Here is a 113,928-nt window from a genome sequence, read left to right as displayed (position 1 = left end):
CGTTGAATGGCCTCGGTGCCACCGGTGGACGCCCCTATGGCTACCAGCCGATTTTTGAGTTTGCCCTCGGGTGCGGTGGGGATTTGGGGTGGTGGGCTGGGTGGGTGAACCCGGCTTGATGCCGCCAGGCGTACCTTTTCCAACAATTCTTCCTGGTATTCCAACAGGGTAGTGCTGAGGTCGTGCTTGGGTTTGCAGATATAGTCCACCGCACCCAATGCCAGCGCTTCCAACGTGATGGCGGCACCTTTCTCTGTCAGGGTGGAGATCATCACCACAGGCATGGGTCTGAGTTTCATCAGGTTGCGCAGAAAGGCTATGCCATCCATTTTGGGCATTTCCACGTCCAGGGTCAGCACGTGGGGTGACAGGGCCTTGATCATTTCCCTGGCCTCATAGGGATCGCCGGCACAGCCGACCACCTGTATGTCTTCGGCCTGGGACAGCATATGGCTGAGCAGCTGCTGTACCAGCGGCGAGTCGTCCACCACCAGTACTTTAATCATCTGGCACTCCTGAGCTGCGGCTGTGCGCATTGTGCCAACCTGGGTTTGTAGATGGTTTGGCCAATCAGCTCAAACTCATCGGAAATCTGGGTCAGGGTTTCCGAATGACCAATGAAAAGGAAGCCGTCATCGCTGAGCAGCTTTCTGAACTTGCTGATGATCTTTCGCTTTGTATCCTGATCGAAGTAAATCAGCACATTGCGACAAAAGATGGCGTCAAAGGGGCCCTGCATGGGCCAGGATTCCAGCAAATTCAGTTGCCGAAAGTAAACCAGCTTTTGGATGTCATTGTGAATGCGGTACTGGTGTTGCTGGAGACTGAAATATTCCTCCCGGAACGACTCGGACAGGCTATCGAGCACTTCGGCCGGATACAGGCCAGCCTCGGCCCGGGTCAGCACATTGGTGTCCACGTCCGTGGCCAGGATCTTCAAATCCCAACCGCCGCGATTGAAATGGCGCGCCAGGGTCATGGCTATGCTGTAGGGCTCTTCACCGGAGGAGCAGGCCGAAGACCAGATCCTTAAACGCTTGCTGCTGCGTTTTTGCCACAGGGGCATTAAGTGATTTTCAAGGTATTGAAAGTGATGTCTTTCCCGAAAAAAAGACGTCAGATTGGTGGTCAGGGCATTAATAAACTGCCCCAACTCGGCTTCCTCGGTCTGCAGCAGCGCGCAATACTGGTCAAAATTCCTCAGGCCCAACAAACGTAATCGCCGGCACAGGCGGGAATAGACCATGTGTTTTTTGCGCTCCGGCAACACTATGCCCGTCTGACCGTAGGCCAACTCCCTGATAAAATTGAAGTTGGCCGTGGTCATCGGAAATTCCTTTTCTGATGTAAACACCAAGATGCCTGCCCTCCGTCATTTGCCGAGCCGGTTTAGAATTCGTGCCATTCCTCCTTGCTAGCCTTGAAACTGGCCACCGGACGCTTATCGCCGGATACCAGCGCCAGTGGCGCGGCGGCATGCTCCGCGGTTCTGAAAAAGCCCAGCTGACGTTTCATATTGCGGGCCTGCTCGGCCATGGCATCACCGGCGGCGGACACCTCCTCCACCAGGGCTGCGTTTTGTTGGGTCATTTCATCCATTTGGGCGACGGCCTTGTTAACTTCCTGGATCCCGGAAGCCTGCTGCTCGGCGGCTATGCTTATCTGGCTTATCATATCGGCCACCTTGGATACGGCCTGGACTATTTCCTGCAGGGTCGAGCCGGATTGATTCACCAGCGAGGTGCCGTCGTTGACCTTGTTCACGCTGTCGCGGATCAATTCCTTGATTTCCTTTGCGGCACCGGCACTGCGCTGGGCCAGGTTGCGTACTTCACCGGCCACCACGGCAAAACCGCGGCCCTGCTCACCGGCGCGGGCGGCTTCCACCGCGGCATTGAGCGCCAACAGGTTGGTCTGGAAGGCGATTTCATCTATGACGCTAATGATATCGGCGATGCGTTTGCTGGAGTCATTGATGGCTTCCATGGCCGACACGGCTTGCTTGACCACCTTGCCGCCGTGGTTGGCCTTGTTACTGGCCTCCTGGGCCAGCTTGTTGGCCAGGGTGGCATTTTCGGCGCTTTGCTTCACGGTCGCGGTCATCTGTTCCATGCTGGAGGCGGTTTCTTCCAGTGAGGCCGCTTGCTCTTCGGTACGCTGGCTGAGATCCGTGTTGCCCTGGGCGATTTCCTCGGCACCCGAGGTGACGGTATTGGCCGATTCGCTGATCCCCATCAAAACTTCGGTCAGGCGGGTGACTGTGGCGTTGGCGTCTGTTTTCAGCTTGCCGAATTGCCCCTGGTAGTCCCCCTGGATCTTGCGGGTCAGATCCCCCTTGGCCAGGCCGTCGAGCACATCGGCCACATCGGATATCACGTTGTCGGCTATGGTCACCAGGCTGTTGAGTCCCTTGGACAGGTTGAGGAAAAAGCCGGCCTTATCTTCGGTGGCGATGCGCTGGCTCAGATCGCCGGCACTGGCGGCCGCGATTATGCCGTCAATCTCGTGCTCTATGGCCACTTCGGCGGTTCTGTCGGACCATTCAACCACAGTGCCAATTCGCTGGCCGTTGGCGTCGTGAATGGGGTTGGCGATGATCCTGAAGGTGCGGCCACCCACCTTGAGCTGGCTGTCGTAGGTCGAACTGAGGCCGCCGAGAATGTTGCGTTGGTGGGCCGGATGTTTGTGAAACAGGTCTATGTTCTGGCCTATGAGCCTATCGGCATTGAAATTGGGCAGATCCCGGTTGATATCTTTTTGGGCGGTTTTGAACATGTTCCGCACCGCACCATTGAGATAGATGATGTTGCAGTCATTGTCGGCCACCATGGTATTGGACGACACATTGTCCAGTGCTTGCCTGATGCGGGCATTTTCTTCCGCCAGGCGCTGCTCCCGCTCCTCCCGTTGCAGTTGTTGCGTCATATCGCGCCACTCAACCACTGTCCCCGTGCGTTTGCCATTGTCGAATACCGGCGTGGCTATCAGGTTGAAGGTGAGCCCCGCCACCTTGATCCTGGCTTGGTAACTGCTGGTCAGTTTATCCAGCAGTTGTCGCTGGTGCTCAGGATGTTGATGGAAAATATCTATGTTGGCGCCCATCAGGCGGGCAACCTCAAAGCGGCTGATGGATTGCTGCAGCTGCTTCTCATTGCTGGTCAGCATCTCCACCAGGGACTTGTTGAAGTAAGTGATGTTGTAATTTTCATCGGCCATCATCACATTGGCCTGGCACACGTCCAGGGCCTGTTTGATGCGGGTAGTTTCCCTTTGTAGTTTTTCGGCCTCTTCCTGCTTGGCCAGGCTTTCGGTGAGATCCTGCCATTCGACCACAGTGGCGATGCGTTGTTGCTGCTCGTCGAACACGGGGGAGGCTATCAGGCTGAAGGTGCGGCTGCCGACCTTGATGCGGGTGGCATAGACGCTCTTCAGAGAGCTTATCAATTTGCGCTGATGGGCAGGATTGCGATGGAAGTCATCCATGTTGGCGCCGTTGAGGTGCGAGACGCTGAAATCCGGCAGCACTTGACGAATGTCCTCTTCGGCTTCGGTGAGGGTCTTTTTCAGTGACTGGTTGAAGTAGACAATTTCACCTTCCGGGGTTGCCAGCATCACGTTGGCCTGACAGATATCCAGGGCCTTAAGGGTGGCTTTGCGCTGTTGCTGTGCCTGCCACCATTGCCTGAATCTGGCTCCGAAGCTTTCCCAGCCGGGGATCTCATACTGATCCAGTTGCCCTATGCTGTCCCTGTCCAGGGCGTCGGCTATGGCCTCCAGAGCCTCGCGGACTTGAGTATGCCAGCGGCCCTGGCGGGCAATGCCAGTCAGCAACAAGGCCAGCGCCAGCGCCTGGGTGGCGACAACATAGCTGCCCGTCTGGCCGAACAGGCCCAGTAACAAAGCAATTGTCAGTGTGAATACACCTGCCAGCGTCAGGGGATGATTGCCCATCAGGGGTTTGATTCCTGCGTCCATGTTAGATCCTCTCTTGTAGGTTCAGGCACTGGCGGCCTGAGGCAGATCCAGTGAGTTCAGAATGTTGCTTAAGGTGGCGGGGTCCGGCAGCATGTCGCTGCCAAGCAAGCGGTTGATTTCCAGCAGTATCACCATCTTGTCCTGCACATTGGCCAACCCCTTGATAAATTTAAGATCGGTCTCGGCACCAAAATCGGGGGCCTGGCGGATTTCGTCCTGATCAATGCTGAAGACGTCGGACACGGCATCGACCACTATGCCAATCACCTTCTGGCTTTGCTCCAGGGCAACCTTGACCACTATCACCACTGTGGTTGCGCCGTATTCCAGGGTCTTGATACCGAACTTTTGCCGTAAATCTATGATGGGCACTATGGTGCCGCGCAGGTTAATGACCCCTTTGACATAAACGGGGGCATTGGGCAGCACGGTTGTGGCTTCCCAACCGCGGATTTCCTGCACCGACAATATATCCAGCCCGTATTCTTCCCCTGCCATGACAAAACTGAGGTACTGTTGATTGGCCTCTGTCTGTTGCTCCAGTGTGATGTCTGCCATAGTCCGCGTTCCTTATGCTGCATGTTCTTTGCCATTGCGCAGTCCGGCGAGATTCACCAGACCCGCAACATCGATGATCAGCGCTACCGTGCCATCCCCCAGTATGGTGGCACCCGAAATGCCGGGGATGCGGGTGTAGTTATCCTCCAGGCTTTTGATCACCACTTGCTGCTGGGCCAACAGTTCATCCACCAAGAGGCCCACTTTTTCATTGCTGTTGTCGACCACCATCACCAGGCCATCTTTGATTTCACGGGCCTCGGCATCATGGTTGAACACCTGATGCACCTTAACCACGGGCAGGTATTCGTCCCTTAACCGAATCAGTTCCTGATCTTCGCTCAGACGATTGATACGGCTGGGCGCGACCTGCAATGACTCATAAATCGAAACCAGTGGCACCACATAGATGTGCCGGCCTATGCGCACCAGTTGGCCGTCGAGAATGGCCAGGGTGAGTGGCAAACGTATGGTAATGCGGCTGCCCTTACCCGGCTGGGAACTCAGTTCTATGCTGCCGTTGAGTTCATGGATATTGCGTTTGACCACATCCATGCCCACACCGCGACCGGAAAGGTCTGACACTGCGTCGGCGGTGGAAAATCCCGGCTTGAATATCAGCTGGTGAATCGCCTCATCGCTGAGTTCTTCGTCGGCGCCCACCAGACCTTTTTCACGGGCCTTGGCCAGGATCTTGGCTGTGTTGAGGCCGGCACCATCATCGGTAATTTCTATGACTATGTTGCCGCCCTGATGAAAGGCATTGAGTGTGATGGTACCTGTCTCGGCCTTGCCGAACTTGCGTCTGGTTTCCGGGCTTTCCAGGCCATGATCCAGAGAGTTGCGCACCAGATGCACCATGGGGTCGACAATTTTTTCCAGCACCGTCTTGTCCAGCTCGGTGTCTTCCCCCTTGAGTACCAGCTCGACCTTTTTGTTCAGTTGCTGGCCTATGTCACGTACCAGGCGGGGGAAGCGGTTAAAGGCAAAACTGATGGGCAGCATGCGGATCTGCATTACGCTTTCCTGCAAATCCCGGGTGTGTGATGCCAGTTGTTCCAGCCCCTGTTGCAACAGCAGCATGGACTCGGGGCCTATCTCATCCTGACGGCCTATTTGGCCCAGCATGGCCTGGGTGATAACCAGTTCGCCCACCATGTTGATCAGCATGTCGATTTTTTCTGTGCTGACTCGGATGGAGCTGCTTTCATTGCCCTTGTTTTGCGGGACGGACTTTAAGTCCGGGGCTTTGACATGCGGTTTGTCGACAGCCATGTCTTCGACAATAGGGTCTTCAGTGGTCGGTTCGGCGTCAAAGAGGGGCTGATAACGAATCTGACATTCATCCTCCACCCATTCAAATACCTCCTTGACCTCATCCAGGGGGACATTGGCATGCAGCGTCAATTGCCAACTCAGATAACAGCTCTCGGGATCAAAATCATGCCATGGGGGAAGTTGTGAAGCTTGCAGCCGGACATTGAGTTCGCCCTTTTCACGCAATTCGGCGAACATCAACTGGGGATCGTTGCCACAGCGCAGAATGTCGACTCCGGCCACAAATTCAATTTGCCAACCATTTGGCTGTTCATCTGCAGGCTGCCAGGCGTCGACTTGCTTTGTTGGGCTTTTTGCTTCCTCAGCCAACAATTTGCTTAGCCGCTGCTGCAGTTGCTGGGCCTTGTCATTGTCATAGTCGCCCTTGTTCATCAGGGCATCTATCATGCCGCGCAGCAAATCCACCGACGCCAGCAAGAGATCCACATGTTCGGCGGTCATTTGCCGTTGACCATCACGGATCTGATCCAGCAGGGTTTCCAGCAGGTGGGTGAAATTGGCCACTGCAGTAAAGCCAAAGGTGGCGCTGCCGCCCTTGATAGAATGCGCCGCCCGGAAAATGGTATTGATGGTTTCGGGATCCGGCGCCGCTATATCGAGTTTCAGCAGCTCGGACTCCATGACGGCCAGTCCTTCAATGCTTTCCTCAAAGAACACCTGGCTGAATTGGCTCAGATCAATGTCCATATTGGCCTAGCTCCCTAAAAATTATCCAAGCACTTTTCGCACCGTGGCCAGCAATTGCTCGGGGTTGAAGGGTTTGACTATCCAGCCTGTGGCGCCGGCGGCACGGCCTTCCTGCTTTTTGTCACCGCCGGATTCTGTGGTGAGCATCAGCAACGGGGTAAATTTGTATGCGGGCAGATTGCGCAGATTGCGGATCAGGGTAATGCCATCCATGACGGGCATATTGACGTCGGAGATCACCAGATCGAAATCTTTGCTTTGGGCCACCTTGAGGGCCTCGTCGCCATTGGTGGCTTCTGTCACATCAAAGCCGGCAGTTTTCAGGGTAAAGCCGACCATTTGGCGCATGGATGCTGAATCATCAACGGCAAGTATCTTTTTCATAGATTGTGTCCTTTCACTGCTCGCTTCCGAGTCCCGGAATCAATATTCCCAAGGCTGCCAATTGCCCTGCCAGCTCGGGGCTGGCACCCAGCCAATGCAGGGGAATTGCTTGTTGTTGGCAATGGAGATAAGTCAGGAACAGTAGCTGAGCACCTGCGGTATCTGCTTTGATAAGGCCGGACAGATCCAGCACCAGGGGGTGATTCTGGTGTAATTTGTCGCTGAGCAGATGGTGGACATCCTGGATATTGCGTATGGTCAGTTCACTGCCAAAGCTGATAGCGTCTTCCGACATGAATATTCCTTGTGAGCCTGGTCCTTCGCCACTGTTCTCACAAAAGATAGACGCCAATTTTCAGTATTGCCGCAATACGCAAGGAATTTTTTGAATAGGCCCCGTGTTGAGCGGGGCGGGCTGAGCCTGGATTCAGTACCAGGCCATGAGTTTGCTGATGTCGGCGCTCAGGGCACTGCTGCTCAGGATTTTACCGGCCTGGGGTTTGAAAACCGCCAGACGGCGGCCCTCGGGGGAGAGCAACACCAGGCTGGCGCTGTGATCAACCTGGTAGTTTTTGCCTTCACCTACCATGGCATAGACCAAGCCCAGCTCCCGGGTCAAGGGGAGCAAGGTGGCATGGGGGCCGCTCAAACCTTTGAAGGCCGGATTGAAGAACGCCATATAGTCCTTGAGCTTGGCGGTGCTGTCACGCTCGGGATCAACCGAGAGAAACAGTACCTGGAAGGGCGCCTTGTCCACCAGGGTGGGATAAATGGCATTGAGTAAACCCATTGTGGTTGGACACACATCGGGGCAAGAGGTGTAGCCGGCAAACACCAGGCTCCATTTTCCTTGCAGTGCTTCCCGGGTAAAGGCGCTGCCATTTTGATCCGTCAGTTTGAAATCGGACAGTGTGCGTGGCTCGGGAAATACAAAACCGGTTTCCAGCTCCGGTGCCGCGCCCTTGCTGCCTGTGAGTCCCAGCAAGGCCAGACCGCCCAGACCAATAGCCAGTATCACACTGACCAGCCATCTTTTTTCCATTTGGCCTCCTATAGGTAGTGATCAACCAGCAGTAGGATAAACAGCAGCATCAGATGGTAAATAGAGAAGCGAAATACGCCCATGGCAGTGCCGGCTTGTTCATGGTACTTCAATTGCCAAGCTTTATAGATGAAGCCCAGGCTCAGCAGCGTCGAACCCACCAGATAGATGACACCGCTCATACCCACCAGCACCGGCAGTAAGCAAGCAACCGCCAGCAACAGGGTATACAGAAATATGCAGGTCTTGGTGAACTCGACCCCGTGGGTCACGGGCAACATGGGAATATCCACCTTGGCGTAATCGGCGCGGCGATGAATGGCCAGGGCCCAGAAATGCGGCGGAGTCCAGGTGAAGATGATGATCACCAACAGCAGGCCATGGCCGTGAAATTCGTTGGTGACCGAGGTCCAGCCCAGCAGGGGAGGCATGGCTCCCGCCAGGCCACCAATGACTATGTTCTGCGGTGTGGCTCGCTTGAGATAGGCTGTGTACACCAGAGCATAACCGAGCAGGCTCGCCAGGGTTAGCCAGGCGGTCAGGGCATTGACCACCAGATACAAGAGGGCGAAACCGCCCACCGCCAAACCGCCGGCAAAGGCGATGGCATGGCTCACCGGCACCTTGCCCTTGGGCAATGGCCTGTTATAGGTACGTGCCATTTGGGCATCAATACGCCGATCGATAAGGTGATTCATTGCCGCGGCTGCCCCGGCCATCATGGCAACGCCGACAAGGCCGGCAAGCAGAGGCTGTAAAGGCACTGCGCCGGGCAGTGCCAGGCACATGCCGACCAAGACGGTAAGCAGCATCAGGGCCACCACCTTGGGCTTGGTCATTTCAAGATAAGCCCGCCAATTCAGTTTCACTGATGCCTGCGGGGCTCCCAGGGGTATGGATTTGGCCATCTTGTTCTCCTTATTGATCAGGCTTTGCGCCACAGGGCGTAGTTGATAAACACCAGGGTTAACAACAGCAGTGCCGCGCCCATGTTGTGGGCCACAGCTATGGCCAAGGGCAGGTGTAAAACGACATTGGACACGCCGAGAGCCACTTGCGCTAATAACAGCAACATCAGCACCACTCCAGCCTGCCTGAGCAGGTAGGCTCTGGACTGGCGCCACAGGCGCCAACCCAGAACACCGAGGAACAGCGCCGTCACCATGGCGCCGAATCTGTGCACTACATGAATCGTCATGCGGGTATGGTAGTCCAGCACCCCGAACTCAAAACTGGGATGGTCTCCCTGGAAGGGGGAAAAGGCATCTGCCAGTTGCAGATTACCGGTCCAGTCGCCTTCACAGATGGGCAAACTGGTGCAGGCCAGAGCGGCGTAGTTGGATGAAGTCCAGCCGCCGAGCAGAATTTGCAGCACCAAAATTGCCAGGCACAGCAGGGCGAAGGGAGCCAATTGCCGCATGCGGCTGTCGCCGCCGGGGATCCGCAGCGGCCGGGTGCGCAAATACAGCAGTAACAACAGCGAGGCCAGGGTAAAACCGCCGAGCAGATGCGCCATCACCACCACGGGCATCAGCTTCATGGTCACTGTCCAGGCGCCCAGTGCTCCCTGAAACAGGATCAGCAGCAAAATCAGCAGCGGCAGGCGCCTGGGCGTGTCGTCACTTCGCAGGCACATGACCAGGATCCCAATGACCAGCAGTCCCAAACTCGCTGCGATATAGCGATGGATCATCTCCAACCATGCCTTGGCGGGCTCGACCGTCATACCGGGAAATGCCGATTCGACCCTGGCCAATTCATGATCTGCTGTGGGGACCTTGACGTGACCATAACAGCCCGGCCAATCGGGGCAACCAAGACCCGCGTCCGACAAACGGGTGTAAGCGCCCATGAAGATCACCATCAGGGTGAACACCAATGTCAGTCGCAATACATTTTTCAGCAGCATTATCCCACCCTCGACAGTTTCAGCAGTTTGCGCAGATCCGCCAGCAAGGCTTTGCCCTGCTGCAGCTGAGTTTCAGCCGTGATGAGTGCCGGGTAACGCATCACCATATTGCCCAATGGGTCGACAACCAGCAGTTGCTGTCCGGCCAAGAGTTGGCTTATTGCTGTGCTGGCTTGTGCCGTGGCAAAGGTGCGGTCTTTCAGAGCGGAGATATCACTGTCTGTATTCAGCAAAATCAATGGGATAACCCTGTCCATATCCCTGCCAAGGGCGGTGTGGCTTTGCTGTAACAAATACAGGCGCTCGCGGCAGAAATCGTCACATGTGGCGGGAAGCAGATAAAGTACCTGCCATTGCTTGGGTTTGGGGTTGTTCATACCCAGGTCGGCATAATTGGTGTCACCAGGCAACAAAGTGCCTTGGTTGGTGGCAGCTTCCTGGTACCAATGCTGACTCAATACCAGTTTGGCCAGAACCACCGGCACCACAAAGGCCAGCAGTAACAGAACCAGTGGGCGCGCACTCTTGCGTTGACGGGAGGTCATCAGTCTCTCCTCTTGCTGTTATTGTCCCGGGAACTCCCCGGTGCTTGTTAATTCCTGTGGTGGTCTGTCCTGCTTGGTGGAACGCCACCAGGCCCACAGGCTCAAGAGCAACAGGGCCGAGGCGAGCGCAAACCACTGCACTGCATAGCCCAGATGCTTGCTGGCTGCCATTGGCATGGGCAGCCATTGTCTGGGCAATTCGGCGCCAGGCAGCTTGTCTGGTTGCAATACTGCCTGTTGCAGCGGCAGCGCCAGATAACGCTCCAACTCCGCCAGTTCCAGATTCTGTATCCGGGTCACGGCGCCGATTTCGGGTCCCAATCCTGGACTGAGCGGATTGCTGTGTCTTTGATACAAGCGTCCGCTGAGGACTACAGGATCTGGCGGCACAGGCACGTCCGGCAGCAGATCCCGGGTGGCCGGCGCAGCGATAAAACCCTGTTCCACCAGAAGCTTTTTCTGTGCGCCGCTATCCAGGACCCGGTACACCAGATAGCCTACTTTGCCTTGATAGACCTGGTTATCCAACAGCAGTACAGGGCTGAGAAAGCGCCCTTCGACCTTGAGCCTGTATCCTGTCAGTTCCGATTCTGGCATCCGCTCCAGTTCCGCCAAGCTCAGTTCCCGGTCTTGCCTCTGTTCCATTTGTCGAGTCAACAGCGTCTTTTCTTCAGCCCTCGACAGTTGCCACAGTCCCAGCTTGACGAGCACCACAAACAGTCCCAGAGTAAATAACACTAACCCCAGTCGACTCGCCGAAACCGTTACAGGAAACTTCATGACACCTCTGCTGTTTAAACTCGTGCTGGTATTGCTGCTTCTGGTGGTGCTGTTCAACCTGGGGCGCGCCTTCTTTGTGATGGTCAAAGGTGAATCCACCGCACCCATGAGCCGCTATCTGGGCCGCAGGGTGTTATTTTCGGCCCTGGTCATAGTGCTGTTGCTGGTGGCCCTGGGAATGGGTTGGATCCAGCCCAATCCCAGGCCCTACTGATCCCCAGATCAGAGTACGTACACAAACAGGAACAGGCACAACCAGACCACGTCCACAAAGTGCCAATACCAACTGCCTGCTTCAAAGGCGAAGCTCTTGCCCGGAGCGAAATGGCCTTTCAGTACCCGGAAAAACAACACCAGCAGAAAGATGGTCCCCAGGGTCACGTGCATGCCGTGGAACCCGGTGAGCATAAAGAAGGTATTGCCGTAGACGCCAGATGCCAGGGTCAGGCCCATTTCCGTGTACGCATGCATATATTCCTCGGCCTGCAGCACCAGGAAGCTCAGACCCAGCAAGATGGTGATGCCCAGATACAGGGTCAGGGCGGTGCGTTTGCCTTTTTCCAGCGCCACATGGGCGAAGTGCAGGGTAAAGGAGGAAGTCAACAGCAGTATGGTGTTGATCAATGGCAAACCTTGCCATCCCATCGCCTGGGTGCTAGTGCCATCCGGTGTTTTTTCCAAAGGCCAAATAGCCTCAAAGGTGGGCCACAACACCTCGTGGGTCATGGCGTTGTTGGATGCGCCGCCGAGCCAGGGCACGGCAATCATCCGGGTGTAGAACAGGGCACCGAAGAAAGCGCCGAAGAACATGATTTCCGAGAAGATAAACCAGCTCATGCCCTGGCGGAAGGAGCGGTCCATTTGTCCCGAATAAAGCCCCGCCATGGACTCGGCAATGACGGTACGAAACCAGCCGAAAATCATGAACAGTATGACGGCGATACCGGCCAGCAGTATATAACCGCCGCCGGAGCCGTCGTTTTTGAGTTGTTGGACGTAACTGCCGGCACCGAAGGCAATTAAAAACAGCCCCAGGGCGCCAATAATGGGCCAGGCGCTTTGGGCTGGCACGTAATAGGGTTGGTGTTTGCTTGTCATTTTGCTGCTCCTGCCTTGGCAACAGCGCTGCCGCTGCGGGCGCTGATGTCGTAAAGGGTATAAGAGAGAGTCAAAGTCTGAATGTGCTCGGGCAGATCAGGATCCACGAAAAATATCAGTGGCAATTCCGCCTGCTGCTGAGCCGCCAGTGTCTGTTGGTTAAAGCAAAAACATTCGGTCTTGTTGAAATATGCGGCCCCTTGCCCCGGCGTCACGGACGGAATCGCCTGACCCACAATTTCCCTGGAAGACAGGTTGTGGACTGTGAATGCCGTGCGCACCAATTCGCCCGGATGGATCTGCATCCGTTTGACCTTGGGATCAAATGACCAGGGCATGCCCGGTTCGACCCGTGCCAGAAATTCCACCTGCACGGTCCGCTGCTGATCTACCTGCATATCGGCATACTCAACAGCGGTCGAGTTGGTCTTGCCGTTGATGCCCAGTTGCTGACACAGGACGTCATACAGGGGCACCAGAGCAAAACCGAAGCCGAACATGGCCAGTGATCCCAGGGTTAACCCCAGGATCAGCTTGCGGCTGGAAGGCTTGGGGCCGGCCATTTACTTGACCTCGGGTGGGGTGCTGAAGGAGTGGTAGGGGGCCGGGCTCGGCAGAGTCCACTCCAGGCCTTCGGCCCCTTCCCATGGCTTATCCGCTGCCTTGGCACCGCCGCGGATACATTTGAGTACCACCGCCAGGAAGATCAGTTGTGACAGGCCAAATGCAAAGCCGCCGATGGACACTATCTGATTGACGTCGGCAAACTGCACCGAGTAATCGGGGATCCTTCGTGGCATGCCGGCCAAGCCAAGGAAGTGCATGGGGAAGAACAGCACGTTCACCGAAACCACAGAGCACCAGAAATGGATCTTGGCCAGCTTTTCGTCATACATGTGCCCGGTCCACTTGGGCAGCCAGTAATAGGCTGCGGCCATGATGGAGAAGATGGCGCCCGTTACCAATACGTAGTGGAAATGAGCCACGACGAAGTAGGTGTCATGGTACTGGAAATCCACCGGCGTAATGGCCAGCATCAAGCCGGAAAAGCCCCCTATGGTGAACAGAATTATGAAAGCCAGAGCAAACAACATGGGCGTTTCATAGCTGATGGAACCACGCCACAGGGTTGCCACCCAGTTGAACACCTTCACCCCGGTTGGTACGGCGATCAGCATGGTGCAGTACATGAAAAACAGTTCGGCAAACACCGGCATACCCGTGGTAAACATGTGGTGGGCCCACACCAGGAACGACAGTATGGCGATACTGGCGGTGGCATACACCATGGAGGCATAGCCGAACAGCTTCTTGCGGGCAAAGGTGGGCACTATGGCCGAGATAATGCCGAAGGACGGCAAGATCATGATGTATACCTCGGGATGACCGAAGAACCAGAAGATGTGCTGGAACATCACAGGATCACCGCCTCCGGCTGCGTCGAAGAAACTGGTGCCGAAATATTTGTCGGTCAATACCATGGTTACAGTTCCCGCCAGCACCGGCATCACAGCGATAAGCAGGAATGCGGTGATAAGCCAGGTCCAGACAAACAGCGGTAACTTCATCCAGGTCATGCCCGGTGCCCGCAGATTGACTATGGTGACTATCACGTTGATGGCACCCATGATTGAGCTCATACCCATGATGTGCACAGAAAACACAAACAGCGCTGTGCTGTCGGGGCTGTAGGTGGTCGACAGTGGTGCGTAAAAGGTCCAGCCGAAGTTGGGTGCCCCACCTTCCATAAACAGGGAACTTAACAGGATCAGGAAAGCAAAGGGCAAGATCCAGAAACTCCAGTTATTCATCCGGGGCAGCGCCATGTCCGGCGCGCCTATCATCATAGGAATCAGCCAGTTAGCCAACCCTGTAAAGGCGGGCATAACAGCACCGAACACCATGACCAATCCATGGACTGTCGTCATCTGATTAAAGAAGTTCGGCTCGACCAACTGCAGACCGGGCTGGAACAATTCGGCACGGATCACCATGGCCATGGCGCCACCCACCAGGAACATGATGAAGCTGAACCAAAGGTAAAGCGTGCCTATGTCCTTGTGGTTGGTGGTATAAAGCCAGCGGCGTATGCCGGTGGCGGGGCCGTGATGTTCATGGGTATCGTGCTCATGATCCTGCGTCACTTCGTTGATCCCTGAGGTAAGTTCGCGGCTAATTGAATTCATGTATTCCCCCTACTGCCCATGGTTGTTGACGTCGGCGGCCTGCACCGTGTCACCCGTGTGGTTATCCCAGGCATTACGCTCATAAGTGATAACCGCGGCAATTTCCTGAGCGGTGAGCTGTTTGCCAAAGGCTTGCATAGCCGTACCCGCCTTGCCGTTAATCACAATTTCCAGGTGATTGGCGACAGGACCGGTGGCTATGGGGCTGCCATTGATCGCGGGGAATACGCCCGCCAAACCTGCACCATTGGGTTGGTGGCAGGCAGCACAACGGGCCATGTAAATTTGTTCACCCTGAGCCATGAGGTCATCCATCGACAGGGTTTGTGTCAGCGAGGCTTGGGCTTCCGCCGCTGCCTGTTGAGCAGAGGCTTTCTGGGCCACGAGCCAGTCATCAAACTGGGCTTCGGGCAAGACTTCCACCACTATGGGCATAAAGCCATGCTGCTTGCCGCATAACTCGGCGCATTGGCCCCGGTAGATGCCGGGTTTGTCGATGCGGGTCCAGGCCTCGTTGATGAAACCCGGGTTGGCGTCCTTCTTCACCGCAAAGGCAGGCACCCACCAGGAGTGGATAACGTCATCGGAGGTCATCAGGAAACGTATCTTGCGATTGGCAGGCAAGACCAGCGGTTTGTCTACTTCCAGTAAGTAGTTTTCGCCTTTGGCCTCGTTGCCTTCGATCTGCTCCATTGGCGTGGACAAGATGCTGTAAAAAGCGATGTCCTGATCGAAATAGCTGTAATGCCATTTCCATTGAGAACCTGTGACTTGCACCGTCAGATCTGCATTGGAAGGGTCTTCCATGGCGATCAGGGTTTTGGTGGCCGGTATGGCCATGGAGATAAGGATAATGAAAGGGATAATCGTCCAGGCTATTTCTACCTTGGTGCTCTCATGAAACTGAGCCGCCACAGCGCCCTTGGACTTTCGGTGGTTGATCATGGCGTAAATCATAGCGCCAAATACCACCACCCCGATGGCGCAGCAGATGTACAGAATCGTCATGTGCAGGTGATATACCCTGCCACTGATTTCTGTCACCCCCTGGGTCATATTCAGCGACATGTCTGCCGCTGCCAATTGCGGTGCCATCAGCACCAGAACACAATACAACAATCGCTTCACAAGACGTCTCCTCTGTCAATTGCGAATCGCAACTACAAAGAAGAGTCACACAGTAAGTCTCTGCTCTATGCAAACTCTTCGGTTCCCAAAAAAGCAACGATGACTTCAAAGTGCGTTGGCGGTTTATCTTGTTCTATCTGTAGCCTACTGCCTTGCTAACCACGCCTGCACCTACAGCTGAATATATCGGTCTGATACACAGAGGGCCGTGGTTAAACAGGGCTCACTGCGACGACATAATCTATCCCGGATATAACAAACTATCGTTGTTACCCTGAACTACATTACTTGCAGTTTAAATATTGATCAAGATCACTTTCTTTTCTAATTAACTGAAAAAATTATTGAAAAAAAGAGCCCCACTGGGGCTCAAGGGGATGGAAGGGGATCAGTGCAGCGGTTGAAACTGGTTGGAAAGGGTCATGGGAATAGCGGCTTGGTGGCAAGGATTTCCATGAGAGTGAGCATTTACATCCTGAAATATGACGCCCATGGCAACCGCACTCTTGGCAACCAGCTGTAAGCGGCGTTCATCTCTGGGGGCCAGGCTGCTGCTCCAGCAAAGTACCGCACTGGAAGTGCCACTGGTCAGCGCTCTTTCCATGGCCCACAGGGTTTCCACTTCATCCTTGGCATGCACCAGTAAGACCCTGTCCATACGCACGCCGGCCTGGGCCAGGAGGTCTTTGTAGCCTATATTGGGCGGACTGATCAGCACTATCCATCGACCCTGATGACTCAGCTGCGCCAATTGGGGGCACAAGTGCTTTAGTTCGTTACGGCCCTGATCGCTGGTGGTCAGCATGCTGACTTCCGTATTGGCGCCGGCATTGTCAGCAGGCAGGTCGCGCCACAGGCCGGGATGGCGGGGAGCATTACCGAGCAGCTTGTTCATAACCAGTCTCCGTTACGGATGACACCGACCGCCAGACCTTCAATGGTCAGACTTTGGCAGCTGAGATCGACTTTTATGGGGGCGTAGGCTTCGTTTTCGGCATGCAGGTAAACCACATTGCCCTTGCGTTCGAAGCGTTTGACCGTCACATCATCTTCAACCCGGGCGACCACCACCTGACCGTTACGGGCCTGCTGCATCTTGTGTACCGCCAACAGATCGCCTTCGAGTATGCCTATGTCCTTCATACTGTCACCCCGAACCCGCAGTAAAAAGTCGGCCTGGGGGCGGAACATGGCTGGATCCACCTGGTAATACTGCTCCACGTGTTCCTGGGCCAAAATAGGCTCACCGGCCGCCACCTGACCTATCAGCGGCAATCCCTGATGCTCAGCGTCTTCATGTTCGTCGCCCGCAAGACGAATACCGCGGGAGGTGCCGGGCATAATTTCAATACAGCCCTTCTTGGCCAGTGCCTTGAGATGTTCTTCGGCGGCATTGGCACTTTTGAAGCCCAAACGTGTGGCAATTTCGGCACGGGTTGGCGGCATACCGGTATCGGCGATATTGCGTTTGATCAGGTCCAGTATTTCAGCCTGGCGCGGTGTCAGCGGTCTCATACTCATTCCTGTTTTTCTATACAGTTACTGTTAGTATATACAGTATTTTAAACAGCGCAAGTATTAACCAGTGTTTAGATTATTGGCACTGTGACTGTGTGGTCTGATATTCTATGCGGCTAACGAAGTGGCCAAGATTGCTGAAGAAGAATGTCAACCCAAGACTCGCTGTGGTATAGAACCCTCCGCTGGATCCAGAAAAAACTGGTGCACACCATAGTGGTGCCCCAGGAGCCTTTTGCCGATCTTAATCTTGATGCGGCACGCCCCCTGGTTTACGTCATGAAAACCGAATCGGTCAGTGATATTGCCGCCCTGAGTGAAGTCACCGCCAAGTTTGGCTTGCCAAGCCCCTATGAGTCCCTGCACTTGAATGGTTTGAGCAGTCCGAGGGTGGTTTGCCTTGAGGGGGCGAAACCCCTGTTTGGGCAGCGTCAGGGCAATGAACCCTTCCTCAATGCTTTTATGCAGTTACTGTCTGTCCATAAGCAAAAGCCGGAGCTGGATATCCAGCTGGTCCCGGTGAGCCTTTATTGGGGCCGGACTCCGGGCAAGGAAGATGACAGCATGCGCGCGGCATTACTGGAGCGGGAAAATCCCACCTGGCTGCGCAAGTGCCTGATGATATTGTTCCTCGGTCGTCACAACTTCGTGCAGTTTTCCAATGCGGTTTCCCTGCGTTATATGGCCGATGAACACGGCACCGACAAACGCATTGCCCAGAAACTGGCCCGGGTGGCCAGGGTGCATTTCCGCCGTCAGCGCAAGGTGATGACAGGTCCGGCTTTGCCTAATCGTCAGGCCATGTTCCATGCGCTGTTGCAGTCCGATAACCTCAAAAAGGCCATTGCCGAAGAAGCGGCTGCCAAGAAGGTATCCGAGGCCAAGGCTCGCGAAACGGCTATAGGTTATCTCGACGAGATAGCGGCCGATTATTCGGACAGCCTGGTGCGGGTGGCGGAGCGCATGCTGACCTGGCTGTGGAACAAGCTCTACAGCGGTATCAATATCCGCGGTGCCGAGCAGGTTCGTCAGCTGCACCATGATGGCCATGAAATTGTCTATGTGCCCTGTCATCGCAGTCACATGGATTACCTGCTGCTGTCCTACATCCTTTATTACCAGGGCATGGTACCGCCTCATATCGCGGCCGGTATCAACCTCAACTTCTGGCCGGCGGGACCTTTGTTCCGTCGCGGCGGCGCCTTCTTTATTCGCCGCAGCTTCAATGGCAATAAGCTCTATACCGCAGTGTTCCGCGAATACCTGGATCAGCTGTTTGCCAAGGGCTATTCGGTGGAGTATTTCACCGAAGGTGGCCGTTCACGCACCGGTCGTCTGCTGGCGCCCAAAACCGGCATGCTGGCCATGACACTGAACAGTGTACTGCGTGGCATAGAGCGTCCGGTCACCCTGGTGCCCGTGTATCTGGGCTATGACCATGTGATGGAAGTGGCCACCTATCACAAGGAACTCAGCGGCAAGAAAAAACAGAAGGAATCCCTGTGGCAGGTACTGGGCATCATCCGCAAGCTGCGCAATTTCGGTCAGGGCTATGTGAATTTCGGCGAGCCCATCACCTTGCAATCTTTCCTCAGCGACCGTGTTCCCGAGTGGCGCGGTGCCCTGGATGAGGACCCGGATCAGAAACCTTCCTGGCTGACGCCGGCGGTCAATGCCCTGGCCAATCAGGTGATGACCCGAATAAATAATGCCGCGGCCGCCAGTTCGGTCACCCTCAACAGTCTGGTATTGTTGGCCTCCGAGCAAAATGCCCTGGAGCGCAGCCAGCTGGAGCGCCAGTTGGATCTGTATCTGAAGCTGCTCAAACAGGTGCCTTATACCTCCTACATCTCGGTGGCAGAAGGTAACGGCCATCAACTGGTGGAGCAGGGACTGAAACTGAACAAGTTTGTGCAGTATTCCGATGCCCTGGGTGACATCATTGCGATTGAAGAGCATCAGGCGATTTCCCTGACCTACTACCGCAATAATGTCATTCATCTGATGGTGGTTCCGTCATTAATAGCCAGCTGCCTGGTGCACCATGAAAAGATCGGCCGGGAAGAAATACAGGCCATTGTGGCCGAGTTTTATCCCCTGCTTAAGGCCGAACTCTTTATGGGCATAGAAGATGTGCCCGCCTATGTGGATGCCGTGCTGGATCAATTGATTGAAGATGGTCTGGTTACCGCTACCGACACATTGCAGGCGGTGAACGAGCGCATCAACCAGCTGTTGCTGCTGGCGGGAATTATCAGTGAAACCCTGCAGCGCTATGGCATTATCTTCAACCTGCTTGCCGCCAAACCCCACATAGAAAGGGCTGAACTGGAAAATGAAAGTCATTTGCTGGCCAGTCGCCTCGGCGCCCTGCATGGTATTACCGCGCCCGAGTTCTACGACAAAAAGCTCTATGGGACTTTGTCCAGCAAACTCAAGGAATTGGGGTATCTTGCCCAGGAGTCTCAAAGCGCAGATGTCGTCAGGATCCGCGACCATGTGAATGGCTTGCTGCGTACCACGGTTCGCCAAACCATAGTTGACACAGTGGCCAAGGAGAGCTAATGGCTAACCATATGGACGTGCATGCCCCGAAATCCCTGTTGGGTGGTGCCATGATTATTGCCGGCACCACGGTCGGGGCCGGCATGTTTTCCCTGCCCGTGGTGGGGGCTGGCATGTGGTTTGGTTATTCGCTGCTGATGATGGTCGGGGTCTGGCTGTGCATGTTGCTTTCGGGTTTGCTGCTGCTGGAAACCAACCTGCGTTTTGAGCCGGGCGCCAGCTTCGATACCCTGACCCGGGAATCGCTGGGCCGTTTTGGTCGCATAGTCAATGGCCTGTCGATTGCGTTCGTGCTCTACATACTTACCTACGCCTACATCAGCGGCGGCGGTTCCATAGTTAATCACAGCGTCGCCGGTTTGGGGCTGGAGCTGCCCCAAAGCCTGGCGGGCTTACTCTTTGCACTGGTGTTGGCGACCGTGGTGGTGATCAGCACCAAGGCGGTGGACAGGATAAGTACCCTGATGCTGGGGGCCATGATCATCAGTTTCTTCCTGGCCATAGCCCAGCTGCTGTTGGATGTGGACACCACTACCTTGTTTCAGCCCGATGGCGAGCAGCGCTTTGCACCTTTCCTGTGGGCTGCACTGCCCTTCGGGCTGGCAAGCTTCGGTTATCACGGTAATGTGCCTTCCCTGGTGAAATATTATGGCAAGGAGCCGGCAAAAGTTGCCAAGGCGCTGTTTATCGGCACCTTTATCGCGCTGGTTATCTACACCTGTTGGATGCTGGCCACCATGGGCAACCTGCCGCGCAGCCAATTCAGCGACATCATTGCCCAAGGGGGCAATATGGGGGTGTTGGTGGCGGCACTGACCCAGGTCATGTCAAATAGCTGGCTGGCAAGCATGTTGACCCTGTTTGCCCACCTGGCGGTGGCGTCTTCCTTCCTGGGGGTGACCCTGGGCCTGTTTGATTACCTGGCGGATCTGTTTGGTTTTGCCGACGATGGCAAGGGTAGGTTAAAGACAGCCTTGGTGACCTTTGTGCCACCCACAGTGCTGGGACTGCTGTTCCCCGACGGTTTCCTGGTGGCCATTGGCTTTGCTGCCCTTGCTGCCACGGTCTGGACCCTGATAGTCCCGGGTATGATGGCCCACAGGATGCGCCGTGCCGACCCAGGCTACACAGGATTCAAGGTTCCCGGCGGCAAGGCGGTGATACTGCTGGTGGTGGCCTTCGGCATACTGACAGCGGCCTGTCATTTGCTGGCCATGGCACAATGGCTGCCTGTATACGCCTGATAAGTCGAGCTCAGCGTGTCTGGGCTTGACAATGATTTTTAAATCAGTAGTTTATAACGCAGATAAACCAAGGTTATTTCGGTTCGCGGGTGTAGTTCAATGGTAGAACGGCAGCTTCCCAAGCTGCATACGAGGGTTCGATTCCCTTCACCCGCTCCAACTCCCTACGCCGGCGTTACTTCCTTATCCATTTCCGCCTTCATTACATCCGCCACCAGGTGGATTACCGCTATCCAAGCCGCTTTGACTTCGTCGGTATAGGCATCCCCCAGTCCCTGTTTCAGGGTAAATAACAGCGCATTGCCCACTGGACTGAAATGGTTGGTTTTGACCCCGTATTTCACATGGCGCCTGGCCAGGTCCTGCAATATGGGCACCAGCTTGTCCGGCGCTTCCAGCCCCTGCACCGCAGCATCCAGCATGGCCATCAGTTTGCGTCCCTGACTGCGCAGATCCTGGCGAAACAGCAGCTTCAGTTTGGGGTCTATCTCAAACAAGGTGCGGTAGAACAGCGCCGCGGCCGCATCGGCTTCGGGTTTGACCAGGGCAAATGAGTGTTTGATTAAGCGGACTTGCTGGGCTGTGACTGACATCCCTATGTCTCCATTGCACTTTATCCTGGTTACAGCATAGACAAATATTCCATCCCTGACTTTACTAAAGACTCATGGGTGAAAAAGGGAACTGCAATCATGAAGATATCAGCCTATCAATCGGGTCACCCCTGTTGGAGCGAGCTGGGTACCACGGACTGGCCAGGTGCCAAGCAGTTTTACCGGACCCTGCTGGGCTGGGAAATGGCTGACTTGGTGGCACCGGCCGGCGCCTTCTGTATGTTCACCCTGGAGGGGGACGATCTGGGGGCCATTTTTAAATTGCCGGAGGGTGAGGTCAGCCAATGGGGCGGTTATTTCGCCTGCGATAATCTTGAGGCTACCGTAGCCCGCGCCGAAGCGGCCGGTGGCAGTCTGCTGTTTGGCCCCCACGCTGTCGCCCAGGCCGGTCGTATGGCGCACATGGTCGATCCCCAGGGGGCCCGCTTCTCCCTGTGGCAGGCCGATAAACACATAGGGGCGCGCCGCTTCGGTGAATCGGGCAGCCTGTGTTGGATGGAATTGGCCTGCCGGGAGCCGTCCCGTGCCATGGATTTCTATCACCGGGTGTTCGGCTGGGATTTTCGCACTTCATCCCTGCCGGGTATGGAATACCACGAGGTACTGGCCGATGGCCGGGAATGCGGTGGCATCATGCCCATGGATTCTGAAGAGCCGGCCAATTGGCTGCTGTATTTTCAGGTGCGTGATTGCGACGCTGTCACAGGGCAAGCCCTTAGCCTGGATGGTGAAGTCTGTGTGCCGCCGACGGATATTCCCAATGTGGGCCGCTTCAGCGTGCTCAAGGATCCCCAGGGGGCGACCTTTGCTGTCATAGCCCTGGATTTCTGATTTAGTCACGGATAAAAAAGGGGCGCCCTGTGGCGCCCCTTGGCATATTAAGCCTGCTCAATATTGGCAGGCAGATTACGCCGATAGACCAACAGGTACAGGGCCGGCAGCACAAACAGCGACAGGAGCGGTGCCGTGACCATGCCGCCAATCATGGGGGCGGCAATCTTCTGCATCACATCGTTACCGGCGCCCGAGCCCCACATGATGGGCAGCAGGCCGAAGAAGATGGTCGCCACTGTCATGGCCTTGGGACGGATCCGCATCACGGCGCCTTCCATCAGCGCCGCCTTGAGATCGGCCTCGCTGTGGTACTCACCGCTGTGTTTGCGATGGCGAATGGCGTTGTTGAGATACACCAGCATCACCACCCCGAACTCGGCCGCGACCCCGGCCAGGGCTATCATGCCCACGGCAACCGCCACAGACAAATGATAACCCAGCAGATACAGCAACCAGGCACTGCCCACCAGGGCGAAGGGCAGGCTGAGCATGATGACCGCGGCCTGTAACGCCGAGCCAAAGGTCAGCATCAGCAGGATGAAGATCACCGCCAGCGCCATTGGGATCACCTGTCTGAGTTTGGCATCAACCCGCTGCATATACTCGTACTGACCGGCAAAGCTGTAGCTGTAACGGGCCGGCAGTTTCAGCTGCTGGTCGAGTGCTGCTTGGGCGGCCTCAATGTATTCGCCAATGGAAATATCACCTATGTCGACAAAGACCCAGGAGATCAGGCGGCCGTTCTCACTTTTGAGCATTGGCGGGCCATCGCTGATCTCTATCTGGGCCAGATTGCCGAGCGGCAGGTAATGGCCCGTCTTGGTGATCACCGGCAATTCCCTGAGCTTCTCGATGTTGTCTCGCAGTTCCCGCGGAAAACGCAGGTTGATGGGATAGCGCTCGGCACCCTGCACCGACTCACCTATTTGCATGCCGCCGATGGCGTAGCGCACCACGTCCTGGATATCCATCAGTGTCATACCGTAGCGGGAGGCCACTTCCAGCTTGGGGCTGATATCTATGTAGCGACCCCCGCCGACCCGTTCGGCATAGGCGGAGCGGGTGTTCGGCAACCGGGCCAATATGGCCTCGATTTCGGCGCCAATGGATTGCAGCTCGTTCACATCGGCGCCGGTGATCTTGATCCCCACCGGCGTCTTGATGCCGGTGGACAGCATGTCGATGCGGGTCTTGATCGGCTGTACCCAGGCATTGGTGAGTCCGGGCACACGTACCGTCTGTTGCAGCTGCTCGATAATGCCGTCCAGGGTCAGGCCGGCACGCCACTCACTCTTGGGCTTGAGCATTATGGTGGTTTCCAGCATGGTCAGCGGCGCTGGATCCGTGGCGGTTTCGGCCCGGCCTATCTTGCCGAACACCCGTTCCACCTCGGGCACTGTGCGGATCAGGCGGTCGGTTTGCTGCAAAATCTCGGCGGCCTTGCCGGCACTGATGCCGGGCAGGGCCGTGGGCATATACAGGAGATCCCCTTCCTCCAGTGCCGGCATAAACTCGCTGCCCATGCGGCTGGCCGGATACCAGGCGCTGGCCAGCGCAATCAGCGCCACAAGCAGGGTGATGCGCGGAAAGCGCAGCACCAGCCCCAGGGACGGACGGTAGAGGGCGATCAGTACCCGGCTGATGGGGTTGCTGCGTTCCGAGGGGATCTTGCCGCGGATGAAATAACCCATAAGCACGGGCACCAGGGTGATGGACAACAGCGCTGCAGCGCCCATGGCAAAGGTTTTGGTGTAGGCCAGGGGCGCAAACAGACGTCCCTCCTGGGCCTCCAGAGCAAATACGGGTACGAAGCTCAGGGTGATGATCAGCAGCGAGAAAAACAGTGCAGGTCCCACCTCCAGTGACGCCTCGGCGACTATGCGCCAGTGCTCCGCTGCTATGGGCTCCCTTTGTTGCTCGGCCTTGAAGTGCTCCAGATGCTTGTGCAGGTTTTCCACCATGACAATGGCGCCATCCACCACGGCACCGATGGCGATGGCAATACCGCCGAGGCTCATGATGTTGGCGTTAATGCCCATGGCATTCATGATGATGAAGGCGATGAGGATTGCCATCGGCAGGGTGATCACGGCCACCAGGGTGGAGCGGGCGTGCAGCAGGAACAGCAGGCACACCAGGCCCACCACCAGCATTTCCTCAATGACCTTGTGGACCAGGTTATCCACCGACTGGGTGATCAGGTTGGATCTGTCATAGGTGGGGATTATCTCCACGCCCTGCGGCAGACCGGTCTTGAGCTGTTCCAGCTTGGCGCGCACCGCTTCTATGGTGGCCAGGGCGTTTTCGCCGTAGCGCATCACTATGATGCCGCCGACCACTTCGCCCTCACCGTCGAGTTCGGCTATGCCGCGCCTGGAGGCCGGCCCATTGCGAACATTGGCTATATCCTTCAGTTGCAGCGGGGTGCCTGAAACACTGGTAATACCCAGGGGGATCTCGCGAAAGTCCTCCAGGGTCTGGCGATAGCCCTTGGCCCGCACCATGTATTCGGCCTCGGCCATTTCCACCACTGAGCCTCCGGCCTCACCATTGGCGCGGGAAATCGCCTGGCGTACCGTGGCTATATCCAGCTTGTAGATGGCCATCTTGTCCGGCTGCAACACTACCTGATAGGTCTGCTCCATGCCGCCGACAGTGGCCACTTCGGACACCCCGGCCACGCTTTGCAATTCCAGCTTGAGGTACCAGTCCTGCAGGCTCTTCAGTTGCGACAGGTCCAGGTTGCCGCTGCGATCCACCAGGGCATATTCATAGACCCAGCCCACACCGGAGGCGTCCGGGCCCAGGGCGGGCTGAACCCCGTCCGGCAGACGGCTGCTGACCTGGCTCAGGTATTCCAGTACCCGCGAGCGGGCCCAGTAGATGTCGGTACCATCTTCGAAGATGACATAGACATAGGAGTCACCGAACATGGAAAAGCCGCGCACCGTTTTGGCACCGGGCACCGCCAGCATGGCGGTGGACAGGGGATAGGTCACCTGCTCCTCCACCAACTTGGGAGCCTGACCCGGATAGGGAGTCTTTATGATCACCTGCACGTCGGACAGATCCGGCAGGGCATCCAGCGGCGTCTTGCGCAGCTCACCCATGCCAAAAACCGCCAGCAGCACGGTCACTATCACCAGCATCAGCCGCTGGCGTATGCTGGTTTGAATAATGTAATTGAGCATGGCGCCTCCTAGTGCTGGTGGCCGCTGCCAAGGCGCATCAAGCTGCCCTTGAGGCTGGCCTCTGAATCCAGCAGGAATTGACCTGAAGTCACTACCAGTTCACCTTCGCTGACGCCCGAGATAATCTCAGCCCGGCCCTGGCTCAGCATACCCACTGTTACTTCACGGGCAGTGAAGCTGTTGTCGCTGAGTTTGACCACCACCCGATTCTGCTTGCCGGTCTGGATCAGGGCTTCCTGGGGCAGTGCCAGCACATCGTGCTTGGGACCGCCAAACAGGGCCACCTTGGCCAGGGTCTTGGGCCTGAGTTCGAGGCTGGCGCTGTTATCCAGCACTATCCTGACCCGCAGGCTGCGGGTCAGGGGATCCAGCTCGGGATAGATGTAATCTATGGTGCCGGGCAGCTCGTTGATGCCAAGGGCCGGAATGTCTATCTCGGCGCTCTGACCCAGGGTCAACCAGCTTTGCTCGTTTTCAAACACATCGGCTATGACCCAAACCTTGGACAAGTCCGTCAGCGCCATCATCTCTGTCATGGGCTGGATGTACATGCCCTCGCGGATATTGAGCTGGGTGACCACGCCATCGGTTTTGGCATAGAAGGGCACCCGGTACTGGGTCTTGCGACTCTTGGCCAGTTGCACTATCTGATCCTGATTGAGGCCCAGCAATTCCAGGCGCAGCCCCGCCTTGCGCACCAGCTCCTGATAACGCTCGCTGTTGCCGGAACTCTTGAGGGTATCCAGCGCCAGCAGGTAATCATCCTGGGCATTGATAAGCTCGGGAGAATAGAGTTCATACAGCAGCTGGCCGCGTTTGATTCGGTCGCCAACGGCTTCTATGGTCAGCTTGTCGACCCAGCCGCTGACCCGGGCGTGTATGTGTTGCAGCTGACTTTCGTCATAGTCAATCTGACCCACGGTACGGACGTATTTCCACAGGGTCTGACGCTCCACCGGGGCGACTCGCAGTGCCAGGGCCTGCTGCATGCTGCCGGATACATCCACCTGAACTTCCTGATGTGCCTGCATCTCCACCTTTTCCAGCTGCATACCGCAAATGGGGCAAGTGCCGGGGGTATCGCTGATGATATGGGAATGCATGGGGCAAACGTATTTGACCGTGGCCTCACCGGAGAGGCTTTGCGGCAGCGGTTGTAACTTGGGCTGTTCCGCTTGCGAAGCCTGGTGTTGGTGCTCCGCTTGCTGAGCCTGATGCTGGTGCTCCGTCATGGCCTCCATCGGGGCCGGTTTGGCGTCGATGACGGCTTCTTCCTCTTCTTCCTCTTGCACTTGCTCTACCAGAAACATGTTGCACTCGGGGCAACGGCCCGGCTCATGGCTGCGCACATGGGGGTGCATGGGGCAGGCATAGACCTTGCCCTGTGGCGCCAGCGTTTCCGTTGGGGTTGCAGCCTGCAAAGACTGCCAGGGCAGAAATGCCGGCACCGACAGCGCCAGTGCGGCCAGCAGCGCGGCCTGACGCAGTTTGGCTTTGTTATTCATGTTAACTCTCCTGAACCGAGCCATCAGTGCTGGTGTGCCTGGTGTTTGGTGGGTTTCAGATGCATGCCACACTTGGGGCAGCTGTCTCCGGCCTGGCCCGTGACTTCCGGATGCATGGGGCAGGCATAGCCGGGCTCTGCCTTGACCAGGTTCATACCGCACTTGGGGCAGGTGTCGTCGGCTTTGCCTGTGACCTCTGGATGCATGGGACAGGCATGGACCTGTTCCATGGCTTCAATGGGATTGGCATGGGAAATACCGCTCAGCGCCAGGGCCAGCAGCAGGCTAATGATTATTTTCATCTTGTTCTCCTGCGGACAGGTCGCGTCGGGAAGCGGCAGCCTGTCCAAATTATTCATTAATTTAATGTGTTATGCGCCATAGCGCAAAGCAGGAGTTCAGGCGATGGGGGGTCTGAAATTGGCTTGAGGAGCCACAGGGGGAATATGGGGCTGGGCCATGGCAACGGCAGTGCGGGGCAAAGGCATGACGGGCCAGTCGGCGCTGTAGATTAGTCCCGTGGTCAGGGAAATGCTGAGGCAGTGGCCGCAATCCGGCTGACAACCCGTGTCCGAATCACAACAACCCTGGGATTGTTCCGGCGCAGTCATGGGCATATCGCAGCAATGACTTTGGGATTCATCGCAGCTGTCGCTACTCATGGTCATCTGCTCATGTTCGGGCATTCCCATGGCGTAACCATTGGCCAACACTGCCTGGCCCAAGAGGGCAAGCAGGGTATAGATGACCAGCAGTGACTGTCGCATGGTGCGTCCGATACAGAACATTGAACAGATCCTGATAAAACAGGCCCCGAGTTTAACATAAGCTCAAAAAGACGGCTTGATATATTTCACACTTGCTGAATTTACCTCTTAAGAGATAGCCAAAAAGGCTCCAGAAGTCTGGATGATTGCTCCCGGGCAGGTGACTTATCTATCAGACAGGGGCAAGAGGCAAATGCATTCAGTCAACGGCATCCAGCTCACATTTTTCACAATTATTTGCGCTGTGGTGGGCAGAGACCTTGCGGCACATGGGGGCATGGATTAGCTTTAGTTGAATGGATTTTATGTGCACTTTCAGCGGCTTTGCTGGCTTTACGCCTCAGATGCGGATTTTCTTGGCAAAGGGGCAACAGAAGGATGAAATCAGGAGCTGTATCAAGTTTCTGTCTCCAAAACTGCACTAACATGAGCCCATAACCAGACAAATAAATTACCCTTTGGAGATAGCATCATGAACTGGCGTGCCCTATTTAAACCCAGTGCGAAAATCTCGGTATTCAGCCTGCTGGTGCTGGGTATCCTGGTGGGTGTGGTTGGCTTTTTTGGCACCCAGACCGCACTGCATATGACCAGCACCGACGAATTTTGTATGACCTGCCACAGCAATCATTCCCTCAAGGATGAAGTGATGGCTTCAGCCCATGGCAACAACAAGCAAGGCATAGTGGTACAGTGCCAGCAGTGTCATATTCCCCAGGAACCCTTTGCCTACCTGAAGAAAAAGATCATCGTTTCCAAGGATGCGTTGACCTTTATGATGATCGACGGCTTCAATACCCAGGCCTGGCTGGACGCCAACCGCAAGGAGCAGGCCGACAAGGCACGTGACTTCCTGCGTTCCATAGACTCATCCACCTGTCAAAACTGCCATCAACGTATCTACGAGGATCAGCCGGATACCATGAGCAAGAAGGCGGTGCGTATGCATAAGAACAACGCCAAGAAGGCCCCGGAAAAACGCAAGACCTGTATCGACTGTCACCGTGGCGTGGCCCATCCTTATCCGAAGGAAGAAGCTGAAGGCGAAAAGGGTGAGAGCGAAGCCGAAGGCTAACCCAGTATTGAACAAAAAAGCCCTGCATTTGCAGGGCTTTTGCTATAGCTGCTCGCCACAGCGATAGAGGCGGTAGCTGACCTGGCCGGCCTGCTTGTGCTTCAGTTCCTGCCAGTGGGGGGGCACCGCTGGCGCGCCGAGTTCGGACTCGGTTTCCAGGTAGATCAGAGCGCCGGGATTCAGCCAGCCATGTGTCACCAGGGCATCGAGGCACTGCTGGGCCAGACCCTTGCGAAATGGCGGGTCGATAAAGATGATGTCAAAGCCTTGATCCGTACCGCGAGCCAACCATTGCAGGGTATCGCCCTGAAATACCTCGGCTTGGGTGCATTTGAGGCTGGCAAGGTTGGTTTTGAGCTGCTGCGCTGCACCGTTTTGCAGTTCGAAGATCCTGGCGTAGGCCGCATAACGGGACAGGGCTTCGAGCGCCAGGGCACCGCTGCCACCGAAACAGTCCAGCACCCGGGCACCGGTCAGCTCGCCCATCAGCCAGTTGAACAAGGTTTCACGCACCCTGTCTGTGGTGGGCCTGAGCCCCTCCAAGTCCTGGATGGGTAATTTACGTGAACGCCATTGGCCACCAATGATGCGCACCTGACCCGGACGGCCTGCCGTTTTGGCAGCCCCACTCCGTGACTGTGCTGAAGTATTTTTGGCCATAGTGCCCCCAAGATTTTGCCAACAGAAAGAAAGTGGTAGACTAGGCCACCTTATAAGCGCCGCCATTCTAGCGTAAACCGCGGCCAATGGGGATGGATCCTCCTCCAGAGACTTTAGCGCGGCAATGGACAGCAAGCGCAGCGCGCTATTCGAGCATCGGTATCATACATGTCAAAGAAAGGTTTTTTTTCCTGGTTCCGCCGGGACAAGGAAGACGCTGCCGCAGAGGCAGTGCAGCAAACACAACCCGAGGCGGAAGCCAAGGTAGCGGATACGGTACCGCAGGCTGCTGAGCCTGAAGTGGCCGTCGACACTCAAGCGGCTGAGGAAGCCGCAGCCCAGGCCGAAGCCGAAGCTCAAGCTCAGGCGGAAGCCAAAGCTCAGGCCAAGGCGGAAGCAGAAGCTCAGGCCCAGGCGGAAGCCGAAGCTCAAGCCAAGGCGGAAGCAGAAGCTCAAGCCAAGGCGGAAGCAGAAGCTCAAGCCAAGGCGGAAGCAGAAGCTCAAGCCAAGGCGGAAGCCGACGCTCAGGCCCGGGCGGAAGCAGAAGCAGAAGCTCAAGCCAAGGCCCGGGCGGAAGCCGAAGCTCAGGCAGAAGCCGCAGCTCAAGCGGAAGCCGCAGCTCAAGCTGAAGCCGAGGCGGCCATGGCAGCGGAAGCGGCGGCCGAGGCCGAGCAATTGCAGCCCGAGCCCCAGGAAAAGCCGGTGCGCGAGGGTTTCTTCAGCCGCCTCAAGCGCAGTCTTAAGCGCACCAGCGAAAATATCGGCAGCGGCTTTATCGGTTTGTTCCGCGGTAAGAAGATAGATGACGAGCTGTTTGAAGAGCTGGAAGAGCACCTGCTGATCGCCGATGTCGGGGTGGAAACCACCAGTCGTCTTATTGCCAAGCTGACGGATCACGCCAGTCGCAAGCAACTCAAGGACGCCGAGGCCCTGTACGAGCTGCTCCGGGAAGAAATGCACAAGACCCTGGCGCCGGTGAGCATCCCCCTGGTGCCCGAAAATGCCGAAGGCCCTTATGTGATCCTTATGGTCGGCGTCAACGGCGTCGGCAAAACCACCACCATAGGCAAGCTGGCCAAACAGTACCAGAGCCAGGGCAAGAGCGTGATGCTGGCCGCCGGCGACACCTTCCGTGCCGCCGCAGTGGAGCAGCTGCAGGTCTGGGGTCAGCGCAACAATATTCCAGTGGTGGCCCAGCACACGGGGGCCGACAGTGCCAGCGTGCTGTTTGATGCCCTGCAGGCCGCCCGTGCCCGCAAGATAGATGTGCTAATTTGCGACACTGCCGGTCGCCTGCAGAACAAGAGCCACCTGATGGAAGAACTCAAGAAGGTGGTGCGGGTGATGAAGAAGCAGGACGACAGCGCGCCCCATGAGGTGATGCTGACCCTGGATGCCAGCACAGGCCAGAATGCCATCAGTCAGGCACAGTTGTTCCAGGAGGCGGTGGGCGTCACCGGCATCACCCTCAGCAAGCTCGATGGCACCGCCAAGGGCGGGGTGATCTTTGCCATTGCCGATAAATTTGGTATTCCTATCCGTTACATAGGTGTGGGTGAGCAGATTGATGATCTGCGCGAGTTCAATGCCCGCGACTTTATCGATGCCTTATTCAGCCAGGATAAAACGGATAACTCATGATTCGATTTGAGCAGGTCAGCAAGATCTACTCCGGGGGCCAGAAGGCCCTGACCGATGTCAGCTTCCATCTGCGCAAGGGCGAGATGGCCTTCCTGACCGGTCACTCCGGGGCGGGCAAGAGCACCCTGCTCAAGCTCATTACCGTTATCGAGCGTGCCAGTGCCGGGCGGGTGTGGATCAACGGCCACGACATCGCCGGTATTGACCGCGGCCATGTGCCCTTTCTGCGCCGGGAAATCGGCATGATTTTTCAGAACCATCATCTGCTGATGGACCGCAGCGTATTTGACAACGTGGCCCTGCCGCTGGTGATCGAGGGCTTCAGCCACGGCGAGATCCGCAAGCGCGTGGCGGCGTCGCTGGACATGGTGGGCCTTTACGGCAAGGAAAGGCACAATCCCATCATGCTGTCCGGCGGTGAGCAGCAAAGGGTGGGCATTGCCCGCGCCATAGTCAACAAGCCGGCCTTGCTGCTGGCGGACGAACCCACGGGTAACCTGGACCCCAAATTGTCGATGGACATTTTGCGCCTGTTCGAGACCTTCAACGATGCCGGTACCAGTGTGCTGATCGCCACCCACGATCTGGGTCTGATAGCGCGGATGAAATACCGCACCCTGACCCTGAAACAGGGACGTATGCTGGGCGCCCAGGAATTGGCGACCGGTGGTGAACCCAACTGAGCCCCAGACGCCACGAGGAACCCCGATGGCCAATCATGCCGATTTGACCCGCAGCAAGTTGCCCATATCCGGCCGGATAGTGATGTTCTTTATCCGTCATCTGCAACAGGGCATGGCCAGCATGGGTGAGCTGTGGCGCAATCCCGTATCATCCGTAATGACCATGGCTGTGCTGGGAGTGAGCCTGAGCCTGCCGGCGGCCTTGCAGGTGCTGGTGAAAAACGCCGAGACTGTGACCCAGTCCTGGAACAGCGCCGCCGAAATCTCCCTTTTTATCGATGAAGGCCGCAGTGAGCAGGCGATCCAGAGCCTGATCTCCCGCATCAAGGTGTTTCCCGAAGTGGCCGAGGTCAACTACATAGACAGGGCCAAGGCCCTGGATGAGTTCCAGCGCCTGTCGGGCTTTGGCGAGGCCTTGGCCTACCTGGATTCCAATCCGCTGCCGGCCGTGGTGACTGTCACCCCGACGGCCCGTTATTCCAGCCCCACCGGTGCCCGGGAGCTGTTGTCGAAACTGGAGCGGGAACAGGAGGTCAGCTTTGGCCGTCTCGATATCGAATGGTTGGAGCGCTTACAGGCGGTGCTGAGGCTGCTGGAGCGCACCGTGCTGGCCATTGCCGCCCTGCTGGTGCTGGCCGTGGTGCTGGTCATAGGCAACACCATACGCCTGGCGATAATGAACCGGCGCAGTGAAATCGAGGTGATGAAGCTGGTGGGGGCCACCGAGGCCTTTATTCAACGGCCATTCCTCTACACCGGCATTTGGTACGGCATTATCGGCGGCTTGCTGGCCTGGCTCATTATCAACCTGCTGGTGTGGTATCTGGATGGCGCTCTGGCCGACCTGCTGGGGCTTTACGGCAGCAGTATGCAGATGCAATCGCTGTCGGTAAAAGAATTGTTACAACTGGTATTGCTGGCGGCCTTTCTCGGCTGGCTGGGTTCATATCTTTCAGTACGTCAACATCTTAGGGCGATTGAGCCCTCCTGAAGTCAGGGTCAAAAGTGAACTTTTATTCACTTGAACAGTCTCAAAGTCGGGGACAGAATAAGCCCCGATGGACCTGTGCCTTGACATAGAATGTCAGATATCCGATAGTTCATCAGCTCATAAGCACCCCGATACGCGGGGGCATGTGGCACAACTGAGTAGTAAACAGGAGTTCCAATGACTGAACAAACGCAATCAATGGCACTGATGGTTCCCCAGGGAAGCGGCAGCCTTGAAGCCTACATTCATTCGGTCAACAGCATGCCCATGCTGGAGGCGGAGGAAGAGTACGCGCTTGCCAAGCGTTTACAGGCAACCGGGGACCTGCAGGCGGCGAAACAGCTGATTATGTCGCATCTGCGCTTTGTGGTGCATGTGGCCAAGGGCTACGCAGGTTATGGCCTGCCCCAGGCCGATCTTATCCAGGAAGGCAACATAGGCCTGATGAAGGCCGTCAAGCGCTTCGATCCCGAAGTGGGCGTGCGCCTGGTGTCCTTTGCCGTGCACTGGATCAAAGCAGAAATTCATGAATATGTGCTGAAAAACTGGCGCATAGTTAAAGTGGCCACCACCAAGGCCCAACGTAAACTCTTCTTCAATCTGCGCAAGGCCAAGCAACGTCTGGGCTGGTTCAGCGATGAGGAGGTCACCATGGTGGCGGAGAACCTCGGGGTGTCCAAGGCGGATGTGACCGAGATGGAATCGCGCATGGCGGCCCAGGATCCGGCCTTCGATCTGCTCAACGACAGTGACGATGAGCATGATTTTGCCCCGGTGCATTATCTGGAAGACCATTCTTCCGATCTGGCTTCCCAGGTGGAAAACGACAATTGGGAAAGCAATTCCCAGGCGCGTCTGCTGTCGGCCATCAAGACCCTCGACGAGCGCAGCCAGCACATTCTGCGAGCCCGTTGGTTGGACGATGACAAGATCACCCTGCAGGAGCTGGCCGATACCTATCAGGTGTCCGCCGAGCGCATTCGCCAGTTGGAAAAGAATGCCATGAACAAGCTCAAGGCCTGCATGGAAGCCTGATCTGGAAAGCATCTAAAGAAAAACCGGCCCAGGCCGGTTTTTTTGTGCGCGCTTTTTATGACTTTTTAGGACTTGGCTTTAACCGCGGCAATCAGCGCCTTGCGGTTGGGCTTGAGCCCTGAGTCCATTAGCTCGGGCCAGGGATGGTAGCGCCGGGGGCGTTTGAAGCGTGCCAGCCGGGGGGCGAGAAAGGCATCCAGCTGCGCCTGGCTCGGCATGGTGTTTTGGCAACCTTCACTGCAACGTAGTATGGCCTGGGGCAGCAGCCCAAATTCAGCATCTTCGGCGCCGAACACCAACGCCTCTTCTATCTCCGGATGCTGCTTCAGGGCCGCCTCAACTTCTTCCGGTTGCAGGTTTTCACCGCCACAGACGAACATGTTGTCTTTGCGGCCATTCACATGCAGCCGACCTTGCTCATCGAGCCAGCCCAGATCGCCGCTGGCAAACCAGCCATCGGCGGTCAGTGGCAGGTTAATCTTATTGCCTTCCAGATAACCGAGGAACAAGCAGGGTCCCTTCAGCTGGATTTCGCCGTCGACCAGCCGCAGTTCCCGCCCCGGCAGCAAGTGACCACTGTGGCCCTCTTCATTGACCCGGCCCGTGGTGATCTGTGACGACATTTCCGTCATGCCATAGCTGCCAAAAGCGCGCACATTGAGTTTCTTAAGCCGCGTCAGCAGGTCGGGCGCCAGGGCGCTGCCACCGAGCAAAAGGGCTTTCACGCTGCCCAGGGCATCCGGGCCTTCCGCAAGCAGTTTGCGTAGCTGGGTCATCACCAGCGACAGGTGACTGATCTGAAAGCGGCTAATGTCCTTGGCAAGGCCCAGGGTCGATGGCAAAACCAGAGTAGCGCCGGCAAGGGCGCAGCGGTTAACTATTGCCAGACCGCCGATATGGAACAGTGGCAGTGACAGGAGCCAGCGATCCCCTGGTGAGAGTGGGATCAGGCTTGCGGCGCCCTCGGCACTGGCCATGTGATTGTTCAGGCAATGCAGCGCCGCCTTGGGTTTACCGCTGGATCCTGAGGTGAGGATCAGGTTCACCGGCCGCAAGGGATCGATTGGCTCGGGTGTTGGGGGCTCAAAGGCGCTGCTGGCAAAGTTTGGCAGCGGCAAGTTCGGTAAAGGAAAGCGCGGCACAGACAGGCCGTTGAGCTTGAGATCTTGCTCGGTATCAAGGCTCAGGGCGTCCAGGCGCAGCTCGGCGGCCAGTTGAGCCAGCTGGGCCTCAGGTAAACGCCAGGACAGGGGGCAAAACAGGCTGCCGGCATCGACACAGGCCCAATAGAGGATAATTTGCTCCAGGCTGTTGGGGCCTATCACCCCGAGGCGCTTAATTTGGGCTTGCTTCAGGGCCGCGGCCGTGGCCAGCACCCTATGGCTGAGTTCACCGTAGTTGAGCTGAATCTCACTGTTCTGAGTCTCACAGATCTGGGCCTTACCGTTATGGGCCTCGGCAATGACGGCTATGGCCTCAGGCTGGCGTCCCGCCATCCTGTGCAAGGGGCTGATGCCGGCTAACATTCCGCCTCCCAGGACGCCAATAGCGGCAATTGCCCGAACTCCAGGCACAGGGCCTTGCCGCTGCTGACCAGCAGATCTGCCTCAAAGGCGGCAAGCGTGTCCAGCCCCGGCGCCTCATCCGGGGTTTCCTGAGCGGCAAAGGCAGCCAAATCGCTGATGCCGAGCGAGGATTCCAGTGCCGAGCTGATAATACAGCGCAGGCCCAGTTGTTGCGCCGCGGTAATCAACCCCTGCACCTTGGTCGGGCTGCCGATCAACATGGGTTTGAGCACCAGGGCCCTGAGCCCTGCCAGTGGACTCAGCTCGAAGTCGGGGGCATTGAGGGGCGCATCCAGGGCATAGCCCAGACCCAAGGCACTGTGCAGGGCCTCGCAGTCGGCGCTTTCCCGGCAGGGGTCTTCAATAAAATCGATACTGACCCTGGGCAGACAGGCGCAAAAATCCACCGCCTGGGTGAGAGTGAAACCGCCGTTGGCATCAAGGCGTAACCTGATATCGGGGCGAGCGGTCTGCAGGGCATAGATCAGCCTAAGTTCAGCCTCAACGTCATTCTGCGCTATCTTGAGCTTGGCAAAGCGGCAATCCCTTGGCAGATTGGCCAGCCGCTGCGCCAGTTCATCGGCTGTTTCATTGGGCTGGCGATAAATCAAAGGCACAGGGGCAAGCCTTGGCTGCCTGGAGGTGAGTTCACCTTCCAGTTTCAGGGCCAGTAGTCCCAGGCCCCAGGCGAGGGAGGGCAAAGTGGTTTGCTCCGCCACCCTTTCCAGCGCCTCGGTACTGCCAAGTTGCGGCAACAAAGCGATCAACTCTTCCTGCAGCTGCCTCAGGCTTTCGCGGCTGAAGCCGTCAATGGGCTCGCCATCCATGTCGGTGCCACAAAGCGGCGCCAGCTCCACCACGGCTTCGCCTTGGTCCGTGATAGCCCGCAGCAGCAGACCATGACGCCGGTTGATGCGCTGGCGTCCCACCGGCAGGGGCGGATTGAGTGGAATTTGATAGCCATAGAGTGCCAGACGGGTTATTTCGGTCACTGTGATGAGCCCTGTTGATGAGGTTGTTGCAGTAGCTGAATCATTACGGCCGTCACCGCCTCTGGCCTGGCCAGATGGCAGTTATGCCCGGCCGCCGCAATGGGGTGCAAGTGCAGCTGGTTTATGCCCGGCTGCTGCTCCGCTTGTGCCCGCCATGCCTGGGCCAGGGCTGCAAACTTGCTGTCCCGTTCGCCATAGAGGTAATGCACGGGGCTGGGCAATTGGCCGGGCAGGACGCTCAGGTCCTGTTGCAGTCCAAGGGAGCAGGCCAGCAGGCAGTTTGCCAGCGCTGCCGGGTTCTGGCCTGCGCGTTTTTCGATTAATGCTGACCGTGCTTGCTCACTCAGTTCGGCAAAGGGTGGCTGGCGATACCAGGCATCCAGAAAGTCTGTCATGGGCTCATGGCGCAGCCGCTCGGCCCAGACCGCATCACTGGCGAGCCTCTCTTGCCGTTCGGATGCAGATATCAGCCCGGGATGGCTGGATTCCAGGGTCAGGCTCAGCAGGCGCTCCGGCGTCGACAGGGCCAGCTGTTTAGCCAGGTGCAGGGCTATGCGGCCGCCGAGGGAATAGCCGTAGAGGTGAAAGCTGCCCGGCTGGTCACCATGGGGTGTAATGCTGTCCAGCTGCGCCAGAATACGGGTCGCCGCAGCCTCAAGGCCCGGTGTGGGCAAGGGCTGATCTACATTCAACCCATGGCCCGGCAGTTCGGGACAGAGGCAATGAAAGTGGGGTTCAAGCAAAGGCAACAAGGGCTGCCAATCATGGCGATCGCCGAGAAAGCCATGCAGCAGCACCAGTAGCGGCTTGCTCACAGTTGCTTCACCCACTGGCCCAGGGTGGCGATTTGATCGCTGGCCTGGTGGCTGGAAACGCTGACCTCGATGACGGACGCGCCATTGTGCTCCAGCGCCGCCTCGTAGGCGCTGATAAAGTCATCCAGGCACTCGACCCTGTCATAGGGCAGGCCAAACATAGCGGCACCATAACCGAATTCCAGTCCATGACTGAGGCGGTAGAAGTCGCTGCGCAGGGCCTCGGTGGGAACGGGCAAGAGGTTGAAGATATTGCCGCCGTCATTGTTGAGCACCACTATCACCAGGGGACTGCCGAGATCCCGTGCCAGGGCCAAGGAATTGAGATCATGCAGGGCCGACAGATCCCCCAATACCAGGCTGGTGGGGCGCCCGCCATGGCGTGCCAGGCCGCAGGCGGTGGCGAGCAGGCCGTCTATGCCCGAGGCGCCGCGGTTGGTGTATGTGGTTGCTGCGCAGCAACTGATGGGAGCGTACATGTCGTACAGCCGCACCGGCAGACTGTTGCCGAGCAGGAACTGTTGTTCCGTGGTGCGTCTGGACACCATGGCGCGGACCACCTGGGCCTCGCCGAATTCGCCGCTGTCGATATGCCGGATGAAGAGTTGCTCCAGCTCCTGGTTCAGTCCCGTCAGTTCCGTGGCCCAATTGGCCGACGAGGAGCGGGGCCAGTTCAGGGCCGCCAGTTGCCCGGCATTGGCCAGCCACACCTGCTTGTTGCTGTGGTCCGGATCCAGCCGTTGCTGGCTCGGCAGCACCTGCCACAGGCTGTGCCAGTCGCGATTTTTAATGTAGGCCAGTAGCCGCTTCGACAGCAGGCGGCCACCTATCAGCAACAGCCTGTCGGCCTGCTCCAGCAGGGCCTTGGCCTTGGGCTGTTGCAACAGCTGATCTATATGGCCTATGACGGCGGGATGCTGCCTGAGCTGGCTTTGGGCATCGGTCAGCAGCGGCCAGCCCAGACTCTGGGACAGGGCAATAAGTGCGCCGGGATCCTCTTCGGGTGTCAGGCAGCCGGCCACAATCACCCCTTTGCCGTGGGCGAAGCGCAGCATGGCATCCTGGGGTGGCAGAGCCAGGGGAGAATGGTGGGCGAATTGCACCAGGGGTGTTTGTTGTTGCTGCCATGCCTCCAGCGGCCGCAAGTAATCGGCAAAACCGCTGAAATTCGCCTGGCCATCGGGATACAGGGGCTCGCGGAACATGCAGTTGATGTGCACCGGCCCTCTGGCATTGCACAGTTTCTCATCTATGGCGCTCAGCAGCGCCTGGGGCGGCAGCTGTGGGTCGGCCGGTGGCAGATTGAGCCTGTCGGCATAGCCGGCAAAGATGCCGCTCTGGTCTATGGCCTGGTTGGCGCCACAGTCCAGCAGCTCGGGAGGCCGATCGCCGCTGAGTACCACCAGGGGAACGCCGGTTAAGGAGGCTTCGATAACCGCCGGATAGAGGTTGGCGACGGCGGTGCCCGAGGTGGTGATTATGGCTACGGGGGCGGCACTGGCCTTGGCCAGTCCCAGGGCCAAAAAGCCCAGGCCACGCTCGTCGAAGTGCAGGTGGCGCTGCATTTTATCCTGGGCGGCGGCTGCCAGGGTCAGAGGTGTCGAACGGGAACCGGGCGCCATGCACAGATGCTGCACGCCAAGACGGGCCAGTTCTTCGAGGATCAGCGATCCCCAGAGCAGGTTCAGATCGGCGAGGCTGTGACTGTCAGGCTGCATGGGCTGGGCTCCGGCAAGGGTTTGCTATCCAGTGTACCCTTAATCTTTTCAGTCAGATATCTCTGCCAGCGTAAAAATGCGAGCCGCTTCAACCCTGGTTGTTAATCCACTCGCTCATGACCACATGGGTCTTGATTTTCACTATGTCTATGTGGGTGTCTATGTATTCGCGGATCTCATGCAAACGGCGCATCGAGGGGGCGTGGACATAGACCAACAGATCCATGTCACCGGAGATGCCTCGGCAGGTGATCACCTCGGGGATGGCCTGAAACACATGCACCACATCTGCACAGCGGGGGCATTTGTGCTGGATCTCGAAATAGGCCGACACCCCTTCCTTTTGGGATTCGCTCAGCAGTACCTGATAACCGCGGATAACGCCACTTTGCTCCAGCTTCTTGATCCGCTCGGCCACGGCGCTGCGGGACAGATTGACCTGCTCGGCGATGGCAGACACGCTCTGGCGGGCATCCTGGCGCAGGGCATTGATGATGGCTTGATCGAATTTGTCCAACTTGAACTCCGTTGATTTACAGCACACCGACATTTTGCCGGCATTTTAGCTGAAAACCGGCAAATTGTCGGTATTGTGTGTGACTCTGGCGGAAAAGGGCGGCAGATTGGCGGAGGCCTTGGGACTATACTTTTGCCATTCAGAGCCGGGGTAATTTAGCAGATGGAACAGATTAGCGGAACTATAGGACGTTGGCAGGGCGCGGGCCTGATGGCCACCACTTTGCTGGGCACTGGGGTGTTTATCTTGCCGCAGATGACGCTGGAGCTGGCGGGCAGCGGTGCCCTGTTGGCCTGGATCCTGCTGACCCTGGCCATTATTCCCGTCACCTTGGTGTTCGGACGCCTGGCGAGTCGCTTCCCCCATGCGGCGGGACCGGCCTTCTTCGTGGAAAAAGCCTTTGGCCGTACCCTGGGGCGAACCATAGGGCTGATCTTTTTGCTGGTGGTGCCCATGGGAGCACCGGCCGCGATCCTGATGACCTTCCAGTTTGTTAACGCCCTGATCCCCCTGGTGGGTTGGGGCCTGTTGCTGGCGCAGTTGCTGGTGATCTTCGGTCTGTGGCTCGCCAACCTCAAGGGCCTGCACCTGTCGGCCAAGGCCCAATTTGGTTTGACCCTGGGCATAGTGACAGTGGTGTTGGCGCTGTTGTCAGCCTTCGGGGTGCAAGGTGGCCAGGTTGAACTGACCTTGCCCGAGCTGAGCCTGGCGACGTCCCCCGTTATGGCGGCGGCCGGCATTGCCTTCTGGAGCTTTCTTGGGGTTGAGGCCATGACCCATCTGGCCAATGATTTTCGCGAACCACAAAAGGATATGATCCCGGCGATGATGTTGGGCACAGTGCTGGTGGGCCTTATCTACGTGGTGTGTACCGCCCTGTTGATGCTGGTGCCAAGCGAGGCCCCCGTGGCCATGATGGGGGTGTTCGATACCCTGCTGGGTGGTGGTGGCGCTAAAATTATCGGTATCTTGGGCATTGCCTCTGGCCTGGCGACGGTAAACGTCTATTCCGGCAGCGCCGCCCGCCTGCTGTGGAGCTTCAGCCGTGAGGGCATTACGCCGCGCTGGTTCGGTAAGCTTAACAGCCATGGGGTGCCGGTGCGGGCGCTGACCGGGATCCTCGGGCTGATGGCTCTGGTGCTTAGCCTGTGTTTCCTGTTTGGTCAGGAGCTGGAGCACCTTATTGCCTGGAGCAACGGCGTGTTCGTCATCATCTATCTGCTGTCGATGTTGGCGGCCTGGCGCCTGCTGGGGAGGGAATGTCGTCCCTGGATAATCCTGGGACTGCTATTCTGTTTTGGTATGGCGGCGGCCCTGGGTGAGCGCATGGCCTATGCCCTGATGCTGGTGGCCATAGTGGCGCCGATACTCTGGTGGCAAAAGTCCCACCTGGCCAAGATCCCGGCCAGTCAGGGCTGATTCAGGGCTGATAAGGAAGGGCACAGGTGACACCTGTGCCCCTTTTGCTTCAGTTTTTCTTGTCGAGGGTGAAGTCCAAACGCACCTGCTGATTGGGGGCCGCGACCGCCTTGCCGGCTTCCAATCTCGGCTTGTACTTCCATTTTTTTACCGCGGCCAGGGCCGACTTGTCGAAGATGCGGCGGGGATTGGCGTCCGCCACCTGTACATTGGTCACGGCGCCGTTGGCCTGGACATCAAAGCGTACAATCACATAACCTTCGATGCCATTCTGGGCCGCATCTATCGGGTATTGGGGCTCAATTTGTACCACGGGCATCACCTCGTAATCCGAGGTGCCGCCGGGACCATTGTCAATTACGGGTGGTTGCGGCAGCTCGGTAATTGTTGGAGTTTCAATTGTCCCATTTGGCGTGCCTGCTACAGGCGTGGTCACTCTGGGGGGGCTGATCATCTCCGGCGGTTTTGGCAACTCGCGGTTGGTTTTGGGCGGGAGCTCAACTATGGTCTGGGTGATTTCTATCGTTGGTGTCGTTACAGTAGTTGGTGGCGCCATGGGCGGCTGATAAATCAACCGCGCCATAAAGGCAAACAGCGCCAGGGTAATTAACGCGCCCATCGCTGTGATGGAAGTTTTTTGTACCAGCATATTGTTCATGGTGTTCCCCTTCCTTAATTAACTCTTCCCTGATAGAGCTAGCAGCAAAGTGTGACCGACGACAAACATTTTCTTACATTTATTCCCAATAAATGCAAAAACTTACAATACAAAAACGGTTACGTTACTGTTTGTTTACTTATTTGGATCTAAAAATTAACTAATGGGGCAAATATGAAACACAAGTGGTTGTTGGGAATTTGTGTGCTGACCAAGCTGCTGCTGATGCAGGCCCAGGCAGCAGAAAATGTTGATGCAATTGACTCGGCCATCGCCGCCAGCGAAAGACCGGCAACGGACAGGGCTAAAGATGCCAACCGTCATCCCCAGGAAATACTGCACTTTTTCGAGGTGCGGCCGGGACAACAGATATTGGATTTGTTTTCCGGAGGCGGTTACTACACGGAACTACTGGCCCGGACTGTGGGGCCCAGGGGCAAAGTTGTTGCCCACAATAACCAGGCTTACCTGCCCTTTGCCGCCGAAGACCTGAAACGTCGCAGCTACAGCGAGCGTTTGCCGAATGTGGAGTCGCTGATTGCCGAGGCCAACGACCTGAATTTTGCCGATGCCAGTTTCGACCGCATTTTCTTCGTGCTTGGCTTCCATGACACCTATTTCCATGATGACAGCTGGCCGGCCATAGACGTGGATCGCCTGACCGCCCTGTTTTACCGGGCTCTCAAGGCCGATGGTTACGTGGCCATCATAGACCATGCCACAGTGCCGGGAGCGGATGTCAGCAGTGCTGAAAAGCTGCACCGCATCGATCGCAGTGAGGTGATCCGTCGCATGGAACAGGCGGGTTTCAAACTGCTGGACAGCACTGCCGTGCTGGAGAATCCGGACGATCCATTGACCCTGTCCGTGTTCGATCCTTCGGTCCGAGGCAAAACCAGTCGTTTTGTGCTGAAATTCGGCCGAGGTCATTGAGGTTTTGGATGCTATTAGGGGCCGGCTGAGGCTGGCCAGGCTCCCTTGCCCTGAAACAAAGACGCAGGAGCGCTATTCGCCGGTTTCGGCCAGCACGCGGTTACGCAGCTGAATCACTTCACTGTGCCTGAGGTGGAGCAAATCGGCGCTTTTACGGATGATTTGCTCTTCATAACGACACAGTTTTCCATCTGCGAACGCCAGGCGCCACATGGCCAGCAGCAGGGCCTGTTTCTGCTGCAGATCGAACCTGTGGTTGAGCTTATCGGTAAATTCAAATAACGAGGTGGCGCTCTGATGGTGCAACTTGGCGTCCGCAATCAGTTGGTTGGCTGCTGTTTCATTTATCTCCAGCAGTTCCATCAGCAACTCGGGCAAGAGCCGGGATTCTGTCTGCGATAACTCGTCATCGGCCAGCACCACTTCCACCAACATGACGGCCGCGGCCAACCCAATGTCCTCTTCCGGTTGCCCGGCCTGTTGCCATTTGGCGTTAAGCAGATTTTTCAATGCGGCTATCATGCTCGGCTCTCCTGGATCTCTGGCCACTGCAATTGCCAAATCAAGGCGATTTTTGCAGCGCTTTTGCGCCCGGTCACAGCATTAGTGCTGTGCATCGGGGCGTGATATTGGGTATTCTTAGGGCCACTATAACATTGGGTCACTGCCTGCATCGACCGTTACAGGCTCGGCGCCGGATTTCTTGTTCATCAGTCATTGGAACGCACATGTCACTTTCTGCCATTTTGAGTGAAGCCTATTATTTTTTCCGCAATCATCTGGGCCAATTGGCCGTTCTGACCATGCCGTTGTTGTTACTACAGGTTGGGATCCAGGCCTGGCTTGGCCATGAACTGGCCATTGCCGACGCCACTGATCCCCAGTTCGGTGCGCCCCACTTTATCGCCGTGATGGTGCTGCTGGTCATTTTTTCTATCTTGATTGCTGCCCTGACGCTATTCCTGCAATTGCGCTCCGATGGCCATGAACTCAGCAGCGGTGCCGTGTTGAAGGCCAGCTTGCCCTTTGTGCCGCCCCTGCTGCTGGCCGCCGTGTTTTCAGGCATGGCAATTGTGGCGCCTGTGATGCTGTTTGCGGCCTTTGGCCCCTTCTGGATCATTGGCCTGTCCATCAGCTTCTACCTGTTTGCCCGTTTGGCCTATGTGAATTTTATGGTTGTGGTGGAGCACATTACACCGCTTGAGGCCATCAAGAGCAGCTTTGTGTTCAGTGGCCCCATCGCCTTCAGAACCATGGTGTTGCTGCTGCTCTATATCCCGCTGTCGCTTGTGGGGGGCACTCTGGCCCAGGCCGCCCAGTTGGTGGGCCTGACGTTGCAAATCCTGGTGGAAACCCTGTTTGCCTTTATCGGCCTGTTCGTTAACGTTGCCCTGTATCGTTTATACATGGTGCAACGGCAGCAACAGGCCGGCTGATGTCACACCCGACTCGGTAACGGGGCCATTTGGCCCCGTTTTGCTTTGGGCAAAAAAAAAGGCCCTGGAGAGGGCCAAGTGCTGCTGTTGTCATTGAGCGCTGGGGACGACAGCGCTCATCGAGGCTCAGTCAGCCGGGTCATGGTCAAAGGTGCGGCCCTGATGGGGCCTGGGTTGGAAACTGTCGTCAAATCGAAAACGCCCGAATGCGCTGCCATCATGGCTTGCTTGTCTGGCTGCCAATTTACCTTTCAGCCATTGTCTGCCGAAGGTGGCCAGCACCAGGGTGCTGATAGCCGCAGCAAGAAACAGCAAGGGCAAGAGGATCAATCCCAGCGCCAGTACCGCGATACCTGCGGCAAACATCAACAGACCGCGAGCACCGGCAAAGCGGTTGGCAAAGGGTTGATGGGCTTGGAACTGGCTGTAGATCATGGCGTTTTCCTGTATTGAACTGAGGCTTCAGTCTGCACCCCTTTGTGCCGCTGATCACGTGAATTATGGTTAATCTGAATTTAATCCGGCAGCGGGAGTTGCAGGCTGACCGAAGGCTCCGCTGACGCTTTGGCAGATAATGTCGCGGATCCATTGATGGCCGGGATCGGCATTGTTGCGCTGGTGCCACAGCAGCACATAGGCGAGGGGGATAAAGTCGAATGGCAGCGGCAATATAACCAGCGGATACAGCTTAATGGCGTGGCGGGCAAAGCTTTCCGGCAGGGTAAAGACCAGATCCGTATGGGCGCAAACGCTGGCCGCGCCGTAAAAGTCCGGTACCGTGGTGCACAGGCTGCGCTGCCGGCCCATCTCCGCCAGGTGATAATCCAGTGCCCACCAGTCGCTGCCCTCACAGCGAACCTGCACATGCTGCACCCCCAGGTAGGCGTCTATATTCCATGCACCGGCCTGATGTAGTGCCAGCAGCGGATGGCCCTGGCGCACCAGGCACACCTGGCTGTCGGTAAACAAGGTTTGGTGACAAATGCCCTCGGGCAAGTTGTCGATATGGAAATTGGACTGGGGCTGAAGATCGATACCATCTATGCCAAAGTCAATTTGCCCCAGTTGCAGGTCGCTGATGGACTTTTCGCTCCACATATAGGAGTTGATGCGCAGGTTCGGCGCCTGGGCCAGCAGCGGACCGATAAACCCCGGGATCAGGGTTTCATAGGCACTTTCTACCATGGCAAAGCTGAAGCTGCGGTTGCTGCTTGCGGGGTCAAAGCCGGGCGGCAGGGTCAATTGGTACACCTCCTGTAACAGGGGCGGCAATTTCTGTCCCAGCATCAGCGCATGGGCCGAGGGCTTGAGGCCGTGGGCGGTGCGGGAAAACAAGGGGTCGCCCAGGGTTTCCCTGAGTCGACTCAGGCTCTTGCTCAGTGCCGACTGGCTGACATTGAGCCTGGCGGCTGCCCGGGTCACGCTTTGCTCTTCCAACAGCACCTGTAAGATCACCAAGAGGTTGAGATCCAAGCGCGCCAACTTATCCAAATGCATGAGATATTCCTATATGGAAATTTGCTTTGGATTATATACCATTTCTATTCATACCATGGGTGCGGGTAACATGGGCCCATATTATCGCGGATTGTAGTTGGAAAATGCCTGTCAAGTTGCTGCCTATTTTGATGTCCCTGGTGCTGCTGAGCCCCCTGGCCATAGATATTTATCTGCCCTCCATACCCACTATGGCGCGGGACTTCAGTGTCAGCTCCGGCGCAGTGCAATCCACCCTGGTACTGTTTTTGTTCGCCATGGGCGTGGGACAAATACTCATAGGTCCGCTGGCGGATCGTTTTGGTCGCAGGCCCGTGGCCCTGTTCGGCATCTTGCTGTACGTGGCCAGCAGCTTGTTGGCGGCGGCAGCCCTTGAGTTTGAATGGTTGCAATTGGCCCGCCTGCTTCAGGGCCTGGCGGCCTGCTCTACCTCAATAGTGGCCTTCAGCGCGGTGCGCGACTGCTTCAGTCCCGCCGAAGGGGCGCGCATTTACAGTTATCTCAATGGCGCCATCTGTGTGGTACCGGCCCTGGCCCCTACCCTGGGTGGCCTGTTGGCACTGCAATTTGGCTGGCGCTCCACCTTCGCCTTTATGGCGCTCTATGGCCTGTTGATGCTGCTGGTGGTGGGATATCGCCTACCTGAAACCCGTCCGGCCAACACCGACAGTCAGGGGCGACTCTACAGCTGGGCCAGGTACAAGCCGGTATTGGCCAACAGTCACTTCATGTTTTACGCCCTGACCTGCATGGCGGCCATGGCGGCTATTCTCAGCTATGTGTCCTATTCGCCGGTATGGCTGATTGGCAAACTGGGGGTATCCGAACTGACCTTCTCCGGGCTGTTTGGTCTCAATGCCCTGGTCAACGTCATTGCCTGCTTTGCGGCGCCGGTAGTGACCAAACGTCTGGGTAACAGGCCAACGGTCATTGTCGCCCTGTGGCTGATGATCCTGGCCGCGCTGCTGGAGCTGGTGCTGCAGTTGCCTGCCTGGTCCGGTCCCTTGGCGGCCTCATTTGCCTTTATGCTGCCCATGATGCTGCTGTGTGTTGGCTTTGCTCTCTTGCTTGGACCGGCCACCAGTATGGCGCTGGCGCCTTTTGGTGAGCGGGCCGGCACGGCCACGGCCATGTTGGGCTTTATCCAGATGAGCGGGGCTTCGGTGATAGCTGCCCTGGTGCAGTTGACACCGATGCCGGCGCCGTTGGCGCTGGGATTGCCCATGGGGACCATGGCATTTTTACTGCTGGGGGTGATGGGAATGAAACATCTCAGCCATTGGCACAGGGAACCGGTCATCGACTGAGAATGATATCAGCCCAGAAGCCAGCTTCTGGGCTGATGTAGTTGGTTTCGTTAAACCAAATTAGAAACGACCGTTTAGGCCCATGTTGGCAAACATGCCGTCGCCATCGGGTTCAATCGTCTTGGCCAAGGCAAAGGTCAGGGATATGTTGTCGCTCAGACGCAACCAGTAGGCGGTTTGCAGTCCGTAGTTGTCGTAGCCGTCCTCGTCAATGCTGTAATGGCCACCGATGGACCAAGCGCGGGTCAGGTACCAATCGGCGTTCAAATTGAGCGTGCTATTGGAAGCATCAAAATACCGGCTGTTGAAACGGCTATGGTTCAGGTTCAATTGCAGATCTACACCGGCAGTGCTTTGCATTTTGATAAAGCTGCGAATTCCAAGACCATAACTATCCACACTTACACCTGAAATTGCCTGGTTTGAATCACTTTCCCGGCGACTGTAAGAAGCAAAAGCCGCCGAATGGTCGTTGAAATAGTAGCCGCCACCCAAACTGTAGGCATGGGTGTCGAAACTGGCGAAATCAGAGCCGAATTCAACCTTGTCGTAACCTGCCTGCAGGAACCACTTGTTGCCGAACACGTACTGACCATCGAGATGATAGGCATCAAGATCGGCATCGTCTACGGTCGTATAGCCGGCACCAAGGTTGGAGGTCTGGGCCAAAAAGCCGCTGAGGGCGTAGGGTTGCTGTTCCTGGGAGACCGGAGAAGCGTAGAACCTGTAGCCCAGATTCCAGCTGCCATCGCCGAAGTCGTCGGTATTGGAGCCATAACTCACAGACGCTTCATGTTGGAAGGGCACATCTGCGGCCGCATAAGACAGGCCAGATGCCAGCATCATGGCCAGGGCAAGTGGGATTTGTTTATTTGTCATGTTACTTTCCTTGTTAATTTGCATAGCTGCACAAGAAATCAGTTACCGTATATTGCTCAGTAACTTGCACTTCCTTGTCGCGCGGCCACTATAGCAGCTTACCCAGGCTTGGCAATTGGTAGCCAGGCTGGGTTAAACTTTGGTTACAAAGTTCAAGATTGGAATACGGCCTTGTCCCGGGAATATTGTCCCAAGTGTGGTTATCCCCTGGCGGTCTGTCTCTGTGCCGCCATCAGCCCAATGGCTTGTGATGTGGATATCTGGGTGTTGCAGCATCCGGATGAGGCGTCCCATGCCAAAAACACCGCCCGTTTGTTGCCCCTGGTGTTGCCGCAAACCCGGATCCTCTGTGGCGAATCCGCGGCGGATTTTGCCGGTGTGCAGGCCGAACTCACTGCCCGCGTCGGCCCCCTGTATCTGGTGTACCCGCAAGATGAGACTTCCGAGCCTGACATCGCACCATGCTCTGCGGGTGCCGGACAATCGGGCGGCAGACCTTTGCTGCTGCTTATCGATGCCACCTGGCGCAAGGCATTGAAGATGTACCATCTCAATCCCTGGCTCCATGGCTTGCCGAGGCTGAGTTTCCTGCCACAAACCGGTTCCGACTACAGGATCCGCAAGGCCGGTCGCAGTGATAGCCTATCGACCCTGGAAGCTGTGGCCCATAGTCTGCAATGCCTGCACCCCGGGCTGGATGTGGCGCCTTTGCTCGCCGCACAAGCAGCCATGGTGACCAAGCGTCTGGCGGCCATGCCGGCGCAGGTACGGGCCCGCTACCGGGAGAGCTAACTGGACCGAGTCCTCTGTGGCTGAGGTTGCCTAAAAAGCCAGGGGCGGTGACAATAAACCCCAGTCTCCAACGGAGGGAACACCATGAAATTCCTATTCACTCTGGTATTGATGCTCGCTTGTGCAGCCACTGCGACGTTTGCGGCTGACGACACTAAACCCAGGTTGGTCATGAAGGCGGAAAAGGCCCATGAACAGCAGCTGGTGACCGAGGCCGAGCAGTTGCAGAAGGCCAAGGCCGCCGCGGCCGCCACCGAGGCCCGCGAGCAAAAGTTGCTTGAGCAACAACAGCATGGTGACTGGGAAGACAGCCAGCGCCAAAAGGCTGTTCAGCAATTCAGCGAACGGGAACTCAGGGAGCAGAAGTACCTCAAACAGGCCCGGGATGCAGCCAAGCAGGAGCGCAAAATCGCTGAGCAGGAGCCAGAAAAGCTTCTGCAAGAGAGACAGAAACCCAAGCCATGAGTGCCTTTTCCTGTGCCCTTTGTGGCGGAACATCCTTATACCTGTTCGCAGAGGACAGGCGTCGTCCCTATTTTCGCTGCCGCGAATGCGCCCTGGTGCAGGTACCTGAACCCTTCTATTTGTCGGCGGCCGCTGAAAAGGCCGAGTACGACAAACACGATAACGGTGCCGATACCCCGGGTTACCGCAGCTTCCTTTCACGTACCCTGATACCTGTGCTGGCGCGTTTGACTCAGGGCGCCGAAGGGCTGGATTTCGGCTGCGGCGCCGGCGCTATACTCTCCAGGATGGCCGCCGAGCAGGGCTTTCAGTTTGCCAACTACGATCTCTATTATTATCCCGATAAAGCGGCGCTCGACAGGCGCTACGACTGCGTGACTCTGACCGAAGTGATAGAGCATGTGGCCGATGCCGCTGGCCTGATGCGTCAATTGCAGCAACTGCTTAAGCCAGGCGGTCTGTTGGCCGTCATGACCAAGAGGGTATTGAACGCCGAGGCCTTTGGCCGCTGGCATTACAAGAATGACCCCACCCATATCAATTTTTACTCCGATGAAACCTTCTCCTGGCTGGCGGCGGAACTGGGTTGGCAACTGGAGCTGGTGGACAAGGATGTGGTGTTTTTCCGACTGCCGGATTAACAACCGGCCCACAGGAGTGTAGCTTAGGGCCTCCAGATACCAATAAAAAAGGAATTCCCCATGCGCCGCTCCCTCTTGTCTCTGGCCTTGGCCAGCGCTTGTCTGACTTTACCTGCCTTGGCCGCTACTCAGGCCGATTTCGCCGCCGAGGTGACGGCCAGGGTAATTGACTGGCGCCGCGATCTGCACCAGCATCCCGAGTTGTCCAACCGCGAATTCCGTACCGCCAAGTTGGTGGCTGAACACCTGAAATCTTTGGGGATGGAGGTGCAGACGGGCATGGCGCACACCGGGGTTGTCGGACTGCTGAAGGGGGCCAAGCCCGGTCCTCTGATTGCCCTGCGAGCGGACATGGATGCATTGCCTGTCACCGAAAAAGTCGATCTCCCTTTTGCATCCAAGGCTACGGACTCCTATCGGGGCCAGACCGTGGGCGTGATGCATGCCTGCGGTCATGACACCCATGTGGCCATGTTGATGGGGGTGGCCGAGCGTTTGGCCGCGCTGCGCAATGACCTTGCCGGTGAGGTGATGTTTGTGTTCCAGCCCGCCGAGGAAGGCGCACCGGCCGGGGAGGAGGGCGGTGCCGAGCTGCTGTTGAAGCAGGGGCTGTTCAAGGATCGTAAACCCCAGGCGGTGTTCGGTATGCATGTGACCTCCAACCTGCCTGCGGGCACCATAGGTGTGCGCCCGGGCTCGGCCATGGCCAGCGAAGATTCCTTCAGCATCAAGATCAAGGGGCGTCAGACCCACGGCTCCAGACCCTGGAATGGGGTCGACCCCATAGTGGCGGCGGCCCAGGTGATCAACAGCGTCCAGACCATAGTCAGTCGTCGGGTGGATGTTACCAAGGCTCCGGCCGTGGTCAGTTTCGGTGCCATCAATGGTGGCATTCGCTCCAATATCATCCCAGATGAAGTGGAATTGATTGGCACCATTCGCAGCTTTGATCAGGACATGCGGGCCCATATCAAAACCCTGCTGGCAGATACGGCCGCCAGCAGTGCCCAGGCCCAGGGTGCCAGCGCCGAAACCAGCATAGAGCAGGGGTACCCTGTGTTGGTGAACGATCCTACCTTGGTGGCCAATATGCGCCCGGTGCTCGCGTCTGTGGTGGGCAAGGACAAGCTGGTGGAGCCGGGGCTTATTACCGGTGCCGAGGACTTTGCCTTCTATGCCCAGCAAACCCCGGGCATGTTTTTCTTCCTGGGGATCACCCCGCCGGGTAAGGACCCGGCCCAGGTGGCCAGCAACCATTCACCGCAATTCTTTGTCGATGAGTCGGCGCTTGGAACCGGCGTCGAAGCCATGACCTCGGTGGCTCTGAAGGCCCTGAATACGCTGTAATTATTGTCCTGATTACCGGCTTTTCGCCGGTATAACCTGAGGTTACAAATTCGCTCCCCTGTTCGGCTTGTGTTGCCGGCGGGGATTGCGTCTAATAACGTGTTTAACTATTTGATAACTATTCGCCAAGGAGCAGGATGCCAATGAAGCGCACACTGTCAGCCCTGGTGCTTGCCATGGGGCTGATGACAGTCCAGGGACAGAGCCAGGCCACCACTGTTGCCGATATCCAGGAATTTACCCTGAATAACGGTATGAAAATCATGGTATTGGAGGACTCCTCCATACCCAATGCCAACATGTATCTGTTCTGGAAGGTGGGTTCCCGCAACGAGGCTCCGGGGATCACTGGGATCTCCCACTTTTTTGAGCACATGATGTTCAACGGTGCCAAAAAGTACGGTCCGAAGATGTTCGACCGCACCATGGAAGCCGCCGGTGGCGCCAATAATGCCTACACCACGGAAAACACTACTGTTTATACCGACTGGTTCCCCAGCTCGGCCCTGGAAACCATTTTCGATCTCGAAGCCGATCGCATTGCCAATCTGGATATCAACGCCAAGATGGTTGAGAGCGAGCGTGGTGTGGTGGCGTCCGAACGTACCACGGGACTGGAAAACTCCAACTGGCGCACCCTGATGGAAGAGCTGAAAGGTGCCGCCTTCCGTGCTCATCCCTACAGCTGGCCCGTCATAGGCCACGAGTCGGATATTGCCGCCTGGACCCTGGACGACCTGGTGCAATATCACAAGACCTATTATGCCCCCAACAATGCCGTGGTGGTGGTGGCCGGTGACGTCAAGCTGGCCGAAGTTAAGGCCCTGGCCGACAAGTATTTCGCACCGATCCCGGCCCAGGCCCCACCTCGGGCCATCAAGACGGTGGAGCCCGAGCAAAAGGGTGAGCGTAGGGTCTATGTGCAGAAGGCCTCTGTGACCAGCCCCAATGTGATGATGGCTTACCATGTACCGGCTACCCGTCATGAAGACTATTACGCGTTGGATCTGCTGGCCTCGATTTTGAGCCAGGGCAACAGCTCGCGCCTGTACCAGGCTTTGGTGGATAAAGAGCTGGCGCTGGAAGTGGACACCTATTTCCCCATGTCCTTTGACCCCAATCTGTATTACCTCATGGGTGTCGCGGCGCCGGGTGTCAGTGCCGACCAGCTGGAAAAGGCGCTGATTGCCGAGACCAACAGGATTGCCGCCGAAGGTGTGACTCAGGAAGAGTTGGAAAAAGCCAAAAACATCAAGTTGATGGATTTTTATCGCACCATGGAAACCATAGATGGCAAGGCCAATACCCTGGGCACCTATGAACTGTTCTTTGGCAGCTTCGACAAGTTGTTCAGTGCTCCTGATGCCTACAACAAGGTGACCACGGCCGACATTCAACGTGTGGTGCAGACCTATCTGAAGCGCGCCAATCGTACCGTTGCCATTTTGGATGCCACCGAGGAGACAGATAAATGAAGTTGAGCAAGTTAAAACTCGTGGTGGCGATGGCGACTGTGATGACCCTGGGTGCCTGTGCCATGACCCAAGGCACTGGCGTCGCCACTCAAAATAACAGCCCTGCCAAGGGCTTCGTGGTGCCCGCTTACGAAAGACTGACACTGGACAACGGTCTGACCCTGTTCCTGATGCCTCAAAAGGAAGTGCCGTTGATCACTGTCAACGCCGTGGTCCGTGCCGGCAGTGTCAATGACAGTACCGCGGGCATAGCCTCCATGACGGCCCAGGGATTGCTTTTGGGTGCCGCGGGCAGCTCAAAGTCCGAGTTGGAGCAGACGGTGGATTTCCTCGGCGCCAGCTTAAGTGCCGATGCCGGCAAGGAAGGCAGCGTACTGGCGGCGGATTTCATGGCCAAGGACACAGAGGTCATGCTGCCGTTGTTTGCCAACGTGTTGATGCGCCCCGATTTCAATAGCGATGAGTTTGCCAAGCTGCAGCAGCGGGAGATTGCCGGTCTGAGCCAGGCCAAGGAAAGCCCCCGCGCCGTGATTGGCCGTTACTTCGACAAATTGGTATTTGGCCAGCATCCCTACGGTAACGCCGGTTCGGGCACCCGGGAATCCCTGGCCACCCTCAACGCGGATGCACTGCGGGCATTCCATGCCAACTATTACCTGCCGGGTAACACCGCCATCAGCGTGGTTGGTGACTTTGACCCTGCCTCCATGAAGCAGCGACTCCAAGCTCTGTTTGGCGGTTGGCACAAGGTGGAAGGCCCCAAACAGCCGGACCTCAAGGCAGGACTGCCCAAGCTCGACAAGAGCCGGGTGCTGCTGGTGGACAAGGGCGATGCCATAGAGACAACCTTCCTTATCGGCAGTCTGGGGATCAGCCGCGACAACCCCGACTATGTGGGGCTGAGCGTGGTCAACACCATACTCGGTGGCCGCTTTACCTCCTGGCTCAATGACGAGCTCAGGGTCAATGCCGGTCTGACCTATGGCGCCCACTCGGGCTTTGTGCCCTACAGCAGTGCCGGTTTGTTCCAAATCAGTACCTTTACCAAGATGGCCACCACTGAGCAGGCCATAGATCTGGCGCTCAAGACTTACGCCAGACTGTGGGAGCAGGGAATAGACAAGGCAACCCTGGATTCGGCCAAGGCCTATGTCAAAGGCCAGTTCCCGCCCAAGTTCGAGACCGCGGGGCAGCTGGCGGGTCTGCTGTCGGACATGTACCTCTACGGCTTTGATGACAGCTTCATCAATGAATTCCAGCAGCGGGTTGATGGCCTGACTCTGGCGGAGGCTCAGCGTCTGGTGGCGAGCTATTTCCCCCGTGAAAATCTGCAATTTGTGCTGATCGGCAATGCCGCTGAAATAGCACCGATTGCGGCCAAGTACGGTGAGGTCATCAAGGTCAATATCCAGGATGTGGGTTTCGGCAACTGAGCCAAAGCTTAGTTATCAGCCAAAGGCCTGCAATTGCAGGCCTTTTTCTTTATCGACTGCTGGCTGTGGGGATCTGTTCTACACTTTATTCCAGGTTTGGCGCAGTCGCCGCAAGAGCTGAAAGGACGGGCTATGACAATGGCAGATCAGAGCAACATGGAAGAAGGAATGTCGGTAGATATGTTGGAGCGGGCGCTGCTGGGTCAGGCCAACTGGGTGCATGTGCAGGAGACAGTCAAGTTGCTGTTGCTGTCCATGGCCCAAATAGAACTGACCCTGACCGACGGTGACTACAATGTTACCGGTCTGGGGCAGCAGTTTACCGATATGGCCTCCCACTTGCGCCAGGTTAATCTGCATTTGGCACAGCAGCCGGACACCCCAACTGACATTATCCGCCATGGCATCTCCCTGGAAACCGAAATCGATAAGGGAGTGGTGGCCTTCCAGTTTTACGACCGCCTGTCACAGCGGCTGCAACACGTGGTGACCGGGCTGGCACTGACGGAGGAACTGCTCTGCGATGAAGAACAAAGGCTCAGGGTTGAGGCATGGGAAAAAATACAGCAGCAGATAAAAACCACTTACTCTCTTGAATGTGAAAGAAAAATGTTCGATCTTGTGCTGCAGGGCACTCCACTTCATGAAGCCTTGGCACTCTATCGGGATGAACACCTTTACCGTAAAGACGATATCGAACTCTTTTAGCGCCCTGCTATTGTTCGGCTGTGCGCCGCTGCTGGCGGCGCCAGCTTCCTTTGGCGACTTCTGTCGCACCCTTGCCGGTCACTGGCAGGGGCCCTCCGCCCAAGCCCAGGAAACCCCAAAGACAGTTACCACAGAGGTACTTTGCTCCGCCGATGGTCGCCAGTTGGTGATTTCGGTCAGCGAAGCGGCCCGTCACAGCTTCAGTGAGACCTGGTGGTTCAGGTTACAGCAGGAAGAACAGATCTGGCTGACCTATTACGATGGCGTCGGCGAGGACAAACGTCAGCGCTTCAGCCTCTATCGCCGCGGAGATGGTTACTCGTTACTGGGAGAGGGCAAGCTGGACGACAGACCGGCGCTGATCCAACTCTTGTTTGAACCCAAAGGTCAGGGCTGGCAGTGGCTGCAACAATCACAATTCCTCGACGACGACGCCGAGCAGTACCGGTTTTACCGGGGGATTTCGCTGCAACCCGTGAAGCGCTGAGTAAGAGGGCGTCCGGGTACTCTGTTGGTATTTGAAATGCTCATCGCTATTCGGTTGAGGCTTGGTAGCCAAAGTTATTGCCCATCATCTGCGTACTGGCACTTCTCAAGATGTATTTTTTCACTCTCCTGACACCTACTCAGCAAATAATTTTCATGTATTAGCAATTTCTTAAGTTGTGGTCATATAGATGATTTCTGTCCAAACATTTTACAAGTCAGCATCCTTCGATTAGCATTTTGCGCAATTTATGGATTTTCGCTTAAGGACAAGTAATGCATCTCCTGCATCGAGCGCGATACCTCCTGCTGTCAGTTATCTCAGTTTTCATTCTCTTTTGCTTAAACATGCAGTCTGCATTGGCGGTTCTCCCATTGCCGCCTGATGTGCCAACGCTTTCAGGTTCCAAGTCAGGTACATATGTTGAGCTGAATTGGAGTATGGGTTGTGACGTGACTGCGGTAAATATTCAGGAGTCGCTGAACGGCAGCAGTTGGAGCACAGTTTATACCGGTTTGGGCAATGCCAATGACGGCAGTATGTTGATGGCAACAACGCCTTCGCCAACCAATACCACAGAGCCCGCCTCGCCCGGAATTAATGCAAATGGCAATGGTGTACCCGTGAGTGGTATGCCAGATACAGCACAAGGCAATCCCCAATCACCATCTTCGCAACCCACTAGCCAGGCTAATAATCTCGCTATCGGAGGAAGCTGTTCCGGATGGACTGCAGCACGTTTCATTGGCTTGAGTAACAGAACTCAAGCGGGTTACTACTATCGTATCAATGCCTGCAACAGCTCAGCTTGTAGCGCTTACAGTGGCAACCTGCTGCTAGGAAGTGAACCAGCTCCTGCTGTGCCGGGCAGTATTACAGTACCTGCGTCCAGCAGTGCAGGGCAGTTCAACGTCACCTGGAGTACGGTGTCAGGAGCGACCCGTTATGAGTTGCAGCAACGCTTCAATGGCGGAGCCTGGACTGCAAAGTATTCGGGCAGCGCGGCGAATTTTTCTGTCAGTGGTTTGATGTCAGGCAGTTATCAATATCAGGTCAGGGCCTGTAACAGCAGCTGCAGCGGTTGGAAGGTCTCGAGTTCTGTCACAGTTACAGTGTCTGCAAATGATTGGAAGAATTTCTCGCAGGTATCGGTGACCGATGCCAGTGGTAGTGACGTAGAACCGTCCGATAGTATTGATCTCAGTGCAGCAACCATTAAAGGACAAGCCGGTGTTTCCGGTGGCCAGGCAAGCTATCACATTCCCATCGACGTGCCACCGGGGCGTAACGGAGCGCAGCCTTCAATTTCGCTGAGTTACAACTCCCAAGGGGGTAATGGATTACTGGGAGTTGGATGGTCCATTAATGCCGGTTCGGCGATAAGTCGTTGTGGCGCTAACTATGCACAGGATGGACTGACTCGGGCCGTAACCTTTAATGCGACTAACGATAAACTATGTCTCGATGGACAGAAGCTGAAAGTAGTTAGTGGTAGTTATGGCCTCAACAATGCCCACTATCGAACAGAAATGGACTCATTGGTCGATGTTCTTCAAGTGGGGAATCTCAATGATGCCACCAGCAGCTTTATTGTAAGACGTCTCAATGGCGTGACTGCAACCTATGGGGCTGTGCCCAATAGTCGCTTTAGCCTTGCAGGTTTGACAACGGTCCTGAGCTGGAAGGTGACGCAAGAACGTTACTTGAATGAAAAAAATACCGTTGATTATGAATATGATAGCTCTGTTGCTGGCGAACATTTACTCAGCACTATTTATTATACTGGTAGTGATGGTGTGCATGGTGATCGCTCAGTGAATTTCGGATATGAATCCCGTCCGGACATAAGCAAACAATTTCAAGCTGGCGGCTATTCTGTTACAACCCGAAGATTAAAATCAATTGAAGTAGAGCTACAAGGAGTTGGTAGCCTTTTACAATACATCCTTAACTATAAGAACAGCAGTGCCAGTAATCGCAGCTTAATTACATCCGTAGATCAATGTGATGGTCAGAGTTTGGCTTGTAGTCAGTCAACCAGTTTAACTTGGCTGGACGATAAACAAACCATATCTACCAGTGAGTTGATGATTGGCGGCCAAAAGGTATACGCCGGTGAAACCGATATTGATAAAATTACCCCCCACGGTGATATTAATGGTGACGGGGCCACTGACTTCCCAGGTTATTTCACCAATGCTGAGCAGGGGTTGGTAGCGGAAAATAGTTTTACACATGAAAAGGCCTGTTATTTTGATTATGTGTCTGATGGATGGATTTGTCCTACATTTGATGCCGATAACGATGGTAAAATAGATTTATTTAAATCAATTAATAATATTCTGCATATTCAATATTCAGGCTCCGGATCAACATCCTATATTCCCACCGGCATTCCTTTTAATCCAAACCGCTTCCCCTCTCCGGACAGAATTATGGGTGCCTCAGATTTCAATGGTGATGGTTATGTGGATTTAATGGTATTTACTGTGGTTGACTCAGTAGGCTATTGGCGAGCATATTTGAATACCAAAACAACTACTCCCTTTAGTGGTTATCAGGTCATCCATTCCAGCCCAATAGACGCTGCATATGGTTCCTGGCCCAAGAGACCCAAAGTAGATGTCAACATTGCCGGTGATTTGGACGGTAATGGCATGGTGGATTTTGTTATTTCTAACCTAGGTGGCTCAGGTGCCGCTAATGCTCCTGTGCCCAGAATATTGAGTTTTGTGCTGAATAACAGCATACCACAACAATGGAGTGTGCAGTGGAAGTCGGCTCCTGATTATAGGTTTGATATTGGAGGGGGCTTTCATTTCTTCCAAAAATTAGTGGATATCAATGGTGATGGGCTGCCAGACATGATTTCCTGGCGCATGGTGGGTCCAGATAGAAAAATTGGCTATGAACTTAATCAAGGCAACGCAGTCTTTGCTGATTGGGTTGAGTTTGGTGGGAATGTATCTTTGGCGGAAAGGTCGCACTCTGTAGTTGTCACTGCAGGAGAGCCATTAGACGTTATCTATCCCAAGCATTTTGATAGCATGCAGTTGGCCGACATAGATTTGGATGGTGTGGATGAGATTTTATTGCCGGGTACCCGCTTTATCACAGGCTGTGCCTATGTCATGTTCCCCGGAGGCACATCCGGCTCAGGCATAAAAAAGACGTTATGCGGTGATGCGCTGTATGGGGATATGCCTGTCGATAGTTTCAATACTGTCCCAAGTAAACCGATAGCCACCTCTGATTTCGATGATTCAATTTATCAGTATGATGCTATTAAATTCGTACTCCAGAGTAACGGTATTTGGGCGTTGCAAAAAGAAGCTACCAATTATTATGGCTCAGCCTACGAAGTGCGTTTGATGGACATATTCGGTGACGGTTTATTGGATATGTTGACGACTTATGGCCCAAGAATCCCCGAGGCCGGTCAATATAATCAGACCTGGATCCAAAACCCACCGGCGCAATTTCCATATGGCGCCTATATCAGTCGTAACTATGGTTCCGGCAAGGGCACAACGACCGCTGATTACCAGCCTGTAGACTATCTTGAATCTGTTAATGATGGTTTCGGTAATGTCAGTCATTGGAATTATCGCCCTCTGTCAACTGGTGAGCAGAGTGGAATAGCTATAGCTCAATATTGTGAGCCACAAGAAACCCATAGTGCCAATCCTTTCTACTGTATCGATAGGGACAAAGTTAAGGACAGTTATGTCCATTTTGCCTCGAGCATGTATGTAGTGAAATCATTCTTTCAGAACAATGGTCAGGGTGGCGACAACGAGACTCAATATGCCTATAAGGGCGCCATGTATGACCTGCAAGGGCGAGGTTTTACTGGCTTCAACGAAATATGGGAGAAAGATATACAGCGAGATAAAACAATTCACAGTACGTTTACGCAAAAATTCCCGGAAATTGGTCAACTCACCAAACAAGATATCAGCGTCGGTAGTCAGACTATTTTGCAGCTCAACAATACTTGGCAGGACAATAACGCACATGCAGCAAGCGCGGTGCGGAATAAAGGGGTGTTTCTCAATCAGCTAAAAAAATCGGTACAAACCCATTTAGACTTGAACGGCGTCAAAATGTCCGTCAATGAGTCCACTGCGGACACAGTAGATCAATATGGTAACGTTGGACAGCGCACACAAAAAATTACTGACTACATTGATGGAAGCATAGGACAAGAAGGTGAGCCTAACACTTATACCACAGTGATTGTGACTGATTTTGTGGCGGATGAGGCCACTTGGTGGCTGAACAAACCCAACTCGATCAGGACCAACACAGCCTTGGCCGGTCGAGGCTGGACACACGATCCCGTTGTTGGTGACAAGGCCCAATGGCAACTGCAAACCATTAATGATTGGGATCTTGCTCACCGAAAGCCGAAAAAGACCACCTACAGTGCCAGCAATACTGCCTGTACCAGAATCGAAGAGGCGCAGTACAACCTATACGGACTACCAAACTGGATAAAGACCACAGGCCAAAACAACAGCTGTAGCAATCTAACTGCGCGATTAACTTCCTTTATTTATACCAAGGACGGCATAAATCCGTCTGGAGACGGCTACTTGCCTTACAAGGTGACCAATGCCAAGGGCCATGTGACCACGACAGAATACGATATGACGCTGGGACTGCCCACCAAGGTCACAGACCCCAATGACTTTATCACCACTACGGCTTACGACCCAATTGGTCGCCCAGTTGAGGTGAGCCAAACCGGTAAACCGACCCGGTATATTCGCTATCTGCTGGCCGAGATGGGCAGCAATGCACCGTCCATGGATAACATCGCCGTGCTACTGACGCGAACTACCGGGGCGGGCATGCCAACCACTGAAGTCTATTTTGATGCACAGGGCAGGCAGCTGCGCAGTGCAGTGGAAGGGTTTGATGGCAGCCTCCTGTACCAGGATAAAGAATATGACGCGCTGGGGCGCCAGACGGCAGACTCGCAGCAATATGAGGCGGGTGACAGCCATAGCAGCACCGAATTTGGTGACTTCGATGCCCTTGACCGTCCACAGTTCCGCATGCTGCCCAACGGCAGCAGTGGCCTGAGATCCGACTATGTTTATGAGGGCCTGACCACCAAGATCACAGTGGGTGGTCGCAGCATGTCACGCACCTATGGCTCCCAGGGTTGGTTATATGAAACAGTGGATGCCGATGGTGGCACAAATCGCTTTGCCTATGATGCTGCCGGGCGGGCCCTGGTCATCCAGGACGCCAATGGCAAAAAAATCGCTGCCAGCTATAACGGCTTTGGTTTTAAAACACAGGTGAACGATCCCAACCAGGGCATTACCACTTTCGGATACAACAGCCTGGGGGAACTGGACAAGCAAACCGATGCCAATGGCGTGGTGCAAAGTTATAGTCTGGATGTGCTCGGTCGGGTGACACAAAAGGTAACCTCGGGTGGTAACGCTCCAGGCACCGCCAGCTATACCTGGGACACCCTGAAGAAGGGTTTGCTTTCCAGTGAAAGCGAAAACGGCGTGACCCGCGCCTATGGCTATACAACAGCCTTGCAGCTCAGCCAAACTTCGGTGACTGTCGATGGTGTCACCCGCACAGTGAAACACCAGTACGACGGTTTCTACGGCCGCCCCAAGGGACTGGAATACCCCAACGGCCTGACGCTCAAATATGGTTACAACGATTTCGGTTATCTGGAGACGGTCAGTAACGCGGCCTCGGGTTATGTGTATCGTCACGTCAGCGCCATGGATGCCACAGGTCATATCACGGGTGCCGAGCTGGGTAACGGTATCATCACCGAAGCCCGAGGTTACAGCAGTGAGGGCAATATGCGTCTTGCCGAAGCCTTCAGCCCTATGGGGCAGATCCATGGCCACTATTACGATGCCTACGATGACTTTATGAACTTGCGGTCGGAGCGGGATGCCATTACCGGACTGGAGCGACGTTATGACTACGATAATCTCAATCGGTTGCAGCACTATAGTTTCTGGACCAATGCACAGGATCATGCCGATATTAACTATGCCTATGACAAGGTGGGGAACCTGCTGAAAAAGACCGACTTCAGCTTGAACAAGACTAACGCCTATCAATATGGCGGCGCGGCCGTGTGTGCTGCCGGCAGTAATGCCGGCCCCAATGCAGTGTGTCAGATAGAGAAACTCAATAATACTGCGGTGAAATTCACCTATGACAAGCGTGGCAATATGTTGACCGGTGACGGTTTAACCATGACCTATGATGCACTCGACAAGCCACTTAACATTGTTGGTGGCCGAGGGGGAGCTGCAGCGGCCAACACCCGCTTTGTCTATGGCAGTGACGGTATGCGTGCCAAACAGAGCCGTACGATATCAGGCACCACCACCACGACCTACTATGTCGACAAGTATTATGAAATTGACAACGATGGCAGTTGGCGGGCCTACCTCGATGACATAGCGGTATTGAGCTATACACCGCAGCGTCAGCACTTGTTGCACTTTACCTTAAGGGACAGGCTCGGCAGTGCCACCACCATGGCGGATCAAAACGGTAACCCAATCAGTCACCGTTACTTCGACCCCTTTGGACGAACAGCAGACGTTGGCAATAGTCATAGATTGGACATACTCAACCGCAATACCAATCTGTCCAGGCTGGCCGATTTGGATATCACCAACCGAAACCGTCGTGGTTTTACCGACCATGAGCATCTGAATGAGCAGCAGCTAATTCATATGAACGGCCGGGTGTACGATTACAACCTCGGGCGTTTCATGAGCGTCGACCCGCTGATCCAGAGCCCGACCAGTACCCAGAGCATCAACCCCTATTCCTACATCATGAACAACCCGCTGGCGGGCACAGATCCGACGGGGTATGCAGCATGTTCCGAAACAGGTAGCCATCTTAAAGGCCAGAGTGGTGTGTTCTGCTCAGCTATTGATTATGGCTCGGGTAGTGGACTGAAGAAGAAAGAGACAAAGCCTGAACCGGTAAGCAATGGTGCGCCTCAAATTATCGACGAAGCACCTGCAAATTTGGATTTAAGTCAAATTAATGGTCCCAGTGGCAAACTACAGTACATTCAGGTTGTTAAACGTGACAGTAGCGGAAATATTGTAAGGGATGATAAAGGTCGCATTGTGGATGCGGGATTAGATGGGTTAAGTAAAGAGGAAATTGATTTCTTGACTAAGCTGGACGCCTTAGTCATTGATTATAAACAGTCAATATCCAATATGAGAAATCAAGAAGCTACTGATGATTTTAATAATACTGATTGGTTCTATGACCCACAGAATCCAGAGGTGCAAGGTGAAGTCGTCGCTAGAGCGAGAAATGTTCGCGATGGAGAGAGTACCCCATATGGTAATATGTCGAGAAACCTCGTTGTTTTTGGTCGCAGAGGGATCAATATTATGAATAGAAGTGTTGATCAAGGTTGGAAGTACCATGGACAAAATTTCCATGGAGGTAAGGCGGGCATGCTTGAGGTAGTAGCCCATGAAGCTGGCCATACTATAGAAAATAATTTTTGGGAGCTTCCTCTTCCTGGAAAAGCTCCAACAACTCAATTACCAATACCTGTTTTGGAAGATAGGGCAAACTCTCATATGCGTGGTATTAAAATGGATAATCATTTTCCAGAATGGTATTACAACAGTATTTATTAGGGGGTTTCATGAAAAGTATTAGAATTGTTTTCTTACTGTTTTTATCTTTTTCACCACTTGCCGATGCCGTTGATGCTAAAGACATATATAGATATCAGGGGTTTATTGATGCAAAGTCCGACCCATCTGCGAAATATGGTATAGTCCCTTTAACCATAAACACAAAGGATTTCGTTATTAGTACGTTTGATGTTTTAGGTGATACTAGTGATTGCAGTTCGAAGAAGTTACGATTTTGTATTTATGATTCACAATTAATATTTTCTTTGCCTAAGCATTCATTGCACGAGGGTTTGAGTTGGAGTTTTATTTATAGCGAGGCTGAAGTTAGATTTTTGGTTAGGAACAGCTTTATCCTTTCACTTATGGGGGTGTCACAATCAGTTTATTTGATTGATGTTGTAGTTTCACGGAATGATGATGTCGCTTCACAAAGGCTGTATTATTCTGAGGAAAGAGGATTAGTTATGTTTACGGCTTTAAATTCTGAAGACGTTTACTATTGGTCTGCCGATTCAGTTGGGCTAGGAGTATTGAAATAGAGCGGACAGCCATAACACTTTTGCCAACTAGCCTCATTTACTTGGGGGCTTTTTCTTGTCTGTTTGTGGGCAGTTCGACCAGCACCCTGGGCAGTGCTTTCCGGTAGAAGTGGTCACTGTTTGCCAGCAGGGCGGGGAGTTGGGGGCAGCGCCGCCAAATGGTGACACCGGCAAAAATGCCTGGGATTGCTGATTTGCTTTGACTGTGCCCACCAAAATCCCTTGCCCAGTTTACTGTCGGTGCCCAAAGAGAGTGAGATTGATCGGTTTGCTTAAATCAATGGAAGGACGATATGGTGTTTTTTCTGTCGTAGTTTGTTCAGCTGTTGTACCAGATGATTTAGAGTTGGGTAGTTTCCTGGGACATGGTTCAGAAATGTACCTAATTCGGTAACAACTTGCCGGAATGGATTTCGCTGGATTAACAATAAAAGCTGCCGCTCGTCCAGCTCTGTTGATACCCAACCCATGTTTCTGAATGTCTCCAAGATGGCAGTATCTGTGCTGACCTCGTGTTTTATGATTTCATCGGACACTTCCCAGATTGTTTTGTGAAATAGACGGGCCAATGATCTATCGGCGCAGATAATGTGTTGTTGGGCATAATGCCATATTTTCAGCCAGCAAGAATGGAAGGGTTCATGCTGAAAAATGCAAGCAGCATCCGGCACAATGATAGTTCTAATGCAAGACCATATTCACTGGGCCTAGGGAAGGTGACTTCTCTGATTAGTGCCATAATAAACGCCAAAGTACTCATTTCACATTGCTTTTCTACTGCTTTAACTTCAGCCTTTCGAGGAAAGCGTCTTTCGAAAGGGTTGGCGGTGGAAGCTTTAGTCGTAAATACATGACGTTGTAATGCCAGTGGCAGTCGTTTGTAGAAGGTCGACCAATCATTGCCCGATGGCGGCTTACTAGCCATAGCTTGCCATAATGGCGAATCCCAAAAATCCCGGAGCTCTTGGCAAAACATCTCGCCTTGCGGCAGTTTCAGTATCCTTGCTGCAATCTGATTACGACTTCCCAGTGAGGGGGTCTTGCTGCCTTCAATAATGCGCTGCCACTTACTGCTGCTCCTTCTGGTAGCTTCGAAAAAATACGAAAACTCCGGGCCGGACAGGGGAATGTTCAGTCTTATGGATATGAGACGGCAATAGAGACTGCTTTGCAGCGCCTCAATGGGATCGCGCCTAGGTCTGGCCATAAATTTCGCAAGTTGTCTGTGCAAATGCGTTGAATGAAACAAAACCGGTCTCAGTCACGCTTGAACACGATTATTAGTAAGCATAGTGCGGATCGAAACCCAGGCAATTTATCCGTATTCGTTTGGTAACGTTGCCTTCAGAGTCGACTACAGTGTTATGTATGAGCGTAATAGAGCGGAATGATCATGGTCGACTCGTTTGATTCAGAGCCTATTGAGCAATTGGCAGCAGAACTGAAACAGGATTTGTTGGATCTCTACGGCCCGATGATATACGGCAAGGCATTGTATAAGTCACTTGGGTATGGCAGCGGTGATGCATTCCGTCAGGCAGTCAGTCGCAAATCGGTGCCAGTACCCGTGTTTACCATTGAAAATCGGCGTGGCAAGTTTGCGCTCACCAAAGATGTGGCATTGTGGTTGGCCAAACAACGTCTGCAACCCATTCTTGATACAGCCAGACAGGAGGAAGGAGCATGAAAATATAGAAAATGATGTGATAAGTCCGAGGCTGTGGAAACAATAAAGCCCCGAATACGTTATCCGAGGCCTTAGTGTTTAAGTCCAATCTTGCAGGATCCAGACTTAAGCCTAAGTATTGTTGCCCATCATATGCTTGTCAAGCCGGTACAGTTTTTTGAGTGCCCGCTACGACAGTGCCTGCCTCCTCGTTAACACCTGCGCCACCTCCAGACCGGAGGAGATGTGGCGTATTGCTTGAAAACAGGTGGAACTATGATGACCATAGAACTTATTCGGGAAGTTCTCAGACTGCTGTTGAATACCCGTTATTCCAACCATCACATAGCCAGAATGGTTAAGGTGGCCCCCAATACTGTACGCAGGTATCGCAGGTTATTGAAAAGTAGTCTGCTGGATTGGCAGGCAATAGATGTGATGCCTAATGATGTGCTGGATCAAACCTTCAATAAATGCCGCACCATCAGTCCCAACAAGCGTCTACCGGATTGGGCTTATGTGCATAAATTGATGCAGCAAAAGCATCAAACCTTGATGCAACTGTGGGAGGAGTATCGAAGACTGGAGCCGGACACGGCTTACTGTTTTTCTCAGTACACTTACTACTATCGGCAGTTTGTTGCCCATATCGATCTGGCCATGCGCCAAACGCATCACGCAGGCGAGAAAGTGTATGTGGACTACGCTGGACGCACGATTCCTTGGATTGATATTGCGACCGGCAAAGAGCACCAGGCACAGATCTTTATTGGTGTACTTGGCTGTTCCCAATATACCTTCGGCTGTGCTTGTAAAAGCCAAAAACTGGAAGATTTTCTGGAAGCACATAACCGTATGTTCAGTTTTTTCAATGGTGTGCCTCAGATTATTGTACCGGACAATCTAAAATCTGCGGTCACGAAGCCAGGTGTAGAACCCTTGGTGAATCGTTCATATCTTGAACTTTGCCGTTACTACGGATGCTTTGTTGAACCAGCCAGAGTAAGACGGCCAAAAGATAAGCCTTTAGCCGAAATAGGAGTACTACTGTTTACCCGCTGGGTGACTGTGATTTTGCGGCGTCGACAGTTTTTCAGTGTTGAGGAGATCAATCAGGCTATCACTGAACTTTTGCAGCAGTTGAACTTGCGACCATTCAAGCGCCTTCCTGGCTGTCGACAACAACGTTTTGAGGAAATGGATAAACCACAACTAAAGCCACTTCCTGTAAAGCCCTTTGAGATCGCCCGCTGGGTCGCAAGCCAGAAAGTCCCTTCCGACTACCATATATATGTGTACCAACACGCTTACTCAGTGCCATACCAGTATGTCGGAGAAAAAGTGGAGGCCAGGGTTACCCGCTCTGCGGTAGAAATACTGCACAACAATAAGCGCATTGCCACTCACATTCGACAAGAGCAAATTGGCGGCCATACGACTCTGGATATTCATCGACCAGAATCTCATCGTGCTTATGCCCAGCAAAGTGCTGAGCAATTCAGGCATTGGGCAGTCAAGATTGGTGAATGTGCAGGACTGCTGATTAGTGCCCAGTTCGCCGGAAAACCGGAACACAGTACTTCAGCCTATCGAGCCTGTTCTCAGCTTCAGGCATTGGCAAAACTGTATGGGCATGAGCGTTTTGAATTGGCCTGTCGATGCGCGATAGAGATTCATTCAAAGACAGTTAAAAGTGTCCGTTCTATTTTGCAGTGCAAGCTGGATCAGAAATTAAAAGAGACCCGGCCGGTACAGTCGCAGCTTCCGTTACACCATCCCAATCTGCGGGGTGCAGGCTATTACCAGGGAGGTCAATGACATGTTGCAACAACAAACATTGGCTGGATTGAGTGAGCTGAAACTGCCTGGAATGGCCAAGGCATTTCAGCAACAACTTGATAATCCTGATGCCACTTCTCTCTCATTTGAAGTCCGTTTGGCACAATTGATTGAGGCGGAACAACAGGAGCGTACTCAGCGCAAGCAAGATCGAATGATGAGAGATGCCAGGCTAAAACATGGCAGCGCCTGTATGGAGGACATTGACTATAAGGCCAACCGTGGTTTGGACAGGAGTTATCTTTCCACCTTGGCCAATTGTGAATGGATTGAGAGACATCAATTTATGTTGATCAGTGGGCCAACTGGTGTCGGCAAGACGTGGCTTGCCTGCGCTTTTGCCTGCCAAGCAGTTCGCAAGGGCTACAGTGTGTTGTACAAACGTTTTTCTCAGCTGGTCGAAGAGTTGGATATTGCCAGGAGGGATGGTTCGTTACCTAAGCTTCGTAGCCAACTTGCCAAAGCCAAACTTTTGGTGCTTGACGATTGGGCAATGGTGCCTCTGACCACTGGTAGTTTATATGAGTTGTTGGAGCTGATTGATGACAGATGTGGTATCAGTTCCTTATTGGTAACGTCCCAATTGCCGGTCAGCCAATGGCATGAATACATAGGTGAGCCCACCCTTGCCGATGCCATCATGGATCGCATCATTCATCGCGCCCATCGCCTGGAGCTGCACGGTGAATCCATGCGTAAGCTGTACAGAGCGGTTAAGGAGGACACATGATGGACACAAACCTTCATATTGACGCCTTTGAGCAGATATTGGCCTCCCCTGATGTGGATGACATCTACCTCAAACAGCTCTTCGATATTTACCATCAGCGTTTGCTGGCAAATCCCGGCGTCTGCCAAAAGCTGGCGCGGCGAGGGATAAGCATGGGCTGCATAGAAGCGCATTGGATTGGTTATTGTGACCGCACCCTGAATCGCTATGTGCCCACATCGGAACATGCCGATGGTGCCGGATGTCGTGGTGCATTGAGGCGCTTGGGATTAACCAAGGTCAATGGCCATGAGATTTTCCGGGGTTGCATTGTGGAGCCGCTGCTTGAGGGCGACAACATAGTTGCCGCCTGTGGGATAAAACTCATTTGTCCCAGCAGACCGGCACCGCGGATCATTCAATGGTACAGGCACGGTATTTATACCCGTGCTGTCAGGTTTCATATCATGATATGGGGGAGGCGCTATGTGGCTCACTAAACCTAACTCGCTAACCTTGTCGAACTGCATACAGTACTACCTGGATGTTTGCCGTGCCAAAGGCCAGAGCGAAAACACCGCGGTCAGCAAGGAGGCCTCATTGTCGCTCTTTTTACAGTGGGCCAAGGGCTACGGTATCGTGAATGCAACTCAGGTTGATATGGATGTACTGGATAGCTACCAGCAGTACCTTAATCAGTATCGCAAAGTACGCCAGGGAGGGCCTTTATGCCGTGCCACCATACGTTACCGATTGACAGCGGTGAAGGTGTTCATGAGAACGCTATTTATCAAGGAAGTGCTGCCTGTGAACAGCACCGAGCACTTTGAACTGCCAAAGAATGGCAGGCGCCTACCCAAGCCGGTTCTGAGTGAACAGGAGGTCAAGAAGGTGCTACAGCAGGCCGAGCATTATGGTCTCAAGGGGGTAAGGGACACGGCCATTATGACGACTTATTATGCTTCCGGTATTCGGCGATTTGAGCTTGGCAGATTGGCGTTGGACGATGTTGACTTTGAGCTATGCCAGCTCAGAGTCAACCAGGGAAAAGGCTTTAAGGACAGGTATGTGCCCATTGCCAAAGACACTTGCGTTTGGATTTATCGTTACCTAAAAGAAGTCAGGCCCATGCTGGCCAATGCGCATTCCGGCAAAGCCTTATTCCTGGCGAACAATGGTAAGCCATTTCGGGCTGCTCAACTGTCTGAACTGGTGGCCAAATACATTAAATTGGCCGATGTGCGAAAGTCAGGCGCGTGCAACCAGTACCGCCATGCAGCAGCAACACACATGGTGGACCACGGTGCCGATATTCGCTATGTCCAGGAGTTCCTAGGGCATGCAGACCTATCTACGACACAGGTCTATGTGCATGTAAGCATGGTCAAATTGCGGGAGGTGTATAACCGGACGCACCCGGCAGCCCAGGTTCAGGATTGACAGCCCCGTCAAAAAGGGCGAAACTATAGCCATGGTGCAGCAGACATGCGCAAGCATGACACCACGTAACCCGCAAGGGTCGAGGCAGTGGCCGGTAATGACGTTCTGAATCCAAGTCTGACTTGGCGAAGGCTCCCTCGTTGGAGCCTTTGTTATTTCTGGCCCTACACAATTATCAGAATAAATGAGCTCAAAACGCCTCTTTAATCTCGCCGACAGTGAATTCCAGTTTTGGAAGCCGTTCGATTATCTCGGAACAGAAATTCACTTTGAGCACTTGGTTGCCAGAAAACACACCTATGTTCATCCGCAAAAGAATGAGCAATACACCCTTTATATCACGTTGTCGCACCACGTTTTTACCGTCGACTCTGATAAATCCAAAGATCCTTACGGCCCGCAGATTTACCCATACAAGCCGGAAGACCCCAGAGCATTCTGCCCTACCAGATATGCCTTGTCCTTTCATTTGCCCCACATCCTTGAGACCTTACCTGAGCAGTTCTGTTATCACGGCGGCTACAGTCGTTATTGCACCTGTAAATTGGAAGACGATGATGGCAATGAGATATTCTATCAGGTCGTTTTTCGGGTGTGGAAAGAACGAGGTAAAATGCGCTTTCACGTGGAAAGCGCCTATCCATTACCCGACAGACCTTCAAAGGTAAAGAAGGTGAATTTCTGGGTGATTTGTCATAATCTGTTGAACAACAAAAAATTGCCCAAGCCTCCCTCCAAGTAAATAAAACACTGGCTTCCCTTGCTTGGCTGTTGTGGTTAAGAAGCTGCAATCAAAACGTTCTTTAACATTTAGCTCAACTATCCATTCCGATTAATTCATATGAACGGTCGGGTGTACGATTACAACCTCGGCAGGTTCATGAGTGTGGATCCGCTTATTCAGAGCCCGACCAGTACGCAGAGCATCAACCCCTATTCGTACATCATGAACAACCCGCTGGCGGGAACAGATCCGACGGGGTATGCGGCACAATGCTCGGATGATACTAACTGTGACCTGAGTTCGATTGACGTCAAGGATGTGACTAGTATTCAAGTGACCAAAGATGGCAATGCGATCATTAATACCAACAATGGTTCCTTCCAGGTGAACAGTATTGGCGGCAAGAATGTTCAGGGATCATTTAGTGCCAGCAGCATAGGTAACCTTTCGTCGGTCGCCAGTAAACCAAGTTACGGGAATGACAGTAATTTCACTAAGGGGTTTGCTGAACAATCAAACAAGAGGGACATGTCGGCGGCATTGTCGATGACGCCAGTAGGACAGGCTGTTGACAGCATCAAATCTGGCATAGAGGGTGTTGAAGCTGCGATCGACGAGTATAATGAGACAGGTTCGGTAACAGGCGCGGTAATTGCTGGAGGGGGGCTGGCAGTTGAGAGGTATGTAGAGCGTAAGCTGAAGCTTTCCCGAGCCCCTGATGTAGTGGGAGATACTCCGAAGTTTAGAGGTGGGGCACATAGGGATATGACAAAGCCTTCTGGTGATGGTTTAGATTCACACCATATGCCAGCGAGGCAATCCAATCCTGGAACTGCACCAAACGATGGCCCCGCAATCCAAATGGATCCACATGATCATCGTCTCACTAGTAGCAATGGTGCCAATGGCCGTGCAGGTGCTATCTACAGAGCTGAAGTTGCTGAAATGATAAAGTCAGGCAATATGAGGGGAGCTATGGCGCGAGAGGTATATGATGTTCGCAGAGCAGCTCTTGAAGGTTCTGGAAGTCGGACTAAATATAATCAAGCTATTGGTGAAATGCTGGATTATGCTAGATCTCAGGGCATGCTAAACAAGTAGGATGATAGAAATGAAAGTTGTTACATATATTTCTTTTGGCCCAATAAAGTTTGGTATGTCAGAAGCAGAAGTTTTTAACTCGTTGGGTAAACCAATCTGTACTCGTACTAATAATGAAAATGAGCTGGAATATCATTATAATGGATTCATTGTTAGGTTTGATGCAGTTAGTAAAAAAGTTAGAGAAGGTACTTTTCTACCTAAAGAATCGGGTATGCTTCAGGTCAATGATATTTCATTAGATTGGCAGGGCGATGTTTTAAAAGAGCTATGCCGTATTGATGGTGATCCGCATGAGTTTTACGGATATATAGTGCTTTTCAATTTAGGGGTATGTCTCACTGGATTTCATGACGGAGACGATGCCCAAAAGGCTATATCTGCTTTTAGAAAAGGGGATTGGGATCAGTTTAAGCGGGATATGGCTGCTTTCAAGTTCTAAGAAAAGTGGTCAGTAGGAATACATTCGAGCCGATAATAGATCGGACAGGCATAACTCTTTTTGTCAATAAGCCCCATTTTCTTGGGGCTTTTTCTTGCCTGAAACCGGGCAGTTCGACCAGCAGCCTGGGCAGTCGTTAGCGGTAGTAAAAGACAGGACAGCCATAACTTTTTGATGTTCTGTAGCCCCTAAATATAAAGACAGGACAGTAAAAGACAGGACAGCCATAACTTTTTGATGTTCTGTAGCCCCTTGACTAGGCTTTGAAGTAATTCTTTGAAACTAGGATAAAAAGACTAAAGACAGGACAGCCATATCTTTTTGATGTTCTGCAGCCCCTTGACTAGGCTTTGAAGTAATTCTTTGAAACTTGTCGAGGCCTGTCATGACCACAGCCCGTCGCCAGCTGATTGATGCTGAAAGTACGCCCTTCTACCACGTGATTAATCGCTGTGTCAGAAGGGCGTTTTTGTGTGGGAATAAAGGGGTCAATAAAGGGGTCGGAGTGGGGTCAATAAAGGGGTCGGAGTGAATTAAAAAAGAGGGTGGACAGGCATAGCTCTGGACCAATGCGCAGAAGACCAAAAGACAGGACAGCCATAACTTTTATAACAGCACCGAATTTGGTGACTTCGATGCCCTTGACCGTCCACAGTTCCGCATGCTGCCCAACGGTGGTAGCGGCCTGAGATCCGACTATGTTTATGAGGGCCTGACCACCAAGATCACAGTGGGTGGTCGCAGCATGTCACGCACCTATGGCTCCCTGGGTTGGTTATATGAAACAGTGGATGCCGATGGTGGCACAAATCGCTTTGCCTATGATGCTGCCGGGCGGGCCCTGGTCATCCAGGGCGCCAATAATCTCGGCTCCAAGAGTAAAATCGCTGCCAGCTATAACGGCTTTGGTTTTAAAACACAGGTGAACGATCCCAACCAGGGCATTACCACTTTCGGCTACAACAGCCTGGGGGAACTGGACAAGCAAACCGATGCCAATGGCGTGGTGCAAAGTTATAGTCTGGATGTGCTCGGTCGGGTGACACAAAAGGTAACCTCGGGTGGTAACGCCCCGGGCACCGCCAGCTATACCTGGGACACTCTGAAGAAGGGTTTGCTTTCCAGTGAAAGCGAAAACGGCGTGACCCGCACCTATGGCTATACAGCAGCCTTGCAGCTCAGCCAAACTTCGGTGACTGTCGATGGTGTCACCCGCACAGTGAAACACCAGTACGACGGTTTCTACGGCCGCCCCAAGGGACTGGAATACCCCAATGGCCTGACGCTCAAATATGGTTACAACGATTTCGGTTATCTGGAGACGGTCAGTAACGCGGCCTCGGGTTATGTGTATCGTCAAATCAGCGCCATGGATGCCACAGGTCATATCACGGGTGCCGAGCTGGGTAACGGTATCATCACCGAAGCCCGTGGTTACAGCAGTGAGGGCAATATGCGGCTTGCTGAAGCCTTCGGCCCCATGGGACAGATCCATGGCCACTATTACGATGCCTACGATGGCTTTATGAACTTGCGGTCGGAGCGGGATGCCATTACCGGACTGGAACGACGTTATGACTATGATAACCTCAATCGTTTGCAGCACTATAGTTTCTGGACCAATGCACAGGATCATGCCGATATTGACTATGCCTATGACAAGGTGGGGAACCTGCTGAAAAAGACCGACTTCAGCTTGAACAAGACTAACGCCTATCAATATGGCGGCGCGGCCGTGTGTGCTGCCGGCAGTAATGCCGGCCCCAATGCAGTGTGTCAGATAGAGAAACTCAATAATACTGCGGTGAAATTCACCTATGACAAGCGTGGCAATATGTTGACCGGTGACGGTTTAACCATGACCTATGATGCACTCGACAAGCCACTTAACATTGTTGGTGGCCGAGGGGGAGCTGCATCGGCCAACACCAGCTTTGTCTATGGCAGTGACGGTATGCGTGCCAAACAGAGCCGTACGATATCAGGCACCACCACCTCGACCTACTATGTCGACAAGTATTATGAGGCCGACAGTGACGGCAGTTGGCGGGCCTACCTCGATGACATAGCGGTATTGAGCTACACACCGCAGCGTCAGCACTTGTTGCACTTTACCTTAAGGGACAGGCTCGGCAGCGCCACCACCATGGCGGATCAAAACGGTAACCCAATCAGTCACCGTTACTTCGACCCCTTTGGACGAACAGCAGACGTTGGCAATAGTCATAGATTGGACATACTCAACCGCAATACCAATCTGTCCCGGCTGGCCGATTTGGATATCACTAACCGAAACCGTCGTGGTTTTACCGACCATGAGCATCTGAATGAGCAGCAGCTCATTCATATGAACGGTCGGGTGTACGATTACAACCTGGGGCGCTTCCTCAGTGTCGACCCGCTGATCCAGAGCCCCACTTCGACCCAGAGCATCAACCCCTATTCGTACATCATGAACAACCCGCTGGCGGGAACAGATCCGACGGGGTATTGTGCGACCACAGATAATGTTCAGGATTGTGCCGACAGTATCGAAAGTGGAACGACACAAGATATTACTGATAAAGATGGTAAAACCGTCGGTACGGTCGGCAAAGACAGTCAGGGCAATATGTACATTACCAAAGGCAATGGTGCGAGTGCCCATCAAGGGATTCAAAGTGCCATGAGCAACGCAGATAACTTGTCTGATATAGGGAGTTTGAATGAGACAGCGAAGCTAGGAAATACTGGACAGGGAAAGGATGCAAAAATTAATGCAAATGCATCAAGAGTTACCAGTGAATCTACACATATTGAAGGCGTAGCTGCGGTTACCGATACAGATATTTATCCTGAGTTTAATATTCCAGAGAAATATCGTGAACAGATACAAATTGAAAATATAAGGGAAGCGTACGACTTCATCTCAATATACAACCAAGAATCGATATTTTTTGACACTGAATATGGTGCAATTTTCGGAAAGGATGGTTCAATTCAAGTTGGAATTCCAATTGGTGATGGTCAAGTTGGATTCAGTCATGGCGGACAAAATGATGTATACTACGTAAAATCTGACGCTAAAGTAACTGGTTTCTTTTTGAGTCTTCGAGGTATTGAAGGGAAATATATGGTTCACTCGCATGGAGGATCTGGACCAAAACGAAGCTACTTTTCGAGAGATGATCAAATTATGTCCAAGGCAGGAAATATGGCAGTGTTCATGAGTAATCACAAGGGAGAGTTTAGAGTTTATTTACCTTCAATGAAGTTAATGAATACAGGAAGTCAAGGGGTGCTGCTATGCGAAAATTGTGTTCCAAACTAATCAATTTAAAATATTTGTTTGCATTTGTATTTGTCGTATTTTTTTCTAAGGTAGTTTGTTCAGAAGAATTGATAATGCGTGTCTCATTGAATAATGGAATAAGAGTTGAAGATGAAAGCGCTATATATACTTGGGACTTGAATTTTAAAATAGATGGTGCCGGTAATTTTATACAACCAATAAATTGCAGTGAGTTTGAATTGATGGTTGGTGAAATATATGGCAATGAATTTGTGAGAGTAGTTCAGCAAGCTAAGAGTATTGCATTCGGTGACATAGGTGATATTAGAAGTGTTGCACAGATCGAAGCAGTTCTAGATAAGGTTAATGAAATTATAGTATCGGAAACGAATAGAGTTACTGACACATTCTTTTATAATGATTCAGTCGAATACATTTCAAAGCGATTAAACTTCAAAAATATAGAGTGTAACTGCAGGAGGAAATGGAGTTTGGAAAATGAAGACCTTATCGTAGATGTGGTAATAATTAATGCATTGTTGAATACACAAATAAAATAGAGAAAAGACAGGACAGCCATAACACTTTTGTCAACTAGCCCCATTTCCTTGGGGCTTTTTCTTGTCTGTTTGTGGGCAGTTCGACCAGCACCCTGGGCAGTGCTTTCCGGTAGAAGTGGTCACTGTTTGCCAGCAGGGCGGGCAGTTTGGGGCAGCGCCGCCACTGTATATCTGGGGACAGTCCTGGCTCGCTCTGGTTTAAACCGCGCCGGGGTAACCCAGTTGGCGCCAGGCCTCGTAGCTGATAATGGCGACCGCGTTGGACAGGTTCAGGCTGCGGCTGCTGGCCGTCATGGGGATCCGCAAGCGCAAATCCTGCGGCGTGGCATTGATGATATCCAGCGGCAGGCCGCGGCTTTCCGGACCAAACAGCAAGACATCATCGGCTTGGTATTCCAGCTCCGAATGGGGCCGACTGCCCTTGGTGGTGCAGACGAGAATCCGCCTTCCCGCCATGGCTTCCAGGAAACTGGCATAGTCCTTGTGCCTAGTGACCCGGGTGAGATCGCCATAGTCCAGACCGGCCCGGCGCAGCTTTTTCTCTTCCAAATCAAACCCCAAAGGCTCGATCAGATGCAGCTGGCAGCCATTGTTGGCACACAGGCGGATGATGTTGCCCGTATTGGGGGCGATTTCGGGTTCATACAGAGCAATATGGAACATGGATCTTTTGGCTGGATGGAAGTGGCAGCAGTATACCCCAGACGCTTGAGCGCGCTCAAAAAAAGCAGGCCCCGGAAATCGGGGCCTGCTGTCGTTTGCCTTAAAGCGTCAGATGTTTGCTCAGTGGCAGGTCCCGGAAGCGCTCACCGCCGGCGGCGACTATGGCGTTGGTCAGTGCCGGTGCCACAGGTGGCACACCGGGCTCACCCACGCCGCCGGGGGCGGCGCCGGACGGCACCAAGATAGTGCGGATGGCGGGGCATTGGGGCAGACGCAGTAATGGGTAGTCGTGAAAGTTGGACTGCACTACCTGGCCATCCTTGAAGCCGATTTCACCCAGCATGGCCAGGCTGAGACCAAAGATGACGGCCCCTTCCTGCTGGGCGGCGACCCGGTCCGGGTTCACCACAGTGCCGGCGTCCATGGCGGAGATGGCTTCCAGCACTGTGAGTTTTTTCCCGTCCAATTTGACCTTGATGGCAACCGCCACATAACTGACAAAGCTGCGATGCACGGCAAAGCCCCAACCCTCACCGGCTTGCGCGGGTGACTGGGCCATGGCTTGTTCCACCAGGTCGATAAGCTTGAGATAGCGGCCCACGTCCACCGGATGGCGCTGGAGATCCTCGCCATAGTTGCCGTATTTCATCCCCTGATTGGCAAAGGTTTCCTGCCTGGGTTGGCCCAGCAATTCACGCCACATCTGCGGACAGGATTTGCCCGAGGCCAGCGCCAGCTCGTCGACAAAGCTGCCGATGCCAAAGGCATGCTGGATATTGCACACGGATCTGAGCCAGCCGATGCGGGTATGGGCCTCGGCCCTGACCGACTCGCAGCGCAGCGCCGGCAATGCCAGCGGCACGTCGGTGAAACCCAGCTGCAGTTCGCTGTCTGAAGGATCTTCTACGCCCTCGGTAAAGGTGCTGCTGATGGATGGAAAGCCGCTGCGGGCCAGCAGGGCTGCAACCTTGCCCTGCTCATCCAGACAGGCCCGGTAATACTGGGCACTGATGGCATGCAGGTAGCCATGTTGCAGCTCATCTTCACGGCTCCAGAACACTTTCACCGGTTTGCCGGTTTGCTTCGCCAGCCAGGCGGCTTCGGCACTGAAATCGGGTTTGGATTTACGGCCAAAGCCGCCACCCAGCAGGGTGACATGGACCTTAACCTGCTCTTCGCTTATTCCCAGCAGTTCGGCAACCGTGCCCTGGGTACTTTGGGGCGTTTGAGTGCAGGCCCAGATTTCACAGCCCTGTTCATCGACCCGGGCGGTGGCTGCCGGGGGTTCCATCATGGCGTGGGCCAGATAAGGCACTGTGTAGACTGCGCTCAGGCTGCGCTCTGTCGGCCAGTTGTCCGGCTGCTGCCCCAACTCACGGCGCACCTTACCGGGCTGTTGTACCCGTGCAACCAGGGTCTTGAGAAAACTGTCGCTGTCGTGGGATTGATTGCTGCTGTGACTCCAGTGGATTTGCAGAGCCTTGCGGCCCTCCAGCGCACTCCAGCTGTTAGTGGCGATCACTGCCAAACCACCCAGGGGCTGAAAGGCCGGGGCGCCCTTGGGTTCGGGCATGGCGACCACTTCCAATACGCCGGGGATTTTCAGGGCAGCACCGGCATCAAATTTTTCGACCTTGCTGCCGAGCACCGGAGGTCTGGCAATGACTGCGTAACGCATGCCTTCAAGGCGGGTGTCGAAACCATAGCCGGCGCCGCCGCTGAGTATGGCATCCATGTCGACTATGGTGCGGGGCTGACCAATCTGACTGAAGTTATCCGCGCTCTTGAGTTTAAGGCTATCCTCGGCCGGCAGTGGCAACGCCGCCGCTGCCATGGCCAACTCACCGAAACTCAGGGACTTGCCGCTGGGCCTGTGGTGCACTTTATGGGCCTTGGCATAGACCTCTGACAGGGGGACCTGCCAGCGGGCCGCTGCGGCCTGCTCCAGCATGTGTCTTGCCATGGCCCCCATTTGGCGCATTTTGTCGAAGCCCTTGCGAATGCTGCGGCTGCCATCTGTGTTCTGACTGCCGTAGGCCTTGTCTCCCAAAGCCTGGATCACTACCACCTTGTCCCAATCTGCTTCCAGTTCGTCGGCCAGGATTTGTGGTATGCCGGTGCGGATCCCCTGGCCCATTTCAGAGCGATGGCAGGTGAGGTAAACCTGATTGTCTTCGCCGATGGCGATAAACAGGTTCAGGCGCTGCTCCTCACCCCTGGCCAGACTCATGGGGCTCCAACTGACCCCCGAGGCGCCGAGCACCAGGGCGCCGCCGGTGGCGCCAAACAGCTTGAGGACATCGCGACGGCTGAAATTTTCAACGGCGGTGAAATGGCTCATTTGTTGGTCTCCCTGGCGTGGTCCCTGATGGCGTCGCGGATCCGGGTATAGGTGCCGCAGCGACAAAGGTTGCCCGACATGGCGCTGTCTATCTCGGCATCGCTGGGATTGGGATTCTGGCTCAGCAGTGCCGAGGCCGACATCAGCTGCCCTGTTTGGCAGTAACCGCACTGGGGCACCTTGTGCCGGCGCCAACTGTCCTTGAGTTTGTCATCCTGAAGCCCCTCAATGGTGGTGACCGACTTGCCCTCCAGGCTTTGGACACTGGTGAGGCAGGCCCGTGCCGGCTTGCCGTCCACGTGCACGGTACAGGCACCGCACAGACCGGCACCGCAACCATACTTGGTGCCAGTGAGACCAAGTATGTCCCTCAGGGCCCACAACAACGGCATCCTGGGGTCGGCATCCAGTGTATAGAGGCGACCATTAATCCTGAGTTGTGACATTTATCTCTCCTTGCTCACTGAGGCGCCTGAGGTCGGCGCGGGTGTCTATGTCGGTGGCGGCACTGTCCAGTGCCAACCAGGCGAGTTTTTTCTGTCCCTGCAGTTGGCTCAGCAGGGCTTTGGCGCCGCGATCGCCGTTGAGATTGGCGAGGGCGGCAAATTCAGCGCGGTTAAAAATCGCCGGGGCGCCCGCTTGCTGCAGGTACCAGGCGGCGCTGGTATGGCCGGACTCCTGCCAGGTGGCCAACAGCTGCTCCAAGTGCCGGGTGCTGATTAGCACCTGATCGGCGAGCGTCAGCAGCAGGGCATCCACCTGCTGTGTTGCGGCAAAGCGCGCGACCGTGGCTATGCTGTGACCCAACCCCAGCTGCCAATCCGCACTGGCAATCACGGGCGTATCCCGAGGCAACAGGGGACGCAATCTTTGATAGTGACCACCGAGGCACACATGCACCGGCAGGAGTTGGGTGCCGCAGCTGCCTTTCAGCTCCTTGAGCGTTGCGAAACTCTGTTGCAGCAAGGTGCGGCCATTGGGCAGGGATGCCGCGAGCTTGGCTCCCTGAAAGCGGCTCGATGCACCGGCGGCCAGCAGGACAGGCAGCAGCTTCATGAGCCTGACTCCCGTTGCAGCCGGATGCCCGACAGTGCCGCCTGGCAGGCGGCGACAATCGACAGGGCTATGTCTCCCGGCAGGTCACCGCCGAGGGGCAGACCTGCGGGTGTGCTCAGGGGGCAGAGGAAGTCGGCTTCTTTGAGTCCGGCCAGTGCCAACACCCGCTCGCCCCTGTGCCTGGGACCCAGCAGGGCCAGGTATTTCAAATTGACGTCCTTGAGGCGTGCCAGTACGGCGGCATCCAGTGCCAGGTTGTGGTGCATGACCACCGCCAGATCCAGGCCCTTGAGCAGGGATTGCGGCAGGGTATCGGCGTCGAATTTATGGGTGTGGCAACCGCCGAAGTCACAGCTGCGGCCGTAGGCGGTGCGCGGGTCTATCACTGTGACCTGCCATTCCAGCTGCCTGGCCATATTGGCCAGGGGGATGGCATCCATACCGCCACCGAATATGGCCAGCCTGGGACTGGGGGCCACGGGCACCACCAGCAGCTGCTTATCGAGAGTCAATTGACCGGGGCGGGGAAAATCCGTGGCCGGAAAGGGGACCTGATCCTTTGCAATGAAGTGGGCCTGGATATCCGCCGTGACCCAGGAGTTTTCTTCGGGCGGCAGGGTCAGACACCAGAAACCGCTTTCCCCCCGCTCAAGGGCTTGCTTCATGGCGTCGAAATCCAGAGCCTGGTTGCTGTTGTGCAGCGGCAGCAGCAAAATGTCCACCACGCCGCCGCACCCCAGCTGAAAGCTGGCATCGGTTTCTTCCCTTGCGTCGTAACGGCGTCTGATGGCCCGTCCTTCCTGCAACGCCCTTTGGGCCTGACGCCTGAGGTCGGCCTCCAGGCAGCCGCCGCTCAGCACCCCGAGACTGGGTCCCAGGGGATGGATCAGCATCATGGCACCCGTCTTGCGATAGGCGGAGCCCTGCACCGAATTGATCACCGCCAGCACCCACTCCGCCTGCGGATCCCGGCGCCATTGTGCCAACAGGCTATCCAGCCGGTGTGCCATCTTGGTCCCTCTGCATTTGGCAAACTCAGTTGTCCAAGCTAACAAATGCGCCCTTGCATTAGAAGGGCTTGAAGTATTGCGAAATATGTCGAAGGCAAAGACCCCGGCCTGGGCCGGGGTCTTAATCGGGGACTTGGCCTGTCAGAAAAAGCCAAGGGGGTTGGTGTCGTAACTGACCAGCAGGTTTTTGGTGTTCTGGTAGTGAGCCAACATCATCTTGTGGGTTTCGCGGCCGATGCCGGACTTCTTGTAGCCACCGAATGCGGCATGGGCCGGATAGGCGTGGTAGCAGTTGATCCACACCCTTCCTGCCTGAATGCCGCGTCCCATGCGCTGGGCCAGGTTCATGTCGCGGGTCCAGACCCCGGCACCCAGGCCGTACTGGGTATCGTTGGCTATCGCCAGGGCCTCGGCTTCGTCCTTGAAGGTGGTGATGGATACCACGGGACCGAAAATTTCCTCCTGGAACACCCGCATCTTGTTGTGACCCTTGAGCAGTGTCGGTTGGATATAGTAACCACCCTGGGCCGTGGTGGCTCTTTGGCCGCCCAGCAGCACCTGGGCGCCCTCGCTGCGGCCGACCTCCAGGTAGCTGAGGATCTTGTCGAATTGCTCCAGTGAGGCCTGGGCGCCCACCTGGGTTTCGGTGTCCAGCGGATTGCCCTGGCGTATGCCTTTGGCGCGCTCAATGACCTTTTCGATAAAGGCATCGTAAATGGACTCCTGCACCAGCACCCGGCTGGGACAGGTGCAGACCTCGCCCTGGTTGAAGAAGGCCAGCAGCAACCCCTCGACGGCCTTGTCCAGATAGCTGTCTTCGTGGTTCATCACGTCGGCAAAGTAGATGTTGGGTGACTTGCCGCCCAGCTCCACGGTTGAGGGGATAAGATTCTCGGCGGCGCACTTGAGTATGTGATTGCCCACCTCGGTGGAACCTGTGAAGGCCAGCTTGGCGATGCGCTTGCTGGTGGCCAATGCCGCGCCGGCCTCGGCGCCAAAGCCGTTGACTATGTTGAGCACCCCGGGTGGCAGCAGATCTTCTATGGCCTCGATCAGCACCAGGATGGAGACCGGGGTCTGCTCGGCGGGTTTGAGTACTATGCAGTTACCGGCCGCCAGTGCCGGGGCGATTTTCCAGGCCGCCATCAGCAAGGGGAAATTCCAGGGGATGATCTGTCCCACCACGCCGAGGGGCTCGGGGAAGTGGTAGCTGACCGTCTTGCTGTCCAAATCGGCGGCACTGCCCTCCTGGGCGCGGATGCAGCCGGCGAAGTAGCGGAAATGGTCAACAAACAACGGCAGGTCGGCATTCAGGGTCTCGCGCACCGCCTTGCCGTTTTCCCAGGTTTCCGCCACCGCCAGCCGCTCCAGCTGCTGCTCGACCCGGTCGGCGATTTTCAGCAGCAGATTGGCCCGCTCGGTCACCGAGGTTTGGCCCCAGGCTTCCCTGGCGGCGTGGGCCGCATCCAGCGCCAGCTCTATGTCGCGGCCATCGGAGCGTGCCGCCTGACAGAAGACCTCTCCCGTCACCGGGGAAATGTTGTCAAAGTACTGGCCGCCCACCGGCGGTGTCCACTTGCCGCCGATAAAGTTGTCATAGCGGGCCTTGAAGTTGGCTATGGCACCCGGGGTACCTGGAGCGCTGTAGATCATTGGCTTGTCCTTCCGTGTTATTGATTGTCTTGTTGAATGTGGCGCAACCCGCGGGTTGCTGGCCCTATAGCGCAAGGGACGGGCCAAGATGGTGCAACTTGTGGCAATGACTGGCTAACAGTATGATGAATTTCCGGTTTTTCTATGTCATTGGCCTTTGGGTGCCCAAGGTTGGGCCGGACTGTCCTGGTCGCATTGTCACTTTCCGCTACACTCAGGTGTCACGGAACGGAACACATGGAGGAGATATGAAGGCTTCGCTGCAACCCTGGCTGGCGGATTCCTGGCGCCGCAGCGCCGACGCAGGTCTGCATGAAAATCGCCCGGCCGATGGGCTGAGGCTGACGGCGGCCGATCTGGATGAACGGCTGGAAAGTCGGCGCCAATTGGTGAGCCTGGTGGAACAGCATGCCCTGCCGTTGTTTTCCAAATTGATGGCCCACAGCGACAGTCGCCTTATTCTGTCCGACAGCGATGGCTTCGTGCTCAGGCATTGGGGACTGGCGCGTTACTCGGATCGTTTGGCCAATGTGGCCCTGGATTGCGGCGTCAACTGGCTGGAGGAGCACAAGGGCACCAATGCCATAGGCACGGCCCTGAGGGCGGGGCAGGCTTTGTCTGTGGTGGGCGAGCAACATTATTTCCGCCAACACCGTTTTATGAGCTGTTCCGCCAGTCCCATTTTTGCCCCCAACGGTGAGCTTATCGGCGCCCTCGACATCACTTCCGAGCGACTCAGACACACCCAGCAAACCCTGATGCTGATCTCCAGCCTGGCCCAGCAGGTGGAGACGGCGCTGCTGTGCTCCCTGCCGGGCGGACGTTTCCGGGTGGATCTGGCGGCGAGCCGGCAGCTGTTGTCTTCCGGCTGGCAGGGGATATTGATCGCCGATGACAACGGCCGTTTGCTGGGACTCAATCCCATGGCGCGCCAATATCTGGGGCGGGCCCAACCGGGAGCGGATTTGGCCGAGCTGCTGGGTGAGGATTGGCAGCGGCAGAGCAGCCAGTGCCCTTGGGGTGAGCTGCATCTGGCCACCTCGGCCCTTGGCGACACGCCGAGCAAAAAAATCCAGGGCGCCAAGCCGGTCAAGTTCCATGACCCTAAGCTGGAGCAGGCCTGGCAACTGGCCCGCAAGGTGGTTTCAAGGCAGATCCCCCTGCTTATCCAGGGGGAAACCGGCGTTGGCAAGGAGCACTTTGTGCGCCAGCTGTACAGCGACAGCCACCGCAAGGGGCCGCTGGTGGCGGTCAATTGTGCCGCCCTGCCGGCGGAGTTGGTGGAATCCGAACTCTTCGGCTACCAGGCTGGCGCCTTCACAGGCGCCGCCCGACAGGGTTACCTGGGCAAGATACGTCAGGCCGATGGCGGCTTTCTGTTTCTGGATGAAATAGGCGAGCTGCCGCTGGCGGCACAGGGACGACTGCTGCGGGTGTTGCAGGAGCGGGAGGTGACCCCCGTGGGCAGTTTGCAGGCGGTGAAAGTGGATATTCAGGTTGTGGCCGCGACCCACATGGATTTGCAGTCCATGGTGGACGAAGGGCGTTTCCGTCAGGATTTGTATTTCAGGCTCAATGGCTTGCAGGTGATCTTGCCGCCGCTGCGCCAACGCAGCGATCGCACCCGGATTATCCACAAGCTGCACCGCAAGTATCGCAGCCAGGATCAGGGCATCTGCGCCGACTTACTGGGTTGGCTGGAGTCCTATGCCTGGCCGGGCAACCTGAGGGAACTGGACAACCTGATGCAGGTCGTCTGCCTGCTGGCCGAAGATGAACCCGAGTTGCAGCTGCAACATGTGCCTGAGGCCCTGTTGGCCCGTCTGCGGCAGGGGCGACAACATGACACAGGCCAGGCGGATGGCCATGACTGTGGTCAGGCTGATGGCAAACTTGAGCAGCGGATGCGGCAGCAAATCTTAACCACCCTGGCTGAATGTAACGGTAATGTCAGCGCCTGCGCCCGCCGTTTGGGCATCAGTCGTAATCAGATCTATCGTCGTCTGCGCCAGTCTTGTGTGAAGAGCTGAGAGATTAGCGCTGCTCGGACGAAGTGAGCGGCAGGCTGAGGCTGACACACAGGCCGCCTTCGGGACGGTTTTCAGCACGGATCTCGCCACCATGGGCCTGGACCGCTGCGGCCGTAATGGCCAGCCCCAGCCCCCAGCCGCCGCTCTCTCTTTCCCGCGAGGTGTCGGGGCGATAAAAGGGCTGGAAGATGGCGCCAAGCTCGGCCTCGGCAACCCCGGGGCCGTCGTCGCAAATTCTCAGGATGAGATTATTTTCCTGTAACTCGCTGCTCAGCCAGATGGCCCCGTTGGCATAGCGGATGGCGTTACGCAGCAGGTTTTCCACCGCCCGCGCCAGGATTTTGGGATAGTGCTGAAATTGAAACTCCTCATCCAGGCTGATGTGCAACTGTTTATTCTGTTCGCTGGCTTCAAAATCCGCATCGTCGAGCACCTGATCCAGGCTGTCTCCCAGGCTTAACAATCGCTTGGGTTCCTGGGCATTGAGTTGCAGCCGAGACAGGGTCAGCAGTTCGGCGATCAGCTGCTCCAGCTGACTCGCTTCATAGGCAATCCGGTTAATTTCCGGGGTTTCCTCACCACGTTTACGGGCCAGCGCCAGTGCCAGTTGCAACCGGGTCAGTGGCGTGCGCAATTCATGGCTGATGTCACCCATCAGCCGCTGCTGATTGCGCACCATGGTCTCGACCGCATCGGCCATGCCGTTAAAGGCCCGGGCCACCTGACCCAGTTCGTCACGGCGGCGTGCGGTTTGGCTGTCGACCCTGCTGTCCAGTTGCCCGGCGGCGAGCGTATCGGCACTGTGTTTTAGCTGGCGCAAGGGTTTGCCCAGATGCCAGGCCAGCAGGCCACACAACAAACCCGAAAGCAGCACCGCCAAACCCAGGGTCAGCATTTTGTTTTCATTGAAAAACATAAACCAGGGCCGCGGATGCTTGCCTGGCAGCCTGCCATAGAGCGCATAGCTGTCGGTGCCGGCCTGAAACCTGAAGGGGCCAAACAGCAGGTCGTCACGGTATTGGTGGCTGATGGGGTGTCCCGCATCTTCGGCCAACAGCATAAAGTTAAGCAGTTGCCGCGATGGCCTGTCGTTGAGCACCTTACCTTCGTCGTCGACCAGAATCAGTCGCACCGGCTTATCATCGCGCCGGTTCATCCGGTCCCAGTGGCGGATCCGTTCGGTCGTCATCAGCCCCGGGCGCTCGATCAGGGGCCTGGCGGCCCGTTCCAGCAGTTGTTGCAGATGGGGCGGCAGGGGCTCGGTATCCAGGCGTTGCTGCAACAAGGGCAGGCTGCCAATGGCAACAATTATTACCGAGCTGCCCAGCCAAAAGCCAAGCAACAGCTTGATAAACAGTCGATTGGGGCTCAGAGCGCCGAGCAGGGATGACAGGGATTTCATCAGGGTAACCAGATATAACCCTTGCCGCGGATGGTCTTGACCCTGGGGCGACCATCACTGCGTTCGGGCAGTTTTTTGCGCAGGTTGGACAGGTGCATGTCCAGGCTGCGATCGAAGGGCATCAGGCGCTTGCCTAGCACCTGCTCGCTGAGCCATTCCTTGGATACCAACTCACCGGCCTGGCGTGCCAGCTGCAGCAACAGACTGAATTCGGTGCCGGTTAACAGCAGTAATTGCTCATTGCAGAAGGCTTCCTGACGGGTGGTATCAAGACGCAAATCGCCAAACTCCTGTATCGGCTGGGTGTGGGCCTCCATTTTGGGAAGCTGGGCCCGTCGCAGAATGGCGCGGATCCTGGCCACCAGTTCCCTGTCGTTGAATGGTTTGGGCAGGTAGTCATCGGCACCGATTTCCAGACCGACGACCCTGTCTATCTCGTCGCCCCGGGCGGTTAACATCAGCACCGGGGTTTGCTTTTGGGTCCGCAAATGGCGCAACACTTCAAAGCCGTTGAGCTTGGGCAGCATGACATCCAGCAAAATCAGATCGAACTCCTGTTGCCGGGCCAGATCCAGCCCTGTCTGGCCGTCATGGGCCAGGGTCAGCTCGAAGCCTTCCAGTTCCAGCAGTTGCCCCAGCAACTCCGCCAGGCCCAGGTCATCGTCAATCAGCAAGATTCGGTTCATATACTACTCCGCAGCTGTACTGCGCCCGAGTATACAAGCCTTTAAGGTCAAGCGCTGTCAAGCCAGTGTAAGTCAATGTAAAGATGACGGGAAACCCTCCCTTTACACTGTTTTACGCAGGCCAGACCCACACTTACATTGACGGCCATAAACTGGGAAACGTCGATACAGCCAATCACAGAGGTGAACCATGAAGAAATCCAAATTAACTCAAGGTCTGCTGGGCCTGCTGGCTACAGCTATGTTACTCGGTGGTGCCGTCGCCGTGGCCCATGAGCATGGTGAAGACCGGGGGAGAGACAGACCCGGAATGCATCAGGGTATGCGCCATATGTTCCGCAATCTCGACCTGACCGACGAACAACAGGCACAGATTAAATCGCTGATGAAGGAACAACGCCAGGCCCGCAGCGAGCAGCAGGATGAATCGGACCGCGAGGCCCACAGGAACAAGATGCTGGCCCTGGTCAGTGCCGCTAAGTTTGATGAAAATGCGGCCCGGGCGCTGATCGCCGAGCAGCAACAGCACCATGAAGAAGGTATGCTGAATTTCATGAAGTTGCAGCAGCAGGTGTATCAATTGCTGACCCCGGAACAACAGGAAAAATTCCGGCAGCAGTTTGCGGAACACAGGGGCAGCAAACGCTGAATCAGCTGATTTTGTAATGCAAATTAGCTGCAATACCGCGTTTTAACCCTCTGTAATTTCTGCTATAAAGGGAGTCCCCGTACTAAGGCGACTCCCGTTCCATGAATGCCGATCATCACTATGATTTCTGGGTAAAACTGGCCTCACGCGCCTCCGTGGCCACTGCCTTGATCCTGATACTGATTAAGCTCCTCGCCTGGCTCTGGTCCGGCTCCGCCAGCATGCTGGCATCGCTGACCGACTCCTTTGCCGATGCGCTGGCGTCCCTGGTGAATTTTGCTGCCATCCGCTATGCCCTGATGCCGGCCGATCACGAACACAGATACGGCCATGGCAAGGCCGAGCCGCTGGCCTCCCTGGCACAATCGGCCTTTATCCTCGGCTCGGCCTTTTTGCTGCTGTTCCACGGTGGCGATCGCTTGCTCAATCCCACACCACTCTCCCACGCCAATATCGGCATTTGGGTGTCCATCATTGCCATAGTGCTGACCTTGGCCCTGGTGCTCTTGCAGCGGCGCGCGCTCAAGGAAACCGGCAGCAGTGTGGTGGCAGCGGATTCGCTGCACTACAGCTCTGACTTATTGCTCAATGGCGCAGTGCTGCTGGCATTGGTGCTGGCACAATACGGTTTTTGGTGGGCCGACGGTCTGTTTGCCTTGCTGATCGCTCTTTACATTGGCCAGCAGGCCCTGGGGCTGGGCTACGGCGCGGTGCAGACCCTGCTCGACCGTGAGCTGGATAATGACAGTCGCCTGCGTATAGTGCAGCTGGCCCAGGCCGACCCCAGGGTCAATGGCATCCATGACTTGCGTACCCGCCGGGCCGGTAAAACCACCTTTATCCAGCTGCATCTGGAATTGGATGGCAACCTGCCGCTCAGGGATGCCCACGGCATTTCCGATGACACCAGCGCCAGAATAAAGAGTGAGTTCCTTGATGCCGAAGTCATTATTCACCAGGATCCCATTTGACCCATAATGTTTTGAAAATCAGTGATAAAACGGGTATAAACGTTCAGCTGTTGTTCAGCCTGGCCGAATGACAATGCAAGCGAACATTAAACACAGAGGGATCTCAAAGAATGAAAGCAATCAAAATAGCCGCCCTGGCCGCCGTATTGGCAAGCACTTCTGCACTGGCGGAAACCGACAAGACCGGCTTCTACATAGGTGGTGCTCTTAACCAGGTCAAGGTATCCGGGGATGGCGATGGCTCACTGGACGGCATAGGTTTTGGCGCCTACGGTGGTTACAACTTCAACGAATGGTTCGGCCTGGAAAGCAACCTGTTTGCCAGCGGTGATCTGGGTGAAGATGGTGTGGATGTGGGTGCCGGTGCCTGGACCTTTACCCCCAAGTTCACAGTGCAATTCAACGATATGTTCTCCGGCTTTGCCAAGGTCGGTCTTGCTTCCATGGTTGTGACCGTGGACTCTGGTCTTGTTGATACCGATTTCACTGGCACAGGTTTTACCTGGGGCCTGGGCCTCAATGCCGCGGTAAACGAGCACCTGAACATTCGTTTGAGCTACGATCGCTCCAGCGGTGACCTGGACGGTGATTGGGCAGATGATCTGGATACCGACATTTCCCAAATTGCTCTGGGCGTGCACTACCAGTTTTAATTCCGCTGTTTGTAAAAAAGGACGCTATGGCGTCCTTTTTTATTGCTTTTATTCGGAATATTAAGCGGTTAATATTACGCCGTATCATAAGGACGGTCGCTGGTTGTGGCGACAAACCCCATAAGGAAGATTATGAAACTGAATTCATTACTTGCCGGCAGCTTGCTGCTGTCACTTGCTTCTCCCGTTTTTGCTGCCAAGGATCTGGGTTATTACCTCGGCGGTCAAATCAACCACACCAGCATGACCGACAGAATCGGTGACTTCGAAGAGTCAGCCTTGGGTCTGGGTATTTATGGTGGCTACAACTTTAACCAGAGTTTCGGTCTGGAAGCCGGCATCCACGGCACCGACAGCTATATCGATGAGGTTGACCTGCGATCTGCCGCCATCACCCTGGCACCCACTGTACGCCATGCCTACAGCGATATGGTGACTGTGTATCTCAAGGGTGGTCTGCTGTGGGAAGCCATTTACAGCAATGATGATCTGGTAACCGACGATTACCGTGGTATTGGCTGGCTCATTGGCACTGGCGTGGATCTGACCTTAAGCGAATCCATGGCTCTGCGTCTGTCCTACGAGTACAGTGAAACCGAGCCCGAGTCGAAAGATTACGACAATTACTTTGCCAGCACCCGGGTGCACCAGTTCGGCGTCGGTATGCATTACCGCTTCTAAGCCTTCGGTCGACAAATAAGGGATGCAGTGCATCCCTTTTTGTTATTCCATTTCCAGTTCTTTCAATTTGCGGGTCAGGGTATTGCGGCCCCAACCCAGGCGGCGGGCTGCCTCCTGCTTGTGACCCTGGGTGTGTTTCAAGGCGGTTTCCAGCAAGATGCGCTCAAACTCGGGTTGGACCTCGGTCAGCAGATCGCTGTCGCCATTGCCAAGTCGCACATCCACCCAGGCCCGCAGTGCCTCCTGCCAGCCGCCGGTATGTTGCTCCGGGCTGCCCTGGCCGAGTGTCAGGGGTTCCTTCAGCAGTTCCGGTGGCAGATCCTGGGGCAGGATTTCCTGGCCCGAGGCCATGACAGTCAGCCAGCGGCAGGTATTTTCCAATTGACGCACGTTGCCGGGCCAGGGCAGTTGTTGCAACTTGAGTGCGGTTTCCCGTGCCAGCACCTTGGCTTCGACGCCGATTTCCCGGGCCGCCGAGGCCAGGAAGTGACTGGCCAATTGGGGAATGTCTTCGCGCCTTTGTGCCAGGGGCGGCAAATGCACCCGGATCACGTTGAGACGGTGGAACAGATCCTCACGGAATTGACCCTTTTGCACCTGCTGTTCCAGATCCTGATGGGTGGCGGCGATAATGCGTACGTCCACCTGTACCGGTGAGTGACCTCCGACCCGGTAAAACTGACCATCGGCCAGTACCCGCAGCAGCCTGGTCTGCACGTCCAATGGCATATCGCCAATTTCATCCAGAAACAGGGTGCCGCCGTTGGCCTGTTCAAACCGGCCCTGACGTACCGCAGCCGCGCCGGTGAAGGCGCCCTTTTCATGGCCAAACAGCTCGGATTCAATCAGATCCTTGGGGATGGCCGCCATGTTGAGGGCGATAAAGGGCTTGTCCTTACGTGGGCTGTGTTTGTGCAGGGCGCCCGCCACCAACTCCTTGCCGGTACCGGACTGACCGTTGATCAGCACACTGATGGAAGAGCGTGACAGGCGGCCAATGGCGCGAAACACTTCCTGCATGGCTGGGGCTTCGCCGATGATTTCCGGGGTCTTGAGTCGTTCTTCCACCACAGGCGCCGGGCTCTGTTCATTGGCGTGGGTCAGGGCCCGCTCCACCAGGGCTATGGCCTCGTCGATATCGAAGGGTTTCGGCAGATATTCAAATGCCCCGGCCTGATAGGCGCTGACGGCACTGTCGAGATCCGAATGGGCGGTCATTATGATGACCGGAATGTTGGGATAGTGCAGCCCCAGTCGTTGTAACAGGGTTAAACCGTCGGTACCCGGCATGCGGATATCGGAAATGATTACCTGGGGCTGGGATAATTCCAGTGCCTGCCACAGGGATTCGGCCGCGGCAAAGCTGGCCGTGGTCAGCCTGGCGCCCTTGAGCGCCTTCTCCAGCACCCAGCGTATGGAGCTGTCATCGTCGAGGATCCAAACCTGTTCGCTGATACTCATGTCATCTCCTCTGTGTGGCTGCTACTTGCCGCTGATGATCGGCAAGGTAATCACAAATTCCGTGTGGCCGGGGGCCGAATGACAGTCGATACGACCGCCATGGAGCCTGGCAATATTGTGGGCTATGGACAGTCCCAGCCCCGAGCCCTGTTCCCGCCCTGTGACCATGGGATAGAACAAGGTATCCATCAACTCGGGCGGTATGCCGGGTCCGTTGTCTATCACGGACAATTCGGCCACCAGTTTGAATCTTTGGCTGCCTATGGTGACCTGATGCTGGGTCCGGGACTTGATAATGATCTCACCGCCCCGTTCTTCCAGCGCCTGCACCGCGTTTTGCACTATGTTCAGTAATGCCTGCTGCAGCTGATCCGGATCCATATTGATGTCCGGAATCGAAGGGTCATAGTCACGCTTGAGGCGGATATTCCGTGGCAGGGTCACCTCCACCAGTTTCAGCACCTTTTGCACCACCTGGTGAATATTGTGGGGACTGTGCTGGGTGGGACGCTGGGGCCCAAGCAATTTATCCACCAGGGAACGCAGCCTGTCTGCCTGCTCTATGATCAGGGCGGTGAATTCCTTCAGCGCCGGCTCTTCCAACTCCCGCGCCAGCAGCTGCGCCGCACCGCGCAGGCCACCAAGGGGATTTTTAATCTCGTGTGCCAGGTTGCGCACCAGAAATTGCGCCGCCTGTTGCTGGGCATCCTGGCTCAGTTGCTGGTGGATCCGCCGTTGTTGGTCCACCTGGCGCAGCTCCAGCAGGCTCAGCTGCTGTTGCTCCAAAGGTACCAGGGTCAGATCCACTGTGTGTTGCTGGCCATCCAGGGTGACCAGGCTGGCGGTGTTCACCGTCAGGCCCTGGCCCTGGCGCACCGCGTCTTCCAACAAACGGCGCTCCACGTCCAGCGACAGCAGGTGCTCGGTGAGCGGATGTTCTGTGAGGCGGTGGCTGCCGGCCCCCAGCAATTGCTCGGCGGCAGCGTTGGCAAAGCAGGGCCGCAAGTCACTGTCTATGACCAGTACGGCGGTAACCAAATGATTGAGCAGGTTGAGAGTATCCATCGGCCGTTCCGGAAATTGTGTTTGCACCAATATGGTGCACCAACATGGTGCAAACTGCAACCTGGAACGGGCGACTGACTACTTATAGTCTTGGTGTGTAACTAATTGTTTACCAAGAAATAAATTAATTATCCAGCTTTGGGTTGTACCGGCTGGGGCGCCTGCAGCAAGGTTGCGCGGTGCAGAAACAGGGTTCTGGTATGACTGGATGCAAGGACTTTGCCGTTTTGGGTGATCAATTGCACCTGGATGCTGTGCTCACCGCGATCTATGTTTTCCAGCTGGAAGAAGGGGCTGGTTGTGGGGTCTTGCCAGACCTTGCCGTCCAACCTTAACACCCAGAGGGCACCCTTGGGTGGTTCGGGGTCTATGCTGGCCCTGACGCTGAAGTTACCGTCGTTATTGCGGATGGTTTCCTCGTGTTCCGGGCTGAGTATGCTTAATTGATACTCGATATGGGCCGCAGGCGCCTGCTTGCCGGCGGTCAGATCCACAGGTGGCCGTACGCTGATCTGGTTTTGGGTATTTTCTTTGGGTTCAACCAGCTGGGCATCGCCCTTGGGCTCATCGCTGTAATGGACCTTGCCGTCCTTGTCGACCCATTTATACACGGCAGCCTGGCACAGGCCGGCGAGCAGCAAGAGGGTGAGGGTGAATATCCGCATAATGGCGTTCCTGGTGGCCAATTCTTTCACTAGAGTAGCCCGTTTTGACGCCGGGATCATCCACCCTCGACCAAGGGCCTTAGAGATAACTGCACAGGTATTCGGCAATCCCCTGACAGCGGATATCAAATTCAACTCCGGCCGCCAGCTCAAAGCTGTCGCCTTCCTGCAATGCGCGCCAGTCGGTTTCCCCCGGCAGGCGCACTTCTACCGGGCCGGAAGTGATGTGCATCAGCTCCGCCTGGCTGGTGTCGAACCTGTATTCTCCCGGCAACATGACTCCCAGGGTCTGGCGACTGCCGTCGGCCAGAAAGATACTGCGGCTGCTTACCCGGCCATCAAAATACAGATTGGCCTTTGTGGCTACGTTTACCTTTTCTATCAATTGCATGTCAATTCCTCAGTATTTTTAGTGAATGACTGAGAATATCGTCAATTACCCGGCCGGACTACTGAATAAAATTTGAGTTGCCCTGGCCGGTCCCGGCTTCAGCGTTTTTCTCTTTTACGCCAGATGCTCATCTCCGACAGACTGTGCTGGAACTTACGCTTGGTTTCGCGGATAACAAAGGGAATTTCCTTCACCGCCACCAGTTCAAAGCGCTCTATCAGCGCCTCGGTCAAGCCATCGAGGGAGGTGAAGTTTTCGCCGTTAATCTTGATACCACCGAGCCAGTTGGCCTTGGGCGTATATTCTTCCAGCCAGGTATAGGGTGAGGCGATCACCAGATAGCCGCCTTCGTTGAGACGTTCATGGATCCGTCCCAGGAACTGCTGTGGCTGAGCCAGGCGGTCGATGAGATTGGATGCATACACCAGATCATAACCACTGAACATGGGCTTGAGATTGCAGGCATCACCCTGGGCAAAGTGAACCTTGTGTTTCACCTGCTCGTACCCCAGAGCCGCCAGGGTGACGGTACGGTATTCCACCAGATCGCCCTCGGTGCGTATGGTGTAGCGCTTCTCGCCCTGCTCGGTCAGGGCATAGGCCTGCTGGATAAAGCGGGCCGAGAAATCGATGGCGTCCACCTGGGCAAAGTGCCTGGCCAGCTCAAAACTGGCCCGGCCCACTGAGCAGCCTATGTCCAGCGCCTTGCCATTGGGTTTGAGTTCAAGCTCTGCCAACGCCTGAGTAACACCGTTGACGCAGAAGTTGGCCACCCCGAAATACTCCCGGCCATAGTGGAATTCCAGGTATTGGGAGATGGATTCGTCCGTCTCGTACACATTCACTTTCAATCCCTCATCGGGGGCCTGGGCTGATTCCAGATATCGGAAGCCTGCATGCTGGTAAAAATGGCGCCTGAAGGCGTAACGGGACGAGGCTATGGCCTCATTGCCGGTGGAAACCCAGCTGCCGCCCTTCATCAGGTTATGCTTGCCGTCAAAGGTCGGGGTGGAAAAGTCATCGTAAAGGGGATGCACGGCAAAGCCCGGGAAACCGTCGATGGCGGTTTCGGTCCACTGCCAGACATTGCCCACTATGTCGTACAGCCGTCCCTGGCGGAAACGGTTGACCGGACAGGATGAGGCGTGGAATGCCAGCGCCAAATTGCCGGGCATCTCGCTCCAGGCCGGGGTGGCGCCTACGGCTATGCTGTCGCCCGCCAGCTCCCGGCGCATCAGGTACCATTCGGCTTCGGTGGGCAGTCGCAGCTTGCGTTCGGTTTTTTGGGATTTCCAGTTGCAAAAGGCCTTGGCCTCCAACTGGTTGACTTCGACCGGCCAGTTCAGCGGCAGGGGGATTTCCTCGGTCAGATTGCGCTGACGCCAGTTGTCGCCATCGCGGCGCCAGAAACGGGGCATTTGAGCCCCGGTAAACGCCAGCCAGCCGCGGCCTTCCTCGGTCCAATAATCGGGATTTTGATAGCCACCGTCCTCGACAAAGGCCAGATACTCGCCGTTGGAGACCAGATACTCGCTGGCCCTGAATTCTTTGAGCTTGTGGTGCTGGCGACCGTACTCATTATCCCAGCCATAGCTGGCATCTTCCTCATCCTTGCCCAGCACTATTTCGCCCCCCTGAAAGGGGATCAGTTTATTTTCGGGGGCCGGCCCCCAATCCTGGCAACCGGGCCAGTCCGGGTGCGTCCTGACCATGGTCAGCGGCAATTGGCGGATGATCACCGAGGAGGTTTCCAAATGGATGCGCTCATGTTCTATGCCCATCAGCAGCACCCAGGCCAGGCTGTCCTGGGTAATGGGCAATTGCAGCTCCATGGTATCCAGCAGGTGCTCCACCAACTGCACCACCTTGGCGCGATAGTCGCGCACTTGTGCCACGGCTGGCCAGTCATAGTGGGCCTGGTTCAGGTCGTCCCAGGACATTTCGTCGACACCTATGGCGAACATGGACTCAAAGTGTTCGTTGATGCGCTCGTCCAGGTATTTACCCAATTTGAGTTTGTTGACGAAGAACGTAGCCGTGTGGCCGTAATAAAAGATCAGCGGATGACGCAGGGGCTCCGCCTTGACGTAGAAGGCGTCGTCCGAGGTCAGCAGGCTGAACAGGGATTCATACTGACGCTGGCTGTTGCGAAAATATTGCCTGAGTTCATCACGCTTGGCCTCGGCATCCGCGCCACTGAGCAAGGGGGTTGGCAGGGCGGTGTTTTCCATGTGCTGTCACTCCTGTTGATTGGCAATCTATTTTGGGGCCTTTAAGCCTGGCAGACACTTGTGACAGCCAGGCGGGTTCAGTCGCCGCTGGAACAACTGCTGCAACCACTGTCACTGCAACCACTGTCACTGCTGCAGCCCGTGCCACAGGCTATGTGGCTGGCACAATAGCTGCCGGGGTGGCGCAGGCAATCCAGGCTATAGCTGAAGCCATCGGCTATCTGCAATTCGCGGTCCAGGGCAAACAACAGCGGCAACCGCGAAGGCCGTTTGGGGTCTATGCCCTCGGCCTTGAAGGCCAGACGCCAGCAGCGACGTATGCCCTGCTGGGCAGAGGTCTGGGACTGCATGGCTTCAGCCGGTGTGTGATGTAGAAAACGACCGAAGGCCCGTCGACAAAATTTCTGGTATAGACGGGTAAAAAGGATAAATTCGTGCCACACGCAATCCACAGCCTGTGATGGCATGGCCAGTGGTTGACGACCCGCGGTCAGGCTCAGCTGAAAATAATTGCGCAAACCTTCAAGTACCAGCAGTTGGCCCTGTTGATCCAGGTGGGGATAGCGCTCGGCCAGCCGGTGTGAAAGCTTGTCTGGGAACACCAGTTCGCGTATGTGGCGTTCACGCCTTTGTTTGCGGCGCTGGCGCCATCTGAGTACCAGCAGTAGCGGCAGGGCCGCCAGACACGCAAAAAACAGCCCGGCCATGTCAGTTCCGGTAAGGGTCATCGGCCAGCAAATAGGCCCTCAGGGCGGCCCTGTGCGGCTGTTCATCGAGCCAGGTGCGGATCCGCACCAGTTCTTCATAGGTCTCGGCGCCGAACTTTTGCCGGTACAACTCGGCCTGGTGTTGGCGGCTCTGGGCCTGGCGCAACTTGTGCTGCCATTCTTCGGTGACCAGTTGATTGAGACAATGGGCCAGGTTTTCGCGTTTGAGCCATTGCCATTCACCGCGATCCAGCCAGACACCACCGACGGCGGAACTGTAATCCAGATGATGATTGCTGTAGAGGCTGAACCTGAGTTTGCGCATCAGGGTGCCGCTGATGGGACACAGCAGGGCCTGGCGGCTTTCCTCCAGCTCTTCCACCACCACGGCCCGACCTTCCTCCAGCTCGGACGCTCCCTGTTGCTGCTTCCAGGCAACAAAGTCTTCAATCAGTACCCAGTGGCCCTCGCAATGATTGCAGCTGTGGGCCGGGAACAGACCATCCAAACGGGTGGGCATCAGGGTGCCCTTTTTGCAGCTGGTACATTTCATCTTTTTTTCCGCCAAATAAAGTGGTTAGCGCCTCGACTTACCTTAAGCCATGGGACTCTTGCGCTCAAGTGACACTTGGGTTCAATTGGCGCTGAGCGGCAGGGCGGTACGGCTGAAGGTTTGTTTCAGCACCAGGGTGGATTCGATGCCCGCTATGGCCGGCAGGCTGCCGAGGGACTTTTTCACAAAACGCTCGTAGGCCGGCAGATCCCGGGCAACAATTTTCAGCAGATAGTCGTGGGAGCCGGTGATCACCGAGCACTCCATCACCTCCGGCAATTTGGCAACCGCGGTCTCGAAGCGCTCGGCGGCGGTATCTGAGTTCTCACTCAGACGGATAGCAGCGTAAACAATGACATTAAAACCGGCCTTGTGCGGGTCCAGTTGGGCGGCGTAACCGCTGATCACCCCATCTTGCTCCAGCTTGCGGATGCGGCGAATGCAGGGGGTGTCGGACATATTCAGGCTGGCCGCCAGCTCGCTGATACTGATGCGGCCATCACGTTGCAATCTGTCTATGATGGCGAGGTCTTTCTTATCCATGGCAAACTGTTTTGGTGAATTTCGTTAAATATGTCCAATTAATTATTGAAATGCACCAATGTTGGTGGCGAAAGTGATTCTGATTGGTGAAAACCAATCTTGCCACTGTGCTAGGCTGATGGTCTCAAAAAGAGCTTTAACAAACCCTGATATAAGCGCCATGGAGAAGCCGCAATGAAACACATGACCTTGAACGTGGAAGCCTTCGATGACTGGCTGCGCACCCGTTTTGTGGAATTGAACAACAGTCTGGAAGCCCTGTACTGGTTGCAGGATGACAGGGCCAATGTTGAGGGCGTAGGCGAAGAGTACAAGCAGGCGCTGGAAAGTGAAGGCCGCACCCTGATCCTGGCGCTGCTCGACGAGGGCAATACCGATGAAGGCTTTGATGCGGCCTTTGATCTGCTGGGTAATGTCGGTCTGTATATGGCGGCCTGTCGGCGCCATGAGATAACAGAACCCAGCCGGGAGACCAGTTCTCCCCTGGTGGAAGCCTCGGCCCTGGCGATGCAGATTGGCGCCTCCATCGGCGTGACCCCCCGTTTCGCCACCGCCCATTTGACCACCCATAACCATGCCCATAACGGCCTGTACAAGCGCTTTACCGATTTGGCCGACGAGCGTCTGTTCGTGGATTACAACACCAAGGGCATTTTGGCCTATAAGCGCGCCGCCGATGCCCTGCTGAAAATCCTGCCGCTGGGTATTTCCCACCCCATCAGTGCCGATCTGCTCAAGGTGGCGCGTCAGGCGCTGCAGGATGTGATGGACTCAAACTCCACCCTGTTCAACGAGCTGGATACCGATCGTTTCTTTTATTGTGTGCGGCCTTACTACAAGCCGTATCGGGTCGGCAGTCAGGTGTACCGCGGTGCCAACGCCGGCGACTTTGCCGGCATCAATGTGATCGACTTACTGCTGGGACTGTGTTTTGCCAATGAACAGTCTTACTCGCAGATGCTGGTGGACAAGTTTCTCTACATGATGCCCGAGGATCAGGCCATACTGCGCGACTGCATGCGCCGCACCAGCCTGATGGACCAGTTCCTCAAGGCCAGCGGTGGTCACAAGGAAGCCTGGTACCAGCAGAACCTGCCGCTGTTCCTGGAGGTCTGTGAACTGCATGGTCAGACGGCTATTCAGCACCATGACCAGCTGGTGCACAAGTACATCTCTGGTCCCTCGGTCGATATGCAGCAGCAACACATGTCCAAGGTGACCGCCAGTGGTCCGCCGCTGCATGTGCTGTTGGCCTCCCTGGAAAAACTCAGGGACAGGCGCGCTGCCGCAAAGCGCAGCGATATCCGCACCCGCTGGCAGGATATACAGCGTCTGAAGGCAAGTCTGGGGTAAGTCATGGATTATAAAAATGAATTTTACCTGCCAGAGGGCGTCTACCTGCTGAATCACTCGGTGGGTCGCCCCCTTAAGGCCGCCAAGGCGGGCTTTGAGCAGGATTTCTGGCAACCCTGGCAAGACAGTGGTCGCGAACCCTGGGGCCATTGGTTGGGTGTGGTCGACAAGTTCCGCACCGCCCTGGCCAGGCTGTTTGACGGCCGGGCCGAGGACTTCTGTCCCCAGGTGAATTTGTCTTCGGCGCTGACCAAGCTGGTGATGTCCCATCCCCGGCTGAATAGTGCCGGTGCCCGTATTCTGATGAGTGAGCAGGATTTTCCCTCCATGGGCTTTGCCCTGCGTCAGGCGCTGCCCGAGGCCGAGCTGGTGTTTGTGCCGGCGGATGCCGATATTACGGATGCCAATGTCTGGGACCAATACCTGAGCGCCGATCTTGACCTCGCCTTCATCAGCCACGCCTATTCCAATACCGGCGCCCTGGCGCCCGTGGCCGAGCTGGTAGCACGCTGCCGGGACCTCGGTGTGCTCAGCCTGATTGACCTGGCCCAGTCTGCGGGTGTGGTGCCGCTGTCGCTTGCCAGGCTAAATCCGGATTTTCTGATAGGCTCGGCGGTCAAATGGCTCTGCTCCGGTCCCGGTGCCGCCTATCTTTGGGTCAATCCCGGACAATTGTCCCTGTGCCAGCCCAGGGATGTGGGCTGGTTTTCCCACGAGAATCCGTTTGAGTTTGATATCCACCAATTCCGTAATCATCCAACTGCGCTGCGCTTTTGGGGTGGTACGCCGTCGGTGGCACCCTATGCCATAGCGGCACATGCCATCGCCTGGTTCGCCGAACTGGGTTCCGATGTGCTACGTGCGCACAATCAGGCTTTGGTTTCAATGCTTTATGATGGGTTGCACCAATATGGTGCACTCCGTGTCAAGCCTGAAAATCGTAGCGGGACCGCGATCCTGGATTTTGGCCAGGACAATGAGGTGGTGCAGCAGGCGCTGGCTGCGGCAGCTATCAGCGTTGATCGACGCCGTTACGGCCTGCGGGTCTCGCCGCATCTCTATAATGATGAGGCCGATATCCGCGCCTTTATCGCCTGTGTTCAAGGGGTCCTGGCTTAGGTGAACCCAGCTCAAAATAAAAGCCCCGGCCAGAGCCGGGGCTTTTTAATGTGGCTACCGCTAATGGCCAGCTTTGCAGTTACAGCCAGCCATAAAAAAGTAGCGCCCCGGGGTTGAGCCCGGGGCGCTTTTCTTTGTCACCCTAAAACCACCTCCTATGGAGGTGGTGATCGTTCTGGTGGGGCTTTGCCCGGAGAATGCCCATGCTAAATACTCCCTCGGTTTGTTACCAGCAAATCAAGGAGTAAGTAGCATGAGCAGATATGAATCCGCGTCTCACGTATTCTATCGTTGTCAGTATCACCTCATTTGGACACCCAAGTACAGGTACAAAATCCTGAAAGGTAATCTCGGCAGAGAGCTTTATCGAAGTATCTATGTTTACTGCAACATGAAGAAATGCAGAGTCGTGGAACTAAATGTTCAGGAAGATCATGTCCATCTAGTAGTCAGAACCCCACCCAGTCTAAGCGTGTCGGATTTAATGGGTTTTGTTAAAGGGAGAACCGCGATCAGGATGTTTGCCAAATTTCCTTATTTAAGAAAGCACAAGCTCTGGGGGAATCACTTCTGGCAACGGGGTTATTTTGTGGACTCAGTAGGAGCAAACGAAGACATAATCCGTAGATATGTACGGCACCAGGAAAAGACAGCCAAAGAAGAAGAGAAACGGCAAATAGCGTTAGGGTTGGAAGGTTAGTTTTTAAGCCCCCTTTTAGGGGGCTGTGTCAAAGCCACCTGCTATGCAGGTGGATTTTTACTTTTTTTATCCGCCGGTTGCCCGGCGGTTCTGCAGGGTATTACAGGCTGTAGTACATCTCGAACTCGAGTGGGTGAGTGGTGCGGTTCACGCGCTCGGCTTCGGCTGTTTTCAGCTTGATGTAGGAATTGATGAAGTCATCGCTGAACACACCGCCCTTGGTCAGGAACTCACGGTCTGCATCCAGAGCTGCCAGAGCCACGTCCAGAGACTCGGCTACAGTTGGGATCTCGGCCGCTTCTTCGGCTGGCAGATCGTACAGGTCCTTATCCATGGCATCGCCAGGGTGGATCTTGTTCTGGATACCGTCCAGACCGGCCATCAGCAGGGCAGCAAAGCCCAGGTATGGGTTGGCAGTTGGGTCTGGGAAGCGGGTCTCGATACGACGGGCTTTCGGGCTTGGTACCACAGGGATACGGATAGAAGCAGAGCGGTTACGGGCAGAGTAGGCCAGCATCACAGGTGCTTCGAAGTGTGGAACCAGACGCTTGTAAGAGTTGGTGCTTGGGTTGGTGAAGGCGTTCAGGGCACGGGCGTGCTTGATGATACCGCCAATGTAGTACAGGGCAGTTTCAGACAGACCGCCGTACTTGTCACCGGCAAACAGGTTTACGCCATCTTTGGCCAGAGACTGGTGCACGTGCATACCAGAGCCGTTGTCACCAACGATTGGCTTGGGCATAAAGGTCGCAGTCTTACCGTAGGCGTGGGCCATGTTGTGCACCACGTACTTCAGGATTTGAATTTCGTCGGCTTTCTTGGTCAGGGTATTGAAGCGGGTAGCGATCTCGTTTTGACCGGCAGTGGCCACTTCGTGGTGATGGGCTTCAACCACTTGACCCATTTCTTCCAGCACCAGACACATGGCAGAGCGCAGGTCCTGTGAAGAGTCTACCGGAGCAACCGGGAAGTAACCGCCTTTCACGAATGGACGGTGACCAGTGTTGCCTTCTTCGTAGCTGGTGCCTGAGTTCCAGGCGGCTTCCTTGGAATCGATCTTTACGAAGGTACCGCTCATGTCGGTGCCGAAACGCACGTCGTCGAACAGGAAGAATTCTGGTTCTGGGCCTACCAGTACGGTATCGGCGATGCCGGTAGAACGCAGGTATTCTTCGGCTTTCTTGGCGATGGAGCGTGGGTCACGATCGTAGCCGGTCATGGTACCTGGCTCGAGGATGTCACAGCGGATGATGGCAGTGGTTTCTTCGGTGAAAGGATCCAGCACGAAGGTGGTCGCATCTGGCATCAGCACCATGTCGGACTCGTTGATGCCTTTCCAGCCGGCAATGGAAGAACCGTCGAACATTTTGCCGTCTTCGAAGAAATCGGCATCGATTTGATGAGCAGGGATAGACACGTGTTGCTCTTTACCCTTGGTGTCGGTAAAGCGCAGATCCACAAATTTCACTTCCAGTTCTTCAAGCTGCTTTAACACTGTTTCAACTGACATTCTCAAGTCTCCGGTAGGGTAGAGGGTGTTCCCTTAATCATCTTATCTGGCAAAGCAACAAATCCCGGTAGGTATCGCGCTTTGAAGTTGCCCATCTAAAGCGAGACTCGTGCCAGGTTGCTAAGGTTATGATGTATAAGGGGATGGTTTGAATGAGTAACGCAGAATCGCTCCGGGTTGCACTGTTTTGGTGCGCGCAATGCATTATGGTGGTGCAATCACCACGCGGATGCAGCATCTTGGTGCAGTCTTGTCGGACTATAGCTTCCATAAGCGGCCAAAAAATAATCCTGTGCGATGGGGCGCTGCTAGAGTAGAATGTCACGCTTTTTAAAGCAACCATCCGTTAGACTGACCTCATTGGGGGGTCGATAAACGGCTGGCGCCGGTGATACAAAGCAGCGACCGCAGGCACGTCTTGCCGTCATAAAACGCTGCTATGCTGTCGTCGAACCCCACAGTATTTTGATGGTAAGAGGCTAATAGTGTTAGAGAATTTACGTAACATCGCCATTATTGCGCACGTTGACCACGGTAAGACCACCCTGGTTGACAAGCTGCTGGCACAGTCAGGAACCCTGGCAACACGGGGCGAAGCCACTGAGCGGGTGATGGACTCCAACGATCTGGAAAAGGAACGTGGTATCACTATCCTGGCCAAGAACACTGCCATCAAGTGGAACGATTACCGTATCAACATCGTGGACACTCCTGGCCACGCCGACTTCGGCGGTGAGGTTGAGCGTGTACTGTCCATGGTGGATTCTGTGTTGCTGCTGGTGGATGCCGTTGACGGCCCCATGCCACAGACCCGTTTCGTAACCAAGAAGGCCTTTGCCCAAGGGCTCAAGCCAATCGTGGTTATCAACAAGATTGACCGTCCCGGTGCCCGCCCTGATTGGGTTATCGACCAGGTGTTTGACCTGTTTGACAACCTGGGTGCCACCGATGAGCAGCTGGACTTCCCTATCGTTTATGCCTCTGCCTTGAACGGCTTCGCGACCCTGGATCCCGATGACACCAGCGCCGACATGACGCCGCTGTTCCAGACCATAGTTGAGAAGGTGTCTTCTCCCGATGCCGACGCCGAAGGCGCGTTCCAGATGCAGATCTCCCAGCTGGACTACAACAGCTACGTGGGCGTTATCGGCGTGGGTCGCATCAAGCGCGGCAGCGTCAAGACCAACCAACAGGTGACTGTGGTCGGTGCCGATGGCAAAACCCGTAACGGCAAAATCGGTCAGGTACTGGGCTACATGGGCCTGGAGCGTCATGAAGTCGACGTGGCCAACGCCGGTGACATTGTGGCCATCACTGGCCTTGGCGAGCTGAAAATTTCCGATACTATCTGCGCCGCCGGTAATGTTGAGGCACTGCCTCCGCTGTCCGTTGACGAGCCTACCCTGACCATGACCTTCCAGGTAAACACTTCTCCGTTTGCCGGTAAAGAAGGTAAGTACGTGACTTCACGTAACATCCTCGAGCGTCTGCAACAGGAGCTGGTGCACAACGTGGCCCTGCGCGTGGAAGAGACCGACAGCCCGGATCGTTTCCGCGTCTCAGGTCGTGGTGAATTGCACCTGTCTATCCTGATCGAAAACATGCGCCGTGAAGGTTTCGAACTGGCGGTGTCCCGTCCTGAAGTGATCATCCGCGAAATCGACGGCGAGAAGTGCGAACCCTTCGAAACCCTGACCGTTGATGTGGAAGAAGAGCATCAAGGCACTGTTATCGAGAAGCTGGGTACCCGTAAGGCTGACATGAAAGACATGCAGCTCGACGGTAAAGGCCGCGTGCGTATCGATTTCGTGATCCCAAGTCGTGGTCTTATCGGTTTCCAAACCGAGTTTATGACCGCCACTTCAGGTACCGGTCTGCTGTACCATACCTTTGATCACTACGGTCCCTACAAGGGTGGTGAAATCGGTCAGCGTGCCAACGGCGTACTGATCTCCAACGCCACTGGTAAGGCGCTGACCTTCGCCCTGTTCGGTCTGCAAGATCGCGGTCGTCTGATGATCGGCCACGCCGCCGAAGTGTACGAAGGCCAGGTAGTGGGTATCCACAGCCGCTCCAACGACCTGACGGTAAACTGCCTCAAGGGTAAGCAGCTGACCAACATGCGTGCCTCTGGTACCGACGAGGCTCAGGTTCTGACTCCTCATATCCAGATGACTCTGGAACAGGCGCTGGAATTCATCGATGACGATGAACTGGTGGAAGTCACGCCCAAGAGCATTCGCGTGCGTAAGAAGTTCCTGACCGAAAACGATCGCAAGCGCGCCAGCCGCCAAGGCTGATAGCGTTAAATAATAAAGAAGACCCGGCCTTGCGCCGGGTTTTTTATTGCACGGAAATCACGATAAAGATCCCTGTAGTCCCATCGCTGTGCTAATTGGTTAACTGTTATCGTCGGTTTGTCTGCGCCGGAAGGGCAGAGGAGGCCATATGTGGTGGCGTTGTCGTGGTGTCTTGTTATTTGGCCTGTGTTTGCTGGCGCTGCAGTGCCCCGCCTGGGGCAAGGATGCCGTGGAGCAACAGGGGGACGTGCTGAAAATCGCCCTGCCTGCCATTGCCCTCGGTGCCACTCTGTTTTATGAAGAGGATTACGATGGCAGCATTCAATGGTTCCAGGCTTTCGTGACATCGGAAGCCACGGTTTACGCCTTGAAAAAGGTGGTAGATAAGGAACGCCCAAACGGTAATTGCTGCAGCGCATTTCCCTCAGGTCATGCGTCCATGGCCTTTATGGGGGCTGCATTTATCCAGCGCCGCTATGGCTGGGGTTATGGTGTACCGGCCTATCTTGCGGCTGCCTATGTGGGTTATACCCGAATTGAGTCCGATAAACATGACACTTTGGACGTGGCCGCCGGGGCCTTGATTGGTATTTTGAGCAGCTACTACTTCGTCGAACCCTACCAGGGCATCCAAATTACCCCTTACGCCGCCGGTGGCAGTTATGGTCTGATGTTGAGCGGTCGCTGGTAAGTCTTATGTTAAGCCGGCTTGATACAATTTTACACAGGGTGCATGGGCCGGGACTTGCTGTGGGTCTGGGTCTTAATCCCCGAGCCATGGGTAAAAATTGATTTATTAACACTATGTTATGCTTTACTCTACCCCAAAGAATCATTCCTGCTTAAGCCTGTATCGATCTCCTCGGTGCTATGCTTAGCTTTTGAACCAGAGCACATGCTATTGAGTACTGAACAATGAACGCCGGCAAGTTATTCAGGACAAAAGTAGGCATGGTTGCCTTTGTGCTGGTGTACATAATACTGGCCTATTCCACCGTTGAGTACCTGCAGCAGAGCTATCTCCGTGATGCGGAAACCGAGCGCTCCCGTGGCTTATCACAACAGTTGGCGCTGATCCGCGCCAATATTGAAGCCGAGGTCAATGCCGAAGTGTTTTTGGCCGACAGTCTGGCAACCCTAATCAGTTTTAGTCCCGAATCCACGTTTGAGCAGTGGGAACAGGTGGCCATGCAGCTGACCCGCAAGGCGGAACATATACGCAATATTGGGGTGGCGCCCAATGATGTGATTGCCTTTGTTTATCCACTGCAAGGCAATGAGCGGGCAGTGGGGCTGGATTTTCGCGACTATCCCAATCAATGGCAGACTGTGCAGCAGGCGCGTCAAGCGCAGCACATTATTATATCCGGCCCGCTGGAGTTGGTTCAGGGTGGCACGGCCATCATAGCCAGGGTGCCTATTTTCTCGGATGCGCCCCACAACAGCCAGTATTGGGGTACATGCAGCATAGTTCTGGATATTGATGCTTTGTTCCGCGATGCCGGCGTTTATGACCTTCCGGATAACGTGAGCCTGGCGATTCGAGGCCGTGACGGTACCGGTGCCGATGGCGAAGTGTTTTTTGGTGATCCGGGCGTATTTGAGGACCTGCTGCTGAGCGAGACTGTGCATCTGGTCAGTGGCAGTTGGCAAATGGGGCTGTCCCTGAAAGCATCATCTGCGGCTGTTCCTGCGTCCAATTGGGTAAAGGACAATCTGCCGCGGGTAGCGGGTTATACGGTGGCTCTGAGCCTGTTATTGAGCTTTATTTTAGTGCTCAATGCCTATCGTTTGGCCCATCAAATTTCTATGCAGGATGTGTTGACCAAGTTACCCAACCGCCGTCACGCCATGTTGATCCTGGAACAGCTGTCCCAGAAAGGCACAGCATCTGGCTTCAGCATCATCAATATCGATCTCAATCGATTCAAACAGGTCAACGACACCTATGGTCATGCCGTGGGGGACGCCCTGTTGGTGGAAGTTGCCAGGCGAATGAGGCACACCCTGAGGGGCTCGGATACCGTGGCCAGGTTGGGCGGCGATGAATTTTTGCTTATCCTGCCAAGGGTTTGCAGCCGCGAGCAACAGGATAGGGTGAAGGCTAAGTTACTCGGTGAGGTATGCGGTCAACCTTTTGATTATCAAGGGGTACACCTGGATATCAGTCTCAGTTTGGGGGTGGCCTGCTTCCCCGAACACGGCAATGCCATTTCCGAGTTGCTGCACCATGCGGACCAAGCCATGTATCAGGACAAGCAGCAACGCAAACTTAGCGCGGTGCAGGCATGAGGTGCTTAACGCTGCTGCTTTGTCTGCTATCGGCACTGGCCACGGCGGCTGAACCGACCCGGGTGACCTATGTGGATGCCACCAGTCTCAAGCACAACCCGAACAACAGTTATTTTGGGCTGTTGCTGCAATTGGCCCTGGAAAAATCCAGTGATAAATATGGCCCCTTTGAGCTTAAGGCCATAGATATTGAGATATCCCAGAAGCGCCATCTGCGGGAGTTGGAAAAGGGCACCATTGACGTGTTCTGGACCATGACCAGTTATGGCCGGGAGGTGGAGGCAAGGCCGGTGCGGGTGCCGCTGACCAAGGGCATGTACGGTATCCGCTTGTTGGCCATCAACAAGGAAGATAGCGATGCCTTCGCCAATATTACGGATTTGAAGCAGTTGGCGCAGCTGACTGCCATTCAGGGGCGGGACTGGCCCGACACCCAGGTACTCAGGCTCAATCGCCTGGACGTGAATACAGATGTAGCCGAAGTGGATCTCTATCCCTTCCTGGCCCGCCATCCGGGAAGTTATTTCCCCCGTGGTGTGACCGAAATTTTTGCCGAGACAGACAACCGGGATATGCCGACCGTGGCTGTCGACCGTCAGCTGGTGCTGGTATATCCGGCAGCCATGTATTTCTTTGTGGCCCGCGATAATGAGCTGTTGGCCAACCGGTTGGAATATGGCCTTAAACGTGCCCTGGCAGATGGCAGTTTCGACCAGCTGTTTTATGGTTTTCCCCAGCACAGGAGTGCCTTTGAGCGCGCTGACTTTGCCAAACGCCGCTTCCTGTACCTGCAGAATCCCCTGTTGCCACGTACTTCGAATGCCGATGAGATCCGCGCTATGCAGTTAGAGGTGATGCGCCGTTTCGGGGGGAAGTAGGCTAACAAAAACGGCCCCAAGGGGCCGTGTTGCTTTTTCGTTTGTTACTCGCCAGCTTCCATTGCGGCGATAAATTTATTGGACTCGGCGATGGACTTGTTCATTTCCTTGATCAGTCCCGCGATGTCCCGCTTCAGGTTGCCGAATTCACCCTTGATGGCGCCCAGGGTTTGGGCATTCAGATTGTGTTTGAGATACAGCATATTGTCCTTCATGGCGGTCAGCACCGGCGGCATCTTGCTCTCGGCCCGACGCATGCTGCGTACCATGGTCTCATAGGAGCGCTTGGTTTCCCTGAGCTTTGCCTGACTTTTGCTGCGCAGGTTGGCGCTGCTGATCTCGCCGATTTCATTCTGCCATTCTTCGAACAGCGCCTCGGCCACATCTTCCACCTTATCGATGCGACTGCTGACCTGCTCGGCGGCTTCCTGCGAGGCGTCATACTCGTCTTTGGCCTTGCCGTAAGCCCGCTCCAAATCGCCGCCACTGTGGCCAATCAGGGCCTGCATTTCCTCCAGCGCCGAGCTGAATTGTTTTTGCGCTTCTTCCTGGGATTCCTTGGCATCCTTCACCCGGTCAACCATGATGTCGCGTTTGTGATAGCCGACCTTTTCCATGGCGCCATAATAGGCACTCTGACAGCCACTGAGCAGCATCAGGGAGCAGGCCAGGGTCAGTGTCAGTAATGTCTTCATTGAGTCATTCTCCTTTGGGGCCCTCAGTCGGCCTTGAATTTGGCCGCATCTATGATGGCCCACAGATGGGCAATGCCACCAATAATGGCGGGCACCACCAGCCACCAGAGGGCGTAGCCCACCACAGTGACGACAAAGAAAACCAGGGCGGCAAGTATGCGTCCCTGCAGCAGTTGGCCGAGGCCGGGGAAAAACAGACTGGCAAGCGCGGCTATTACATTACCGGCAGAACCTTGTTGGCTCATCAATTCACTCCTTAGACTTGTCATGAACTTGTTCTAGGCTTTATTGTACGAACTTAACCGCCCATGACCACAGCCCGCAAGAGAAAAGCAGTGAAATATAAGATAGATGGGATAAAGATGGTGCATTGGTTTCGCGGCATTTGGCGTTTTGTGCTGCACCTGCGGCAGCGGCTGATCGAAGATCAAATCAACATCCGTGCCGGCCACCTGGCCTATGTCACCCTGTTGTCACTGGTACCCCTGGTGGCCGTTACCATGTCAATGTTGTCCGCCTTCCCCGTGTTCAAGGGGATCCGTGGCGAGATAGAAGCCTTTGTTTACGAGAATTTTTTGCCCGCCGCCGGTGATACGGTTCAGGTGTATATCAATGAGTTTGTCAGCAATGCCTCCAAGGGGACGGCCGTCGGTATTGGCTTTCTGGTGTTGGTGGCCATACTGCTGATTTCCGCCATCGATAAGGCCCTCAACGCCATTTGGCGTACCAAGGAAAAGCGCCGCCTGATGGTGTCTTTCTCCATGTACTGGATGGTATTGACCCTGGGGCCGGTATTGGTTGGTGCCAGCTTGGTTGCCACCTCTTATCTGGTGTCACTTAAGGTGGTCCACGAGGCGGAATTTTACGGCGTGGTACCCATGCTGGTGCAACGCTTACCGCTGCTGTTTTCCATCGCGGCATTCCTGTTGCTGTATATGGCGGTACCCAATCAGAGGGTGAGGTTTTTCCATGCGTTGTTGGGCGCTCTGGTGGCGGCGCTGTTATTTGAGGCCGGCAAGAAGGGCTTTGCCTTTTACGTGACCCACTTCCCCAGTTATCAGGCCATCTACGGCGCCCTGGCGACCATTCCCATTCTATTCGTGTGGGTCTACCTTTCATGGATGATAGTGTTGCTTGGTGCTGTCATCACGGCAGCCTTGCCCGAATACCTGGACCATGCCGAAAGTGTCGCCAGTGCGGAGCGTGTTGCAAGCACAGAGAGTGCCGAGTCCTCTGAAAATGTCGGCATCCAAGACGGGGCGGTGTCGAACGCTCAGCCAGGTGAGGAGAAGCCATGATGCATGATGCCGGCATGCCATTGCCTCTTTTGGCCAGCCACAGGCTTCCGGTTGGCGACGGTCACGAGTTGCATCTGGCCCAGTATGGCGATCCCGATGGGGTGCCTGTGCTGTATCTCCACGGTGGCCCGGGGGCAGGTTGCAACGCCGATGATACCCGCCTGTTTGCCAACTGCAGGGTGCGTTTGTTGCTGCTCGATCAACGCGGAGCAGGTCAGTCCCTGCCCAGGGGAGAGCTGAACCACAACCATCTGCAGGCGCTGTTGGCCGACCTTGAGTTGGTGCGTGAGGCCTTGGGCATAGAGGCCTGGTGCCTGGTTGGTGGGTCCTTTGGTGCGACCTTGGGGCTGATTTACAGCGGTCTGCATCCAGAGCGGGTGTTGGCACAGGTGTATTGGGGCTTGTTTGTGCCTTCCCTTACCGGGCTTTCCTGGCTTTACGGCCCGGATGGCGCGGCCCGTCTGTTTGATGAGGATTACCAAAGATTCAGCAGTGGTATTCCCATCAAGGGCTGGTTGCCCCTGCTATTCGATTATTTTCACAAGGCATTTGGACATGCCGACGATAAGATCCGCGAACCGGCGCTGCGGCGCTGGTTGGAATGGGAAATGGCGCTGGCTTTTCCGGGTAACCGGCTGTTGCAGCCCATAGGCTGGCACAGTACAGTGTTGGCCCGCACCGAATTGCATTACGCCCGTAATCACTATTTCGGCGCGCTGGAGTTGTTGCAGCGGGTGGTGACCAAGATTACCGCGCCAAGCCAGGTGTTGCAGGGTGAGCAGGATTGGGTGTGTCCCTGGTCGGTATTGCAATCTGAAATCTGGTTGCCCGAGGCCGGCACAGTGGACATCACCAAGGTGCCGGAGGGGTTTCATTCCCTGGCCGATGCCAAGATGTGCCGGGCGGTGGCTGAAGCCATTCAAACCATGGTTCAACAACAGCAAATCAACAGGTAGTAAATGTGATTGCATTGATTCAAAGGGTCAGCCGGGCGCGGGTGACAGTGGCCGGGGAAACGACCGGCGCCATAGACAAGGGCTTGCTGGTATTGCTGGGGGTAGAGCGCGGCGATGACAGGGCCAAACTGGAAAAGCTCGCCAATAAGGTCATGCAGTATCGTGTGTTTGCCGATGCCGAAGGCAAGATGAACCTCAATGTGTCCCAAGCCGGTGGTGCCCTGCTGGTGGTGTCCCAATTTACCCTGGCGGCGGATACGGGCCGCGGTCTCAGGCCGGGATTCTCCGGCGCAGGTACCCCGGAGCAGGCCGAACACTTGTATCTGGCGTTCATTGACTATTGCCGCAGCCAGGGAATGACAACGGAAACCGGCAGCTTTGGCGCCAATATGCAGGTCGAACTGGTCAACGACGGTCCGGTCACCTTTCATTTACAGGTCTAATATGTCATCCAACTTTGATGCCCTGGTGAGCGAGCTTGCCACCACCTGGCACAGCACTATTCCCGTCAGTGAATTCATGCAAATCAGGCCGCAACAGTTTGACGGCGAGCAGCTGACGGTGGCGGCACCTCTGGCGCCCAATATCAACCTGCACCAGACCATGTTTGCCGGCAGTATTTATACCTTGCTGACCCTGACGGGCTGGGGCCTGCTGTGGCTGATGCAGCGTAGTCACGAGCTACATGGGGATATAGTGCTCGCCGATGCCCACATTCGCTATCTGGCGCCCGTCACCGGGGCCCCTGTGGCCAGAGTCAGTTGGCCAGGGCAGGATCTCAGCCCCTTGGCCCGTGGTAAACGGGTTAAGGTGACGCTGGATGTGACACTCTGGTGTGCCGATAAGCTATGCGCCGAGTTCACCGGTCAGTATGTCAGCCTTCCCGGCAGCCACAAATAACACAGTGTGCGATATGTTAATTTGATGTTGCCCTGTCGTTGCAATAGAATCCCTTTTTCGATGCGACTTTTGTGCTAGCTACCTGAATTTGACTTGATGGGTTGTCGGGGCAAAGGTTGCCTTAGGATGTTCGCAACTTAACAAGGACACTCAAATGCGGATTTTCACCTGTGCGCTGACAGTCTTGCTGTGCCTGGGATTGAGCGGCTGTGCCAATACCAAACTCAGTGCTTCCAAATTGCCCAAAGGGGTCGCGGTCAACAAGGCCATCAGCCTGCCCGTCGACGTCAATGTGGCCTATTACCTGCCTCATTCACAGCTCAATAACCGCTTTTATCTGGATAAGTGGAATGTTTGGGTCGATCCGGGTAAATCCCTCACCGATGGCGTGCGTGATGCCTTTTCGGCCTATTTCAGTAATGCCCGTTTGCTCGATCGTAATGCCGACGATAACTACGGCTTGCTTATTGACATAGATCCCAAGTGGGAATTCAACGCCGGTAAGGCCGAGATGACCATGAATTTCAAGGTCTTCAACGGTGGCGAGCAGCCAATTCGTGAAGGCAGCAAATCCTACAAGGCCGATATTGGCTATGTGGGTAATGGCTCTGGTTTGTACAACGCCGCCATGCGAGCCACCCAGCTGGTGATAGTGGATGTGATAAACAGCCTGAAACCGACCGAGGCCAGCTATGGGGCTGTGCATAAGGTCAAGGATGTTGACCCCCATCTTTTGGCAAATATGGAAAAACCGGTCAGCAGTGGCACCGGTTTTTATATCAACAAGCAAGGCCAGCTGATGACCGCGGCCCATGTGCTCAAGCATTGTATGGTGACCAAGGTGCAGGTGGGTGACAAGAGCTTTGATGCCAACGTGGCCGCCAGTTCGACACTGCTGGATCTGGCTGTGATTGACACCGGCAGTCCGGTGGAACGTTTCCTGCCATTGCGAAAGGGCAGCGAGATCTTTCTGGGTGAATCCATTACCAACGTGGGTTATCCCCTGCAAGGACTGCTGGCGTCATCCCCCAATCTGACCCGTGGCAATATCAGCTCCCGTGATGCGCTCAAGGGTTCAGTGGGTCAGTTCCAGTTTTCTGCGCCCATCCAACCGGGCTCCAGCGGCGGCCCCGTGGTATCCGATGGGGGTGAATTGCTCGGGATTACAGTCAGCACACTCAACGCGGCCAAGCTGATCGAATCCGGCGCTTTGCCACAGAACGTCAACTTTGCCCTGGATGCCAAGTATGCGGCCATGTTTATGACCAAAAACAACATCCAGTTTTCCGAGGTTGAGCCCAATTTAAAGGGGGATATGCGCATCAGTAACGATGCCGCCCTGTCATCCGTGGCGCAACTGGCCTGCTATCAATAAGGAGTTAGCGATGAAAACCATGACTTCCATGATGTTGGCGGTGTTGCTGCTGGCCTCGCCCTTGGCCCAAGCGTTAGAACAAACCTTGCCGGCGGTGCTCTACATCAGCACCATAGATTCCGATGAGTTGTACAACAAACTCAAGGCGACCCCATCACTGAAACTGATGGACAAGGAAAACGTCGGTAATCCGCTGCGGTTGGTGGTGACATATAAGTATGAAACCACCGCAGGTGGCGAAGCGGCGGGCTTCACGTCAGCCCTGCTGGCGGGCAGCTCACTGGGAATACTGCCGGTTGTTACTAACAATGACCTGGTACTGACCTATGAATTACGAGTCCATGGTGAGCTGTTGACCAGTGTCAGTTACCGGGAAAACTTCACCAAGGCCCAAAACATGTATTCCAATCAGGGACTTTACACTCTGGATAAGGACTCCATGGCTTGGGTTATGACCACAGTGGATAAATTTGCCGCGGATATTCAAAGCAATACTGAATTGAAGCAGCTGATCGAGGAATATAACTATTACTTTGGTCAGTAATCTCTTGAGTTGACGTATAGGCCAGTCATTGACTGGCCTTGCTATTTTCAGAGCATTCTATTTTTTAGAAATGTTTTTCCCATTTAATCCGCTTTTTTTCTCTTTTGTGGGTCAATAGACTCATTCCCATCGAAAGGCACCTTGGGGTGCTGTGAAATTGGGAGTGAGTTATGTCAAAAGTTTTGGTGTTGAAATCCAGCATTCTTGGTGGTTATTCCCAATCGGGGAATCTGGTCAATCAGTTGTTGTCACAAATGAGCGAAGTCGAGGTGACAGTGCGGGATTTGGCCGCCGATCCTCTGCCTGTGTTGGATGGTGAGATTGCCTCCGGACTGCGTGGCGGTGATTCCCTCAGCGAACGCCAGCAGCAGGCGCTGGCATTGTCAGATAGTCTGATCGCCGAGCTGAAGGCCCACGATACCCTGGTGATTGCTGCGCCCATGTATAACTTTGGTATTCCTACCCAGCTGAAAAACTGGATTGATCTGGTGGCCCGCGCCGGTGTGACTTTTACCTATACCGAACAAGGCCCGGTGGGGCTGATCCAGGGCAAAAAAGCCATAGTGATCACCACCCGCGGTGGAGTACACAAAGATGCCGCCAGTGACCATGTGGTGCCCTACCTCAAAACCGTACTGGGTTTTATCGGTATCAGCGAGGTAGAGGTGGTGTATGCCGAGGCGCTGAATATGGGTCAAGAAGCCAGCGAACAGGGATTGTCACAGGCCCGGAACGCCATGGCAGCCCTGGCTATCTAAGCTTTAGTTTCAGCAATAAAAAAACCGCCTCCCAGGCGGTTTTTTGCTGTATGGCATAGATTGCTGTCAGCCTCTGTGGCTGAGCAGATCCTTGAGGGCCCCGGCGTTGCTGACGGCCATAAAGCCCTGTTCGCACAACAGATCGCAACCCTTTTGGGCACGAATACCTGCGCCACAGTAGAGTAACAAGGCTTGCTGTTTATCGGCCTGTTGCTGTGCCCACTGACCCAGGGAGTCCAGGGGCACATTGGTGGCTCCCTGCAGGTGACCGGCGGCAAATTCAACGGCACTGCGCACATCTATAACGGGAATCCCCTGGTCAATCAGCTGCCAGCTGGCAGCGGCGTCAAGGCACTTCACTTGTGGTTGCTCCATGGGCTTACTCTCTTTAATTAGAAAAATCTGATTGAAAATAATCTAATTGAATGTGAACTGCAATAGAGTGCACGCTTTTTGCGCAGGATCAAAGAGTGGAGGCCAGCAGTGGCTCTAGTCTGGGGATGCACTTTAAGGCACAGCATCTGGATTGGGGGCAGCCATGGAACAGCATTTTCATCCGGAACATCTTTGGCCCGAAAGGGGCACGGCTGCCGAACGTCTGACGCGGATGCACAATCATCTGAAGCAGACCATGCCACAGATAGACAGGGTTGCCTTCGCCCTCTACGATGCGGGCGATGATATGCTCAAAACCTTTATCAACAGTACCCACAGGGGCACGGCCATTCAGGCCTACCAGTATCCCCTGAGCCACAGTGAATCCCTGTCTTCCCTGGCCCATACGGGTTACTGCCGGGTGGTGGACGATATCCGCAGCAGTTTTGGTCCCCAT

107 protein-coding genes, 1 tRNA gene and 2 pseudogenes (2 of these 110 only partly in view) are annotated in these 113,928 nt (G+C 55.2%); 55 read left to right on the top strand and 55 right to left on the bottom strand.

All coding sequences use genetic code 11. The annotated features are described in order from the left end of the window. From JYB85_RS18220 to JYB85_RS18165, 12 genes are all read right to left on the bottom strand, one after another. On the bottom strand, positions 1-506 hold the 5' end (the start) of the coding sequence (locus JYB85_RS18220; RefSeq protein WP_207380419.1) for a protein-glutamate methylesterase/protein-glutamine glutaminase. Its footprint begins 517 nt before the window's first position; 506 of the gene's 1,023 nt are visible here — the first part of the coding sequence; it begins with the start codon at positions 504-506; the stop codon falls past the left edge of the window. Continuing rightward, entirely contained in the window at positions 503-1,327 is an 825-nt protein-coding gene (locus JYB85_RS18215) for a CheR family methyltransferase (protein WP_207382135.1), read from the bottom strand. Before JYB85_RS18215 ends, JYB85_RS18220 begins: the two co-directional genes overlap by 4 nt. A 62-nt stretch (positions 1,328-1,389) precedes the next feature. Then, positions 1,390-3,975: a methyl-accepting chemotaxis protein gene (locus JYB85_RS18210; protein ID WP_207380418.1), complete on the bottom strand. Its 2,586-nt coding sequence runs from the start codon at positions 3,973-3,975 to the stop codon at positions 1,390-1,392. A 21-nt stretch (positions 3,976-3,996) separates the two neighbouring features. Continuing rightward, a complete protein-coding gene (locus JYB85_RS18205; protein ID WP_207321320.1) occupies positions 3,997-4,533 on the bottom strand; it encodes a chemotaxis protein CheW in 537 nt (178 codons plus the stop codon). Between the two features lie 12 nt (positions 4,534-4,545). Next, entirely contained in the window at positions 4,546-6,558 is a 2,013-nt protein-coding gene (locus tag JYB85_RS18200) for a chemotaxis protein CheA (RefSeq protein WP_207380417.1), read from the bottom strand. Between the two features lie 21 nt (positions 6,559-6,579). Continuing rightward, a complete protein-coding gene (locus JYB85_RS18195; protein ID WP_207380416.1) occupies positions 6,580-6,942 on the bottom strand; it encodes a response regulator in 363 nt (120 codons plus the stop codon). A 13-nt stretch (positions 6,943-6,955) separates the two neighbouring features. Continuing rightward, positions 6,956-7,237 carry an STAS domain-containing protein gene (locus tag JYB85_RS18190; RefSeq protein WP_207380415.1) on the bottom strand — a complete coding sequence of 94 codons (282 nt, stop codon included), beginning with the start codon at positions 7,235-7,237 and terminating at the stop codon, positions 6,956-6,958. A gap of 132 nt (positions 7,238-7,369) precedes the next feature. Next, positions 7,370-7,984: an SCO family protein gene (locus JYB85_RS18185; RefSeq protein ID WP_207324971.1), complete on the bottom strand. Its 615-nt coding sequence runs from the start codon at positions 7,982-7,984 to the stop codon at positions 7,370-7,372. An 8-nt stretch (positions 7,985-7,992) separates the two neighbouring features. After that, complete coding sequence (gene cyoE / locus JYB85_RS18180) at positions 7,993-8,892, bottom strand: heme o synthase (RefSeq protein WP_207380414.1); 900 nt, start codon at positions 8,890-8,892, stop codon at positions 7,993-7,995. A gap of 17 nt (positions 8,893-8,909) precedes the next feature. Further along, positions 8,910-9,893, bottom strand: coding sequence for a COX15/CtaA family protein (locus JYB85_RS18175; protein WP_207380413.1), 984 nt, complete (start codon positions 9,891-9,893; stop codon positions 8,910-8,912). Next, a complete protein-coding gene (locus JYB85_RS18170) occupies positions 9,893-10,438 on the bottom strand; it encodes a hypothetical protein (protein ID WP_207380412.1) in 546 nt (181 codons plus the stop codon). The genes JYB85_RS18175 and JYB85_RS18170 overlap by 1 nt, the downstream gene beginning before the upstream one ends. An 18-nt stretch (positions 10,439-10,456) precedes the next feature. Then, a complete protein-coding gene (locus JYB85_RS18165) occupies positions 10,457-11,218 on the bottom strand; it encodes an SURF1 family protein (protein WP_207380411.1) in 762 nt (253 codons plus the stop codon). Between JYB85_RS18165 and JYB85_RS18160 the strand changes: the two genes are divergently transcribed. Beyond that, positions 11,217-11,432 (top strand): DUF2909 family protein, encoded by a 216-nt coding sequence (locus JYB85_RS18160; RefSeq protein WP_207380410.1) that lies wholly within the window; start codon positions 11,217-11,219, stop codon positions 11,430-11,432. The two genes, JYB85_RS18165 and JYB85_RS18160, sit on opposite strands and share 2 nt — an antisense overlap. An 8-nt stretch (positions 11,433-11,440) precedes the next feature. Here JYB85_RS18160 and JYB85_RS18155 read toward each other — a convergent pair whose 3' ends face one another. From JYB85_RS18155 to lexA, 6 genes and pseudogenes are all read right to left on the bottom strand, one after another. Then, positions 11,441-12,316 (bottom strand): cytochrome c oxidase subunit 3, encoded by an 876-nt coding sequence (locus tag JYB85_RS18155; protein ID WP_207380409.1) that lies wholly within the window; start codon positions 12,314-12,316, stop codon positions 11,441-11,443. Further along, the gene (locus JYB85_RS18150; protein ID WP_207380408.1) at positions 12,313-12,879 is read right to left on the bottom strand and encodes a cytochrome c oxidase assembly protein; all 567 of its coding nucleotides are present in this window, start codon (positions 12,877-12,879) and stop codon (positions 12,313-12,315) included. Before JYB85_RS18150 ends, JYB85_RS18155 begins: the two co-directional genes overlap by 4 nt. Beyond that, positions 12,880-14,469 (bottom strand): cytochrome c oxidase subunit I, encoded by a 1,590-nt coding sequence (gene ctaD, locus JYB85_RS18145; protein ID WP_207382134.1) that lies wholly within the window; start codon positions 14,467-14,469, stop codon positions 12,880-12,882. It abuts the gene before it with no gap. Between the two features lie 51 nt (positions 14,470-14,520). Further along, positions 14,521-15,630, bottom strand: a pseudogene (gene coxB, locus JYB85_RS18140) (cytochrome c oxidase subunit II); the annotation flags it as partial. A gap of 388 nt (positions 15,631-16,018) precedes the next feature. Continuing rightward, positions 16,019-16,525 (bottom strand): cell division inhibitor SulA, encoded by a 507-nt coding sequence (locus JYB85_RS18135; protein ID WP_207380406.1) that lies wholly within the window; start codon positions 16,523-16,525, stop codon positions 16,019-16,021. After that, positions 16,522-17,145 carry a transcriptional repressor LexA gene (gene lexA, locus JYB85_RS18130; protein ID WP_207324964.1) on the bottom strand — a complete coding sequence of 208 codons (624 nt, stop codon included), beginning with the start codon at positions 17,143-17,145 and terminating at the stop codon, positions 16,522-16,524. The genes JYB85_RS18135 and lexA overlap by 4 nt, the downstream gene beginning before the upstream one ends. A 150-nt stretch (positions 17,146-17,295) precedes the next feature. Here lexA and plsB point away from each other — a divergent pair, with 150 nt between their 5' ends. The 3 genes from plsB (at position 17,296) to JYB85_RS18115 (ending at position 21,116) form a co-directional block, all read left to right on the top strand. Then, positions 17,296-19,713, top strand: coding sequence for a glycerol-3-phosphate 1-O-acyltransferase PlsB (plsB, locus tag JYB85_RS18125; RefSeq protein ID WP_207380405.1), 2,418 nt, complete (start codon positions 17,296-17,298; stop codon positions 19,711-19,713). Continuing rightward, positions 19,713-20,957, top strand: coding sequence for a tryptophan permease (mtr, locus tag JYB85_RS18120; protein WP_207324962.1), 1,245 nt, complete (start codon positions 19,713-19,715; stop codon positions 20,955-20,957). The genes plsB and mtr overlap by 1 nt, the downstream gene beginning before the upstream one ends. 85 nt (positions 20,958-21,042) lie before the next feature. Further along, positions 21,043-21,116 (top strand) — tRNA-Gly (locus JYB85_RS18115). Positions 21,117-21,121: 5 nt separating this feature from the next. Here JYB85_RS18115 and JYB85_RS18110 read toward each other — a convergent pair. Then, positions 21,122-21,550, bottom strand: coding sequence for a globin family protein (locus tag JYB85_RS18110; protein WP_207380404.1), 429 nt, complete (start codon positions 21,548-21,550; stop codon positions 21,122-21,124). A gap of 99 nt (positions 21,551-21,649) precedes the next feature. On the opposite strand from JYB85_RS18110, the gene JYB85_RS18105 reads away from it, so the two are divergent. After that, positions 21,650-22,402: a VOC family protein gene (locus JYB85_RS18105; RefSeq protein ID WP_207380403.1), complete on the top strand. Its 753-nt coding sequence runs from the start codon at positions 21,650-21,652 to the stop codon at positions 22,400-22,402. Between the two features lie 47 nt (positions 22,403-22,449). Here the strand turns inward: JYB85_RS18105 and JYB85_RS18100 are convergent, their stop codons facing one another. The 4 genes from JYB85_RS18100 to JYB85_RS18085 form a co-directional block, all read right to left on the bottom strand. Then, positions 22,450-25,596 carry an efflux RND transporter permease subunit gene (locus tag JYB85_RS18100; protein ID WP_207380402.1) on the bottom strand — a complete coding sequence of 1,049 codons (3,147 nt, stop codon included), beginning with the start codon at positions 25,594-25,596 and terminating at the stop codon, positions 22,450-22,452. Between the two features lie 8 nt (positions 25,597-25,604). Continuing rightward, positions 25,605-27,101 (bottom strand): efflux RND transporter periplasmic adaptor subunit, encoded by a 1,497-nt coding sequence (locus JYB85_RS18095; RefSeq protein WP_207380401.1) that lies wholly within the window; start codon positions 27,099-27,101, stop codon positions 25,605-25,607. A 23-nt stretch (positions 27,102-27,124) separates the two neighbouring features. Further along, complete coding sequence (locus tag JYB85_RS18090) at positions 27,125-27,403, bottom strand: heavy metal-binding domain-containing protein (protein ID WP_207380400.1); 279 nt, start codon at positions 27,401-27,403, stop codon at positions 27,125-27,127. A 96-nt stretch (positions 27,404-27,499) separates the two neighbouring features. Continuing rightward, positions 27,500-27,889, bottom strand: a complete 390-nt coding sequence (locus tag JYB85_RS18085; RefSeq protein ID WP_207380399.1) for a hypothetical protein — start codon at positions 27,887-27,889, stop codon at positions 27,500-27,502. Positions 27,890-28,340: 451 nt separating this feature from the next. On the opposite strand from JYB85_RS18085, the gene JYB85_RS18080 reads away from it, so the two are divergent. Continuing rightward, positions 28,341-28,943, top strand: a complete 603-nt coding sequence (locus JYB85_RS18080; protein ID WP_207380398.1) for a NapC/NirT family cytochrome c — start codon at positions 28,341-28,343, stop codon at positions 28,941-28,943. 42 nt (positions 28,944-28,985) lie between these two features. Here the strand turns inward: JYB85_RS18080 and rsmD are convergent, their stop codons facing one another. Further along, positions 28,986-29,603 (bottom strand): 16S rRNA (guanine(966)-N(2))-methyltransferase RsmD, encoded by a 618-nt coding sequence (gene rsmD / locus JYB85_RS18075; protein ID WP_207380397.1) that lies wholly within the window; start codon positions 29,601-29,603, stop codon positions 28,986-28,988. A 168-nt stretch (positions 29,604-29,771) separates the two neighbouring features. Between rsmD and ftsY the strand changes: the two genes are divergently transcribed. The 4 genes from ftsY (at position 29,772) to rpoH (ending at position 33,953) form a co-directional block, all read left to right on the top strand. Beyond that, positions 29,772-31,244, top strand: coding sequence for a signal recognition particle-docking protein FtsY (gene ftsY / locus JYB85_RS18070; protein ID WP_207380396.1), 1,473 nt, complete (start codon positions 29,772-29,774; stop codon positions 31,242-31,244). Further along, complete coding sequence (ftsE, locus tag JYB85_RS18065; protein ID WP_207380395.1) at positions 31,241-31,927, top strand: cell division ATP-binding protein FtsE; 687 nt, start codon at positions 31,241-31,243, stop codon at positions 31,925-31,927. The genes ftsY and ftsE overlap by 4 nt, the downstream gene beginning before the upstream one ends. A gap of 25 nt (positions 31,928-31,952) precedes the next feature. Then, positions 31,953-32,918 carry a permease-like cell division protein FtsX gene (gene ftsX, locus JYB85_RS18060; protein ID WP_207380394.1) on the top strand — a complete coding sequence of 322 codons (966 nt, stop codon included), beginning with the start codon at positions 31,953-31,955 and terminating at the stop codon, positions 32,916-32,918. A 177-nt stretch (positions 32,919-33,095) separates the two neighbouring features. Next, positions 33,096-33,953 carry an RNA polymerase sigma factor RpoH gene (gene rpoH, locus JYB85_RS18055; protein WP_207321291.1) on the top strand — a complete coding sequence of 286 codons (858 nt, stop codon included), beginning with the start codon at positions 33,096-33,098 and terminating at the stop codon, positions 33,951-33,953. Positions 33,954-34,018: 65 nt separating this feature from the next. Here the strand turns inward: rpoH and menE are convergent, their stop codons facing one another. From menE to JYB85_RS18030, 5 genes are all read right to left on the bottom strand, one after another. Beyond that, positions 34,019-35,479, bottom strand: coding sequence for an o-succinylbenzoate--CoA ligase (gene menE, locus JYB85_RS18050; RefSeq protein WP_207380393.1), 1,461 nt, complete (start codon positions 35,477-35,479; stop codon positions 34,019-34,021). Continuing rightward, positions 35,473-36,510, bottom strand: coding sequence for an o-succinylbenzoate synthase (menC, locus tag JYB85_RS18045; protein ID WP_228730157.1), 1,038 nt, complete (start codon positions 36,508-36,510; stop codon positions 35,473-35,475). The genes menE and menC overlap by 7 nt, the downstream gene beginning before the upstream one ends. Continuing rightward, the gene (gene menH, locus JYB85_RS18040; RefSeq protein WP_228730155.1) at positions 36,507-37,325 is read right to left on the bottom strand and encodes a 2-succinyl-6-hydroxy-2,4-cyclohexadiene-1-carboxylate synthase; all 819 of its coding nucleotides are present in this window, start codon (positions 37,323-37,325) and stop codon (positions 36,507-36,509) included. Before menH ends, menC begins: the two co-directional genes overlap by 4 nt. Beyond that, a complete protein-coding gene (menD, locus tag JYB85_RS18035; protein WP_207380391.1) occupies positions 37,322-39,043 on the bottom strand; it encodes a 2-succinyl-5-enolpyruvyl-6-hydroxy-3-cyclohexene-1-carboxylic-acid synthase in 1,722 nt (573 codons plus the stop codon). The genes menH and menD overlap by 4 nt, the downstream gene beginning before the upstream one ends. 88 nt (positions 39,044-39,131) lie before the next feature. Further along, the gene (locus JYB85_RS18030; protein WP_207321287.1) at positions 39,132-39,560 is read right to left on the bottom strand and encodes an Lrp/AsnC family transcriptional regulator; all 429 of its coding nucleotides are present in this window, start codon (positions 39,558-39,560) and stop codon (positions 39,132-39,134) included. A gap of 162 nt (positions 39,561-39,722) precedes the next feature. On the opposite strand from JYB85_RS18030, the gene yjeH reads away from it, so the two are divergent. Next, positions 39,723-40,979 carry an L-methionine/branched-chain amino acid transporter gene (gene yjeH / locus JYB85_RS18025; RefSeq protein ID WP_207380390.1) on the top strand — a complete coding sequence of 419 codons (1,257 nt, stop codon included), beginning with the start codon at positions 39,723-39,725 and terminating at the stop codon, positions 40,977-40,979. A 49-nt stretch (positions 40,980-41,028) separates the two neighbouring features. Here the strand turns inward: yjeH and JYB85_RS18020 are convergent, their stop codons facing one another. Beyond that, the gene (locus tag JYB85_RS18020) at positions 41,029-41,637 is read right to left on the bottom strand and encodes an energy transducer TonB (RefSeq protein WP_207380389.1); all 609 of its coding nucleotides are present in this window, start codon (positions 41,635-41,637) and stop codon (positions 41,029-41,031) included. 174 nt (positions 41,638-41,811) lie between these two features. Between JYB85_RS18020 and JYB85_RS18015 the strand changes: the two genes are divergently transcribed. After that, positions 41,812-42,570, top strand: coding sequence for a class I SAM-dependent methyltransferase (locus JYB85_RS18015; protein WP_228730153.1), 759 nt, complete (start codon positions 41,812-41,814; stop codon positions 42,568-42,570). 72 nt (positions 42,571-42,642) lie between these two features. On the opposite strand, the gene JYB85_RS18010 is transcribed toward JYB85_RS18015, so the two are convergent. Next, the gene (locus tag JYB85_RS18010) at positions 42,643-43,092 is read right to left on the bottom strand and encodes a tellurite resistance TerB family protein (RefSeq protein ID WP_207380388.1); all 450 of its coding nucleotides are present in this window, start codon (positions 43,090-43,092) and stop codon (positions 42,643-42,645) included. 206 nt (positions 43,093-43,298) lie between these two features. Here JYB85_RS18010 and JYB85_RS18005 point away from each other — a divergent pair, with 206 nt between their 5' ends. Then, entirely contained in the window at positions 43,299-44,006 is a 708-nt protein-coding gene (locus tag JYB85_RS18005) for a hypothetical protein (RefSeq protein WP_207380387.1), read from the top strand. Positions 44,007-44,132: 126 nt separating this feature from the next. Here the strand turns inward: JYB85_RS18005 and JYB85_RS18000 are convergent, their stop codons facing one another. Continuing rightward, positions 44,133-44,441 carry a hypothetical protein gene (locus JYB85_RS18000; protein WP_207324952.1) on the bottom strand — a complete coding sequence of 103 codons (309 nt, stop codon included), beginning with the start codon at positions 44,439-44,441 and terminating at the stop codon, positions 44,133-44,135. Between the two features lie 69 nt (positions 44,442-44,510). Further along, positions 44,511-45,503: a LysR family transcriptional regulator gene (locus JYB85_RS17995; protein ID WP_207380386.1), complete on the bottom strand. Its 993-nt coding sequence runs from the start codon at positions 45,501-45,503 to the stop codon at positions 44,511-44,513. A gap of 104 nt (positions 45,504-45,607) precedes the next feature. On the opposite strand from JYB85_RS17995, the gene JYB85_RS17990 reads away from it, so the two are divergent. Continuing rightward, positions 45,608-46,810, top strand: coding sequence for a multidrug effflux MFS transporter (locus JYB85_RS17990; protein WP_207380385.1), 1,203 nt, complete (start codon positions 45,608-45,610; stop codon positions 46,808-46,810). 60 nt (positions 46,811-46,870) lie between these two features. Here JYB85_RS17990 and JYB85_RS17985 read toward each other — a convergent pair whose 3' ends face one another. Beyond that, positions 46,871-47,689, bottom strand: a complete 819-nt coding sequence (locus JYB85_RS17985) for a putative porin (protein ID WP_228730151.1) — start codon at positions 47,687-47,689, stop codon at positions 46,871-46,873. A 171-nt stretch (positions 47,690-47,860) separates the two neighbouring features. Here JYB85_RS17985 and JYB85_RS17980 point away from each other — a divergent pair, with 171 nt between their 5' ends. From JYB85_RS17980 to JYB85_RS17935, 10 genes are all read left to right on the top strand, one after another. Then, a complete protein-coding gene (locus tag JYB85_RS17980) occupies positions 47,861-48,481 on the top strand; it encodes a tRNA-uridine aminocarboxypropyltransferase (RefSeq protein WP_207380384.1) in 621 nt (206 codons plus the stop codon). Positions 48,482-48,565: 84 nt separating this feature from the next. Further along, on the top strand, positions 48,566-48,946 hold the full coding sequence (locus tag JYB85_RS17975; protein WP_207380383.1) for a hypothetical protein: 381 nt from the start codon (positions 48,566-48,568) through the stop codon (positions 48,944-48,946). After that, complete coding sequence (locus JYB85_RS17970) at positions 48,943-49,587, top strand: class I SAM-dependent methyltransferase (RefSeq protein ID WP_207380382.1); 645 nt, start codon at positions 48,943-48,945, stop codon at positions 49,585-49,587. Before JYB85_RS17975 ends, JYB85_RS17970 begins: the two co-directional genes overlap by 4 nt. Positions 49,588-49,647: 60 nt before the next feature. Next, complete coding sequence (locus JYB85_RS17965) at positions 49,648-50,934, top strand: amidohydrolase (protein ID WP_207380381.1); 1,287 nt, start codon at positions 49,648-49,650, stop codon at positions 50,932-50,934. Positions 50,935-51,077: 143 nt separating this feature from the next. Beyond that, entirely contained in the window at positions 51,078-52,409 is a 1,332-nt protein-coding gene (locus JYB85_RS17960; protein WP_207380380.1) for a M16 family metallopeptidase, read from the top strand. Continuing rightward, on the top strand, positions 52,406-53,842 hold the full coding sequence (locus tag JYB85_RS17955) for a M16 family metallopeptidase (RefSeq protein WP_207380379.1): 1,437 nt from the start codon (positions 52,406-52,408) through the stop codon (positions 53,840-53,842). The genes JYB85_RS17960 and JYB85_RS17955 overlap by 4 nt, the downstream gene beginning before the upstream one ends. 132 nt (positions 53,843-53,974) lie before the next feature. Beyond that, entirely contained in the window at positions 53,975-54,550 is a 576-nt protein-coding gene (locus tag JYB85_RS17950; RefSeq protein ID WP_228290832.1) for a hypothetical protein, read from the top strand. Then, on the top strand, positions 54,510-55,037 hold the full coding sequence (locus JYB85_RS17945; RefSeq protein WP_207380378.1) for a hypothetical protein: 528 nt from the start codon (positions 54,510-54,512) through the stop codon (positions 55,035-55,037). The genes JYB85_RS17950 and JYB85_RS17945 overlap by 41 nt, the downstream gene beginning before the upstream one ends. A gap of 275 nt (positions 55,038-55,312) precedes the next feature. Continuing rightward, the gene (locus JYB85_RS17940) at positions 55,313-62,713 is read left to right on the top strand and encodes an RHS repeat-associated core domain-containing protein (RefSeq protein ID WP_228730149.1); all 7,401 of its coding nucleotides are present in this window, start codon (positions 55,313-55,315) and stop codon (positions 62,711-62,713) included. 8 nt (positions 62,714-62,721) lie between these two features. Continuing rightward, positions 62,722-63,255, top strand: a complete 534-nt coding sequence (locus tag JYB85_RS17935) for a hypothetical protein (RefSeq protein WP_207380377.1) — start codon at positions 62,722-62,724, stop codon at positions 63,253-63,255. A gap of 616 nt (positions 63,256-63,871) precedes the next feature. On the opposite strand, the gene JYB85_RS17930 is transcribed toward JYB85_RS17935, so the two are convergent. Beyond that, on the bottom strand, positions 63,872-64,504 hold the full coding sequence (locus JYB85_RS17930; RefSeq protein WP_207380376.1) for a hypothetical protein: 633 nt from the start codon (positions 64,502-64,504) through the stop codon (positions 63,872-63,874). Positions 64,505-64,642: 138 nt separating this feature from the next. On the opposite strand from JYB85_RS17930, the gene JYB85_RS17925 reads away from it, so the two are divergent. The 11 genes and pseudogenes from JYB85_RS17925 (at position 64,643) to JYB85_RS17880 (ending at position 75,007) form a co-directional block, all read left to right on the top strand. Further along, complete coding sequence (locus tag JYB85_RS17925) at positions 64,643-64,942, top strand: hypothetical protein (protein WP_228730147.1); 300 nt, start codon at positions 64,643-64,645, stop codon at positions 64,940-64,942. 255 nt (positions 64,943-65,197) lie between these two features. Beyond that, complete coding sequence (istA, locus tag JYB85_RS17920; RefSeq protein WP_228730146.1) at positions 65,198-66,739, top strand: IS21 family transposase; 1,542 nt, start codon at positions 65,198-65,200, stop codon at positions 66,737-66,739. Position 66,740: 1 nt separating this feature from the next. Beyond that, the gene (istB, locus tag JYB85_RS17915; protein ID WP_207380375.1) at positions 66,741-67,490 is read left to right on the top strand and encodes an IS21-like element helper ATPase IstB; all 750 of its coding nucleotides are present in this window, start codon (positions 66,741-66,743) and stop codon (positions 67,488-67,490) included. Further along, complete coding sequence (locus JYB85_RS17910) at positions 67,490-67,969, top strand: hypothetical protein (protein ID WP_207380374.1); 480 nt, start codon at positions 67,490-67,492, stop codon at positions 67,967-67,969. The genes istB and JYB85_RS17910 overlap by 1 nt, the downstream gene beginning before the upstream one ends. Beyond that, complete coding sequence (locus tag JYB85_RS17905) at positions 67,956-68,909, top strand: tyrosine-type recombinase/integrase (protein ID WP_207380373.1); 954 nt, start codon at positions 67,956-67,958, stop codon at positions 68,907-68,909. Before JYB85_RS17910 ends, JYB85_RS17905 begins: the two co-directional genes overlap by 14 nt. A gap of 184 nt (positions 68,910-69,093) precedes the next feature. Then, complete coding sequence (locus tag JYB85_RS19015; RefSeq protein ID WP_228730145.1) at positions 69,094-69,651, top strand: heat-shock protein; 558 nt, start codon at positions 69,094-69,096, stop codon at positions 69,649-69,651. Positions 69,652-69,789: 138 nt separating this feature from the next. Further along, positions 69,790-70,734 (top strand): hypothetical protein, encoded by a 945-nt coding sequence (locus tag JYB85_RS17895; RefSeq protein ID WP_407695868.1) that lies wholly within the window; start codon positions 69,790-69,792, stop codon positions 70,732-70,734. Between the two features lie 10 nt (positions 70,735-70,744). Beyond that, positions 70,745-71,176 carry a hypothetical protein gene (locus JYB85_RS17890; RefSeq protein WP_207380371.1) on the top strand — a complete coding sequence of 144 codons (432 nt, stop codon included), beginning with the start codon at positions 70,745-70,747 and terminating at the stop codon, positions 71,174-71,176. A gap of 385 nt (positions 71,177-71,561) precedes the next feature. Further along, positions 71,562-71,654: pseudogene (locus JYB85_RS19080) on the top strand (transposase); the annotation flags it as partial. A 183-nt stretch (positions 71,655-71,837) separates the two neighbouring features. Then, positions 71,838-74,486 (top strand): RHS repeat domain-containing protein, encoded by a 2,649-nt coding sequence (locus tag JYB85_RS17885; protein WP_207380370.1) that lies wholly within the window; start codon positions 71,838-71,840, stop codon positions 74,484-74,486. Positions 74,487-74,560: 74 nt separating this feature from the next. Further along, a complete protein-coding gene (locus JYB85_RS17880) occupies positions 74,561-75,007 on the top strand; it encodes a hypothetical protein (RefSeq protein ID WP_207380369.1) in 447 nt (148 codons plus the stop codon). A 198-nt stretch (positions 75,008-75,205) separates the two neighbouring features. Here JYB85_RS17880 and trmL read toward each other — a convergent pair whose 3' ends face one another. From trmL to exaC, 6 genes are all read right to left on the bottom strand, one after another. Further along, a complete protein-coding gene (trmL, locus tag JYB85_RS17875; protein WP_207380368.1) occupies positions 75,206-75,670 on the bottom strand; it encodes a tRNA (uridine(34)/cytosine(34)/5-carboxymethylaminomethyluridine(34)-2'-O)-methyltransferase TrmL in 465 nt (154 codons plus the stop codon). A 100-nt stretch (positions 75,671-75,770) separates the two neighbouring features. After that, on the bottom strand, positions 75,771-78,011 hold the full coding sequence (locus JYB85_RS17870) for a xanthine dehydrogenase family protein molybdopterin-binding subunit (RefSeq protein WP_207380367.1): 2,241 nt from the start codon (positions 78,009-78,011) through the stop codon (positions 75,771-75,773). Continuing rightward, on the bottom strand, positions 78,008-78,457 hold the full coding sequence (locus JYB85_RS17865) for a (2Fe-2S)-binding protein (RefSeq protein ID WP_207380366.1): 450 nt from the start codon (positions 78,455-78,457) through the stop codon (positions 78,008-78,010). The genes JYB85_RS17870 and JYB85_RS17865 overlap by 4 nt, the downstream gene beginning before the upstream one ends. Then, entirely contained in the window at positions 78,438-79,067 is a 630-nt protein-coding gene (locus tag JYB85_RS17860; protein ID WP_207380365.1) for a nucleotidyltransferase family protein, read from the bottom strand. The genes JYB85_RS17865 and JYB85_RS17860 overlap by 20 nt, the downstream gene beginning before the upstream one ends. Next, positions 79,064-80,077: an XdhC family protein gene (locus tag JYB85_RS17855; protein WP_207380364.1), complete on the bottom strand. Its 1,014-nt coding sequence runs from the start codon at positions 80,075-80,077 to the stop codon at positions 79,064-79,066. The genes JYB85_RS17860 and JYB85_RS17855 overlap by 4 nt, the downstream gene beginning before the upstream one ends. A gap of 141 nt (positions 80,078-80,218) precedes the next feature. Continuing rightward, complete coding sequence (gene exaC / locus JYB85_RS17850; protein ID WP_207380363.1) at positions 80,219-81,730, bottom strand: acetaldehyde dehydrogenase ExaC; 1,512 nt, start codon at positions 81,728-81,730, stop codon at positions 80,219-80,221. 248 nt (positions 81,731-81,978) lie between these two features. Between exaC and JYB85_RS17845 the strand changes: the two genes are divergently transcribed. Continuing rightward, entirely contained in the window at positions 81,979-83,760 is a 1,782-nt protein-coding gene (locus JYB85_RS17845) for a sigma-54-dependent Fis family transcriptional regulator (RefSeq protein WP_207380362.1), read from the top strand. Positions 83,761-83,764: 4 nt separating this feature from the next. On the opposite strand, the gene JYB85_RS17840 is transcribed toward JYB85_RS17845, so the two are convergent. Further along, complete coding sequence (locus JYB85_RS17840) at positions 83,765-85,162, bottom strand: ATP-binding protein (protein ID WP_207380361.1); 1,398 nt, start codon at positions 85,160-85,162, stop codon at positions 83,765-83,767. Continuing rightward, the gene (locus tag JYB85_RS17835; protein ID WP_207380360.1) at positions 85,162-85,848 is read right to left on the bottom strand and encodes a response regulator; all 687 of its coding nucleotides are present in this window, start codon (positions 85,846-85,848) and stop codon (positions 85,162-85,164) included. The genes JYB85_RS17840 and JYB85_RS17835 overlap by 1 nt, the downstream gene beginning before the upstream one ends. Positions 85,849-86,038: 190 nt before the next feature. Here JYB85_RS17835 and JYB85_RS17830 point away from each other — a divergent pair, with 190 nt between their 5' ends. From JYB85_RS17830 to JYB85_RS17815, 4 genes are all read left to right on the top strand, one after another. Beyond that, entirely contained in the window at positions 86,039-86,497 is a 459-nt protein-coding gene (locus tag JYB85_RS17830; protein WP_207380359.1) for a Spy/CpxP family protein refolding chaperone, read from the top strand. Between the two features lie 101 nt (positions 86,498-86,598). Next, complete coding sequence (fieF, locus tag JYB85_RS17825; protein WP_207380358.1) at positions 86,599-87,468, top strand: cation efflux pump FieF; 870 nt, start codon at positions 86,599-86,601, stop codon at positions 87,466-87,468. 110 nt (positions 87,469-87,578) lie between these two features. Next, positions 87,579-88,121: a porin family protein gene (locus JYB85_RS17820; protein ID WP_207380357.1), complete on the top strand. Its 543-nt coding sequence runs from the start codon at positions 87,579-87,581 to the stop codon at positions 88,119-88,121. A 132-nt stretch (positions 88,122-88,253) separates the two neighbouring features. Next, positions 88,254-88,802, top strand: coding sequence for a porin family protein (locus tag JYB85_RS17815; protein WP_207380356.1), 549 nt, complete (start codon positions 88,254-88,256; stop codon positions 88,800-88,802). A 42-nt stretch (positions 88,803-88,844) separates the two neighbouring features. On the opposite strand, the gene glnG is transcribed toward JYB85_RS17815, so the two are convergent. The 8 genes from glnG to JYB85_RS17775 all read right to left on the bottom strand — a co-directional run bounded on the left by glnG (position 88,845) and on the right by JYB85_RS17775 (position 96,418). Further along, positions 88,845-90,263, bottom strand: coding sequence for a nitrogen regulation protein NR(I) (gene glnG, locus JYB85_RS17810; protein WP_207321256.1), 1,419 nt, complete (start codon positions 90,261-90,263; stop codon positions 88,845-88,847). Between the two features lie 21 nt (positions 90,264-90,284). Next, on the bottom strand, positions 90,285-91,328 hold the full coding sequence (gene glnL, locus JYB85_RS17805; RefSeq protein WP_207380355.1) for a nitrogen regulation protein NR(II): 1,044 nt from the start codon (positions 91,326-91,328) through the stop codon (positions 90,285-90,287). 128 nt (positions 91,329-91,456) lie between these two features. After that, positions 91,457-91,993, bottom strand: a complete 537-nt coding sequence (locus JYB85_RS17800) for a DUF4124 domain-containing protein (protein ID WP_207380354.1) — start codon at positions 91,991-91,993, stop codon at positions 91,457-91,459. A 79-nt stretch (positions 91,994-92,072) separates the two neighbouring features. After that, the gene (gene ppnP / locus JYB85_RS17795; protein ID WP_207380353.1) at positions 92,073-92,384 is read right to left on the bottom strand and encodes a pyrimidine/purine nucleoside phosphorylase; all 312 of its coding nucleotides are present in this window, start codon (positions 92,382-92,384) and stop codon (positions 92,073-92,075) included. 98 nt (positions 92,385-92,482) lie between these two features. After that, the gene (gene ovoA, locus JYB85_RS17790; RefSeq protein WP_207380352.1) at positions 92,483-94,615 is read right to left on the bottom strand and encodes a 5-histidylcysteine sulfoxide synthase; all 2,133 of its coding nucleotides are present in this window, start codon (positions 94,613-94,615) and stop codon (positions 92,483-92,485) included. Positions 94,616-94,692: 77 nt separating this feature from the next. Beyond that, the gene (locus JYB85_RS17785) at positions 94,693-95,322 is read right to left on the bottom strand and encodes a glycine-rich domain-containing protein (RefSeq protein ID WP_207380351.1); all 630 of its coding nucleotides are present in this window, start codon (positions 95,320-95,322) and stop codon (positions 94,693-94,695) included. 1 nt (position 95,323) lies between these two features. Then, complete coding sequence (locus JYB85_RS17780) at positions 95,324-95,875, bottom strand: zf-TFIIB domain-containing protein (protein ID WP_207380350.1); 552 nt, start codon at positions 95,873-95,875, stop codon at positions 95,324-95,326. Between the two features lie 81 nt (positions 95,876-95,956). Next, on the bottom strand, positions 95,957-96,418 hold the full coding sequence (locus tag JYB85_RS17775) for an Lrp/AsnC family transcriptional regulator (RefSeq protein ID WP_207321249.1): 462 nt from the start codon (positions 96,416-96,418) through the stop codon (positions 95,957-95,959). A gap of 174 nt (positions 96,419-96,592) precedes the next feature. Here JYB85_RS17775 and JYB85_RS17770 point away from each other — a divergent pair, with 174 nt between their 5' ends. The 3 genes from JYB85_RS17770 to tnpA all read left to right on the top strand — a co-directional run bounded on the left by JYB85_RS17770 (position 96,593) and on the right by tnpA (position 99,590). Further along, entirely contained in the window at positions 96,593-97,771 is a 1,179-nt protein-coding gene (locus JYB85_RS17770; protein WP_207380349.1) for a PrnB family protein, read from the top strand. 3 nt (positions 97,772-97,774) lie between these two features. Continuing rightward, complete coding sequence (locus JYB85_RS17765) at positions 97,775-98,890, top strand: aminotransferase class V-fold PLP-dependent enzyme (protein ID WP_207380348.1); 1,116 nt, start codon at positions 97,775-97,777, stop codon at positions 98,888-98,890. A gap of 253 nt (positions 98,891-99,143) precedes the next feature. Continuing rightward, positions 99,144-99,590, top strand: a complete 447-nt coding sequence (tnpA, locus tag JYB85_RS17760; protein WP_207381945.1) for an IS200/IS605 family transposase — start codon at positions 99,144-99,146, stop codon at positions 99,588-99,590. A 100-nt stretch (positions 99,591-99,690) separates the two neighbouring features. On the opposite strand, the gene glnA is transcribed toward tnpA, so the two are convergent. After that, positions 99,691-101,100, bottom strand: a complete 1,410-nt coding sequence (gene glnA, locus JYB85_RS17755; RefSeq protein ID WP_207380347.1) for a glutamate--ammonia ligase — start codon at positions 101,098-101,100, stop codon at positions 99,691-99,693. Between the two features lie 485 nt (positions 101,101-101,585). Between glnA and typA the strand changes: the two genes are divergently transcribed. From typA to JYB85_RS17735, 4 genes are all read left to right on the top strand, one after another. Continuing rightward, positions 101,586-103,400: a translational GTPase TypA gene (typA, locus tag JYB85_RS17750; RefSeq protein ID WP_207380346.1), complete on the top strand. Its 1,815-nt coding sequence runs from the start codon at positions 101,586-101,588 to the stop codon at positions 103,398-103,400. A 148-nt stretch (positions 103,401-103,548) separates the two neighbouring features. Beyond that, positions 103,549-104,091: a phosphatase PAP2 family protein gene (locus tag JYB85_RS17745; protein WP_207380345.1), complete on the top strand. Its 543-nt coding sequence runs from the start codon at positions 103,549-103,551 to the stop codon at positions 104,089-104,091. Positions 104,092-104,351: 260 nt separating this feature from the next. Continuing rightward, positions 104,352-105,692, top strand: a complete 1,341-nt coding sequence (locus tag JYB85_RS17740) for a diguanylate cyclase domain-containing protein (protein WP_207380344.1) — start codon at positions 104,352-104,354, stop codon at positions 105,690-105,692. Further along, positions 105,689-106,570: a hypothetical protein gene (locus JYB85_RS17735; RefSeq protein ID WP_207380343.1), complete on the top strand. Its 882-nt coding sequence runs from the start codon at positions 105,689-105,691 to the stop codon at positions 106,568-106,570. Before JYB85_RS17740 ends, JYB85_RS17735 begins: the two co-directional genes overlap by 4 nt. A 44-nt stretch (positions 106,571-106,614) precedes the next feature. Here the strand turns inward: JYB85_RS17735 and JYB85_RS17730 are convergent, their stop codons facing one another. Both JYB85_RS17730 and JYB85_RS17725 read right to left on the bottom strand, forming a co-directional pair. Continuing rightward, a complete protein-coding gene (locus JYB85_RS17730) occupies positions 106,615-107,265 on the bottom strand; it encodes a DUF2959 domain-containing protein (RefSeq protein ID WP_207380342.1) in 651 nt (216 codons plus the stop codon). A gap of 23 nt (positions 107,266-107,288) precedes the next feature. Beyond that, positions 107,289-107,510, bottom strand: a complete 222-nt coding sequence (locus JYB85_RS17725) for a hypothetical protein (protein WP_207321240.1) — start codon at positions 107,508-107,510, stop codon at positions 107,289-107,291. A 117-nt stretch (positions 107,511-107,627) separates the two neighbouring features. On the opposite strand from JYB85_RS17725, the gene JYB85_RS17720 reads away from it, so the two are divergent. The 7 genes from JYB85_RS17720 (at position 107,628) to JYB85_RS17690 (ending at position 113,096) form a co-directional block, all read left to right on the top strand. Next, positions 107,628-108,563 carry a virulence factor BrkB family protein gene (locus tag JYB85_RS17720; RefSeq protein WP_207382127.1) on the top strand — a complete coding sequence of 312 codons (936 nt, stop codon included), beginning with the start codon at positions 107,628-107,630 and terminating at the stop codon, positions 108,561-108,563. Further along, positions 108,560-109,519, top strand: a complete 960-nt coding sequence (locus JYB85_RS17715) for an alpha/beta fold hydrolase (protein WP_228730144.1) — start codon at positions 108,560-108,562, stop codon at positions 109,517-109,519. Before JYB85_RS17720 ends, JYB85_RS17715 begins: the two co-directional genes overlap by 4 nt. 5 nt (positions 109,520-109,524) lie before the next feature. Next, positions 109,525-109,962, top strand: a complete 438-nt coding sequence (gene dtd / locus JYB85_RS17710) for a D-aminoacyl-tRNA deacylase (protein WP_207321239.1) — start codon at positions 109,525-109,527, stop codon at positions 109,960-109,962. A gap of 1 nt (position 109,963) precedes the next feature. Then, complete coding sequence (locus JYB85_RS17705) at positions 109,964-110,419, top strand: thioesterase domain-containing protein (protein WP_207380341.1); 456 nt, start codon at positions 109,964-109,966, stop codon at positions 110,417-110,419. 154 nt (positions 110,420-110,573) lie between these two features. Continuing rightward, positions 110,574-111,794 (top strand): S1 family peptidase, encoded by a 1,221-nt coding sequence (locus tag JYB85_RS17700; RefSeq protein WP_207380340.1) that lies wholly within the window; start codon positions 110,574-110,576, stop codon positions 111,792-111,794. Positions 111,795-111,804: 10 nt separating this feature from the next. Further along, the gene (locus JYB85_RS17695) at positions 111,805-112,338 is read left to right on the top strand and encodes a hypothetical protein (protein WP_207380339.1); all 534 of its coding nucleotides are present in this window, start codon (positions 111,805-111,807) and stop codon (positions 112,336-112,338) included. A gap of 170 nt (positions 112,339-112,508) precedes the next feature. Then, complete coding sequence (locus JYB85_RS17690) at positions 112,509-113,096, top strand: FMN-dependent NADH-azoreductase (protein WP_207380338.1); 588 nt, start codon at positions 112,509-112,511, stop codon at positions 113,094-113,096. Between the two features lie 66 nt (positions 113,097-113,162). Here the strand turns inward: JYB85_RS17690 and JYB85_RS17685 are convergent, their stop codons facing one another. Then, on the bottom strand, positions 113,163-113,471 hold the full coding sequence (locus tag JYB85_RS17685) for a rhodanese-like domain-containing protein (RefSeq protein WP_207380337.1): 309 nt from the start codon (positions 113,469-113,471) through the stop codon (positions 113,163-113,165). 163 nt (positions 113,472-113,634) lie between these two features. On the opposite strand from JYB85_RS17685, the gene JYB85_RS17680 reads away from it, so the two are divergent. Next, positions 113,635-113,928, top strand: the 5' portion of a protein-coding gene (locus JYB85_RS17680) for an HD domain-containing phosphohydrolase (protein ID WP_207380336.1). It continues 831 nt past the right edge of the window; 294 of the gene's 1,125 nt are visible here — the first part of the coding sequence; it begins with the start codon at positions 113,635-113,637; its stop codon lies off the right edge, out of view.

Source organism: Shewanella sedimentimangrovi, assembly GCF_017354965.1.
Taxonomy (GTDB): Bacteria; Pseudomonadota; Gammaproteobacteria; order Enterobacterales; family Shewanellaceae; genus Shewanella; species Shewanella cyperi.
The sequence above is the reverse complement of the archived record's forward strand: the minus strand, read 5'-3'. Positions and strand labels throughout refer to the sequence as shown.

Bases quoted from the DNA above. Each gene is read 5' to 3' on its own strand.
- JYB85_RS17945 (WP_207380378.1), top strand. From the start codon at position 54,510: ATGAACACCTTTACCGTAAAGACGATATCGAACTCTTTTAGCGCCCTG.
- JYB85_RS19015 (WP_228730145.1), top strand. From the start codon at position 69,094: ATGAGCTCAAAACGCCTCTTTAATCTCGCCGACAGTGAATTCCAGTTT.
- JYB85_RS17800 (WP_207380354.1), bottom strand. From the start codon at position 91,993: ATGCGGATATTCACCCTCACCCTCTTGCTGCTCGCCGGCCTGTGCCAG.
- JYB85_RS17695 (WP_207380339.1), top strand. From the start codon at position 111,805: ATGAAAACCATGACTTCCATGATGTTGGCGGTGTTGCTGCTGGCCTCG.
- trmL (WP_207380368.1), bottom strand. From the start codon at position 75,670: ATGTTCCATATTGCTCTGTATGAACCCGAAATCGCCCCCAATACGGGC.
- JYB85_RS17740 (WP_207380344.1), top strand. From the start codon at position 104,352: ATGGTTGCCTTTGTGCTGGTGTACATAATACTGGCCTATTCCACCGTT.
- JYB85_RS18095 (WP_207380401.1), bottom strand. From the start codon at position 27,101: ATGAATAACAAAGCCAAACTGCGTCAGGCCGCGCTGCTGGCCGCACTG.
- JYB85_RS17830 (WP_207380359.1), top strand. From the start codon at position 86,039: ATGAAGAAATCCAAATTAACTCAAGGTCTGCTGGGCCTGCTGGCTACA.
- JYB85_RS18170 (WP_207380412.1), bottom strand. From the start codon at position 10,438: ATGACCTCCCGTCAACGCAAGAGTGCGCGCCCACTGGTTCTGTTACTG.
- JYB85_RS18080 (WP_207380398.1), top strand. From the start codon at position 28,341: ATGAACTGGCGTGCCCTATTTAAACCCAGTGCGAAAATCTCGGTATTC.
- JYB85_RS18010 (WP_207380388.1), bottom strand. From the start codon at position 43,092: ATGATAGCCGCATTGAAAAATCTGCTTAACGCCAAATGGCAACAGGCC.
- JYB85_RS18005 (WP_207380387.1), top strand. From the start codon at position 43,299: ATGTCACTTTCTGCCATTTTGAGTGAAGCCTATTATTTTTTCCGCAAT.
- rpoH (WP_207321291.1), top strand. From the start codon at position 33,096: ATGACTGAACAAACGCAATCAATGGCACTGATGGTTCCCCAGGGAAGC.
- JYB85_RS17820 (WP_207380357.1), top strand. From the start codon at position 87,579: ATGAAAGCAATCAAAATAGCCGCCCTGGCCGCCGTATTGGCAAGCACT.
- JYB85_RS17870 (WP_207380367.1), bottom strand. From the start codon at position 78,011: ATGAGCCATTTCACCGCCGTTGAAAATTTCAGCCGTCGCGATGTCCTC.
- menE (WP_207380393.1), bottom strand. From the start codon at position 35,479: ATGTTAGCCGGCATCAGCCCCTTGCACAGGATGGCGGGACGCCAGCCT.
- JYB85_RS17685 (WP_207380337.1), bottom strand. From the start codon at position 113,471: ATGGAGCAACCACAAGTGAAGTGCCTTGACGCCGCTGCCAGCTGGCAG.
- JYB85_RS17815 (WP_207380356.1), top strand. From the start codon at position 88,254: ATGAAACTGAATTCATTACTTGCCGGCAGCTTGCTGCTGTCACTTGCT.
- yjeH (WP_207380390.1), top strand. From the start codon at position 39,723: ATGGAACAGATTAGCGGAACTATAGGACGTTGGCAGGGCGCGGGCCTG.
- JYB85_RS17785 (WP_207380351.1), bottom strand. From the start codon at position 95,322: ATGGCCGGGCTGTTTTTTGCGTGTCTGGCGGCCCTGCCGCTACTGCTG.
- JYB85_RS18205 (WP_207321320.1), bottom strand. From the start codon at position 4,533: ATGGCAGACATCACACTGGAGCAACAGACAGAGGCCAATCAACAGTAC.
- rsmD (WP_207380397.1), bottom strand. From the start codon at position 29,603: ATGGCCAAAAATACTTCAGCACAGTCACGGAGTGGGGCTGCCAAAACG.
- tnpA (WP_207381945.1), top strand. From the start codon at position 99,144: ATGAGCAGATATGAATCCGCGTCTCACGTATTCTATCGTTGTCAGTAT.
- ftsE (WP_207380395.1), top strand. From the start codon at position 31,241: ATGATTCGATTTGAGCAGGTCAGCAAGATCTACTCCGGGGGCCAGAAG.
- JYB85_RS17860 (WP_207380365.1), bottom strand. From the start codon at position 79,067: ATGAAGCTGCTGCCTGTCCTGCTGGCCGCCGGTGCATCGAGCCGCTTT.
- JYB85_RS17835 (WP_207380360.1), bottom strand. From the start codon at position 85,848: ATGAACCGAATCTTGCTGATTGACGATGACCTGGGCCTGGCGGAGTTG.
- JYB85_RS17925 (WP_228730147.1), top strand. From the start codon at position 64,643: ATGATCATGGTCGACTCGTTTGATTCAGAGCCTATTGAGCAATTGGCA.
- lexA (WP_207324964.1), bottom strand. From the start codon at position 17,145: ATGAGACCGCTGACACCGCGCCAGGCTGAAATACTGGACCTGATCAAA.
- JYB85_RS18020 (WP_207380389.1), bottom strand. From the start codon at position 41,637: ATGAACAATATGCTGGTACAAAAAACTTCCATCACAGCGATGGGCGCG.
- JYB85_RS18090 (WP_207380400.1), bottom strand. From the start codon at position 27,403: ATGAAAATAATCATTAGCCTGCTGCTGGCCCTGGCGCTGAGCGGTATT.
- JYB85_RS18000 (WP_207324952.1), bottom strand. From the start codon at position 44,441: ATGATCTACAGCCAGTTCCAAGCCCATCAACCCTTTGCCAACCGCTTT.
- mtr (WP_207324962.1), top strand. From the start codon at position 19,713: ATGGCTAACCATATGGACGTGCATGCCCCGAAATCCCTGTTGGGTGGT.
- glnA (WP_207380347.1), bottom strand. From the start codon at position 101,100: ATGTCAGTTGAAACAGTGTTAAAGCAGCTTGAAGAACTGGAAGTGAAA.
- JYB85_RS17955 (WP_207380379.1), top strand. From the start codon at position 52,406: ATGAAGTTGAGCAAGTTAAAACTCGTGGTGGCGATGGCGACTGTGATG.
- JYB85_RS17880 (WP_207380369.1), top strand. From the start codon at position 74,561: ATGCGTGTCTCATTGAATAATGGAATAAGAGTTGAAGATGAAAGCGCT.
- fieF (WP_207380358.1), top strand. From the start codon at position 86,599: ATGAATGCCGATCATCACTATGATTTCTGGGTAAAACTGGCCTCACGC.
- JYB85_RS17975 (WP_207380383.1), top strand. From the start codon at position 48,566: ATGAAATTCCTATTCACTCTGGTATTGATGCTCGCTTGTGCAGCCACT.
- istB (WP_207380375.1), top strand. From the start codon at position 66,741: ATGTTGCAACAACAAACATTGGCTGGATTGAGTGAGCTGAAACTGCCT.
- ftsY (WP_207380396.1), top strand. From the start codon at position 29,772: ATGTCAAAGAAAGGTTTTTTTTCCTGGTTCCGCCGGGACAAGGAAGAC.
- JYB85_RS17895 (WP_407695868.1), top strand. From the start codon at position 69,790: ATGAGTGTGGATCCGCTTATTCAGAGCCCGACCAGTACGCAGAGCATC.
- istA (WP_228730146.1), top strand. From the start codon at position 65,198: ATGATGACCATAGAACTTATTCGGGAAGTTCTCAGACTGCTGTTGAAT.
- JYB85_RS18155 (WP_207380409.1), bottom strand. From the start codon at position 12,316: ATGACAAGCAAACACCAACCCTATTACGTGCCAGCCCAAAGCGCCTGG.
- JYB85_RS17965 (WP_207380381.1), top strand. From the start codon at position 49,648: ATGCGCCGCTCCCTCTTGTCTCTGGCCTTGGCCAGCGCTTGTCTGACT.
- glnG (WP_207321256.1), bottom strand. From the start codon at position 90,263: ATGAGTATCAGCGAACAGGTTTGGATCCTCGACGATGACAGCTCCATA.
- JYB85_RS18135 (WP_207380406.1), bottom strand. From the start codon at position 16,525: ATGAACAAGCTGCTCGGTAATGCTCCCCGCCATCCCGGCCTGTGGCGC.
- JYB85_RS17735 (WP_207380343.1), top strand. From the start codon at position 105,689: ATGAGGTGCTTAACGCTGCTGCTTTGTCTGCTATCGGCACTGGCCACG.
- JYB85_RS17985 (WP_228730151.1), bottom strand. From the start codon at position 47,689: ATGACAAATAAACAAATCCCACTTGCCCTGGCCATGATGCTGGCATCT.
- JYB85_RS17730 (WP_207380342.1), bottom strand. From the start codon at position 107,265: ATGAAGACATTACTGACACTGACCCTGGCCTGCTCCCTGATGCTGCTC.
- JYB85_RS17865 (WP_207380366.1), bottom strand. From the start codon at position 78,457: ATGTCACAACTCAGGATTAATGGTCGCCTCTATACACTGGATGCCGAC.
- JYB85_RS18175 (WP_207380413.1), bottom strand. From the start codon at position 9,893: ATGCTGCTGAAAAATGTATTGCGACTGACATTGGTGTTCACCCTGATG.
- JYB85_RS17765 (WP_207380348.1), top strand. From the start codon at position 97,775: ATGGATTATAAAAATGAATTTTACCTGCCAGAGGGCGTCTACCTGCTG.
- JYB85_RS17950 (WP_228290832.1), top strand. From the start codon at position 53,975: ATGACAATGGCAGATCAGAGCAACATGGAAGAAGGAATGTCGGTAGAT.
- plsB (WP_207380405.1), top strand. From the start codon at position 17,296: ATGTCAACCCAAGACTCGCTGTGGTATAGAACCCTCCGCTGGATCCAG.
- JYB85_RS17770 (WP_207380349.1), top strand. From the start codon at position 96,593: ATGAAACACATGACCTTGAACGTGGAAGCCTTCGATGACTGGCTGCGC.
- JYB85_RS17855 (WP_207380364.1), bottom strand. From the start codon at position 80,077: ATGGCACACCGGCTGGATAGCCTGTTGGCACAATGGCGCCGGGATCCG.
- JYB85_RS17960 (WP_207380380.1), top strand. From the start codon at position 51,078: ATGAAGCGCACACTGTCAGCCCTGGTGCTTGCCATGGGGCTGATGACA.
- JYB85_RS17690 (WP_207380338.1), top strand. From the start codon at position 112,509: ATGTCAAAAGTTTTGGTGTTGAAATCCAGCATTCTTGGTGGTTATTCC.
- JYB85_RS17890 (WP_207380371.1), top strand. From the start codon at position 70,745: ATGAAAGTTGTTACATATATTTCTTTTGGCCCAATAAAGTTTGGTATG.
- JYB85_RS17910 (WP_207380374.1), top strand. From the start codon at position 67,490: ATGGACACAAACCTTCATATTGACGCCTTTGAGCAGATATTGGCCTCC.
- JYB85_RS18195 (WP_207380416.1), bottom strand. From the start codon at position 6,942: ATGAAAAAGATACTTGCCGTTGATGATTCAGCATCCATGCGCCAAATG.
- JYB85_RS18165 (WP_207380411.1), bottom strand. From the start codon at position 11,218: ATGAAGTTTCCTGTAACGGTTTCGGCGAGTCGACTGGGGTTAGTGTTA.
- JYB85_RS18210 (WP_207380418.1), bottom strand. From the start codon at position 3,975: ATGGACGCAGGAATCAAACCCCTGATGGGCAATCATCCCCTGACGCTG.
- ppnP (WP_207380353.1), bottom strand. From the start codon at position 92,384: ATGCAATTGATAGAAAAGGTAAACGTAGCCACAAAGGCCAATCTGTAT.
- JYB85_RS17745 (WP_207380345.1), top strand. From the start codon at position 103,549: ATGTGGTGGCGTTGTCGTGGTGTCTTGTTATTTGGCCTGTGTTTGCTG.
- JYB85_RS17995 (WP_207380386.1), bottom strand. From the start codon at position 45,503: ATGCATTTGGATAAGTTGGCGCGCTTGGATCTCAACCTCTTGGTGATC.
- JYB85_RS17845 (WP_207380362.1), top strand. From the start codon at position 81,979: ATGAAGGCTTCGCTGCAACCCTGGCTGGCGGATTCCTGGCGCCGCAGC.
- JYB85_RS17970 (WP_207380382.1), top strand. From the start codon at position 48,943: ATGAGTGCCTTTTCCTGTGCCCTTTGTGGCGGAACATCCTTATACCTG.
- JYB85_RS18150 (WP_207380408.1), bottom strand. From the start codon at position 12,879: ATGGCCGGCCCCAAGCCTTCCAGCCGCAAGCTGATCCTGGGGTTAACC.
- ftsX (WP_207380394.1), top strand. From the start codon at position 31,953: ATGGCCAATCATGCCGATTTGACCCGCAGCAAGTTGCCCATATCCGGC.
- JYB85_RS18160 (WP_207380410.1), top strand. From the start codon at position 11,217: ATGACACCTCTGCTGTTTAAACTCGTGCTGGTATTGCTGCTTCTGGTG.
- JYB85_RS17720 (WP_207382127.1), top strand. From the start codon at position 107,628: ATGGTGCATTGGTTTCGCGGCATTTGGCGTTTTGTGCTGCACCTGCGG.
- JYB85_RS18200 (WP_207380417.1), bottom strand. From the start codon at position 6,558: ATGGACATTGATCTGAGCCAATTCAGCCAGGTGTTCTTTGAGGAAAGC.
- JYB85_RS17990 (WP_207380385.1), top strand. From the start codon at position 45,608: ATGCCTGTCAAGTTGCTGCCTATTTTGATGTCCCTGGTGCTGCTGAGC.
- JYB85_RS17905 (WP_207380373.1), top strand. From the start codon at position 67,956: ATGTGGCTCACTAAACCTAACTCGCTAACCTTGTCGAACTGCATACAG.
- JYB85_RS18015 (WP_228730153.1), top strand. From the start codon at position 41,812: ATGAAACACAAGTGGTTGTTGGGAATTTGTGTGCTGACCAAGCTGCTG.
- JYB85_RS17780 (WP_207380350.1), bottom strand. From the start codon at position 95,875: ATGAAATGTACCAGCTGCAAAAAGGGCACCCTGATGCCCACCCGTTTG.
- JYB85_RS18105 (WP_207380403.1), top strand. From the start codon at position 21,650: ATGAAGATATCAGCCTATCAATCGGGTCACCCCTGTTGGAGCGAGCTG.
- exaC (WP_207380363.1), bottom strand. From the start codon at position 81,730: ATGATCTACAGCGCTCCAGGTACCCCGGGTGCCATAGCCAACTTCAAG.
- JYB85_RS17885 (WP_207380370.1), top strand. From the start codon at position 71,838: ATGCTGCCCAACGGTGGTAGCGGCCTGAGATCCGACTATGTTTATGAG.
- ovoA (WP_207380352.1), bottom strand. From the start codon at position 94,615: ATGGAAAACACCGCCCTGCCAACCCCCTTGCTCAGTGGCGCGGATGCC.
- JYB85_RS18100 (WP_207380402.1), bottom strand. From the start codon at position 25,596: ATGCTCAATTACATTATTCAAACCAGCATACGCCAGCGGCTGATGCTG.
- JYB85_RS18185 (WP_207324971.1), bottom strand. From the start codon at position 7,984: ATGGAAAAAAGATGGCTGGTCAGTGTGATACTGGCTATTGGTCTGGGC.
- JYB85_RS17775 (WP_207321249.1), bottom strand. From the start codon at position 96,418: ATGGATAAGAAAGACCTCGCCATCATAGACAGATTGCAACGTGATGGC.
- JYB85_RS18215 (WP_207382135.1), bottom strand. From the start codon at position 1,327: ATGACCACGGCCAACTTCAATTTTATCAGGGAGTTGGCCTACGGTCAG.
- JYB85_RS17715 (WP_228730144.1), top strand. From the start codon at position 108,560: ATGATGCATGATGCCGGCATGCCATTGCCTCTTTTGGCCAGCCACAGG.
- JYB85_RS17935 (WP_207380377.1), top strand. From the start codon at position 62,722: ATGAAAAGTATTAGAATTGTTTTCTTACTGTTTTTATCTTTTTCACCA.
- JYB85_RS17940 (WP_228730149.1), top strand. From the start codon at position 55,313: ATGCATCTCCTGCATCGAGCGCGATACCTCCTGCTGTCAGTTATCTCA.
- menD (WP_207380391.1), bottom strand. From the start codon at position 39,043: ATGCAGCCTGACAGTCACAGCCTCGCCGATCTGAACCTGCTCTGGGGA.
- glnL (WP_207380355.1), bottom strand. From the start codon at position 91,328: ATGGATACTCTCAACCTGCTCAATCATTTGGTTACCGCCGTACTGGTC.
- cyoE (WP_207380414.1), bottom strand. From the start codon at position 8,892: ATGGCCAAATCCATACCCCTGGGAGCCCCGCAGGCATCAGTGAAACTG.
- JYB85_RS18190 (WP_207380415.1), bottom strand. From the start codon at position 7,237: ATGTCGGAAGACGCTATCAGCTTTGGCAGTGAACTGACCATACGCAAT.
- JYB85_RS18085 (WP_207380399.1), bottom strand. From the start codon at position 27,889: ATGTTCTGTATCGGACGCACCATGCGACAGTCACTGCTGGTCATCTAT.
- JYB85_RS17705 (WP_207380341.1), top strand. From the start codon at position 109,964: ATGTCATCCAACTTTGATGCCCTGGTGAGCGAGCTTGCCACCACCTGG.
- JYB85_RS17725 (WP_207321240.1), bottom strand. From the start codon at position 107,510: ATGAGCCAACAAGGTTCTGCCGGTAATGTAATAGCCGCGCTTGCCAGT.
- JYB85_RS18110 (WP_207380404.1), bottom strand. From the start codon at position 21,550: ATGTCAGTCACAGCCCAGCAAGTCCGCTTAATCAAACACTCATTTGCC.
- JYB85_RS17840 (WP_207380361.1), bottom strand. From the start codon at position 85,162: ATGAAATCCCTGTCATCCCTGCTCGGCGCTCTGAGCCCCAATCGACTG.
- JYB85_RS17700 (WP_207380340.1), top strand. From the start codon at position 110,574: ATGCGGATTTTCACCTGTGCGCTGACAGTCTTGCTGTGCCTGGGATTG.